This is a genomic window from Marinobacter suaedae (assembly GCF_030519635.1).
In the GTDB taxonomy this organism is placed as follows: domain Bacteria; phylum Pseudomonadota; class Gammaproteobacteria; order Pseudomonadales; family Oleiphilaceae; genus Marinobacter; species Marinobacter suaedae.
In genome coordinates, this window is record NZ_JAUMIS010000002.1 from 860979 (window position 1) to 976321 (window position 115343).

Below are 115343 nucleotides of genomic sequence, written 5' to 3' on the forward strand. Positions count from 1 at the left end.
AAGATGGCAGTAGTCGTACACGGTCATGCCGCACACGTACATGCGTACCTTGCCGGGCTCGATGGGCTGGAATTCTTCCTTTTGCTGTGTGAGCGTGTTGTAAATACGGATCACTTGCCCCCCTTACCCCAGGAATCGCGCAGAGTTACGGTGCGGTTAAAGACCGGACGACCGGTTTCAACAGTCAGTTCCTGATCGCAGAAGAAATAGCCTTCACGCTCGAACTGATACGGGATGTCCGCTCTCGGCTCCGCCAGGCCCTTTTCAACACGGGCGCCCTTGAGCACCACCAGGGATTCCGGGTTCAGGTGGTCGACAAAATCCCCGTCCTTGTCGCTGTCCGGGGATTCGTGGTTGAACAGGCGGTCATACACATTGATGTCCGCTTCCACGCTGTCGGTGGCAGACACCCAGTGCACGACGCCGTTGGGCTTATAGCCTTCCGGGTTCACTCCCAGGGTCTTCGGATCGTACTCACACTTGAGCTCAACAATCTCGCCATTGTCATCACGGATGATTTCCCGACAGGTGATCACATAGCCACCGCGCAGGCGCACTGCCTGATCGGGGGCCAGACGCTTCCATTTGCGGGGCGGCTCTTCCACGAAATCTTCACGGTCGATGTAGAGGGTCTGACTCCAGGTCACCTCCCGCTCGCCCATCTCCGGATTCTGGGGATGCACCGGCAATACCAGGGTTTCAGTTTCGTCGGCCGGATAGTTGGTCAGCGTCACTTTCAACGGACGCATCACACACATGGCGCGCGGAGCCCGGGCGTTCAGGTCTTCCCGGATGGCAAACTCCAGCATGCCGACATCAACGGTACCACCTGCCTTGTTCACGCCAACCATGTCGCAGAACGCTCGGATAGAGTCGGGCGTGTAGCCTCGACGGCGCATGCCGGAGATGGTCGGCATGCGCGGGTCATTCCATCCGTCCACATGGCCCTCATCCACCAGACGCTTGAGCTTACGCTTGCTGGTGATGGTGTAGTTGAGGTTCAGGCGCGCGAATTCGATCTGGCGCGGCTGACACGGCACTGAGACGTTTTCCAGAACCCAGTCATAGAGCGGACGATGGTCTTCAAACTCCAGCGTACACAGGGAATGGGTAATGCCTTCCATCGCGTCGGAGATCGGGTGGGTAAAGTCGTACATCGGATAGATGCACCACTTGTCGCCGGTCTGGTGATGGTCGGCGTAGCGAATCCGGTACAGAATCGGATCCCGCATATTGATGTTCGGGGACGCCATATCAATCTTGGCCCGCAACACCAGTTCACCATTCTGATACTTGCCCGCCCGCATATCGCGGAACAGTTGCAGGTTTTCCTCTACCGGACGGTCACGGTAGGGGCTGTTACGGCCAGGCTCTTTCAGGGAACCACGGTATTCCGCCATTTCGTCTGCGGTCAGAGCGCAGACATAAGCCTTGCCCTTCTCAATGAGTTCTTCCGCAAAGGTGTACAGAACATCGAAGTAGTCGGACGCGAACCGGATATCACCAGCCCACTCGTAACCCAGCCATTCCACGTCCTTCTTGATGGAGTCAATGTACTCCTGACTTTCTTTTTCGGGATTGGTGTCGTCAAACCGCAGGTTACATTCTCCGCCGAAGGTTTCCGCGATCCCGAAGTTCAGGCAAATGGACTTGGCATGGCCAACGTGCAGGTATCCATTGGGCTCCGGCGGAAAACGGGTAACTACATTACCGGTGTGCTCGCCTTTGGCGATGGCGTCTTCGATCAGGCTCTGAATAAAGTTATGGGCTTTCTTCGATTCGGCGCTCATAAGTTCTCTGCAAAAGGAGGTGGATCAGAAACCGGCTATTATACTCACAAATCCCGCCCGGACTCATGCATCGCTGGAAACTCTTGCGTACAATAATGCGCTCATCTTTGTGCACATCACTTTGAACAGGTATCCCTGATGATTCTGCTGAAAACCAACCTTGGCGACATCAAGCTCGAACTCGACCACGACAAGGCGCCGGAAACCGCCAAAAACTTCGAGCAGTATGTTCGCGACGGATTCTATGATGGCCTGATTTTTCACCGTGTCATCAGCAACTTCATGATCCAGGGCGGCGGCTTCGAGCCAGGCATGCAGCCCCGCAAAACCCGCGAGCCGATCAAGAACGAAGCCAACAACGGCCTGAGCAACATGCAGGGCACAATCGCCATGGCCCGCACCATGGACCCGCACTCGGCAACCGCCCAGTTCTTCATCAACGTTGAAAACAACGGCTTCCTGGACCACACCGCCGAAAACACCGAAGGCTGGGGCTACTGCGTGTTCGGCAAGGTCGTCGAAGGCATGGACACCGTGAACAAGATCCGCGCTGTTCGCACCACCATGCGCGCAGGGCACCAGGATGTACCGCACGACGACGTCGTGATCGAAAAGGCGGAAGTTCTGGAGGACGGAGGCGCGGCGTGACCACGCTGTTTATTTCCGACCTGCACCTCGAGGAGTCGCGGCCTGACATCACAGATGCCTTTCTGGAATTTCTGAAGGACAAGGCCTACGGCATCGACAGCCTGTACATTCTCGGCGACTTCTTCGAAGCCTGGATTGGTGACGATGAACGGACCCATCTTCAGGAGCAGGTAGCCGAGGCCCTTCGGGCTGTGAACGAGAGCGGCACACAGATCTTCCTGATGCACGGCAACCGGGACTTCCTGATTGGCCATGAGTTCTGCAGCCGGGCCGGCGCCACCTTGCTGGATGATCCAACCGTGGTGGACCTTTACGGCACCTCTACCCTGCTGATGCACGGCGACAGCCTGTGCACCAGGGATGTGGAGTACCAGAAGTTCCGAGCCAACATGCGCAATCCCCAGTGGCAGCAAATGATACTGCAGCGTCCCCTGGCAGACCGCCAGCAGATGGCCCGCCAGCTTAGGGAAATCAGCATGGCCAAAAATCAGGGCAAGCAGGAAAGCATCATGGACGTGACGCCGGAGGAAGTAGTCCGGGAACTGGAAGCCCATGGCGTTCAACGGATGATTCATGGCCATACGCACAGGCCAGCCAAACACGACATTGAGGCCAACGGAAAGCCGGCTCAGCGAATCGTCCTGGGTGACTGGCACACTCATGTATGGTGGCTGACTGTGGAGGAAGGCAAGGACCCGGTTCTTGAGAGTTATCCGCTCTAGTGACAACGGCTCAATAATCCACTCCCCTGAACGAAAAAGGCCGGGCAATTGCCCGGCCTTTTTTCTTAGTGCTGCAGAATCTGCTTAAGGAACTTCTGCGTCCTCGGTTCCTGAGGATTGGTGAAGAACTCGTGAGGCGGAGCCTCCTCTACGATTTCACCCGCATCCATGAAGATAACCCGGTCGGCAACCGTCTTGGCGAAGCCCATCTCATGCGTTACACACAACATGGTCATGCCACTGCCAGCCAGCTCGATCATAACATCCAGCACTTCCTTGATCATCTCAGGGTCAAGTGCGGACGTTGGCTCATCGAACAACATGATCTTCGGCTTCATACACAGAGCACGAGCGATCGCTACACGCTGCTGCTGACCACCAGAGAGCTGCCCCGGGAACTTGTGCGCCTGGTCCGGGATCTTCACCCGCTCAAGGTATTCCATAGCCGTCGCTTCTGCTTCCTTACGCGGGATCTTGCGAACCCACATAGGGGAGAGGCAGCAGTTTTCAAGCACCGTCAGATGCGGAAACAGATTGAAGTGCTGGAATACCATGCCCACTTCACGACGCACGGTGTCGATCTGACGAATGTCATCGGTCAGCTCCACATTGTCGACGATGATCTTGCCCTGCTGGTGCTCTTCCAGCCGGTTGATGCATCGAATAAACGTAGACTTACCAGAGCCGGACGGGCCGCAGATTACGATACGCTCGCCCTGCTTGACGTCCAGATTCAGGTCCCGCAGTACGTGAAAGTCACCGTACCACTTGTGCATGCCTTCAACCTTGATGATCGGTGAGCTCTCACCTGCTACACCCTGAGGAGAAGACACAGTTTCAGGAGTTTGGGATTGTTCTGTCATTGGATTACCCATCAGGTTTTATGACCGGTGTCGAGTTTTCGTTCAAGATTCTGGCTGTAACGGGACATGCCGAAGCAGAAGACCCAGAAACAGAAGGCGACAAATACGTAGCCTTCGGAGGCAACATTTTGCCAAGCCGGGTCTGTAATCGTTGACTGGACAGCACCCAGCACGTCAAACAGACCGATAATCAACACCAGCGTTGTATCCTTGAACAGGGAAATAAAGGTATTCACGATCCCTGGAATAACCAGCTTCAGAGCCTGAGGCAGAATGACCAGCCCCATTTTCTTCCAGTATCCGAGACCAAGCGCGTCAGCCGCTTCGTACTGTCCACGCGGGATGGCCTGAAGACCACCACGGATAACTTCGGCCATGTAGGCAGACTGCCACAGCGTGATACCAATCAACGCACGAGACAGCTTTTCGAAGTTCACACCTTCCGGCAAGAACAGCGGCAGCATGACCGAAGCCATGAACAATACGGTAATCAACGGAACCGCACGCCAGACTTCGATAAAGACCACGCATAGACCACGGATGATCGGCATGTCCGACCGACGCCCCAGTGCCAGCAGGGTACCAATTGGCAACGACGCCAGAATACCGATATAGGCCAGGATCAGGGTCAGCATCAGCCCGCCCCACTTGGTGCTCGGAACCTCTTCGAGGCCAAAAGAACCACCCGGGATCAGGAAGTAGCCAATCAGGGGCAAGCCGGTCATACCGAAAATGCCCAGCCACTTGCGGCCTGGGAAGCCTTCAATGAACTGGGGCACAAAGGCAACAGCCAGCAGGATGAACATCACATCCACGCGCCATTGCTGGTCATCCGGGTAGAACCCGTAGATAAAGAAGTTCAGTCGCTCACTGACGAACACCCAGCAGGCACCCGCCCCGGTGCAACTTTCCGGACCAGTTCCGGCGAAGTTGGCATCGAAGAACAGCCAGCTCAGCAGCGGCCCAAGCGAGGTCACCAGGACGTAACCGATGAGCAGCGTCAACAGTGTGTTGTACCAGGACGAGAACAGGTGCTCCCGCATCCAGGCGACCGGACCGAGAGTCTTCTTGGGTGGTTTCATGGTTGACTCAGTCATCATCGCTCCTTAATCGCCACAGCTCGGTTGTAAATATTCATGAACAGGGAGATCAGCAGACTGATGGTGAGATACACCGCCATGGTAATGGCGACCACCTCAACGGCCTGACCCGTCTGATTGAGGGTTGTACCCATGAATACCGCAACCAGGTCTGGATAACCGATAGCGGTTGCCAGCGAAGAGTTCTTAACCAGGTTCAGGTACTGACTGGTCAGTGGCGGAATGATGACTCGCATAGCCTGGGGAATCACGACCAGACGAAGAGTAAGGCTGTTTGGCAAACCCAGGGCTTTGGAGGCTTCCGTCTGTCCCTTACTGACCGACAGGATCCCGGAACGGACGATTTCCGCAATGAAGCTCGCAGTGTACAAGGACAACGCAAGCCAGAGCGCTGCGAGCTCCGGAATAATGGTGATACCACCACGGAAGTTAAAGCCCTTCAGGGCAGGCACATCCCACTCCAGCGGGCTTCCAGCCACGAAATAGGCCAGCACTGGCAGCAGCACCAAGATGGACACCCCAACTTTGAACGTCGGGAAAATCTTGCCTGTCGCCAATTGGCGCTTTTTGGCCCAGATGCGAAGGCCAATAACCGCAGCGATCGCAACGGCGATAGCGCCCCATACCAGGCCAAAGCCATCCTGAGTGACAGGATCTGGCACATACAGGCCCCGGTTATTGAGAAAGGCTGAGCCCCCCACCTCAACGCTTTGCCGGGGAGACGGCAGCGCAGCGAGGACGGCGAAATACCAGAAAAAGATCTGCAGCAGCAGAGGAATGTTACGAATCACCTCGACATACACCAGTGCGAGCTTCGCCACCAGCCAGTTGCTGGACAGACGAGCGACACCGATGATGAAACCGAGGATGGTAGCAGCAACCACACCCATCGCTGATACCAGCAGGGTGTTGGTCAGACCCACCAAGAAGGTGCGGCCGTAGGACATGGTGGCATCATAAGGCACCAGACTCATGATAATGCCGAAACCGGCAGATTCTTCGAGGAATCCAAAACCGGTGCTGATCCCGCGGCTCTCCATGTTGGAGAGTGTGTTATCAACCAGCGTCCAGCCGCCCCAGAATACCAGGGCAATGGCGACGATCTGGAAGAAGATGGATCGAACCCGGGGATCATACCAGGGCTTGGGCCCTGCGGGTTTTGACCCGTTTGCTTGAGTAATCGTTTCAGTCTTCATGGGAGTTCCTGGAAAGCTTCCCTGCGGTTCACTACTCAGAGATAACAAAGGGCGCCCCCTCATGAGGAGCGCCCTCCCGTGCTTTCAGGTTTTAGCGAACAGGGGGAGCGTACAGAACGCCACCGTTGTTCCACAGGTTGTTAACGCCACGGTCCAGACCCAGCGGAGTGTTCGGGCCTACGTTGCGCTCGTACATTTCGCCGTAGTTACCAACGTGCTTGATAACCTGGTAGCCGAAGTCGTGTTGCAGACCCAACATCTCACCCAGGTTACCGTCAGAGCCCAGCAGACGCTGGATGTTCGGGTTGTCGGACTTCAGCATGTCATCAACGTTTTCGCTGCTTACGCCCAGCTCTTCCGCGTTGATCTGCACGTTGAGAACCCACTTAACCAGGTTGAACCACTGGTCGTCGCCCTGACGGACTACAGGACCCAGAGGCTCCTTGGAGATGGTGTTCGGCAGGATAATGGCTGAGCTCGGATCGGCCAGCTTGGAGCGCAGAGCAGCCAGCTGAGAACGGTCAGAAGTCAGAACGTCACAACGACCTGCAGAGAAGCCCTGCACGGTCTGCTCAGAGGTATCGAATACGATTGGCTTGAATTCCATACCTTTGGCACGGAAGTAGTCAGACAGGTTCAGCTCGGTGGTGGTACCGGACTGGATACATACAGTCGCGCCATCCAGCTCAGTGGCGTCAGAAACACCGATGTCCTTGTTCACCATAAAGCCCTGACCGTCGTAGTAGTTTACGCCGGCAAAGTTAAGGCCCAGGGAAGCGTCACGTGTCAGAGTCCAGGTAGTGTTACGGGACAGCACGTCGATTTCGCCGGACTGCAGGGCGGTGAAACGCTCCTTGGCAGTCAGCGGAGTGAATTCTACGTGTTTAGCATCGCCAAAGATTGCAGCGCCAATCGCGCGGCAAGTATCGACATCAATGCCCGTCCAGTTACCTTCGGAATCTGGCTGGGAGAAGCCCGGCAGACCGTTGGTCACGCCGCACTGCACATGGCCTTTTTCCTTCACGTTTTCCAGCGTGGTTGCAGCCATAACGTTACTGGCTGCAAAAGTGCCAGCGGCAAGCGCCATTCCCAGGGCAATCGATTTCGTTTTCATCATTATTTGGATCTCCAAACGTCAGTTTGTGTTGCGCAACCGCCGTAAGCGGATTGCGTGCCAAACCTTGTAGTTTATTGATTTAATTGACTTATTTTTATGTAGACCGGTCTAAAGCTTCTGCTCAGACTGGTACATCCGTACAAAAACGCACTCTCATGGTGCGCGCACGGCAGTACCATGCCTTGTTATGAGCCAAATTGAAAGACCACTTTTACAAGGTAGAACAAAATCGGGAATAAAAACCAGTTTTTTAGAATTCTCGAAGTGATTAAAACATCTCCGCAGGCTCACGATAGGTCTGCAAACGCTTCCTCCAGCCCGGTAACCAGCGGTCTCGCTCGATGTCCTGAGGCGCATTTTCGGCACGGCGGGTAAGAACCTGGTCGGCAGCCCCGCGAAACTTTTCCAACACCGACGCACCCTGATTCTGCTCTTCCATTGCCAGCAATACCTGCAGCAATCCCCACCCCTGCCCGCTGTATCGCTCGTCGGGTGAAAGCCCCTCACCTTTGAAATTCACATAGTCGATCACCGCGTAAAGCCCACCCGGCGTCGACGTGAGCCCCTTCAGGCGGTTGGATACGGCCTCACGCTGACTTTCAGGCGCTGCCGCAACCACCTTTGCCAGTGATCGGCTCGCGCGCTCAACGATGAATTCGGCCTGAATCCCCTGGGTGCCCGCCAGAAACTCCCTCAACTGGGCAACCTCGGCAGAGTCCTGTGCTGCAAGAAAGGTCTCCCGGTCTGGCCAGGGCGCATCGAACTCATCGAGTTCCCGCAACCAGTCCGGAACCGAGGCCTGCCGCTGATGCATGTATTGGATCAGCGCGGGAAAGCTCTCGACGAAACGCTCTTCGACCCCTGCGGGGTACCAGATGAAATGCCCGATACCAAGGGATGGGAAAGGTTCCCCCTTATTCCAGTGCACGAGACATTTCAACTGGCCGGCGCATTCGTTCTTAAATACCTGGGCACCAACCCAGTCCATCTGGGCCTCGTCGAGATCAATGGAAAATTCCAGTGCACGAGCATTTGAGGTTGCTGCATTCTGGTGCGCCTCATTATTGGAGCCACGCTCGGTGTCAGAGTCGCAACCCGCCAACAACCATAACCCCAACAGCAAAATACCTGCACCACGGACGATCGACACTGGTTACCCCCAATCATTCGAAACGTAAAATTTTTAACGGTTGCAGCAGCACCGGAACGGATAGAGTATGAACGAGAAATCTACCTTAGTGGACTGATCTGGCTTACGAAATAGTCAGAGAGCGAATCCGGGATCCAGAATCACTGTCCGCCATCCAACAAATACCAACAAAGAGTTCGCACCGTATGACCAACCAATCCCCCAATCAACCCTCTCAGCCTCCTCGGATTTTGATATTCGGTGCCGGTAGCGTGGGCTGCTATGTCGGCGGGCGACTGATGTCCGGCGGTGCGGAAGTGGTTATGATCGGCCGCCCTCGCTTGCGACAGGTGTTCGACGAATCCCCCCTGGTTCTGACTGACTACGAGGGCTTCCATTTCGAAACCCAGCTTGGGCCCGACCTTTTTACAGAAGACGCCTCCGTGGCCGCCGATGCAGACCTGGTGCTGGTCACCGTCAAGTCAGCAGCCAGCGCAGAGGCAGGAAAAACCCTCGCCAAATACCTGCGCCCCGGCACGCCCGTTATCAGCCTGCAGAATGGTATATCGAACGTCGAAACCCTGCGCTCACAACTACCCGACGCCCGGGTTTTCGCAGGCATGATTCCTTTTAACGTGCTGCAGAAAACCCCCGGGCACTTCCACCATGGCACCGAGGGCCATCTGATGGCGGAGAAACACGCTTGCCTGGAACCATTTCTATCCGCCTTCGAAAGCTGCGGGCTGGCGCTCGAACTGAGGGAAGACATGACCTCGGTCATGTGGTCCAAGTTATTACTGAACCTCAACAACCCGATCAACGCCCTGTCGAATGTGCCGTTGCTGGAAGAATTGTCTGACCGGAATTACCGGCTTTGCCTGGCCCTGGCGCAGAAGGAAACCCTGGCACTACTGGACATGGCCAAAATCGACACAGTCCAGCTTACCGCTATCCCCATGTCACTGATCCCGAAGGTGATGAGCCTTCCCAACTGGCTGTTCCAGAGGGTTGCCCAGAAAATGCTGGCCATCGACCCTATCGCTCGCTCATCGATGTGGGAGGATCTTGAGGCAGGACGTCCAACGGAAGTGGACTGGATTAACGGAGAAGTGGTGAAACTGGCCAATTCTCTGGGGAAGAAGGCGCCGGCAAACCAACGCCTGACAGAGCTGGTCCATGCCTGCGAACAGAGCCGGCGCCGCTGGGCCGGCGATGAATTACTGCGGGAACTGCGCTCAGCCAGCCGCTGAGCGCAAGGACAAAGCCTCAGGCAACGAGGTGTTGGACGAGTTTTTCACGAATATCATCCGGGATCGGCAGCGCTTTTTCGTTGGTGTAATCGAAATGAATCATTACCGCCGTGCCTCGGGCAATCTGCTTGCCATCCTGCCATGCCTCCTGAACGACATTGAACGATGAATTGCCAATCTTGCCGATGCCGGTCCGCACCTCCACCGGCATGTGCCAATAACTCTGGGCCAGCAGATCCAGCTCGATCCGGGCGATGATGAGCGGCCAGGTTTTCACATCCAGATTCGGGTGAAAGATCTCAAAGATGGGCTTGCGTGCCTGCTCAAACCAGACAGGAAAGGCGGTATTGCTGATGTGACCCAGGGCGTCGGTATCACAGAAACGGGGCTCAATCTCAAGCTGAAACATAACGACTCTCCAGACAGTCAAAGCGCACCATCATACACGCCTTCCCCCCCACAAAGAGCCCTCCCTTGGGCTAATAAACTGCGGCCGAACCTTACCAACAACACTTTGTAAACTTTAAAACTTTGTGTAATTTCGCGACCGAACTGACTAACCGAGTCGAAACTGAATTAGGATACCCACCTATTGATTGTGGAATCTCAGGCCTAAGGCCTTCGAATGAAAAATAATAAACGATCCGGTTGTACGTTTTTTACCTGCGTTCTATGGGCCCTGCTGTCCCTCATAGCGCCCTCCCTCCACGCAGGAGAAGTCATTATCAGCAACCCAGACTTCGACTCTCTGGCGCTCGGCCTCCGGAGCGATGTTCTTGAGGATCCCTCCGGCATACTGCAATTTGCAGCACTTCAGAACAATCAGCATCCATGGAGACCGTTGGGAGCCAAGGATCTACCACCACAATTCACATCGAGCGCTTTCTGGCTTCGAGTCAGCCTTTTGAACCAAACAGGCCAGAGCCTGAATACCATTCTGGATTCCGGCAGCGTATTGGTGGATTACCTGGATTTCTACGTCGTCCGGAGTAATGGGTCGACCGAAGTCGTTCTAACGGGTGATCGCCGCCCCTTCCATAGCCGGCAGGGAAAAACCCGTACCGTGAGTCAACCACTGGAAATTGGGCCCGGCGAGCGGGTAACCATTTTCATGCGACAAACCACCCATGACGGACTGCATGAAACGCTCACGCCCACGCTCCGGTCACCCGAGGCCCATGACGCCCAACTGCAAAAAGATGGCATGGTATTTGGCTTTCTCTTCGGGACGTTGGGAGCCTTGATGCTCTACAACCTCTTTCTCGCCGTCTTCACAAGACAACCAGGCTTTTTACGGTATGTACTTTTAACGTCCGGTATTCTCGCGTGGGGCTTTGTTTTCCGTGGCTATGCTTTTCAGTATCTCTGGCCCAACTCTCCCGACCTGAACAACCAGATTCTGGCCGTCATTGCCTTGCTGAGCCACGCCGCATTCAGCCTTTTCGCAATCGGGTACCTGAATGTCAGACAACTCACGCCTCGCTGGCTGTATCTCGCCAACTGGATACCGGTAGCGCTCAACTCGCTGCTGATTATTCTTCCTTTGCTGGGCTACTACGCCCTGTCCTTTGCCAGCTGGTTTGTTGCCGGCACACTCACTCAAATTATTGTCGTAGCCACCAACTTGCTGCTGATAAGGCAGGGGTCGCGTCCGGCTCGATTTTTTATCGTGGCCTACGCGGCATTGGGTGCCGGAACTACCATCTACTACCTGCACCTGCTCGGCTTGATGGCCCCTAATTTTCTCACCGAGTACGGAATTCAGATTGGAGCGAGCCTGCAGGTTCTGCTGCTCGGCATAGGTCTTGCGGACCAGATGAACACCCTCAAAGCGGAAAAACTGAAAGCAGAGCAGACGGCACGTTCGGCCCAGCTGGCACTAAACAGTAAACTGACAGAAGAAGTCAGGCTCCGCACCATGGAGCTTGAAGATTTGAATCACAAGTTGAGCGAGCTGTCGATCACCGACGAACTGACCGGCTGTTTCAACCGCCGACATTTCAATCAGGTCCTCGAAGAAGAACTTGCCCATCACCAGAGGCAAGACTGCCCCCTCGCCTTCTGCATGTTCGACCTCGACAATTTCAAGACGTACAACGACACCCACGGTCACCAGGCAGGAGACCGGGCGCTTCAGCAGGTAAGCCATCACTTGCACGAAGTCCTGAAACGGAAGAAAGATCTGCTGTTCCGACTGGGAGGCGAGGAATTTGGTGTGCTGCTGAACATGGATCAGCCCATCGACAAGGCAGTGCCCTTTGTCGAGCAACTGCGTCAGGCCATTGCCGACCTCGGCATACCCCATAAGGCCAATCCGGACGGCGTGATAACCGCCAGTTTCGGACTGATCATGCTCAAACCCGGCTCAGCCATCAGCACGCCGACAGAAATCTACGCCAAGGCAGATGCCCTTCTTTACCAGGCAAAATCCGAAGGCCGAAACCGGGTTGCCTACGCCATTACTTGAGGCCAGGATCACTGCTCTACAAACGCCCGCTCAATCACGTAGTGCCCCATGTCACCGCCACGAGCTTCCTTGAACCCCATATTGTTCAGAATGGCGCAGGTGTCCTTCAGCATGCTTGGGCTTCCGCAGATCATGAAGCGATCATTATTGACGTCAAAAGCTGGAAGCCCCAGGTCCCGGGTAATTTTCCCGGTTTCCATGGCATCGGTCAGACGCCCCTGAGTGCGGAATGCCTCCCGGGTCACAGTGGGATAATAGAGAAGCTTACCGTCGACCATTTCACCAAAGAACTCATTCTTGGGCAGCTCTTCAATTTCATCCTGATAGGCCAGTTCTGACACGTATCGGACACCGTGAGTGAGAATGACCTTATCGAAGGCCTCATACACTTCCGGGTCCTTGATAATGCTCATGAATGGCGCAAGACCGGTGCCAGTGCTGATCAGCCACAGGTTCTTGCCCGGCAGAAGGTTGTCCAGCACCAGAGTCCCGGTTGGTTTACGGCTGACCAGAATCTGGTCGCCGACCTGGATCTTTTGCAGGCGGGATGTCAGCGGGCCGTCAGGTACCTTGATGGAAAAGAACTCAAGCTCTTCTTCGTAATTGGCGCTGGCGATACTGTAGGCGCGCATCAGCGGCTTGCCATCGGTTTCCAGGCCAATCATCACAAAGTGGCCGTTCTTGAAACGGAAACCAGGATCCCGGCTGGTCTTGAAACTGAACAAAGTGTCGTTCCAGTGATGGACGCTGGTGACGGTTTCTTTCATCAAATTGCTCATTTACGCCTCGTGCCTGTCCGGATCGCTTATCGCGAAAGAGTGGTAACTTTCAATTGCGTAAAGTTTAACCCACCGCTAACCTATCCATAAAATGGGATATTCACATAACCTTATTCGCTTTTTTCGATATAAAGCGATTGAAAAGCGCCAATAACCAACAGGTACTCCATGAGATACAGCTTCCGGCAACTTGAAGTCTTTCTGGCCGCTGCGCATTTCCAGAACATCACCCGGGCTGCCGAATCCCTGGCCATGTCCCAGTCAGCCGCCAGCAGCGCCCTCAAGGAGCTCGAAAACCAGTTCGATATCCAGCTGTTTGACCGGGTTGGCAAGCGCTTACAACTGAATGAACTGGGCCGCCTGTATCGCCCGAAAGTCGAAGCTGTGCTTGCCCAGGCCAATGAGCTGGAGCAAGCGTTCAGCAAGCATTCCGAGGTGGGAGCCCTGAAGGTCGGCGCAACGCTGACCATCGGCAACTACCTGGCGGTTGGGGTCATGGCACAATACATGAGTACACCAACCCACCCAAAGGTGTCGCTGGAGGTCGCCAATACCCGAACGATTGCACAACGGGTCAGTGACTTCGAACTCGACATCGGCCTGATCGAAGGCGAGCTGCACTCATCGGAGCTGGAGGTACTGCCCTGGCGGGACGACGAGTTGGTAATTTTCTGCTCTCCGGATCACCCACTGGCCAGCAAGAAAAACCTGACAGACAACGATCTGCGTGAGGCTACCTGGATTATGCGCGAGCAGGGCTCCGGCACCCGCCAGAGCTTTGAGCGGGGCATGCATGGGCTGCTATCGGACCTGAACATTCTGCTGGAACTGGAGCACACCGAGGCCATCAAACGAGCCGTGGAGAACAACCTGGGGATTGGCTGCCTGTCTCGCGTGGTGCTGGAAGACGCCTTCAAACGAGGCAGCCTGGTGGAGCTGACGGCGCCGGAGCACCGCCATTTTGACCGCCAGTTCTATTTCATCCTGCACAAACAGAAATACCGCAGCGCTGGCATCGATGCCTGGATGGAGCTGTGCCGCCAGCTATGAGTCAGTTCACCGGCCCACTGTGGAAACGGAATTCCGCATCAGGCTCGGTGATCAGACGATGTTCCACCGCCAGAAACTCCGCCACTCGATCATCGACCGCACCACCGTTGGCCTGTTCTGCCAGTTTCAGATAATCCTGATAGTGCCGCGCTTCCGACTTCAGCAGGCTGTTATAAAAATCAGCCAGCTTATCATCAAGGTGCGGAGCCAGTGCAGCAAAACGCTCGCAGGAACGCGCCTCAATGATTGCCCCTACGATAAGCACATCCACCAGTCGGCCCGGATCCTCGGTGCGAACCAGCTCCCGAAGGCCGGCCGCATAACGGGCTGGCGTCAGGTGGTCGTAGGTCACCCCGCGCTTTTTCATGATCGCCAGCACCTGCTCGAAGTGACGCAGCTCTTCTCGCGCCAGCCGGGACATCTTGTTCAGCAAATCGGTGTTATCCACATAGCGGTACATCAGGCTCAGCGCCGTCGATGCCGCTTTTTTCTCGCAGTGGGCATGGTCGATGAGCAACAGGTCCTGATGGGCCAGTGCGTTATCAATCCATTGCTGCGGAGTCCTGCAAGGCAGGAAGTCGTGAATCTCTTGAAGTGCTGCGCTCATTGTCATTCCCGGGCGATCTAACAGGGTGCGGGAGTATAACGCACATAGCAGACCAGTCCGACCGCTGTCCAACTTAACTTTATAAGGGGTTTCCTATAGAATGCGGCGCCAGTTTACGGCTTTTCTGCCATATAAACTCCCGCCGGGCATGGCTGCTCCGACTGCGGGACATTCCAACTGATGAGGGTCCAAATCGTGTTAGAAGCTTATCGTGAACACGTTGCCGAACGTGAAGCCCTGGGAATTCCTCCCAAGCCCCTGAATGCGGAGCAGACCGCGGCTCTGGTTGAGCTGCTGAAGAACCCGCCCGCAGGCGAAGAGGAAACCCTGGTTTACCTTCTCGAAAACCGTATCCCGCCAGGCGTGGATGAAGCCGCTTATGTGAAGGCCGCTTTCCTGACCGCCATCGTTAAAGGCGAAGCCACCTCTCCTCTGGTGGACAAGCAAAAAGCGGTTGAGCTTCTGGGCATGATGCAGGGCGGCTACAATATTGCCACCCTGGTGGATCTGCTGGACGACGCCGAGCTGGCTGAACTGGCTGGCAAGCAGCTGAAGAAAACCCTGCTGATGTTCGACGCCTTCAACGACGTGAAGGAAAAAATGGACGCCGGCAACGCGGTGGCCAAGTCCGTGATGGAATCCTGGGCCAACGCCGAGTGGTTCACCAACAAGAAAGCCGTACCCGAGAGCATGAAGATGGTCGTGTTCAAGGTCACCGGCGAAACCAACACCGACGACCTGTCTCCGGCTCCGGATGCCTGGTCCCGTCCGGACATCCCTCTGCACGCCCGCGCCATGTACAAGATGGAGCGTGACGGCCTGACTCCTGAAGAGCAAGGCGTCACCGGCCCGATCAAGCAGATCGAAGAAATCCAGTCCAAGGGCCTGCCGGTTGCTTTCGTAGGTGACGTGGTAGGTACAGGTTCTTCCCGTAAGTCCGGCACCAACTCCGTACTGTGGTACTTCGGTGAAGACATCCCGGGCGTGCCCAACAAGCGTGCCGGCGGTGTCTGTATCGGTAACAAGGTTGCCCCAATCTTCTTCAACACCATGGAAGACGCTGGCGCCCTGGTTTTCGAGGCACCGGTCGACAACATGAACATGGGCGATGTGATCGAAATCCGTCCGTACGACGGCAAGATCCTGAACGAAGCCGGCGAGACCATCTCCGAATTCGGATTCAAGTCTGACGTGATCCTGGACGAAGTTCAGGCCGGTGGCCGTATCCCGCTGATCATCGGTCGTGGCCTGACCAACAAGGCCCGCGAAGCACTGGGTCTGGGCGCTACGGACACCTTCCGTCTGCCGAAGGATCCGGAAGCTGGCACCAAGGGCTTCACCCTGGCCCAGAAGATGGTTGGTAAAGCCTGCGGCCTGGAAGAAGACCAGGGCGTTCGTCCGGGCACCTACTGCGAGCCTGAGATGACCACCGTTGGTTCCCAGGACACCACTGGCCCGATGACCCGTGACGAGCTGAAAGACCTGGCCTGCCTGGGCTTCCAGTCTGACCTGGTCATGCAGTCCTTCTGTCACACTGCGGCTTATCCGAAGCCGGTTGACGTTGAAATGCAGCACACCATGCCGGACTTCATCCAGACCCGTGGCGGTGTTGCCCTGCGTCCGGGTGACGGCATCATCCACTCCTGGCTGAACCGCATGCTGCTGCCGGACACCGTCGGTACCGGTGGTGACTCTCACACCCGTTTCCCGATGGGCATCTCCTTCCCGGCCGGTTCTGGCCTGGTAGCTTTCGCAGCCGCGACCGGCGTTATGCCGCTGGACATGCCGGAATCTGTTCTGGTTCGCTTCAAGGGCGAAATGCAGCCGGGCATCACCCTGCGTGATCTGGTACACGCGATTCCGCTGTACGGCATCAAGCAGGGCATGCTGACCGTTGAGAAGAAAGGCAAGATCAACGAGTTCTCTGGTCGTATCCTGGAAATCGAAGGCCTTGAGCACCTGACCGTTGAGCAGGCGTTCGAGCTGTCTGACGCTTCCGCTGAGCGTTCCGCAGCTGGTTGTACCATCAACCTGTCTGAAGAGTCCGTTGCCGAGTACCTGCGCTCCAACATCACCATGCTGCGCTGGATGATTGCAGAAGGCTACGGCGATCCGCGTACTCTGGAGCGTCGCGCCCAGAAGATGGAAGAGTGGCTGAAGGATCCGAAGCTGATGCGTGCCGACAAGGACGCAGAATACGCTCACGTGATCGAAATCGACCTGGCCGACATCAAAGAGCCGATCGTGTGCTGCCCGAACGATCCGGACGATGCCAAGTTCCTGTCCGAAGTGGCTGGCGACAAGGTCGACGAAGTGTTCATCGGCTCCTGCATGACCAACATCGGTCACTTCCGTGCCGCTGGTAAACTGCTTGAGCAGCACAAGGGCGCCCTGAGCACCCGCCTTTGGATGTCTCCGCCGACCAAGATGGACCAGGCGCAGCTGATGGAAGAAGGTTATTTCAACACCTACGGCACCGCCGGTGTTCGCACCGAGATGCCGGGCTGCTCCCTGTGCATGGGTAACCAGGCACGTGTAGCGCCGAAGTCCACCGTTCTGTCCACCTCTACCCGTAACTTCCCGAACCGCCTGGGTGATGGTGCCAACGTGTACCTGACCTCTGCGGAACTGGCTGCGGTAGGCGCGGTACTGGGTAAACTGCCGAGCCCGGCAGAGTACATGGAGTACGCGAAGGACCTGAACAGCATGTCGAAAGAGATCTACAAGTATCTCAACTTCGACCAGATGGAGGAGTACACCAAGAAAGCGTCTGAGGCGACTGTCGCTTAAGACCTTTCAGGGTTAACCCTCGAAAACGCCAGCCTCCGGGCTGGCGTTTTTTTATGGCCGCAAGAACTCAGCGTTCGAGCAGAATCTTGCCCACCGCCTGGCCCGACTCGATCAGCCGATGGGCTTCGCTGATCTCGGTAAACCGGAACCGATGACTGTCCAGCAGTGGCTTCACCCTGCCCTGCTCCAGCAGGTCACACAGAGCCTTCACCAACCGTGGCTGATCGTCCATGCCTATACCGTGCAGCAGCGCGATGGAGCGGAAAATCACGTGCAGGGTCAGGCTCTTGGCGTGCATCAGACTGAGATCGTGGCTCGAGCGGGTATTGATCGAGCAAAGACGTCCATTCACCGCCGCAGCCTCGATGGAGCGGTCCAGGTTCACGCCTCCAACGGTGTCAAACACCAGGCTGAAGCCCTTGCCGCCGGTAAGTCTCTGCTTGTACTCCTCCACCGTCTCATCCTTGTAGAAGATGATGTCGTCAGCACCCAGATCCCGGGCCAGTTCGGCTTTTTCTTCGCTGGACACCGTGGTTGCCACTCGGGCGCCCATGTACTTGGCGATCTGGATGGCGACGTGGCCCACCCCGCCGGTGCCGGCATGAATCAGCACGTGCTCTCCGGGCTGGATCTGGGCCCGATCCACCAGGGCGCTCCAGGCAGTCAGGAACACCAGCGGTAGAGCCGCGCACTCGTTCAGTGGCAACCGCATCGCGGGAGTGCGCTTACCCAGCACGCGCGCATCAGCAATCATGTAATCGGCCAGGGCACCCTGCCAGCCCTTCACTCCGCCGGCACAGCCAAAGACCTCATCGCCTTCGGCGAAGCCGGTCACCCCCGGCCCGAGCTTGTCAACGATGCCGGACACATCACCATTCAGGGTCGCCGGCATGGCCGGGCCGGTCTTGACCAGCCCGGAGCGGATCTTGGTTTCCAGCGGATTGACACTGGAGGCCACCACCTTGATGCGAACCTGGCCCTCGGCCGGTTCGGGGGTGTCCACCTCACGCTCGACGAACACCTCCGGGCCGCCAAACTCTTCAATAACCATTGCCTTCATTGTTATACACCTCACTCGTCGAACATCAGTACAGAATCAGTCGCAGTAGAATGGCCACCACCATGACCAGAGTAATGGCCTTGACCCAGCGCGCGCCCTGCTTGCTCATATTGACCCGGGTAGCCACAAAGGCACCGGTGACATTGCCAACGGCGAGGGTCAGCCCCACGCTCCAACGTACCTGGTCGTTAAAGGCGAACACCAGCAGCGCAGCGAAGGTAAACGGCAGCACGATGGACACCTTGAGCACGTTTACCTGGCGCAGGTCGATCTTGAGCATGTGGTAAAGCACCACGATGAACAGCACCCCGACCCCCACCTGGATGAAGCCGCCATACATACCCACGAAAAACATCGCCAGGTAGATGACAGGGCTCAACCGCTCGGTGGTCAAAGGTCGGGTATTCAGGGATGGCTGAGGCAGCAGCATGAATACCGACGCGCCAATCATTGCCGACACCAGCACCATCTCAAACACGGCGTCCGGCACCCAGGTGGCAACCCAGGCCCCCAGAAGCGATCCCAGGATCGCCGGAAACGCCAGGTACAGACTGACCATCAGGTTGCCGTGGCCCATACGGTAGAAGCTGCCCACGGCGGTTATGCTCTGCAGGGTAATCGCCACCCGATTGGTGCCGTTCGCCACCTGGGGTGGTAACCCAAGGAACATCAGCAGTGGCAGCGTCAGCATCGAGCCTCCCGCCGACAGCACATTGATGAAGCCGGCGATGCCACCCAGCGCAAGCAGCGCCAGAACCTCGATCAGGGTCATAGTCGGGTTCCGTTACGTGACGGCTGGCCGGGACAGTCGCCCACTCTGGCGGCTGCTCCACACGAACGCGATGATGAAAATCACCAAACCGGTGACGTCCAGCAGGACCTGACCATGGGGCCACAGCATAAGCAAACCAATGGGGAACATCAGCACCCGAACCGCTGGGTTTAGCGGATGCTCCAGGTAGCCTTCCAGCCCGGCGACGATGGCGTAGATGCCCAGCAGCGCGAAGCAGAACACCTGCAACATCTGGTCAAAGTCGCCGGTAATCAACGGGGAATAGGCGAACAGCATAGGCACGATGTACAACCCCTTGGCCAGCTTCCAGGCGGTGAAACCGGTGCGCATCTGCGGTGTGCCGGCAATGGCCGCCGCGGCAAAGGCAGTCAGGCACACCGGGGGCGTCACGTTGGAATCCTGGGACAGCCAGAAAATGATCATGTGTGCCGCCACCAGTGCCATGGACAGGATGGCCGGCGACAGCGCCTGCTCCAACAGCTGATTGCTGAAGGTATCCGGCACCGACGCCAGCAATTGCTCGGCGGTGGCACGGTCCATCGGCGCATTCAGCAACTCCAGCTTGTCCGGCGCCACCAGCATGAAGATCGACTTGGCCTGCTCCGGCAGGTTGCCGTTCATCACCATATCCAGCAATTGGCTCTGGGCAATCAGATTGTAGATGGCCGGCGCAGACAGCGTCGCCAGCACGATATAGGCTGCGGTCACCGGCAAACCCATGCCAAGGATCAGCGACGCCAGCGCCACCAGTATGATGGTGATCAGCAGGCTGCCTCCGGCCCAGTCGGCAATCATGATCGAGAAGGTATTACCGATACCGGTGGTAGACACCACCATCACGATAAGACCAACGGTGATCAGCAGAATGGCCGTGGTGGTGATATTCCGGGCCCCCATAACCAGTGCGTCCAGGATGTCCTTAGGCCCCATCGGATGCCTGGACAGCCAGGACGCCACAATCACCGACAGGATGGCAATGCCCGCCGCGTAGGTTGGCGTGAAGCCGTAGACGAGGGCAGCCACCAGGACCACCAGCGGCAACAGAAAGTGCCAGCCGTCCTTGAGCACCTCTTTCAAGGTGGGCGCGTCATCATCTTCCAGTTTGATGGCGTGGCTGCGCTTGGCCTCGATCCGGACAAACATAGCGACCGACAGGAAATACAGCAGTGCCGGCAAGGCCGCGACCGAAATAATCGTCAGGTAGGACACCTGGGTGTAGGACGCCATGATAAAGGCCCCGGCCCCCATCACCGGTGGCATCAGCTGGCCACCCGTGGAAGCGGCAGCTTCGACTCCTGCGGCGAAACGCGGCGGAAAGCCGGCCTTGCGCATCAGAGGAATGGTAATCACGCCGGTAGACACGGTATTGGCGACACTGGAGCCTGAGACCGAGCCCATCAACCCGGACGAGAACACGGCAACAAAGCCCGGCCCCCCGACAAACCGGCCAGCCGCGCAGCGGGCCAGTTCAATGATGAAATCCCCGGCACCGGATTTCACCAGGAAAGCCCCGAACAGGATAAACATGAAAACGTAGGTCCAGGAGATGCGGGCGATGGACCCGAGCATGCCCTGCCCCCCGATGTAGGACCGGAACAGGACGGTCTCCCAGGTCAGGCCCGGGAAATTGAAAATGCCGTCCACATATTGCCCCCACCAGGCCACATAGGACAGCGCCAGAATACACAGTACCGGGATAAACCAGCCCACGGTGCGGCGGGCGAATTCCAGTATCAGCAAGACGGCAGCAATGGAGAAAATCCAGTCCGCGGTGCTGAAGGTCACACCACGCTCATACAACGCGTTCTCGAACAGCATCAGGTAGACGGCACAGGCCAGCGCGGTCAGCCCGAGCACCACATCCACACCCAGCACCAACCGCTGGCCGGATACCGAGCGCGCCTTCAGCATTGGCGTGGTTAACGCACAGATAAGACCGAACAGGCCAAAGTGAAGCGCCGATGTCCACAGCTCCGATAGCGTGGACACCGTGTTGAAATACAGGTGGATCAGCGAGGTGGCGATGGCCAAACCAAAAATCACCGGCCCTAACAGCCGGTGATCAAGGCGCTCGCTGGCATCGCTCGCGCTTTCGTCGCGAACCTCAGACAGAGGTTCGCCCGTTGATGGCTCCGCCACGATTACTCCGCAATCAGTCGCTCAGGGATCTCAAGGCCCTGTTCACGGTAGAAACGGGCAGCCCCCGGATGCAGTGGCATGGGCAGGCCGGCAATCGCCTTCTCCAGGGCCATCGCCTTGGTGGCCGGATGGATGTTGTTCAGGAACGGCAGGTTGGCATAGATCGTCTTGGTGATCTGATACACATCCTCCTCGGAGACATCTGCACGGACCGCCATAATGTTGGGCTGGGCGATGGTGTTGATGTCCTTGTCCTGGTTCGGATAGGTGCCGGCCGGAATGGTGTACGGGGTCCACAGCTCAAAGTCACTGTTAACCTCCGCCAGCTGCTCGGCGGTGAAGTCCAGGGTGGTGATCTCATCACCCAGGTTAGCGTAGGCACGGGTCACGGCCGAGGCCGGCACACCTGCCGGAATGTTCATGCCGTCAATGTTGCCATTCTGCATGGCATCGGCACTGGGGCCGTAGCCCAGGTAGGCAAGGTCCACCTGCTCGAGATCGACCCCCAGCTTGCCCAGGATAAAACGGCCAGAGCCTTCAGTGCCGGAATTGCGGGCACCGATGGAGAAGCTTTCATCGTACAGGTTGGTCATATCGGAGATGGTGCCGGACTCAACCATGGAGTTGCGGACTACAAAATGCTCGACGTTCTGCCACAGCATGGAGACCGAGCGCAGGTTCTTGTAGGGCTTGGCCACAGGACCGGTGCCGTTCCAGGCGTAGGCGCCGTAAAGACCCTGCAAGATGCCGAACTGGATCTGGCCTTCATCCATGAGTTTCAGATTTTCTCCGGAACCGGCGGAGCTGATGGCCGACACCGAGATGTTGGTCTGCGGCTCCAGCTTGACCTTCACCAGGGTGGAGATGGCCACACCAACGGGGTAGTAAGTGCCGCCGGTGGTCGCGGTACCCATGACGTAATTGCCTTCGGCCTGAAGGCCAGAGGAAAACGATACGGCGGCGGCTGCGACCACCCCCAGAGCAGTCCTGCTCAGACTCTTGGTATTCATAAGCCTTAATCCTCAAATGGTTATAGTTATTTCGGGACACGTCCTACGTCTTTATCACGTTAGCGGTTTGGCGAAACGACTGCCAGCCACAAGGTCACGGCTTCGACTTATGTATAACACCGGGTTGCCGGGCAAAAAAAAGCCCCCGCCATTGCTGACGGGGGCTTTTAAGGTTAGCGGCCGAAACCCGGTAGTCACCGGGCTCGGTCCCACCGCTTACGGCAGGTTGTGATAGCGGGCCTTGATGGCCTTATCAAAACCTTCCAGGATCTTCGCATGCGGCTCGTCACCAAACTTGGAGACAACCACGATCGCAATGGTGGCGAACAGGAAGCCCGGAATGATCTCGTACAGGTCCAGGATACCACCGGACATGTTGCCCCAGATCACAACGGTCGCACCACCGACAATGATACCGGCCAGGGCGCCATTGCGAGTCATGCCACGCCAGAACAGCGACAGGATCAGCGCCGGACCGAATGCGGCACCAAAGCCTGCCCAGGCGTAGGACACCAGCTCCAGAACCTTACTGTCCGGATTCAGGCCGAGGATACAGGCGATGATGGCAATACCCACCACAGCAAGACGCCCAACCCAAACCAGCTCTTCCTGGGACGCCTCCTTGCGGAACAGCGCCTTGTAGAAGTCTTCAGCCAAAGCTGAAGAGGACACCAGTAGCTGGGAATCCGCAGTACTCATGATCGCCGCGAGGATCGCAGCCAGCAGGATACCGGCGATGACCGGGTGGAACAGGGCATCCACCAGCAGCATAAACGCACGCTCACCGTCTTCCAGCGGGGTTTCAAAATAGCCAATCGCCGCAAAGCCACACAGCAGTGCGCCCAGCAGACCCAAACCACTCCAGGTAACCGCAATGCGGCGGGCAGCCGGTACGTCGTCTTCGCTACGGATCGCCTTGAAACGCGCCAGGATGTGGGGCTGACCAAAGTAGCCCAGACCCCAGCCCAGCAGAGACAAAATAGCCAGAACACCCAGTGCATTACCGTCAGTATCAGTCCAGGCATCCAGGAACTCGGGGTTCTTGGCTTCCATGGCCGCGGTCGCCGCGCCCCAGCCACCATCGGCGTTGATTGCCATGATGGGCACCAGCAGCAAGGCTGCAAACATCAGCAGGCCCTGAATAACGTCGGTCCAGGTAACCGCCAGGAAACCACCGAAGAAGGTGTAGGAAACCACCGCAATGGTGCCCACGATAACCGCCACGGTGTAGTCCAGGCCGAACACCGTCTCAAACAGCTTGCCGCCTGCAACCAGGCCAGAGCTGGTGTAAAACAGGAAAAACATCAGGATGAAGAAGGCACAAACCACCCGCAGGATGCGGCTGGTATCGTGAAAACGGTTCTCGAAATAGGACGGCAGAGTCAGGGAATCACCGGCAGCCTGCGAGTAGGTACGCAGGCGGCTGGCCACAAACAGCCAGTTCAGCCAGGTACCTGCCAGAAGACCAACAGCAATCCAGATGGCCTCATAGCCGGCGGCATAGGCGTAGCCCGGAAGGCCCAGCAGCAACCAGCCACTCATATCGGACGCACCGGCACTGATCGCCGAAGGCATCGGACCAAGACTGCGGCCACCGAGGATGTAGTCCGACAAGTTAGATGTGCGTTTCCACGCCACATAGCCAACACCCAGCATCAACAAGATGTAGGCGATAAACGTGATACTTATTCCAACACTATTTCCAATCATTTTGGTTTTCTCCCCATGCGCTAGTCTGGGTTGTGTTTTTTGTTGGCATTCAAAGGGCTCTCCGCCTGCGCCCTGGTGACAAACAGGACGAGAGGGACAACCAAAGAACGGCCACCCGTGGGTGACGCGTATCCGACATCCTGAAGTTTCAGGACCGACTAACTTACTGACTCATGCAAAACCGGGGGTTACAAAATCCTACGATTCTTTTGCGAAATTTTCCCAAAAGCCGGTAACCCACGGAATCAGGCTGCTTTTTCACCAAATCGCAATTTTGTCGGGGTCGTTCCCCGCTGCTTTCGCAGGGCATTCGTTAATGCACTGTGGGATGAAAATCCCGTGTGATAGCTGACTTCCGAAACGGAAAGGGATGAGGACACCAGCAGCTTGGCCGCCTGATCCAGGCGAGTCTGCAGGATAAACTGATGAGGAGTCACACCGGTCGCTGCCCGGAATAATTCATGAAACCGACTGACACTGAGGCAGGCAACGCCCGCCAGGTCCTTGACGGTGATTTTTCGATGCAGGTTCTCGAGGATGTATCGTCGGATTGCGCCGGGCTGTATGACCTTGCGATGAACCGGAGCCTCCCGGTTTTCACTGAGACGATCGGCCATACAGTGCAGTATGCTTGCTGCCAGATGCCGCTGCATGGGCATGTTGGCGGGTGAACGATCGATTTCCCCAGCGGCGAACTGAACCAGCCCCTGCATTTTGCTGTCCATGACCAGGGTTCGCGGGCGCTCGAATAATGGCGCGAGAGATTCGTAATCACCGTGAGCGGGAGAGCTGAGCTGTGGCAGTTCCGGATCCAGATTAATCACAAGCACATGATTCTGGCTGTCACCGCAGTAATCATGGGTCGCCTCCGTCGGTACCAGGCACGCATTCCAGGTATCGAGGCGAGAACCGGTCCCTTCAACATTAAGGTCAGCGGTACCCTGGACACCTACGACCACCTGATGATGTTCATGGTGGTGCTTATGAGCGGCAACCGGCAATTTCACCAACTGGGCATCAAGCATAGACGTCACGCAACCCCAAATTCAGAGAATATGGTTGAAATTAAAGCAGATCAGCGTGGAACTTGCACATCAGGTCCCTAACCTGAGTCGTGACGGTTTCCAGTGGTGAGCTCGCGTCAACAATGTGATAACGGCGAGGATCGTCACCGGCCCGGCGACGGTAGGTGTCGCGAATTCGCTCGAAAAAGGCCACCGCCTCCTGCTCGAAACGGTCAAGTTCGCCGCGTTTTCGAGCCCGGGCCATACCCGTTTCGACGGGCGCGTCCAGAAGCACAACATGATCCGGTCGGACCTCTCCCTGCACCAGGGTTTCAAGCTGGGCAATCCTGTCTTCGCTCACACCCCGGCCGCCGCCTTGATAGGCAAACGTGGCATCGGTGAAACGATCGCACAACACCCACTGTCCGCGCTCCAGAGCCGGCAATATCCGGGTGTATAAATGCTGGGCCCGGGCCGCAAACATCAGCAGGAGTTCGGTGGTTTCATTAACAGGCTCGTCCCGCGGGGCCAGCAACAACTCCCGAATCGATTCCGCCATGGGCGTTCCGCCCGGCTCCCGGGTCTGAATGAAATCCACTCCCAGAGACTCAAGCGTGGCGGCAGCATTGGCCAACTGAGTGGACTTGCCTACCCCTTCGGTGCCCTCAAACGTAATAAACAGCCCGCGCTGACTCATCCTGCGTCTCCGTTAGCACCGTCATCCTCTTTCTGGACTGCGGGTGAAGAACGGTAATCCTCCCGACGATTGAGCTGAAACTCGCGAACGGCTTTATTATGTTCAGACAAGGTGCGGGAAAACTTGTGGGTGCCATCACCACGGGCAACAAAATAAAGCGCTTTGCCATCATCCGGATTCAACGCTGCGTGAATGGCACCGCGCCCCGGCAGGGCGATGGGTGTTGGCGGCAGGCCGTTGATGCGATAGGTGTTGTAGGGCGTGTAAGCCCTGAGGTCACGGCTTCGAATCCGGCCCTCATAGTTGTCACCCATACCATAAATGACGGTGGGATCTGTCTGCAGGCGCATTCCCTTCTGCAAGCGGCGCACAAATACGCCAGCGACCTGCTCACGCTCATAGGGAACGCCGGTTTCCCGCTCAACAATGGACGCCATGATCAGTGCTTCGTAAGGCGTGTCGTACGGCAATCCCTCTTCTTTCGCTTCCCATTCCTCGGCCAGTACCTCAGTCATGGTATCGAACGCCCGCTGCAGCAGGTCCAGATCCGACTCTGAGCTGGTGAACAGGTACGTATCCGGGAAAAAACGGCCCTCAGGGTGCTCACCTTCGGCACCCACTGCTTCCATGATCTGCTCATCGGACCAGTCTGTGGTGAGCTTCTTCAATCGGTCGTGACTGGCCAGGGCTGCCCTCATATCGGCAAAGGTCCAGCCTTCGATAAACTGCACAGACCAGTGCTTGGTATCGCCGGATACCATGGTCGCAAGCATCTCACGGGCAGTCATACCCGGAGTAAACTCATACTCACCAGCCTTGACCTGGGCCTCCTGGGGGAAAAGGCGACCATGAATACGTAACCACAAGTCTCGCTCCACCAACCCTTCCTGCTCCAGTTGACGAGCAACCTGGGCAAATGCGGTTCCCTTTGGAACATTGAACAGAACGGGCTCATCCAGAGCCACGGGCTGCTCGAGTGTGTCTAACCCCTGCCATAGCCACAGGCCGGTTCCGGTGGCGGCCAGGACGGCCGCGCTGAATACGCCGATAAGTAACTTCTTGAACAAAAGCTTTATTCCAGTAGATCGTTAGGGTCGAAGATTGTCGCAAGCCCGCCATACACTGGCAACTGGTGGTCTGCAACCTGACTGACCGGTACCACGCCCAACACACTGTTCAGCAGGAACAGTCCCCTGCACTTCGGGCCTGACACATCGGAAGCCGCGAGATGACGCTCCTCAACAGAATCGCCCTGAGTTCGCAGGCGCTCTAGAATCCATTCTCGCAGCACACCAGCAACCGCCAAAGAGGCTTTGGGAGGGCTAACCCAGCCGGAATCAAACCGGGCCAGAAGGTTGGTACGGGTGCCTTCAATCAGGTGGCCATGCCCATCGAGCATCAGCATTTCAAACCGATCGCCCTGAATGTCCCTGGCTGCCATCACCTGTTCGAGACGATTCAGGGTTTTCATGCCCGCCAGGAAAGGGTTCACAGTGAGTGTTACAGGGGAAAAGTCCACGCAAACGCCGGCGGAATCAGGTTGCGCCGGCAATGCCGACGCCGAAGCCAGCACATGGGGCTGACTCTTGGCATCCGGCTGGTAGCCACGCCCCCCTGCCCCCCGGGTGAGCATCAGCTTTAGGATCCAACCATCGCCCTTGAAGGCGTCCGAGTAACGCTCGGCTGCCGCTCGGCAGATGTTGTCCAACTCCGATCGCGACACCGGGATACCAAGCCGGCCGGCATCCCGCGTCAGACGATCAACATGGCGGCCGAGCAGGACACCCTGCCGGCCCCGCATGCGGATGGTTTCAAACAGCCCGTCGCCGTAGGCAAGCCCACGATCATTGGCCGGCAGGCCGCCCTCATCTGCCCAGAACAGCTTGAGCATCGTCGAGGTCAATCCTCGTAGCGTTTGAAAATCAACGTGCCGTTGGTTCCACCGAAACCAAACGAATTAGACAACGCTACCCGCACATCCGCCTTGCGGCTCTGATTGGCGACAAAATCCAGATCGCATCCCTCGTCGGGATTGTCGAGGTTAATGGTCGGAGGCAGCACCCCGTCCCGGATGGCAAGCACCGAGAAGATACCTTCAACCGCACCGGCAGCACCGAGCAAGTGCCCTGTCATCGATTTGGTGCTGCTCATGGCAAGCTGGCCAGCGTGATCACCAAAGACACTCTTAACCGCTTTCACCTCAGCCACATCGCCCACCTGGGTGGACGTTCCATGGGCATTGATATAATCCACGTCCTCAGGCGAGATACCGGCGTCACGAAGCGCGCCCTGCATGGAACGAGCAGCGCCCTCGCCATTCTCCGGAGGTGCCGTAATATGGTGTGCATCGTCGCTCATACCGAAACCGACAACTTCCCCATAAATGGTGGCGCCCCGCTTCCGCGCGTGCTCCAGCTCTTCGAGGACCACAACACCGGCACCATCACTCAGTACAAAGCCATCGCGCTCCTTGTCCCAGGGTCGGCTGGCTTTCTCCGGCTCGTCGTTGCGGGTGGAAAGCGCCCGGGCCGCAGAGAATGCAGCAATACCCGTGCGCGTGGTGGCCATTTCCGAGCCACCGGCGAGCATCACATCCGCATCACCGTATGCAATGGTTCGCGCCGCGTAGCCAATATTGTGGGTACCGGTGGTACAGGCCGTCACGATCGCAATATTCGGCCCTTTGAAGCCGAACCGTATCCCGGCGTTACCGGAGATCATATTGATGACAGAGGCCGGTACGAAGAACGGGGATACCTTTCGGGGGCCGGACTTGTCCATACTAAGGACATTCTTTTCAATGAACTCCAGCCCACCGATGCCGGAACCAATTGCGATTCCCACCCGCTCTTTATCGAGCTGATCGTAATCGCCCAGTCCGCTGTCATCCACAGCCTGCTGTGCCGCGATAAGACCGTAATGAATAAAGGCATCCAGCTTTCTGGCATCCTTAGGCGACAACCATGGTTCCAGATCCAGATCCTTGATCGCACCGCCAATGCGCGTGTTGTAATCGGAGGCATCAAAGCGGTCAATCATGCCGATGCCACTTCGCCCGGCCTGAATACCTGCCCAGGAGCTCTCAACGTCATTTCCCAGCGGGGACAACATGCCCAGCCCGGTGATGACAACCCGTCGTTTACTCATAACCCGTTTCACCTGAAGTTCTGTGTGGGTGGGGCACTGATTGAACCTGATTTCAAAGCAATAAAAAAGCCGCCCTTTAGTCTAACGAAAGGACGGCTTCTGCCTGGCTTCAGTAAAGCAGCGAGCTATCAGGTATGCGCGACAATGTAGTCGATTGCGTCCTGAACCGTCGCCAGCTTCTCGGCCTCTTCGTCAGGAATTTCAGTCTCGAATTCCTCTTCCAGAGCCATCACCAGCTCAACGGTGTCCAGTGAGTCAGCGCCAAGGTCCTCTACGAACGAAGAGGTGTTCTGAACTTCGGACTCCTTCACGCCCAACTGTTCACAAACAATCTTCTTAACGCGCTCTTCAACTGTACTCATAATGTCCTCACTTTGTGTTTCAACCAAGCAACTTTAGTGCTGCAAGTTTAGAGTAAACCCTACCCGCAAACAAGCAGGGATCCGGTTAAACATCTTGCGCGACAAGGGCTTGCGCCCTCATCCGCCGTTATCCCATGTACATTCCGCCGTTCACGTGAATGGTTTCACCACTCACATAGGCTGCTGCATCCGACGCCAGGAATGCGACAACAGCAGCAACCTCCTCGGGTTCACCCAGGCGCCCTGCCGGTATGATTTCCAGCATAGCCTCGCGCTGACGGTCGTCCAGTTTTTTTGTCATGTCAGTGTCAATAAAGCCGGGGGCCACGCAGTTTGCGGTAATTCCCCGGTTCGACATTTCCTTCGCCAGACTGCGAGTAAATCCTTCTACACCCGCCTTGGCCGCGCAGTAATTGCCCTGGCCGGGATTCCCCATGCCGGCAACCACGGAACTGATATTGATAATGCGCCCCCAACGGGCTTTGGCCATCCCCCGAAGAACGGCCTTACTGGTACGGTAAACGCTCGACAGGTTGGTTTCGAGCACCGATGTCCAGTCATCGTCTTTCAGGCGCATCAACAGGTTATCCCGGGTAATCCCGGCATTGTTTACCAGAATCACGGGCGCACCGGATCTTTCCGCGACCTCTTTAAGGCCTGCGTCGATACTCTCCGGGTCTGCCACGTTCATCACAATCCCATAGCCTTTCAAACCAGCATCGCTCAATGCCTTGGTAATGCTTTCCGCGCCATCGGAACTGGTTGCTGTACCCACGACTTCTGCGCCCTGGCTGGCCAGTGCATGCACGATCGCCTTGCCAATACCCCGTGTGCCACCGGTCACCAGCGCAGTTTTTCCTTCAAGAGTCATCAATTGCTCCAATCCGTTACGACTTGTTGAATGCATCAAGGGCGACGCTGAATGACTCCGGGTTTTCCAGACCATGCACCGCCAGACTCCGGTCAATGCGCTTGGCAAGTCCCGCCAGCACTTTCCCCGCACCACACTCTGCAGCCACGGTTACACCTTCCTGCATCAGCTTGCGAACCGAATCGGTCCAGAGCACGGGAGAATACAATTGCTTTAGCAGGTTCTCCCGCAGAATCGCAGCCTCTGATTCGACGCCTGCATGGACATTCTGGACAACCGGGATGACAGCATCGTTAAAAGAAACATCTTCCAGAGCTTCAGCCAGTTTATTCGCTGCTCCCCGCATTAAGGCGCAATGTGAAGGCACACTTACAGGCAAGGGCATGGCCTTGCGGGCCCCCTTCTCTTTGCATGCCTCAATGGCACGCTCGACGGCAGCGGCAGACCCGGCCACAACGACTTGCCCCGGAGCGTTGAAGTTCACGGCCGATACGACGTCACCCTGGGACGCGCTTTCGCAGGCAGCGACCACCTCCTGGTCTTCAAGCCCCAGAATGGCCGCCATTTTTCCCTCGCCGGCAGGTACGGCGCCTTGCATCAACTCACCCCGCAGACGAACCAGCTTCACTGCCTCGGCAAAACCCAAACTCTCAGCTACTACCAGCGCACTGTATTCGCCAAGGCTATGCCCGGCGACATAATCCGGCCGCGGACCTCCGGCCTGACACCATTGCCTCCAGAGCGCGACGCTGGCTGTCAGCAGCGCTGGCTGGGTGACGGTTGTCTGGTTAAGCTCGCCAGCCGGACCTTCCTGGCACACCTGCCAGAGGTCATAACCCAATGCCGCGGATGCCTCGGAAAATGTCTCGGCAACAATCGGCCATTCCGATGCGGCGTCAGACAACATGCCAACAGACTGGGAACCCTGTCCCGGAAAGAGAAAAGCAGATTTCATAAGCAGGATCTTAACGTGTATGAGGGGTTTCAGGGGATTAGCTATTAGTAAAAGCCGGCGCAATTATCCCCAAAAACAGGTGCCGGGGCAGAGAGACTTTAGTCTCAGTAGACTATACCAACAGGTCGTCGAGACGCTCGTTGATGCGCCGGGGTACTTCCATATCCACCTCGCGGACCGCCTGGCGAATGGCCGAAAGCATCGCCCGCTCATTGGCATTACCGTGGCTCTTTATCACCACCCCCTGCAGCCCAAGCAGGCTGGCACCATTGTGACGCGCCGGGTCCATCAACCTTAGCAACCGGCCGATTATTGGCCGCGCCAGAAAACCGACAAAACGGCTATAGGCCCCGCGAGTAAAAGCCTGCTCAATCAGATCAATAAGCAGCCCCGCGACACCCTCACCTGTCTTGAGTGCAACATTGCCAACAAAACCATCACAAACCACGACATCGGCAACATCCCGGAACAGGTCACTGCCCTCAATGTAACCGATGTAGTTAACCGTCTCACACTGAGCCAGAAGATGAGAGGCCAGCCGAACCTGCTCATTGCCCTTGATCTCCTCTTCACCCACATTCAGCAAAGCTACCCTTGGCTCAGATTGACCGGAAATAGCAGAGGCCATCAGCGAACCCATCAGGGCATACTGGTAAAGGTTCTCGGCGGAGGCGTCGACCGTCGCACCAAGATCGAGGACGTGACAGCGACCACGCAGGGAAGGCAATAGTTTACAAATAGCAGGGCGCTCGATCCCCGGATGCATCCGGATAATGGACCGGCCGAACGCCATGAGCGCACCGGTATTACCCGCGCTGACGCAGCCCTGGGCTTCACCGTCGCGGACAAGGCCAAGCGCAATGGCCATGGAAGAGTTTTTCTTGTGTCGCAGGGCGTGGGATGGGCGCTCATTCATGCGCACCACATCCGCTGCTTCGACAATACGAATACGACTGTGCTCTCCACACAACAAAGCCTCGAGCTCACTCCGGACACCTACCAGAATAAGACTCAAGGCTTCGTTTTCTCGTACCGCATCCAATGCTGCTGAAACCACAACACCGGGGCCGCGGTCACCACTCATAGCATCTACAGCGATGGTAACGGGATTCACCGTCTATCCATCCGATACCGGGCGGTGAGAGTCACGCGAGATTTACTCGTCCCGTGCTTCTACAACTTGCTTACCGCGGTAGAAACCGTCCGGAGAAACGTGGTGACGACGATGAACTTCGCCGGTTGTCGCATCAGTGGACAGAGTGGCGGCGCTCAGAGCGTCGTGGGAACGGCGCATGCCCCGCTTGGAACGGGTCTTTCGGTTTTGCTGTACAGCCATGATTTTGCTCCTGACCTTTTTACGTAAAGCTAGTGTGTGTTCGTACCGATGCGCCGCCCTCTCAGCGGAGTGCGCACCTGCTCAATGTTTCGATTTCTTGAGATCCGCCAGCACGCTGAAAGGGTTCTCCTTCGCCGGGGCCTTTTCCGCTTCGGACTCCACTTTCGGCTCCAAAGCTTCCAGATCTTCTTTCGCCGGGCATTCGCTCCGGTTGTGCAGCGGAAACGGAGGCAGAACCAGTAATAACTCGTCTTCCACCATCGACCACAAATCTGCACTGAAATCGTCCGTCAGAAACGGCTCGAGATCCTTCGGCAACCGTTGCGCCTGTTCATCACTGGTCACAAGACCCAGTGTAAACTCAGAGGTCAGCGTTACCTGCATATCTCCCATGCAGCGCTGGCACTCCAGGATGACCGGCGCTTTCAGTTCACCCGAAACAATACGCCTGCGCTCCCCATCCATATAAAAGGACAGCGTGACGCTGCACACAGCGTCTTCGCTCACTTCCGAAACTGCTTCCCGGAAACGAGACAAAGCACTGAGAGGAATTTCTCCCTCCAGTGTGCTGTGCTGCTCCGCCAACTTGTAAGGGTCGACAGACTTGGGCAAACCGGCGCATGACGCTTTTGACATAGGCGCGCAATTTTAGGGGGGTGACTCCCCGCTGTCAAAGACTTCGTTATGTTTTGAGCGGGGTTTTGGTGTGGATAGGTGTATTCTACGATAAGTCCATGGCGAAACACGACAAAAGAGATCGACAACCATGACCACATCCACCCTGCTGCTGGCCTCCTCATCGCCTTATCGAAGGGCCTTGCTGGAACGCCTGGGCTTGCCTTTTGAATGCGCCAGTCCGGACATCGACGAAACACCGATAAACGGCGAAACCGCCGAGCAACTGGCCACCCGACTGGCCGAAAGCAAGGCGCGAACTCTTGCCAGACAATACAACCAGCACTGGATCATAGGCTCCGACCAGGTCGCCTGTCTTCCGGACGGCACCTTGCTGAACAAACCCGGCACTCACCAACAGGCAGTGGAGCAATTGAGCCGGAGCAGCGGCCAGAGCGTCCTGTTCCTGACGGGCCTGGCTTTGCTCGACAGCCAATCCAACCGGCTTCAGATGCATTGCGAGCCCTTTGAGGTTCACTTCCGGGACCTCGACACCACTGAGATTGAAGCCTATCTGAACCGGGAACAGCCTTACGATTGTGCCGGCAGCTTTAAGATGGAGGGCCTCGGCATCACTCTTTTCCGATCACTGAATGGGCGGGACCCCAACAGCCTGATTGGCCTGCCGCTCATCGCCCTGATCGACATGCTCAGACAATGGGGCCGCAACCCGCTGCTGGAGCCGACAACAAACTAACGCTATCGAAGCTCCAACCGGGACTGGATCATCTGGGCGGCAAAACCCTCACCAAACGCAACGCCCAGCTGGTCAACCAGATTTTGCAGCGGGGACTTGCGACGGCTGTAGTCCACCAGCTCTTCCTCACCCACCAACTGACGAGCCACCCAGGACGTGCTGCCGAGACCATCCACCAGCCCCAACTCGACCGCCTGCTCACCACTCCACACCAGACCGCTGAACAGCCGCTCGTCCTCTGCCAGACGCTCGCCCCGGCCCGACTTCACCGCTTCAATAAATTGCTGATGGGTGTTTTCAAGCACATTCTCCCAGAAAGACACCTCCTCCTGACGCTCGGGAGAGAATGGGTCAAGGAACGCTTTGTTTTCACCGGCCGTGTACAAGCGACGCTCCACCCCGATCTTATCCATCACCTCGGTGAAGCCAAAGCCACCGGCCACCACACCAATAGAACCGACAAGGCTGGCACGGTTGGCGTAGATCTCGTCAGCCGCAGAGGCGATGTAATAGGCACCGGATGCCCCGATATCGGAGATAACGGCATAGACTTTCTTATCCGGGTACTCGCCGCGCAGACGCCGGATCTCATCGTAGATATAGCCGGACTGAACCGGGCTGCCACCGGGACTGTTAATCCGCAGCACCACGGCCGCTGAATTCTCTGCCTCGAACGCCGAGCGCAGCGCTCCAACGACATTATCGGCACTGGCCAGCTCATCGGCAGCAATTGGCCCATCCACTGCCACGACCGCCGTGTGCTTACCCGTCACTCCCTCGATCGCGTCACCCACCGGCAACTTGAACATAAACAGCAGAGCGAACAGGTAAGCAAAGGTCAGGAACTTGAAAAAGATTCCCCAGCGCCGACTCTTGCGCTGCTCAGCCTGCAGGGACAACACCAGCTTTTCAATCAACTTCCAGTCACGCCCGGACTCAGGCGGAAGATTCATTCCACCTTTGGCCGACGACCGCTCGGAAGCGACCGGCTTATCGCCCCACTCCGGAGACTTTTCCGATTCCCAATCACTCATTAAGCTACTCCATCAACTGCAAAAACGAGTTTGCTCACAAACCCAGTACGGCCCGCAAATCACTGACGGTATCCACGACGGCGTGAGGCTCATAATCACCCAGAACATCCCGTTTGTGCACACCCCACTCAACACCAATCGACGGCATTCCGATGCGCTGCGCCATTTCAAGGTCGTAACGGGTATCGCCAATCATCACAGCATTCTTCGGCTCAAACCCATAAAAATCCAGTATTTCTTCCAGCATTTTTGGGTCTGGCTTCGAGCGCGTTTCATCCGCACACCGGGTGATATCAAAATGCACCCCAAGACCACTGGAGGTGAGCGCCTGCTCCAGCCCTCGACGACTTTTACCTGTCGCCACGGAGCAACCCAAGCCCGAACGACGAATATCGGCAACAACCTCCGCCATACCATCGAACACATTCTGGGGCGTCGTCACCTTGCTGAAGAAATACGTGGCGTAACGCTCCCGGATGGCCAACATCTCTTCGTGCTCGATGCCCGGATACAGACGCCCCAGCGCCTCCACCATGCCCAGCCCGATGATATCCCGGTAGGCCTCCCACTCCAGAGCCGGATACCCGAGCTCTGTCGCCGCCTGATGCAAGCTATCCGCAATATGATCCACGGAATCCACCAGGGTACCGTCCCAATCAAAAATAACCGCTTTAATTTCCATTCAAGACTTCCTGTTTCGCGCTTCCAGCAACCGCAACGTCTGCTCGAACGCCTCATCGTAAGGCGCCTCCAACCGGACCTTTTCACCGGAATCCGGCAGCCTGAACTCCAATGCACGGGCATGGAGCATCAATCTCTGACCACCGGCGGCGCGGAACGCTTTGAGGCTGACATCATCCATATACTTGTCATCGCCCGCGATCGGATGACCCTCGAAGGCGCAGTGCACCCGAATCTGGTGAGTCCGACCGGTAACAGGGCTGGCCTCGACCAGACTGTAACCGGCAAATCGCTTCAGGCACCGGAAGGTCGTCAATGATCCCTTACCCTCGTCATCCACCTTCACACGCCGCTCACCATTCGGCATTTCATATCGAAGCAAAGGCGCATCCACCCTACTGACGGACGACGACCAGTCACCTGCGACAAGCGCGTGATAGAACTTCTGCACCCGCTTCTGGCGCAAATCATCTTGCAAGAATCTGAGAGCAGACCGCTTTTTCGCAATCATCACCAGGCCCGACGTGTCGCGATCCAGCCGATGCACCAGCTCCAGGAATCGCGCTTCCGGCCTGGCGGAACGCAGCACTTCAATCAGCCCAAAACTCAGGCCACTACCCCCATGAACCGCTATACCAGAAGGCTTGTTGACCACCAGCATATGCTCATTCTCAAATATGACGGCCTGCTCAATCACGCCCTGCACCCGACTTCCCGGCGCAACCTGCGGAGGCTTTTCTTTTCGGGTAATAGGCGGAATTCTCACTTCATCACCGGCCTTTAGGCGAGTATCCGGTTTCACTCGGCCCTTGTTCACCCTTACCTCACCCTTACGGACAATACGGTAAACAATGCTCTTGGGAACCCCACGGAGCTGCGCCAGCAGAAAGTTATCGACCCGCTGACCGGCCCCATCCTCATCCACCGTTACCCACTGCACCTCCGGACGGCTCTCCCCATGCTGTTCCGGGTGCTTTTCAGGGCCAGCAGTTCGTCGCCGTTCGTTCGGGCGAGACCGGACAGCCTGCTGCGGAGGTTTTCGGTCGGGCTTTTTGGGCCGGGGATGGCGAGCCATGAAATTCCTTAGTTGACAGATGAATGCAGGATTGATCGGCACCTTGAATACTGTTATATTCCGGCGTGCTCTGCCGTATGTCTACGGTCTGGACAACACACCAGGAACCGCAGCGGCAGAAGTATACAGAGACTACTCGAGAGTTTGAACGCCGCGCCCCATTCGCTATCGGGGCCCGGCTTAGGAATTACCCCCGGAAACTCAGGGCGGACCAGTAAAGGCCGTTCCCCTGCCCCGGGAGTAGAGAAACCGTGCGGAAAACCGACGGGCAACATAGCGAAGAATCATTGTCACCCAGGGCCGGGCCGTCCAGAGAAGAAACACGACGTGAGACCCAGGCACCTGAGTGAACCTGAAAACGGATAACATGCGTCAACAGACAAAAAACTCAATCGACCTCTCACTGCGTAACCGCAGTCGAACTGTCGGCGGTGGTTTAAAACCAGGTGGTTTAAAACCAATAGAATCAAGGGCCCAGGAGGCCTGATTCGTCTGGCCGCCGACCCGCGCCTACCCTGCGCGATCGTCCGCGGCACGCACATCCCGCTTCGCTGATGCGAGCTCCTCCGGTTTTCTGTCAACACTAATCGACAGGAATCCTTTCTCTCCATGAAAAGAATGCTCATAAATGCAACTCACCCTGAAGAGTTGCGCGTCGCGCTGGTGGACGGCCAGCGCCTGTTTGATCTCGATATCGAATCCAGCTCCCGCGAGCAGAAAAAGGCCAACATTTACAAGGGCCGAATCACCCGAGTTGAGCCCAGCCTCGAAGCCGCTTTTGTGGATTTCGGTGCCGATCGACACGGCTTTCTGCCCCTGAAAGAAATTTCCAAGGAGTATTTCAAGAAATCTCCGGGGCAAATCGAAGGCAAGATCAATATCAAGGATGCCGTTTCCGAAGGCCAGGAAGTCATTGTCCAGGTGGACAAAGAAGAACGTGGCAACAAAGGCGCCGCACTGACCACCTTCATCTCCCTTGCCGGCCGCTACCTTGTCCTGATGCCCAACAACCCACGGGCCGGTGGCATCTCCCGCCGGATCGAAGGCGAAGAGCGCGCTCAGCTGAAAGAAGCCATGAACGACGTGCAAGTCCCGAAATCCATGGGCATCATCGTTCGCACTGCCGGCATTGGCCGCACCACCGAAGAACTCCAGTGGGACCTCGACTACCTTGTCCAGTTCTGGGAAGCCATCACCCAGGCGGCCAGCGAGCGCAAAGCGCCTTTCCTGATTCACCAGGAAAGCAACGTCATTATCCGCGCCGTTCGCGACTACCTCCGCCAGGACATTGGCGAGGTCCTGATTGATGCCGAGAGCGTGCACGAGGACGTACTGAGCTTCGTCCGCGCAGTGATGCCCACCTTCGAAAACAAGATCAAGCTGTACAAGGACGAAATTCCCCTGTTCAGCCGCTATCAGATCGAAGGCCAGATCGAAACAGCCTTCCAGCGTGAGGTAAAACTGCCCTCCGGTGGCTCGATCGTGATCGACCCGACGGAAGCACTGGTCTCCATCGACATCAACTCGTCCCGCGCCACCAAGGGGCAGGACATCGAAGAAACCGCGCTGCAGACCAACTTGGAAGCAGCCGAGGAAATCGCGCGCCAGCTTCGGCTGCGGGATATGGGCGGACTGATCGTGATCGATTTCATCGACATGACCCCAGCCAAACACCAGCGCGAAGTGGAACAGAAGATCCGCGAAGCCCTGGAACTGGACCGCGCTCGCGTGCAGGTTGGCAAGATTTCCCGCTTTGGCCTGCTGGAAATGTCACGACAGCGCCTGCGCCCATCCCTGGGCGAAACCCGCAGCGAGGTGTGCCCCCGCTGTGAAGGACAGGGCACGATCCGCGGCATCGAATCCCTTGCCTTGAGCATCATGCGCCTGATCTATGAGGAGTCCTCCAAAGACAAAACCGGCGAAGTCCGGGCGGTCGTTCCCGTATCCGTGGCAACCTTCCTGCTGAATGAGAAACGCAAGCAGCTGGCCGACATCGAAAGCGGACAGAAAGTCAGCGTGGTGGTTGTACCGGTCCCGCACATGGAGACGCCTCATTTCGAAGTGCTTCGACTGCGGGAAGACGAAACAACGCCAGAGCATGTCTCCAGCCACCAGGTAGCCGAGCAGTACAACGAGCGCGAGGAGGAAACCTTCGAGACCTCCGCGCCGGAGCGCCCGGCCCGCGAACAGGCTGCCGTCAAGGCAATCCGACCCAACGCACCGGCACCGGCACCCGCCCCCGCCGCTGCCCCGGCGCAAAACGACGAACAGCAAGAAACCGGACTGTTCCGTCGTCTTGGCCGCAAGATTGCCAATTTCTTTGGTGCCGAAGCGGAAGAGACCGACGAAGCCCGCAAGCAAAGCCGCAGCAACCGTGAGGATCGTCGCAACCAGAGTCGCCAGGATCGTCGCAAAACCCGCGTAGCGCGGGATGACCAGAGTACGGGCGGAAAGCGCAGTGGTAACGAACGTCGTCAGGGTGGCCAGCAAAGCCGCAGCGACGACAATCGCGGTCGCAAACCGAATCGCAACGACGATCAGGCCCGCAAGAACCAGAACCGCCAGACGTCGGATAAAGGCCCCGAATCCAAGAGCTCGGAAGGACGTCGTGACGGTCAGGGTCAAGGTCGCGGACGTGGCCGGAACAAGCCACAACGGGACCAGAAAGACACTCGCGACCAGAAGGCCCAACAGGAAACGGCGAAGAAAACTTCGGGCAGCGACAAGCCCGGAGCCGAAGACAAGCGTCGCAAACCCCGCCGCCAGCGGGGCCGGGACGGTACGCCAAGCGAAACGCCGACCACAACTCCGGCCGAGCGCAAAACCACCCGCAGCGAAAGGCACCAGCGCGACACCCAACCCGAGAAACCTGTTGGCGCTGAAGAGGCAGTAGACACCAAGGTAAACGAAACCATCGAGGCCAAGCAGGCAACTGCCCCGCAGGAAAAGCCCGCATCCAAGGAACTCGCGAAAATCGAGCCTGCAGCGAAGACGGAGCAGCCGGCCGACGAGAAACCAGCGGAGAAGGCGCCGGAATCCAAGCCAGCGGCGACTGCGGACAGTAACGACCAGAAGTCCGCGAAAACGGAAGAAGCACCGAAGGCAAAAGAAAGGACCGGCAAGCCGCGCCCTCAGCGCAAGCCCAAGTCCGATGCGGCGGCGAAGAAAGTCAGCAAGCCGGAAGCAAACGGTGACACCAAGCCTGAGCCGGGCGCTGACACAACCAGGAAGAGCGAAGAGGTAGGAGCTAAAGCACCCGCCGAGAAAGCGGAACCCGCTACCAAGCCAGAGCCAACCCCCCAGTCGCCTTCGGGGGAAAAGGCAAACTCTGCTGCTGCGGAGCCAAAGAAGGAGCTGACACCAGAGCCAAAACAAGCGGCAAACTCTGACCAGAAGAAGGCTCCGGCAAAGGAAAAGGCTCCCGAGAGCAAGCCACAGCAAGCGCCCGCTCCTACACAGGAGACAGCCAAACCAGAGGCGCCGGCCGAGACCGCGCCAAAGGCAGACAAGGCAGAGCCTTCAGAATCCGCACCGAAACCCGATGCGGACAAGGTGTCAGGCGAAAAGGCGAAGGAAGCACCCAGCAAAGCTGCACCTGAGCCAAAACCTGAACCACAGAAGAAGCCCGAGCAGCAGGCAGCAAAGGCCGCCGATGAGACGCCTGCAACGCCCAAGCCCACGGAACCCGAGGTACCGGTGACCCCGGGACGGGCCTACAATGACCCGCGGGAAGTTCGCAAGCGCCAGCGTGCAGCCGAAGCGGCGAAAAAGGCGGAGAGCAATTGAGCATGGTAACCAATTCCGACATCGAAGCGCTGGAAGACATTCTGTTTGCTGAGCCCTGGGGGGACGAGGCCCTAGACTTCTTTGGCCTGCACGGAGTGGTTTGCGCCAGCGTTGTCGGGCCGGTCGAGCTCTCGGTAGAAGATATCTTCCGACTCGCGACGGGCACGGACAACGTGCCCGACAAAGGCGTCCCAGACATCTTCAAGCTCTGCACAGACAAGCTCGCGCAGGGCATGGCCCACGCGCTGGACATGGGTCAGTCCCTGGAACTTCCAGAACCGGAAGACGGCGATCCGATGAACGCGCTGGAGAACTGGTGTGCCGGTTTCGTCGACACCTTCCTGGAGCACGAGGAGGAGTGGCTGGAAGTTGCTTCCGAAGAGGAAATCGCCGACCTGTTGGTTCCCATGCTGACGCTATCGGGACTGTTCGAGGACGAAGACTTCGAGAAAGCCCGAAAGAGCGAGAAGCTAGCCCAGCAAATGGCGGACGCCATCCCTGACGCCCTGACTGATCTTTACCTGCAGTTTCACGCGCCGGACTAGGCCGGCGCCTGAACACCGACAGGTTCTCTGAAGTGATGCCAGACCGGCTCCAGCCCGTCTGGCATTTTCATTATTTTGCCCAGCTCACACCACGGAGCGCCGGGAAAGTGGAAATCACTGCCCTGAGACGCCAGCATGCCGTCCCTCCGACACAGCTCCGCCAGAAAGCCGAGATCACCACTCGATTGCCCGGATGTGGATACCTCCAGCGCGCGCCCGCCAGCCTTACGAAAATCCGAAACCAGCTCCCTCAATTTGGTCGCTGTCATCTGGTATTTGCGTGGATGTGCCAGCACCGCAATGCCTCCGGCCGCAACAATCCAGCCCACCACTTCGTCCAGCTCTGGCCAGTACGCCTTCACATCACCCGGCTTACCGGCTCCTAAATGGCGCTTGAACGTCTGCGCCACATTGCTGACCACGCCGGCCTCGACCAGAACCTTGGCAAAATGAGGACGGCCAGGCACCTCGCCCCCCGCATGCTCCGTTGCCCGGGCCAGCAAATCATCCACCCGAAGTTTGCTCAACCGTTCAGCTATCTGCCGGGCTCTGGCCCAGCGATTAGAGTTCTGGGTATCCATCGCGCTGAGAAATGCCTGATCGGTGGGATCAAAATCCAGTCCAACCACGTGAATCGTGCGACTTTTCCACAGACAGGAAAGCTCTACGCCGGGCACCAGTTCCACGTTGTGCAACAAAGCCGCTGACCGGGCCTCTGCAAGACCATCGACGGTGTCATGATCGGTGAGCGCCAGATGAGTGACCCCTCTCTCAGCCGCCCGCTCTACGAGCGCGGCTGGCGCCAGAGCTCCGTCAGAGGCAGTACTGTGGCAGTGCAGGTCAATGCACAACGCGGGGTCTTGGGGTATAGTCACAACAGATCCTGATTCAGGTAAAAAAGTGCTGAGCGCCCGTTGGCACCCGGTGGCAGAGAGTTCATCGTGCCGCGCCCGGGCACTCCCTGTAAAGCCCATTGATCAGCGCACGTCAAAAACGGAGACCTTCATGTACTACGCCATTATCAGCGAAGATGTCGAAAACAGCCTCCCGCTTCGACAGAAGGCACGGCCAGATCACCTGGCGCGACTAAACACCCTCAAAGACGAGGGTCGCCTGCTGGTAGCCGGCCCCCATCCAGCCATCGACACACCGGATCCAGGCGAAGCGGGATTCACTGGCAGCCTCGTGGTAGCCGAATTCGACTCACTGGAAGCCGCTCAGGCCTGGGCCGATGCAGACCCCTATATTGAAGCGGGAGTCTACGAAAAGGTCACGGTAAAGCCTTTCAAGGCTGTTCTGCCGTAGAGCAGCCCTAACTCCATGAGTTTATTGTAATGGCGGCTATATTGATCGCCCCGTTATCTGTGACAGAATTGCAGGCTGTCCATCTGTCATATTCACCGGTTCAGATTAGGGAAACGAAACAGTGATCATCTTCCGCGTCCTCTTCAGTGTGCTTCTTGTCCTCGCCTGTACCGCACACGCCCAGGCCAAAACGGCATGGGTTGACGACCAGATTTACCTGCCGGTCCGCGCTGGCGCGGGCACGCAGTTCCGCATCATCGAAAACGCTGTTCCAAGCGGCACCCCTCTTGAGGTGCTTGAAACCACCGACACCGGTTACACACGAGTCCGGACACCCAAGGGTACCGAAGGCTGGGTGTCCAGCCAGTACCTGAGCGATACACCCATTGCCGCAGACCTGCTTCGCCGGGCAAACCAGGAGCTGGAACAAGCTCGCAACGAACTGAATCAGGTCAAAGAGCAGCTTTCCACGACCACCAAAGAACGGAATCAACTGGAATCCTCCGAAGCTTCGCTGTCTGATCAATCCCAGGAGCTGAAAGAGGAGCTGCAGCGCATCAAGAGCATTGCCGCAGACTCCATCAATCTTGAGCGCCGCAATCGGGAACTGCTGGAAGAAAACCAGAAGATCAGGAACGACCTGGAAGTGCTGACAGCGGAAAATGAACGGCTGGAGGCCAGCAAGGAATCAGACTTCATGCTCCTTGGAGCCGGCCTCGTATTGGGCGGCGTTGTACTGGCGCTCCTCATCCCAATGCTTAAACCAACAAGAAAAACGGACAATTGGGCGTAACTTGATGAGGGAGCATTCAGAAAAACGCGATTTCGATCGAATGCAGGTGAATTCCGAGATCAAAATTTAAGACACAATGCACCAGAGTATGCCGATATCTGAGCACGGCAGGCATGCTGGTTCAGGCGGAGAGACAAGTGAGGTTCTTCGGTGTGAGAAAGACGGCGACGGCTATCTGCTGGAGCAGAGGATTCAGGAAGTAAGCTGATTCGAAATCAGCAACCCGAAGCGGTGGTCAGCCGCTTCGGGGTTTGTCTTACGGGTTATACCAAAGGCTTCTCGGACACGATAATACCGTTGTTATCCGCATAAACATACTGGCCTGGTTCGAAGGTGACGCCTCCGAACGTCAGGGTCACATTCAGGTCCCCCAAACCACGCTTTTCACTCTTTCTTGGCTGTGTGCCCAACGCCTGAACACCCAGATCGGTCTTGCCAATCTCGTCCACGTCGCGGATGCAGCCGTAGATGATGATGCCAGCCCAGCCATTGTTGGCGGCTTTCTCCGCCAGCATGTCCCCCAGCAGGGCGTGGCGCTTTGAGGCGCCACCGTCAACGACCATCACACGACCGTTTCCGGGCAGGCCCACCTGCTCCTTCACCACCGAGTTGTCTTCATAGCACTTGACGGTAACGATCTCGCCACCAAAGGCACGGCGACCGCCGTAATTAATGAAGCCCGGCTCTACGACCTTGACCTCGGGAAACTCATCACACAGGTCCGGGGTGATAATGTCTGCCACGTCTTGCTCTCCTTTTCTTGATCCAGACTCAGTCGATTTTCTCGTCCGCCAGGAAGAACCAGGTATCCAGTACCGAATCCGGATTCAGGGATACGGTATCAATACCCTGCTCCATCAGCCACTTGGCCAGATCCGGATGGTCGGACGGGCCCTGACCACAGATACCGATGTACTTACCGGCCTTCTTGCATGCCTGAATAGCGTTGGACAGCAACACCTTTACTGCGTCGTTACGCTCATCAAACAGGTGCGCAATGATGCCGGAATCCCGGTCCAGACCCAGGGTCAGCTGGGTCAAATCGTTGGAGCCAATGGAGAAGCCATCGAAGTGTTCCAGGAACTGACCCGCCAGCAGCGCGTTCGCCGGCAACTCACACATCATGATCACACGCAGGCCATTATCCCCACGCTTCAGGCCGTTTTCCGCGAGCAGGTTAACCACCTGCTCCGCTTCGCCGACGGTACGAACGAACGGCACCATCACCTCCACGTTGGTGAGGCCCATTTCGTCACGAACCTTCTTGAGCGCGCGACATTCCAGCTCGAAACAATCACGGAACGTGTCGGAGATGTAGCGAGAGGCACCACGGAAGCCCAGCATTGGATTTTCTTCATCTGGCTCGTACAGGGTGCCGCCGATCAGATTGGCGTATTCGTTGGATTTGAAGTCAGAGAGGCGCACGATGACCTTTTTGGGCGCAAAAGCTGCCGCAAGGGTAGAAATACCCTCCACCAGCTTGTCCACGTAAAAGTCGACCGGTGAGCTATATCCGGAAATACGCTTCTCAACCGTCTGCTTGATATCCCGTGGCAGGCCATCGAAGTTCAGCAGGGCTTTCGGATGCACGCCGATCATACGGTTGATAATGAACTCAAGCCGGGCTAGGCCCACGCCTTCGTTCGGGAGTGCCTGGAAGTCGAAGGCACGGTCCGGGTTACCGACGTTCATCATGATCTTGAAGGGAATGTTGGGCATGGAATCCACGGTGTTTTCCCGCAGTTCAAAGTCCAGGGCACCCTCGTAGATCATGCCGGTATCGCCCTCGGCGCAGGAAACGGTAACGTCCTGCCCGTCTTTCAGGATTTCCGTTGCGTCGCCACAACCTACAACCGCCGGAATACCGAGCTCCCGGGCAATGATCGCCGCGTGACAGGTGCGGCCGCCACGGTCCGTGACGATAGCGGACGCGCGCTTCATCACCGGCTCCCAGTCCGGATCGGTCATGTCGGTCACCAGGACATCGCCGGCCTGGACTCGATCCATTTCATTAATGCTGGTAATGATCTTGACCGGGCCGCTGCCGATCTTGTGGCCGATACTGCGGCCTTCCACCACCACCTTACCGGTCTCTTTCAGCAGGTAACGCTCCATCACGTTGGCTGAAGCGCGGCTCTTCACGGTTTCCGGACGTGCCTGAACGATGTAGATCTTGCCGTCGTCGCCGTCTTTTGCCCATTCAATGTCCATCGGGCGCTGATAGTGCTGCTCGATGATCATGGCCTGCTTGGCCAGCTCTTCAACTTCGGCGTCGGTGATACAGAAGCGGTTGCGGTCCTCCTGCTCAACTTTCACCGTTTCAACAAACTCATCGGCATCCGCATTGGTGTGATACACCATCTTGATGGCTTTGGTACCCAGGTTACGGCGCAGAACAGAGGGCCGACCAGCTTCCAGTGTGGGCTTGTGCACATAGAATTCATCCGGATTCACAGCACCCTGCACAACGGTTTCACCCAGGCCGTAGGACGCGGTAACAAACACCACATCCCGGAAACCGGATTCGGTATCGAGGGTAAACATCACGCCACTGGCCGCCGTTTCACTACGCACCATTTTCTGGATGCCTGCGGACAGGGCCACCAGCTTGTGATCGAAACCGTGGTGCACCCGGTAGGAAATCGCCCGGTCATTAAAGAGAGACGCAAACACTTCCTTAACGGAGGTGCGCACCTGCTGAAGGCCGACCACGTTCAGGAAGGTTTCCTGCTGGCCAGCAAAAGAGGCATCCGGCAGGTCTTCTGCCGTGGCAGAGGAACGAACGGCCACGGCCATACCGTCGTTACCAGCCTGAAGCTTGGCGTAAGCCTCTTCTAAAGCCTTTTCCAACGGCTCAGGGAAGTCGGTATCGATTACCCACTGACGAATCTGTGCACCGACCCGGGCCAGCTCGTTGACGTCGTCGACATCCAAGGCGTCCAGCGCGTTGTCGATCTTGTCTTTGAGTCCGTCGGTGGCCAGAAACTCGCGATAAGCATGAGCGGTGGTTGCAAACCCGCCAGGGACCGTCACACCTGCGTTGGCGAGATTACTGATCATTTCACCGAGAGAAGCATTCTTGCCACCCACCCGGTCCACATCGGACATTCCCAGGTGGTCAAACCAAATGATGTAATCTTCCAAAACGCGTCTCCCTTAAGTCTGTGAAGCGAAGATCTAAACCAGGCCAGCGGCATCAAGTAAAAAACGGGGAAAATCCGCTGCGGAGCCTCGAACTTGGCGTGTATGATACTGTAACCTGAGCCGATTACCTAGGGAACCGGCCAAATCGGGAAGTGGATCTTAGCCCATGAAACGTACCGCTTTTTTTATCTCTGACGGCACCGGCCTGACCGCCGAAGCACTTGGACACAGCCTGCTTGCACAATTTGAAAAGATCGAATTCGAGCGCGTCACCGTGCCCTACATCGACGATGAGGAAAAGGCACGGGACATGGTCACCCGGATCAACAAGGCGGCCGAAGTGGATGGTGCCCGGCCTCTGGTCTTTGACACCATTGTGAACAGTGACATCCGGGACATTATCTCGAACGCCGACGGATTTATGGTCGATATTTTCGGCACCTTCCTGAGCCCCATGGAGCAGGAGCTGCAATCGTCCTCCTCCTACACCGTGGGCAAGTCACACTCGATCAACCATTCAGGCAGTTACGAGCGCCGTATCGACGCCGTCAATTTCGCCCTCGATAACGACGATGGCGCACGCACGCGACAATACAATGAGGCAGACCTGATTCTCGTGGGCGCCTCCCGCAGCGGGAAGACCCCCACCTGCCTGTATCTGGCGCTGCAATACGGTATCAAAGCGGCCAATTACCCGATCACCGAAGAAGACCTTGACGACCAGAAGCTGCCCGCAGCTCTGAAGCCCCATAAGCAGAAAATCTTCGGGCTTACCATCGAGCCGGATCGGCTGGCCACGATTCGAAACGAGCGTCGCCCCAATTCCCGATACTCATCTATGAAACAGTGCATGCACGAGATCGAGGAAATAGAACTGATGTACCGTCGCGAGCGCATCCCGTTCCTCAACACCACGGCCTACTCGGTGGAGGAAATATCCACCCGCATCATGCTCGCCACCGGGCTGAAGCGGAATCGCTAGTCCCCGGATCAGCCTCAAAGAAAGGACCACTCCCTTTTTGAGGCTGAGCTATATCCAGATTTCCTGAAAGCCGCTCACTTCAGAAGACGACCTGCCGATTTGAGCAGTCTGACCCGGGACCATCCAGAAAACCCTAAATAAATTAAGGGTCCAGTACCGGATCAAGGGTGTTAATCACCAAAAACTATGATGTAGACTGAATATGTACATTGTGAATGCATAAGAATAATGCAATGTCCGACTCACGAAAGAAAAAGAACCGGAGAAGGGAATTATGATGAAGAAACTAACGGCGATCGCGCTTGCGTGCGCCACGCTCACTTCCATGAATGCGACCGCCGATCAGCTGGACGATGTGATCAAGCGAGGCACCCTGAATTGCGGTGTGGTTCTCGACTTTCCTCCCATGGGCTACCTTGACGAAAACAACGAACCTGCGGGTTTTGATGTTGATTACTGCAACGATCTGGGCGAGGCGCTGGGCGTCGACGTGAACGTTCTGAACCTGACCTGGGGTGATCGTATTCCTTCCCTGGTGTCTGGAAAAACCGACGTGGTTATCGGTTCCACCTCTGACACGCTGGAGCGCGCAAAGTCCGTAGGCTTCACCTACCCGTACTTCGTTTTCAAATTCCAGGTGATCGCCAACGAGGATAAGAACATTGAATCGTTTGATGACCTGAAAGACCTCAAGGTTGGTGCGGCACTCGGCACGACTTACGAGACTGAATACCTGGCCTACGCAGAAGAGAATGGCTGGGGCAAAGACAACTACACGTCTTTCAAGTCTGAAAACGATGCGTTCCTTGGCCTGTACCAGGGCAAGGTCGATGCGATCATCTCCACCAACACCAACATCGCGACCAAGCTGCAGAGCGAGGAATTCGCAGATTTCGAGGCGGGCCCCTACGTACCCAACTACGACGACGTGGTCGGCATCATTGCCAAGCGCAGCGAAGTGGCGTGGATCAACTACCTCAACCTGTTCCTGATTCGCCAGATCCGCGACGGCAACATGAACGAGGCGTACAACAAGTATTTCGGGTCTGATGCACCTGCCGATCTGATCAAGTCCCTGAGGGATAACAAGTAAGGCACACACCCTCTTGTGTGACTGCTTAAACCACTGGCCAGCAGCCTGAACAGGTTGCTGGCCAGCCCTCTCAAATCACTCGAAGTGGCCAAGGTATGGAATACGAATTTCACTGGAACATTGTGTTCCAGAAGATGCCTGAGTTACTGAACGGCGCTTTCGTCACCCTGCACGTCTCCGTGCTCGCCATGCTACTGGGTATTGTGATCGCCATTTTACTTGCGATCGCCAAAATGAATAACAGCAAGCCCTTTTGCTATGTGGCGACCGTTTGGGTCGAGATCGCACGGAACACTCCGGCACTGTTTCAAATTTACATGGCGTATTTCGGACTGGGAGCTTTCGGCATTCACCTGAGCCCCTACGTTGCCGTTCTGAGCGCCCTGGTCTTTATCAATGCGGGCTACCTGACAGAGACCTTCCGGGGAGGTTTTCAGTCCATTCCCAGCACCCAGTACAGTGCCTCCAAGTCTCTGGGCATGACCAGTATTCAAACCTATCGATACATCATCCTCCCGCAGATGCTCAGACGCATCTATCATCCGATGACGAACCAGTTTGTGTGGTCCATCCTGATGAGTTCGCTGGGGATTCTGGTGGGGATGAGCGAGCTATCCGGTACGACCCAGCGGCTTCAGTCCCTGTCGTTCCGAACACTTGAATTCTTTATTGTGGCAGCCGTGATGTACTTCATCATCACCAAACTGGTGTTGTTCGGTGCATCGCTTCTCTCCCGCAGACTGTTCAAGGGGGAAATCTGATGAACTCCCTGTTTACACCCCTGTCCTGGGACGATACCGGTTATATCCTGACCGGCGTCTGGAACACGATAACGATTTCTGTGGTTGCTATCGTAGCCGGCACCCTGTTGGGCATGATCGTCGGCTTCGCGCGGGCGGAAAGCAACAAGACGGTCAACTTCCTGTTTGGCAGCGTGCTGGACATCCTCAGAAGCGTGCCCCTGATCATCCAGCTGATTCTGTTCTCTACGTTTGTCGGTGCCATCGGACACCCCATGAATCCGTTTGTCGCGGGTTCCATCGTGCTTTCGCTGTATACCATGGCGTTCATGAGTGAAGTGTTCCGCGGCGGCTTCGAAAGCGTCAGTAAATCCATGCAAACCGCCGCCCGCTCGCTGGGCATGACCTATTGGCAAACCATCTACCACATCCGGTTTCCCATCGGCCTGCGCGCGGTACTGCCGTCCTGGATGGGCGTGGCGCTCAGCGTGATCAAGGACTCAGCCCTGGTCTCAGTGATCGGCTACATGGAATTGCTGCGAACGTCGGAACAGCTGATTTCTCGGACCCAGCAACCGCTCGAGATCCTGATTGGCGTCGGTCTCTTCTACTTCATAATTTCATACCCGCTCTCGCATTACGGGCGGTATCTCGAAAGGAAAATGGCAATATGATTAGCGTCCAGAATGTCCATAAATCCTTTGGTGACCTTGAGGTACTGAAAGGCGTCAGTCTGGATGTGCCCAACGGCGAGGTCCTCAGTGTGATCGGTGGGTCGGGCAGCGGCAAGTCGACCCTGCTCTACTGCATCAACGCGATCGAGACGATCAACTCGGGCAAGATCCTGGTGGATGATGTCGATGTTCACAGCAAAGACACCAACAAAGACAAACTCCGCCAGAAGCTGGGCATGGTCTTTCAGCAATTCAACGCCTTCCCGCACATGACGGTACTGGAAAACGCCGCCCTTGCCCCCAGGATTGTCAAGAAAATGAGCAAGGAAGAGGCGATTGAAATCGCCAAGAAAGAGCTCGAGCATGTTGGCCTGGGTGACAAGTTCGATGTCTACCCGACCCGGATGTCTGGTGGCCAGCAGCAGCGCCTGGCCATTGCTCGCGCTCTGGCCATGAAGCCCGACTTTATGCTCCTCGACGAAGTGACGTCCGCCCTGGACCCGGAGTTGGTGGGCGAAGTTCTGGATACCCTGCGTCTGTTGGCAGACGAAGGCATGACCATGATCTGCGTAACCCATGAAATGGGCTTTGCGCGGGATGTCTCAGATCGCGTGGCTTACTTCCACCAGGGGGTAATCGCGGAGATTGGCGAGGCCAAACAGGTCATTACGGAACCGCAAAATCCGCTGACGCAAAAGTTCCTTTCAAAGGTGCGCTGACTGGGAAAGCAATGGAGACGATGGTTACCCGGGGCAAAGACACCCGAACACCATCACCATCAAGACAAGGGGCGCATTAGCGCCCCTTTTCATTAGCTCCAGGCGTTACATTTCCTCAATGGCAAGACCAAGCTCTTCGACAACCTTGCGGTTATCCGGACTGGTCACCACGGCGATGCTGGCCTTCTCTGGCACCAGCCAGGTGCTGGCCACGCGCTTGAGGTCATCCAGGGTGGTCGCCAATACCCGTTCGCGGAACCGGGCACGCTGTTCGGGGCTGCGCCCAAACAACTTGTTGTGGAAGGCATGGCGCGCGGCACCAGCCGGTGACCGAGGCTTGTCCAGCTGACCGATCACACCAAGGATGGACTCCTCCAGCTCCTGATGACCATGCTCTTCGGTTTGCAGCCACTCCAGCGCCTTGTCAAAGTCATCCAGCGTTTCCGCCAGACGAGGATCCCGATAGGAGAAGAACCGGAACGAGCCGTTCACGCTGTCCTGCCCGGCACCACCGCCGTAGGCACCGCCTTTTTCTCGGATGACACGATGCAGGTAACCATTACGCAGGAAGCCACCCAGAACGGTCAGGGCGGCCGCATCCGGGTGATCAACCGGCACGGTTTTGTAGGCTTTGGCGCAGAAGTTCACCTGGGTTGAGGTGAGCCAGGCTTCGCGAGCTTTGTAGTCCACAGGCGCCATTGTCCAGTTGGAAGAAGCACCACTCTCCGCATCCTTCCAGCAGGACTTAAGGTCGTCCACCATGGCCGGGAGCTGCTCGTCTTCGCCGATCACCAGGAACTGACGCTCCTGTGCACGAATCTTTCCGTGCAAGCCTGCGAGTTTCTCACACAGGGCTGTCAGCGCTTCAGGGTCCTTCAGAGAACTGTCCAGCTCCTTGGTACCGCGAATACCGGCCAGCCCGCCCAGACGGAACGACAGCCATCCACCCACGCTCATCCCCTGGGAAGCCGCCCCCATAGCCAGTGCGTGGCCACTGCCAGTAACAGCTTGCTCGCGGCGTGCGCGAATCTGGGCAATGATTTCCCGGATTCGTTCCTGCTCGTCAAAGCGGGCACCGTTAAACACATCACTCAACAAACGCGTCAGTGCGCTGCGGTTACGGGCCAGAGCCTTACCGTTAAAGACGATGTAACCGGACACATCCTGCACATCGTCAATGCGCCCCTTGACGCTGAACGAGGCACCAATGCCGCCAGACTCCGCTGAAATTCGATCCTGCATCTGCAGGTAATCCAGGTCACCACAACCGACTTCGGAAATAAGCGTGGTGTAGTAAGGCAACAGCAGCAATTCTTCTTCGGTCAGCTCTGGCACCGGTACTACGATTTGTTCGTAGATCAGGCCGTTCGTGCCACGGGCATAAATCGAGGCGGAGAGATCTCCATCGAACCGGCATTCCGGCTCGGGCATCTGCAGGGGAACATCAGATAGGTCCACTTTGGGCAGGATGGAATCGTCATCCTTGCGCATCTGACGCTCTTCCAGTGCCGCAGCCCGTTCAACGATGTGCTGAACTTCCTCGTCGGTGAGACTGGCTTTCTGTTTCGCCAGGGCCTCACGAATGGCTTCCTGCCGACGGGTTTCCAGATGCTCATCCGGACGCAGGGTCAGGGTCACCCGGTGGGGGTTATCCAGCAGGTTGCGGCGAATCAGGTCGGGCACAAAATTGGGATCACGAATCTTTTCCCGCAGCGTGGCCAGCACCGGTTCCAGATCCAGCAGTTCCACCGGGTCGCCACCGTGCACCATGGGTGAAATTGCACTCATAATCAGCTGAAGCCCATACGGGAAGTGGTCCCCCGCAATTTCACGCTGATGCAGCTCCAGCTGATGGAGAATCGCCTCCAGACGCTCCTCGCTGACGCCCTCTTCGGCCACTTTCCTGAGCGTGGTTTCAATCAGGGCTTCCAGCTCCCGCTGCTTTTCCGGTTCACTGCCTTCGATACCGCACACGAAGGTCATTTCCCGATTGGAATCTTCCAGGCCACACATGGGCGACGGCGCGTGCCCCAAATCGGTGGTTTCCAGCGCGTGCATCAGGGGTGAGGCGCTGTTCTCCAGCAGAATGGCAGATAGCAACTGAGCTTCCAGATTTTCCTGAAGATCAAAGCTGTGACCCAGCAACCAGCCCATCACAATGTGAGTTTTGCGTTCGGAACCTTCACCCTCGTTAACGGCGTAGGCTTCTTCCACGCGTACTGGTGAGAAGATGCGTTTCTCATCGTGTACCGGCAGGTCGATATCCAGGTGATCAAAACGCTTCAGGGCCAGTTCTTCGAAGCGCTCATGATGTTCGTGAGCCGGAATGTTGCCGTAGGTGGCAAAAATCGCGTTGCTGGGGTGGTAATGGCGGCGATAGAAGGCCATCAACTCGTCGTAGCTCAGATCAACGATGTGATCCGGCTCGCCACCACTGTTGTAGTGGTAGGTGGTGGTCTGGAACAGGTGGCTGCTCAAACGCTGCCATAGCTGTGATGTCGGCGAGCTCATGGCCCCCTTCATCTCGTTGTACACAACGCCCCGATAGACCAGATCCGACTCCGGCTTGTCCGGCGTTTCAAACTCCAGACGATGACCTTCCTGCGCGAAATCGAGCGGATCCAGCTTTGAGAAGAATACAGAATCCAGGTACACCGACAACAGATTGTCATAATCCTTCCGGTTCATGCTGGCGAACGGATAGGCGGTCCAGTCGCTGCTGGTGAACGCGTTCATAAACGTGTTAAGGGAACGACGGATCATCATGAAGAACGGATCGCGTACCGGAAAGCGTTCACTGCCGCACAGGGCCGTATGCTCCAGAATGTGGGCAACGCCGGTGGAGTCCATTGGGAAAGTGCGCAGCGCGACAAAAAAGACGTTTTCGTCATTGTCGGCCGCCAGGTGCAGGTGCCTCGCTCCCGTTTTCTTGTGTCGATACTCCTCAACGTCCAGATTGAGGGTGTCGATCCGGTGACTGCGAAGTTTTTCAAAGGCCGGATGGGTTGCGTTGTCGATCACTGCAGCCATTCACACTATCCTGTCGTTAACAAATGAGAATTGTAGGGTAAATAGGGTAACACGTAGTATCCAATATCGTGCATTGTCCAGAAGCCACAAGGTAGTGCTGTCGTCCATGAGCATATATACACCACCCGTAAAACAAGTAGACGCCCCGGAAGTCGCCGCCTATTGGGCCGAGCGCAGAAAATACCTGGAACGTATTCGCAAAGTGCCAGAGATCAGACAGCGCTTCTGGAAGGAAGTTGCCATCTACCTGTTCCGGCGCCTCCTGTGGTCATTCGGCTTCTTCCCGATTTTCATAGCCTTCTGGATTCCCCTGGTTCTGGCCAGTTTTAACCCGGTGGTGATGGCCTCTAACCTGATTCCCATGTTGCAGGACTTTGTGGACTCAAACCCGGAAGTCCAGGCCACTACCATGAGCACCCTGGCCATTGCGTGGGCATCCATTGGTTTTATTTTTCTGGTGTTCGATTTCGTCCTGACACCGTTCCGTTCGCCCTACGAATACGAGGCGGATGTCTACATGCGGTCATGGGAACAACTCAATCATGACCAACTTCCGGACAAAGTGTGAATCAACGAGCATTCTGATTAACTGCAGACACTTTCTGTTACAAACACCCCGACCCACTGGTTAATATGAGGAGCTAGACAGGAACCCAAGAACAAGGAAAAAGGGATTGAATCATGGTCGATGTTAGGCCACTTCTGTTCGCAAACGCTCTGGCTCTTATGCTACTGGTCACCGCGGGATTTGCCGCCGTGCGAGACGATGCCGAACAGACAGTCGCAGATCATACTCCCAGCGTTGACCAAACCATTGAGTCCGCCACCAAGGAACCAGCCTTCGCGCCGGGAGAGTCGCCCGTCTTTTCCGAAGCGCCGGCAATTTCCCAGCCAGCCCAGAATCAGGTTTCAGCGGCACCCCCAACATCACCCGAACCTGAAGCCCTCAGGGCCGCTGCGCCAGCTTCTGCCTCTTCCCAGGCGGAACCAGAATCCTTTGAGCTTGCCCCGATAGAGGAAGACCCCGTCTTGCTCGCCTACGCCGAACCGGCTGGAGTGGTGCAAACCAGAAACGATATCACCCCGGACCCCATCAAGAAGCAAGCGCCGAAGCCCGAACCGAAGCGACCAACCACAGGTACGCTCACCCTCCGATCCAACGTGGTTGGTGACGCTGTCACCATTAACGGCAAGCATTACGGCCAGACCCGCCTGGACCTGGAAATGAGTCCTGGACGGTATGACATAACGATCAGAAAACCCGGCTATCAGGACTGGAACCAGACCGTAAAACTGGAAGCCGGCAAGGAAATGACGCTGGTTGGCCGACTCAAGGCATTTACCAACGTCGACTACCGAAGCGGCACCTGGATTGGCGGTGTTAAAACCGGTGATGGCACCTATCAGGACAAAGACGGCCTGCGTTATGAAGGCCATTTCATCAACGGCAAGTTCCAGGGTGAAGGCACCGCCTGGTACCCCGATGGCACACGTTATGAAGGACAGTGGAACAACGGTCAGCGACATGGGGATGGTGTCTGGCGCAGTGCGGACGGCTCTGTCTACAGCGGCCAGTTCAGCGCAAACGAATTCAATGGCAACGGCACCCTGACCATGGCCAGCGGGGATATCCTGACCGGAATGTGGAAAGACGGCCGGCTAAATGGCCACGGCTCCCTGACAACCGCAGAGGGCATGCTCTATGTGGGCGGGTTCAGGGACGACGAGTTCCACGGACAAGGCGCGCTAACCTACCCTGATGGCCGCCATTATGAGGGCCAGTTCTCCAACGGCAGCTTCCACGGCACCGGCACGGAAGTGTTTTCCGATGGCAAGAAGTACGAAGGCCAGTACATCGAAGGAAAGTTCCACGGCAAAGGGTTACTGCTCAACCCGAACGGCAGCTCTATTGAAGCAACTTTCCGGCACGGCGAACCCTATGGACAGGTTCGCCTCACCACGGCGGCAGGCGAGATCTTTACTGCCCGCACGTCAGAACCCGGTGTCTGTTATCGGGACAAGAGCTATCGGGCAACACAGTGCCCGAAACTGGAAGGGTGGTAAAACCCAGGCGCCCGATAACACTTATGTTTGCAGTAAACAGTTGAGGTAGTGACATGGCGATTAAAAACGCTCTGCTGGTAGACGACTCCAAGGTGGCAAGGTTCGCCCTGAGCAAATTGCTCGAGAGTCGCGACATGGAAGTCAACATGGCGGGCTCGGCCGAAGAGGCGCTGGACTACCTGAGCAAATCCGACCGGCCAGATGTGATTTTTATGGATCACCTGATGCCCGGCATGAACGGCGTGGAAGCCACCAAGGCGATCAAGAGCAACCCGAATACCGCCGATATCCCGATCATCATGTGCACTTCGAAAAAGTCGACCAATTTTACTGAAGAGGCGCTGAACTTCGGTGTTTACAACATTCTTACCAAGCCCCCTCACAATGAGGGCTTGAATCAGGTTCTGGACAACCTGAGCCGGGACGTCACAGACGGCACCCTGCCCGAGCCGCCCGCGGTTGACCCGACCGAAGCCGCCAACCAGCCAGACGAAGAGCCCTTCAATATCCCGGTGAACACTTCGGTGGATATGGCTCCGAAGACGACCGGGAGTGAGACTCTCAACGGGCACCCCTCATCCTCAAACCTGGTGCCACTGACCAGCGACCTGATTGAGCAGATCTCCCGCTCGGCCGTCAAAACCCATATCAACAACCGCCTGCACGAACTGCTCAGTTCCCTGTTTGATGAGCAGTTCGACCACCTGAAACGCGTCCTGGATGAAACCCGAAACAGGCAGGAGTCGGCAATTGAAGAGCGAATGAACGCCATGTCGGCAATGCTGAAGGAGCGGACTCAGAACCTGCGCGATGACATTGCAGCCGAGGTTAACCTCAACGTCGGACTGGAACTCAAGGAACTGAAGAACGAACTGAAGAAAAACTCAGGTTTCACTGTCGAACACATGGCTGAATTAAAAGATCACATCACCAGCGTTCAGACCATCGACACGGAGTTCTGGCAGACCCTTCAGTCCGAAGCCATCCAACAGGCTCACGAAATCTCTCGCGAAACGGCGGAAGACATTGCCCAGCGGACCATCGATCTGTTCATTGCACAGCAGCGAGCGTCTTCGTCCCGCATCTACACGATCGGACTGGCTGTGAGCCTGGGCATCTTCAGTGTTGGCATTATCTGGCTGTCTGGGCTGTTCGGCTGAGCCTGAACCTGATCAACCGCCAGTCATCGACGGTGTCCACATCCTCGTGGACACCGGGCATTTCCACATTGGTTGCGCCAGCAGCCGCCAGCAACTGCCCTGCCCCCCGATCGCCCTCCAACGCCATGACATCCGGCCATAGCCATCTCGGCAAATACGCGGGTACCCCAGGACGACCGTCGTAATCCGCGGCTATGGGAACATCCGGTAAGGCGCGAGCAGCATGCCCCAGTGCTCCAAGCGCTGATTCATTCAGCAACGGCTGATCCGCCAGCAATACAAATACGCCTTTGGCCTGTGGGCCTACGCTTAGCAGCCCAGCCTGCAGGGAGGCCGCCAAACCGGCTTGCCAATGCGGAGACCTGACCCATCCCCCCGGCTGTTGGCGACATCGGAAACGCATCAACGGATAACCTGCCCCATGCACCACGCGCACATCCGAACTGAGTTGGCGGGCCAACTCGATCGCACGGTCAAGCAAGGTTCCTTGCCCATCAGGCATGGTAAGCAACATCTTGGATCGGCCGAAGCGACTGGATGCACCGGCGGCCAGGACAATAACGGGAATGGACGGTTTGATAGGTACTGAGCTCAAGCCAATGATAAACGCCCCCTTGGATGGCTAAAAATGCGTCAGCCGGAATGCTGAACTGCCTATACCGGTGATTTTTGCTAGAATTCTGGCGTCAATCAACTTCACCCTCCCCGGATGCTCAATGAATCACCTTTTTGTCGATAACCTGACCGTCATCGATTTCGCTTACCTGGACCCCACCCGAGGCCTGGTGGGCGAGAGCTGGATCGCCGATATCATTCTTGGTGGCGAACTGGATGAGCAGGGCATGGTGTTTGATTTCAGCAACGTGAAGCGCACCATCAAGCAGGTAATCGACGAGCGAGTTGATCATCGACTGGTGATACCTCGCGGGTACGCAGGCCTCTCATGGGACGAGGACACCCCCGACATGTTCCGTTGGGCGCTAAAGGATGGCTCAGAGATTGTTCACCGCTCACCCGATGAAGCGATTGTCTGGCTTTCCGCCGAACGTGTTGTGCCGTCCGCGGTTGCAGCACTTCTGGAAACCGAACTCAAAGCCGTCTTGCCGGCCAATGTGATATCAGTGGAAATGAACCTCCGGGAAGAAGTCATCGAAGGGGCCTACTATCACTATGTCCACGGCTTGAAAAAGCATCTTGGCAATTGCCAGCGAATTGCCCACGGCCACCGGTCCCCGATTCGCATTGACCGTAATGGTTTGCGAGACGAGGCGCTGGAACAGCGCTGGGCCAAGCGCTGGGAGGACATTTACGTGGGGACCGAAGAAGATGTGGTTCGGCGCCATGTGGACGACCATGGCGTAGGCTATGTGACCTTTGAGTACGAAGCCAATCAGGGCGAGTTTGAGCTTACCCTGCCGGAAGCCCGCGTCTACATGCTGGAAACAGATACTACAGTTGAGCTCATCGCCGCCCATATAGCCGATGAGCTCAAGCGGGAGTTCCCAACCGATTCCATCCGTGTGAAGGCCTTCGAAGGCGTCGGCAAGGGCGCGATTGCTGCCCGGTAAACAATGACCGGGCAAGGGGCAGCCCTTATCACATTTCTGCAGACACAAAAAAACCGCCCGAAGGCGGTTTTTTTGATGGCTTTCCGGTGGACTAAACCGTCAAGCCGTATTGGCGTCCCCTAGGGGGTTCGAACCCCTGTTGCCGCCGTGAAAGGGCGGAGTCCTAGGCCACTAGACGAAGGGGACTAAAACTTGGTGGAGCCAGGCGGGATCGAACCGCCGACCTCAACACTGCCAGTGTTGCGCTCTCCCAGCTGAGCTATGGCCCCTCAACGGCTGCGTATATTAAGGATCCGCCCTATGGCCGTCAACCACTAAAATGCACTTTTTTTCAGTTTTCTGAACATCCCTGTTCCACCTGCTCACTCCTTGATCAAACCGGTCATTCCGCGTTCAATTGCGCGTACTCTTTTTCCAGTCGTTTGGTCTCTTTCTTGGAAACACCGCCCAGAACTTCCAGCGCATGACGCAACCGGGATCTCGTCATGTCTGGGCCCAACAGTGCCATGGAATCCATCACCGACCAGGAATTCGGTGTGCCGGCAACCGCCACAAAGATCGAGAACATAAAGTCCCCCATCTTCAGGCCCATTGCCTTCGCCAGGAACTTGATGTCCGCGAAGATATTATCCTTACTCCAGTGTCGCTGCGCTTCCAGCTTCCAGAGTGCGAACTGAAGCACCTTTTTAATTTGCGCCTGATCCAGCTTGTTATGCTCAAAGTCATCTGCAGTCAGGTCCAGCATGCCTGAGAACATGAACTTCGCCATCGATGCCACATCGGAGAATACATCAGCCCGCCCCTTTATGTGGGGAATCAGTGCCTGCAAGGCATCCTGATTGAACCACCAGCGCCCCATGCGCTCCATGAACTGCTCATCGCTGAGTTCTTCACGGAGCCACTGACCGTTCAGCCAGCGCAGCTTTTCCACATCGAATACCGGGCCACCCAGAGACACACGCTGGATGTCGAAATTTTCAATCATCTCATCAAGTGAGAACTTCTCCCGCTCATCCGGCATCGACCAACCCATGCGGCCGAGATAGTTGGTTACTGCCTCTGGCAGGAAGCCCATCCGCTCGTAGAAATTAATGCTGGTCGGATTCTTGCGCTTGGACAGTTTGCTCTTGTCCGGGTTACGCAGCAGCGGCAGATGACACAGCTCCGGCATGTCCCAGCCGAAGTACTGGTAGAGCAATTTGTGCTTGGGTGCGGAGTTGATCCACTCTTCACCCCGGAGCACATGGGTAATGCCCATCAGGTGATCATCCACCACGTTAGCCAGGTGATAGGTGGGCATACCGTCGGATTTCAGCAGAATCTGGCAATCCACTTGTGCCCAATCGATCTCGATCGTGCCGCGAAGCATGTCCTGTATCTCGCAGACGCCCTCGTCCGGCACTTTCATGCGGATAACGTAGGCTTCCCCGGCATCCAGGCGGCGCTTGACTTCATCTTCCGGCAACTCCAGGTTGCCCTTGATGCCCGGATTGAGTCCCTGCGCCTTCCGCTCCTCTCGAATGGCGTCCAGCTCCTCTGGCGTCCGGAAGCAATAAAAGGCATGACCGGCTGTGACCAGATCTTCCGCGTACTGGCGGTACATATCCTTGCGCTCCGACTGCCGGTAAGGCCCGTGGGGCCCGCCGACATCCGGACCCTCATCCCAGTTCAGGCCAAGCCAACGCAGAGCCGTCAGAATATCCTGCTCGGACTCGGCCGTGCTGCGTACCTGATCGGTATCTTCAATACGAAGGATAAACTGCCCACCGTGCTGGCGCGCAAAACAAAGATTGAACAGGGCCACGTAGGCGGTACCAACGTGAGGATCACCGGTGGGTGATGGGGCAATTCGGGTACGTACTGTCATGAAACCTTCCTGAAAAATCGGTGGCCTTAGAATAAAGGCGGCATTATAGCGGCCCGTTCGCAATTTCGCATGAATGGGCGGGTTGAGCCTGCGTCCGTTAAAACCACAACAGGGGAAGCCTTTCTCCGTATTGCAAAAACGTTATATTATAACGTTTCGATTAATCTTCCCCGGACGAATCCGCCATGCCGAAATTACGACCCGCCGCCCTGCTGGGGCTTACCTTGCTCGCCCCCGCCTCACAAAGCTGGGGTGCAGAAGTTGTCACATCCATCAAGCCCCTGGAATTACTGGTTCGCGCCGTCGCCGGCAACAGCGTCGAAATCACCTCATTGGTACCCTCCGGCGCCAGTCCGCACACCTATAACATGCGCCCATCGCAACGCCGGGCACTGGAGAACGCCGACGCCATCTTCTGGGTAGGCCCCGAAATGGAAAGCTTTCTGACGCGCATACTGGCGGGCGATGATTTCAAATCTCGTGCCGTCGCCCTGACCCCGGGATCCGATGCCCCCGAGGAACACACTACGGGCCAGGACGAGCACGACCATTCACCTGAACCAGATCACCACGATCATCATGATGAGCATGACCACGGTGAAGGAGAAGATCCTCACACCTGGCTGGATCCCATGCTGGCACTTGAGATGGCGCACACCATCAGGAACACACTGGTCAGCATCGAGGGGATGGATGCAGAGATTCTGGATAACAATCTCGAACGGTTCGAAGCGTCTCTTGTTACCACAGACAAAGAGATTCAGGCCCAACTTGCCCCAGTAAGAGAGATTGGCCTGTTTTCCTACCACGATGCCTTTACCCGATTTGCCGAGCATTATGATCTGTCCCTGGAGGGAATTCTGACCCTGAACCCGGAGCTTTCACCCGGAGCACGCCACATTCAGGAGGTACAGGCGAAGCTGCAGGCTGCTCCAAATCCCTGTGTGCTGACCGAGCCCCAGTTTAATCGCCAGTGGTGGACCGGTATTACCGAGGGCATCAATATACGGTTTAGCACCTGGGATCCGCTGGCCAGTGATATCGAGTCCAACGCAGAGGGCTATCAGAATTTCCTGCTGAGCATTTCCAGTGCGGTCACTGCCTGCCTACCAGAGGATACCGAGCATTAAGGGAATGGAAGCCATGGCCAGCAACGTCTGGCCACTGATGATACCGGCCATTAATGGCGCATCGCCACCCAGCTGGCGGGCGAGGATATAAGCGGAAGTAGCTGTCGGCAGGCAGGCCAGCAATACCACCACCTGCACCAAGGTTCCCTCAAGCCCCAATGCCATCGCAAGCCCTGCGGCCATCACAGGGAACGCCAGCAGCTTCAGGACGGAAGCAACAAGAAACGGGGCCGTACCTCCTCGCAATGCCTTCAGCTGGAGGCCGGCCCCTACCGTCATCAGCCCCATGGGCAGGGCAAGGTTGCTGAGCGGCTCAAGGATTCCGGCCAGCAAGGGATGAAAACCGAACTCGAAGAAACTCCAGGCAACGCCCAGAACCGATCCGACAATCAGCGGATTGGTCACAATAGCCTTCAACACGGGGCCAATGCGCACGGCCCCTTCGGAAGCCACCAGCGAAAACATCAGAATGCACATCAGGTTCAGCAAAGGCACCATGATGGCAACGGCAATCGCTGTTAGAGACAGCCCCTCATCGCCCAGCAACATTCCACCAGCAGCCAGTCCCACATAGGAATTGAAGCGAATAGCCCCCTGGTATACCGAGGAAAAAACTGGCCCACTCCAGCGCCAGAACCATTGGGCAATCACCAGAGCCAGCGTCATGGAGAGCAGCATTGCGACGATAATCATCGCGATGTCAGCATAGGCAGACACCGGTAACCGGGCCTGCCCCAACTTGAACACCAGCATGGCGGGAAACAGCACATAGTAGGTAAACCGTTCCGCCTGGGGCCAGAAATCCACGCTCGGAAATTCAAGGCGGCGAAAAAGGTGGCCCAACATGATCAACACAAAGACAGGCACCAGCGCCTGAACCATGACCGGCATTCAAAACTCCAGAAAGGATAATGATCTTCAGGAACGGGCAATCATCGTTGGCCGTGAGGCCAAGTTCAAGGGCACTTTGGTGTTAGGGGATTAAGCACAACCTCTCGATTACCGAGGCCCCGCCATCCACAGCAACAAAAAGGCAAGCGCTCCGATGAGCCCTCGCCCCTTTTGGCTGGTAAGAAAAGTAGTTAGAGAGAAAGGATGGCCGAACAACTGTTGAGGTAGATTACATCACTGTCGTTGACCAGTACTTCCATGCCAGTACCCCGACCAGAACTCATGCCGTAGCGCATCTCGATCTTGCCATCACTCTCCAGCACAAGATGCCCGTACCTGGGACATTCATCGCCATCTGCGAGAACCACCTTCCTGGGAGTTGTGAACGAAACCGAGCCACCGAGAACAGAGCTGATCAGATCCACATTCCAGCCAAAGCTGACCTCACCGGCCGTCTGAACATAATCAAACTCGGAATCCCGCATGGCGAAGTAATCATCCCCGACAAAAACCTCGAGTACCGGCCACTGAATGCTCACGTCAAAACCGACTAAGATATTCTCTCTCGGTTCATTTGGAGTTGATTCAGGATCGGGCTCCCAAAGCTCACGGATCTTGCTAATCAGACTGCCTTTGACTCTGATATCACGGCTTTGGCCCTCGGCACCTAGTTGTGTACCGGTAATATCGTAGTTCTGAATGATGGAACTATCGGTCTTATCCTGAGACTCGCTCCAATTGGCGAGATAGCTGCCATCCAGAATATAGGAACCGTGGCTAGCAGTATTCACCCTGCAGTTATCAAACAAAATCCGGTAACTGCCACCTGACTCAAGAGCGCTGGACTCAATGACGGCAGTGCCACCGGAGTTTGCGCAGGCAACAGTGCCTCCAGGAGGAATATCAGGAACTTCAACCAGAGAGCCATCGGGCTCTCCCGACACCCCTTGCAGTGACTCTTCAATGTCACCAAACAAAAAAAGGATACCGCTTACAGCCCAATAGGACTCCATTGCCGCATCGAAGTCGCCCTGTTCTCGAAGTGCCACCTGCTTATCAGCCAGTCCGTCTGCATCGAGCGTAAGCGGTGTAGATTGAGCCCCACTTTCGTCCGGCCGGTTATCACCACCTCCACCGCAACCCACCACAAGAAGAGTCGCCAACATCACTGGGGGCAAGCCTATTTTTATCATATCCATATGCACTGCCTTTCTCCGGATACATCAACAACGCCGCAGGATTCCGGTTACTGTGACCGCACCATCCTGGGCAAATATTCCTTTTATCCACTTCTTATAGGAAAGAACCGGGACCGATACATAATTATCAAACAGAGGTGTATCGCTTTTTGCGTGACATGTCACACATCACACCTCTTTACGAGCAAATATTGACCTTTGAGGAAGACCCAGCACTCCAAATGTACTTGCACGAAAAATACCAGCCATTACCCTGAGCCTTTTCGTACTCGTAGGAAGACGCTGCTCCATGAAATACCGCATTATCCCCGTCACCCCGTTCCAGCAGAACTGCTCGCTGATCTGGTGCGAAGAAACCCGAAAAGCCGCTGTAGTCGATCCCGGGGGCGATCTGGAGAAGATTCGGGAAGCGATCAATGAAGAGAGTGTGGTTGTCGAAAAGATCCTGCTGACCCATGCCCACATTGATCACGCCGGAGGTACTGCCAAACTGGCGAAGGAGCTGAGCATTTCAATTGTCGGCCCTCATGAGGACGACAATTTCTGGATAGTCGGCCTACCGCAGCAGGCGCAAATGTTTGGATTCCCGGCACCGGAAACCTTCATACCAGACCAATGGCTGACCGATGGCGACCAGGTTTCCGTTGGCAACCAAACCCTGGCGGTTCTGCATTGCCCGGGCCACACACCAGGGCACGTTGTCTTTTTCCATGCCCCCAGCGGTCTTGCTCTGGTAGGAGACGTGTTGTTTCAGGGTTCCATTGGCCGCACGGACTTTCCAAAAGGCGACCACGCCACTCTGATCCGATCCATTCGCGAGAAACTTTTCCCGCTGGGTGACAAGGTGGAATTTGTTCCCGGTCACGGCCCCATGTCCACCTTTGGTCATGAGCGGAAAACCAATCCTTTCGTTTCTGACCACCGAGGATAACGACTGCCCCGAAAGATCTGGCCCGGAACCCGGCCAGATTGAATCGGTTAGTGCTCAACGCAGCTACGCATTCGGACTGAACGCGCCTGCCTGAGGCTAGCTCTCGAACGGCGAAGGATCGCCCTTACCCACGCGCGCGACCACCGGCGCATCCCCCGTGAAATCCACCACAGTCGTGGCTTCCATACCGCAGAACCCCCCGTCGATGATCAGATCCAGTTCGTGCTCCAGGGTCTCGCGAATGTCATAGGGATCGGTCATGGGTTCGGTCTCGCCCGGCAGAATCAGGGTGCTGCTCATAATCGGCTCGCCCAACTCCCCCAGCAACTCCTGCACAATAGCGTTATCCGGTACGCGAACACCAACCGTCCGACGCTTGGGATGCAGCAACCGGCGCGGTACCTCGCTGGTTGCATCGAGGATGAACGTGTAAGGACCTGGGGTGAAATTCTTCAACAAGCGATACTGGGTGTTATCGACCTTGGCGTAAACCCCGATATCGGAAAGGTCACGGCAGACAAGTGTGAAGTTGTGCTTGTCGTCCAGTTTCCGCATGCGTTTGATGCGATCCGCCGCCTGCTTGTCACCAAGGTGGCAGCCCACCGCATAGGCGGAATCCGTTGGGTAGACCACAAGGCCGCCACCACGCAGGATCTCCACCGCCTGATTAATCAATCGCTTCTGTGGCGTCTCCGGATGAATCTGAAAAAACTGGCTCATACGCCGTCCCCATCACTCGCGTTTGAAACCATCGCCGGATCTTTTTTTGAGCCGCCCATGCAGTTGGGAGAATCGGGCGCTGCTTCGCCCGCCGCCTGCCACTCGTCGGGCGAGTACAGGTGCAGGGCAAGCGCGTGGACACCACCGGCCAGCTCTTCGGCCAACACGTTGTAAATCGCCTGATGGCGCCTCACCTTCATCTGCCCATCAAAGTCCGGTGATACCAGCGTAACCTTGAAATGGGTTTCGGAGTTGGGAGGCACGCTGTGCTTATGACTTTCGTTCTCCACACGCAGAGCCTGAACACTGAACGCCTGATGCAGTTTCGTCTCGATGGAATTCTGGATCTTCATGGTTCGGGGGCTCTCCCACTGGTGTATTCTCCACACAGTCTACTACACAACCGGCGGGCTCCGGAGCCTTGACACTCAACAATCAACACGCCACATTCCCAAGCCGACTCACTGGCAGTTCATACCATGCAGCTTTACATCGCCGAAAAACCCAGCCTTGGACGCGCCATCGCCGCCGCACTTCCCGGTCCTTACCACACGGGGCAGGGCTGGATTCGTTGCGGCCAGGGGGATGATGCCACCGTTGTAAGCTGGTGCATCGGGCATTTGCTCGAGCCAGCAGAGCCGGCGAGCTACAACCCGATCTGGAAAAAATGGCGCCTGGAAGATCTGCCCCTGTTTCCGGAACAGTGGGAAGTTTCCCCCAAAGAAGGTGTAAGACAGCAGCTGTCGGTCCTCGAGTCCCTGCTGCGCAAAGCCGATAACGTTGTACACGCGGGCGATCCGGACCGAGAGGGCCAGTTACTGGTTGACGAAGTGCTGCGCTATTTCGGCGTCGATGTCCCCGTTCAACGCGTGCTCATTAATGACCTCACGCCCGCCGCTGTCGCCAGGGCCATCCAGGCCCCACGAGACAACCGGGAGTTCAGGCGACTTTCCCACTCAGCACTGGCCCGCCAGAGAGCCGACTGGCTGTATGGCATCAACCTGACCCGCTTTTACACCCTGAGCTACCGGCAACAGGGTGAACAGGAAGTCTACTCCGTTGGGCGAGTGCAGACGCCGGTACTTGGGCTTGTGGTTGAGCGGGACAACACCATTGAACACTTCGAGCCCAAGCCCTATTTTCGGATTGAGGCGACCTTCTCCGCCCAGGAAGAGGACGCTGATCAGAGCCCGTTCAAAGCCAACTGGGTTCCGGACGAAGCTTTCCAGCAGTCTCTGGATGACGACAATCGTCTGCTTGACCGAACCGTCGCGGAACAGGTTGTCCAGAGCGTTCATGGGCGCCCCGGCACCATTACAGAAGCCCGATTCCGGGACCGCCCAGAGCCGCCGCCGCTGCCACTCTCGCTGTCGGCCCTGCAAATCGAGGCCGGGCGACTATTCCGAATGGGCGCCAAAGAGGTTCTGGATACGGCGCAATCACTCTACGAGCGCCATCAGCTTATTACCTATCCGAGATCCGACTGCCGGTACCTGCCTGAGGGACACTACGAACAGCGCGACCGGGTGGTACGGGCCATCTCCCGGGTCGCGCCAGATCTGGCCGACGCCTGTGATCAATCCGATCTTAGCCGCCAGAGCAGCGCCTGGAACGATAAAAAAGTCGATGCCCACCACGCCATCATTCCGACCACACGCCCGTCCTCCAGCGGCAAACTCTCCTCAGCAGAGGAAAAGCTATACGGATTGGTCAGCCGCTATTACCTGATGCAATTTGCAGCTGACGCCATTCATCGAGAAGGCAAGCTGATAGCAAAAGTTGGTGATCACCAATTCCGGGCCACCGAAACGGCCGTGCTGACGCCGGGGTGGAAGTCCCTTGAACTAAAGCTTCGCGACAGTCGGTCCGAAACATCCAGGACACCACTTCCTCGCCTGGAGAAAGGCGAACGGGTGCTTTGCAGCGACAGCACCATCACGGAGCGCAAAACCCAGCCGCCCAAGCACTTCACTGACGCCACGCTGCTGTCCGCAATGACCAACATTGCCCGCTTTGTCAGCGATACCGAGCTTCGCAAAACCCTGCGGGAAACCGATGGTCTGGGCACGGAAGCCACGCGGGCATCCATCATCGACACGCTTTTCAAGCGCAATTACCTGTTCCGGGAAAGTCGCTTCATTCGGGCTACCGAAAAGGGCAAGGCCCTGATCGACGCACTACCCGAATCGGCGAGCACCCCCGATCGGACAGCGGTGTGGGAATCGACGCTGGAAAGTATTCGTGAGGGCGAAGCGGACCCAAGAGCGTTTCTGAACACGCTGAAAGACGAAATCCGCGGTTTCATTCAACGCCTGAGCCCGGCTTCCAGAGAACCGACCGACGAAACGACGGTCCCCCAACAAGTTCATTGCCCCAAATGCCGCGCTCCGATGACCGAGCGGGACGGCAAATTCGGGCGTTTCTATGCCTGCACCCGCTACCCCGAATGCAAGGGAACCCGTCCCCTGGAAGACGGCATACCCCAGGATGGCACCGGCCAGAAGCCCATCCCATGCCCCCACTGTTTCGCTCCTCTGGTGCGGCGCAAAGGCAAGAAAGGCTGGTTCTGGGGATGCAGCAGCTTCCCAGCCTGCCGTCACACGGTTGATGACCTTGAGGGCAAGCCCGCGACACGTTTACGCAATTCAACATAACGAAACGGAATGGCTTATAACATTTTGCGAGAATCGAGTGATATTAGTCAGTAGTTCGCTTATTACTTAGGTTTTCTGAATGATCGTACCCGCCACCACACCACGGAGCCGCTACATGCGTATCGCACTGCTCGAAGATGAACACGAACAAGCGCAGCGCGTGCAAATGATTCTTGGTGAGCGCGGGCATCATTGCGATAGTTTCCCCACCGGTCAGGCGTTTTTGAGCGCCGTACTTCACCGCAGCTACGACCTGCTGATTCTGGACTGGCAGATACCGGACATGACCGGTATCGACGTACTGGAAAACGTTCGTGGCCAATTGAACTGGTCCATTCCGGTGGTCTTCCTGACCCAGCGGGACAGCGAGCAGGACATCGTCCGGGCCCTGGACGCCGGGGCCGACGATTTTCTGGCCAAGCCCGCCCGAGCCGCGGAACTGGTTGCGCGGATTAACGCACTGGCTCGGCGTAGCAACCCGGATGCCGACAAAGAAGTGCTCTATTACGGCCCGTTTGAAGTGAACACCCAGCAGCGCACCATTGCTCTGCACGGTGAAGAACTGACCCTGACCGACAAAGACTTCGACCTGACCCTTTTCCTGTTCCAGAATCAGGGCCGCCTGCTGACCCGGGAAATGCTCCTTGAGCGTGTATGGGGATTGACCCGAGACATCAATACCCGCACGGTGGACACACACATGAGCCGTCTGCGCCGGCGACTGGGACTCAATCCGGAAAACGGATTCCGAATCAAAACCATCTACCAGCGCGGCTACCGGCTCGAAGCGATCAATCCGGCAGACGCCGAGGTCATAGAAGAACCCCTCAACCCGAGTCAGGCAGCCAATGGCTAACAACGGCGTGACTCAGTTTCTGCTTACCCTCGGTGCCCCGCTACTGTTGATGACAGCCCTGGGCACACAGGCGGAATTGTCGGTCACACAAGGTTCCGAACAACAGGGAACAAGCCAACCCGCGACATCCTCCGACTGGATTTACACGCTTCGCTCAGGCGACTCGCTGTCACAGGTTGCCAGCGAACTTCTGACTCCGAACATCGGCGTGGCCCGACTGAGGGAGTACAACAAGCTCTCTGAGGGCATGGTCCTGGCGGAGGGCGACCGGGTACGCATTCCTCTGTCCTGGCTCAAGCGGCAGCCAGAACCCGCCCGGATCGCCAGTGTGTCAGGCGTGGTTCAGATCATCTCGGGTTCAGACGGGCGCAAACAGACTTTAACCCGAGACACCCTCATCCGGGTTGGCGATGAAATATTGTCCGGTTCCGGCAGTGCAACGGTTCGACTGGCAGACGGTTCTGAAATCCGCATCTCGCCGGATTCACGTCTGACGTTCAACCGCCTGACCCAGTTCGGCAAATCCGGCATGGTGGACACGCGGCTGCGACTGGACCACGGGGAAATCCATACCCGGGTTAAGCCCGTCCTGGATGGCGGGGCTCGTTTTGAAATCGAAACACCCTCCGCCGTCGCGGCAGTACGAGGCACGGTCTTCGCTATCCAGACCTCAGGCCAGAAAACCAGCCTGCAGGTATCCCACGGCGCGGTAGATTTTGGCCAGCCGGGCAAAACACAGCGTATTCCCGCAGGCTACGGGGCGACAGTCTCCGCCAGCACCACATCGGGCATGAGTATTCGTCGCCTGCCCCCGGCCCCTGAAACTCGCCCACTGCCCTCCAGACTGACCCGGTTGCCCGCCACTCTGGAATGGAGCAACAGCCAGGCATCCGCATACCGGCTGGATATCTTCGCAGCCGATGATGGCCGCTGGGTGGAAAGCCGGGAGATTCGGGGAAATCATCACGAGCTCAGTATGCTGGATAATGGCCAGTACGAGATCCACCTGGCCTCCGTCGGACACGATGGTGTCGCCGGCATGCCCGCCGTCACCCCGGTTGAAGTTGACCTTCAGGCTCAGGAAGCGAATCTGGTGACTCCGAACGATGGGGCTGCCGCGAACGATGACATGCCAGAATTCGAGTGGTCGCTGAACGGTCATAACGAGGTTGCCCGGATAGAAATTGCCGCAGACCAAAGCTTCAACCACCTCATCGCCACCAGCGAATGGGCACCGGAAACCTCGGCACTGCCGTCGCGACCGCTCAATCCGGGCCAATACTACTGGCGAGTCGTTACCGAAGCCGGCGGCAACTCCGTTGCCGTCAGCAAGCCCAGAAGCCTGACCGTCAAGGGCAGCCTGCCGCCGGCGCGGGTCATCAGCGTCAACTATCTGGACAGCCAGGTTCGGGTGTTCTGGGAACAGGTCGCAACAGCCAAGGAGTACCTGTTGCAGCTTTCCGAAGAGCCGGACTTCGACAACGTTATTAAAGAGACCACGCTGGCAGATACCTCTGCAGCCTTGCGTCTCATTCCCGGTAGACGGTACTTTGTGCGGCTAAAAGCTCTCTCTGAGGGCCCCTTCTCTAGCCGCTGGGGACCAGGCAGGGAGCTGTACCTGGAATAACCCCCACTCAAAGGATACAACCGCACAGCGCATGAACCGGGACTGGCTGCCAATAAAAACAACACCATGGACACTGGCCCTTATTCTGCTGGTGTCCGCGGTGCTATTGCAGCTTACCAGCCTGCCCAAACATCTGGATTACTGGCTGTACGACCGTACCATCACCACGTTTCCCAGCAAGCCGGCTGACGACGTCGCGATTGTCGCCATTGATGAGCAAAGCCTTGATCGACTTGGCCGATGGCCCTGGCCGCGCGACACCCATGCCGAACTGATCCGTAAGCTTAAAGAAGCCGGCGCAAAAACCATCGTTTTCGATATCCTGTTTTCCGAGCCTTCCCCCCATGACACCGCACTGGCGAATGCCATGTCCGACCACGGCGACGTCGTTCTTCCAGTGTATCTGGCGCCTTCTGCCACCAATCAGTTGTTGAATGAGCAACTGCCGGTCACCCGGCTTATGAAAAATGCCTCGGACCTCGGGCACGCCCATGTGGAACTGGATAGCGATGGTGTAGCCCGCGGGCTTTATCTGTACAACGGATTGGGCCGCCAGCTCTGGCCAAGCCTGAGCCTCGCCCCACTTGCTGAGGCTGCCAGTCGACCCGACCACAGCCAGACCCCTGCCTATATCAACATACGTGACGAATTCCGGGCAGTGCCTCTGGCCGGAGGGGCCGGAACCATACCCACCTACTCGTACGATCATGTACTGCGGCAGAGCACCCCTGAAGGGGCTTTTCGGGATAAGACCGTCTTTATTGGCGCAACCGCCGCCGGCTTTGGCGACATCCTTCCTACGCCTTTTTCCGGCCTGAGCCACCCCATGCCCGGAGTCGAATTCCATGCCAACACCTTTTCGGCGCTCATCCAGGACCAACTCATTGAACCGGCACCCCAGTGGGCATCAACGACCATCACCCTACTAATGGTTGCCTGTCTGGCGCTGAGTCTTCCCAGAATGCGCCCTTCGCACACTCTGTTTACCTGCTTGCTCAGTACTGCAAGCCTGTTACTGGTGTTTGTCACAGCACTGATTGTCTTCCGGATTTGGATACCTGTCATCGACGCTGCTTTGCTTGCTCTGCTGGCCCTGCCGATTTCCAGCGGCCTCAGACTTTCCCAGACCAACCGCTTTCTGAACAGACAACTGGATCACCTGGCCCAGAATCCATACGTTACCGTACCGAGTCATGGTTCCCGTCATCCGCGCCTGCTCCTGGAACACGTGCGCGAACTGTTTGAGCCTGAAGGATGGATTCTGTGTGATGGCCCTTACTGCCTGAGTTCCCGGTTTCTGAGTCCACAGGACGTTCCTTCAGATCTGAAGCCCGGCCAATGGGACCACAGGCTCAACGACAGCTGGCTAAAGCTCCAGCGTGGTGAACACGCATTTGTACTGGGGTTTCAGCTGCCCAACGACCTCCATGGGCAGGCCATTCAGCACTATCTCAATCGGCTCCGCCTGGACAACCCGGACTCTTTCCTCCATTCCCGCAGCCCCAAGGAGAACGTCTCTGCCCGAATCCAGAGATTGCGGACCGCCACGGAACGGCTGAGCCAGATGCAGCAATTTATCCGGCGCAGCTTCGAGCACATGCCCGATGGCATCATTGTTACCGACGAGCTCGGAGTGATTCGTTTCGCCAACCAACACATCGAGCAGTGGTTCGGCGAACCCATGCCCAGCCTGAACGGGCTGCCGCTTTCCCGGCTACTGGAGGGGCACGATCCCAGAGAGGCCCCGCGCTGGAGTGAAATCATTTCCGAAACGCTGACACTTCAACAAAGCCGTACCACGGATCTGCAAATCCGGGGCAAGGACTTTCTGATTCACATTGCGCCATTTTCTCTGCCCGGCGGTGAACAGTACGGGATTATCGCCAACATTTCGGACATATCGGAGCTCCGTGAGCAACAGCGTCAGCACCGGGAGGCGGTGGATTTCATCTCCCACGATGTGCGCTCTCCGCTGGTTTCCCAACTGGCACTCATAGAACAACTCAAGCGCGATCCGGCAAACATCTCGTCCGGTCAGCTCGATCAGCTCGGCAGGCTCGCTCGACGCAGTTACAACCTGGCGGAGGAATTCGTGCAACTGGCCCGCGCCGAGCAATTGACCGAGACTCGTTTTTACGAATGCGAGCTTCTGGCGATTGCCGAGAACGCCCGGGACAGCGTCAGCGAGCAGGCCATCGAGAAAGGAATAGATCTGCAGTTACAGGGCACCGAGGACCTCTGGCTGAAAGGCAATCCGGAATTGCTGGAACGTGCTGTGATCAACCTGCTGACCAATGCTGTGCAATACAGTCCAGTTGGCTCAGTCGTCGACATACAGGTGTATCAGGCCGGGCATCAGGCCATTCTGGCCGTCAGTGATGAAGGCAGCGGCATAGATCCTGAGGAACTGCCCCACCTCTTTGACCGCTATCGCCGGCAGCGACGGACCGAAATGGCCGGAGTAAGAGGTACCGGACTCGGGCTTTCCTTTGTACAAACCGTGGTGGACAAACATCGCGGACACATATCGGTCGCCTCAACCCCCCACCAGGGCTCCACGTTTACTCTGAAGCTCCCCATTCTCGACCCGCTGCCCTGATCAGAACGAGCATCAGGAACCTCGTCAAGGTCAGGACCGAACGTCTTTGCTCACAATGGCAGACAGAGCAAAGAAAATGACCAAACAGTGAAATGGCCACACTCAGGAAAGACCCGGGGCAGCTAACATCAAAGTAAAAGGCCCGGCTCGATTCGCACTGACAAGGTGAAAAAGAATCAGTGACGAGGCTATCAATAACAACGACAACAAGATCTCCGGATGGAGTAGCTATCCATGGCCACAAAACAAGCCGTCCTCCAGCAATACCAGAAGATGCTCTTCCCCGGACGCACAACACGGTTACAGGAAGCCGGCATAGACTTTGTGCCAGACTGGCGGGAGGGTTATCGATACCGGGATATGGACGGTCACGAATTGATGGACCTGCACCTGAACGGCGGCACTTTCAACCTCGGGCACCGGCACCCCGAACTGGTCAAAGCGCTTCGCGATGCCAGCGACCGCTACGACATTGGCAATCACCACTTCCCGTCAGAACCAAAGACCAGGCTCGCCACGGCACTGCTGGACACCATGCCCGACACGCTGTCAAACGTGGTGTTTACCCCCTCAGGAAGCGAAGCGAACGACCTGGCCATCAAAGTCGCCCGCCGATGCACCGGACGCCGAAACGTTCTCTGTTTTGCTGCAGGCTACCATGGTCGCTCCGGTCTCTCCGGTGCCGCCGGGGACGACGAGACAGCACGCGCGTTCTTGAGCGATTATCCCGCCGAGTTCATCAAGGTTCCGTTTAACGACCTGGAGGCTATGACGTCGGTTATCGCACGGCGCGACGTGGCCCTCGTTCTGATCGAACCCCTGCCCGCCACCTTTGGCTTCCCTCTGCCAGCCCCGGACTTCTTACCCGCCGTTCAAGCCCTGTGCCGGCAGCACGGAACCCTTCTGGCTCTGGATGAGGTCCAGACTGGTCTTGGACGGTCCGGGAAGCCCTGGGCCTGCCAGCACTGGGACCTTGAGCCGGATATGCTGATTACCGGCAAAGGCCTGTCCGGTGGTTTATATCCCATGGCGGCGGTGGCGATGAACGAGCGCTGTGCCAGCTGGACACAGCAGGATGGCTGGGGCTACGTGTCCACCTTCGGCGGCTCGGATCTGGGTTGCATGGTTGCCCTGAAGGCGCTGGAGCTTAGCCTGGCACCCTCCACACTGACCAATGTTCAGCAGCAAGCCGCCTTCCTGCGCGCCGGACTGGACGAACTCAGGCAGCGTTTCCCGGCCCTGCGCAGTATCCGCCAACTCGGGCTGATCATCGGGCTGGAGTTCGACAGCGCTACCACCTGCAAGATCATGATCAAAGCACTTTATGACCAGGGCGTGTGGGCCATGCTTGCGGGATTTGATCAGCGGGTGCTCCAGTTCAAACCGGGTTTACTGGTCGATAGATCATACTGCTCAGAGGTACTCGTCCGACTCGAGAAAGCGCTGATCTGGCACCTTAATCACGTCAGCGATCTGATCATGGAGAACGTGCCTCTCGCGCCGGCTGTGCGGGGCGAAACAGAATCCCTGGCTCGCCAGGCTGCGGCACACTGGCTAAATGAACCTGTTGAACTGTCGCTGCTGAAACTGCGTGAGAATGCGGTGTACAAGGTGACCGACGCAGCCGGCCAATCCCACGTGCTTCGGGTCCATCGCCCCGGCTACCATTCCCGGGATGCGATCGAGTCTGAACTGGCATGGATGCAGGCCCTGCGCCGGGACGGATTTAAAGTCCCGGAGGTGGTGCCGACCCTGCAGGGCGACGCCGTGATCGAACATAAAGGGCGCTGCTTCTCGATGGTCAGCTGGCTGGACGGTGAACTCTTCAACCAGCTCGGCGAGGTGCCAACAGGCGTGATCGCCGAGCTGAAATCCCGATATCATGCGCTGGGATCACTCGCCGGCCGACTGCACAACCAAGGCAGCCGCTGGCAGCCACCTCAGAGGTTCAGGCGACCCGAGTGGGATATTGAGGGATTACTCGGAGACAACCCCAACTGGGGTCGTTTCTGGGATCACCCGATGCTGTCCCGCACCCAGCGCCGCCAGTTACTCAAGGCCCGTAATGTGCTGAGGATACTGCTGCAGCAACTGGGTCAAACCGACGATTGCTACGGACTCATTCACGGTGACTTCCTGCCCGAGAACATTCTGCAGCACGAAGGCGAACTTGCTCTGATCGACTTTGATGACTGCGGCTATGGCTGGTTCATGTTCGAAATGGCGACGTCCCTGTTTCCACTCTCGGCGGAACCCTATTTCGATGAACTGGTGGACGCCTATGTGTCTGGCTACCGGTCAGAGCGGCACTTTTCCGATGAACACCTTGAGATCTTCCCAGCCTTCCTGCTCCTGCGGGGAATGACCTACATCGGCTGGCTGATGGAACGGGGCGCGACGCTCAAGCACCGGGATGAACTGTCTCGGGAAATCATCAACGGCATCTGCGAGGCCACTCCCAAGCTGCTCGATGAGCTAAACAATGCTCAGCGGTTCGGAATCGCCCTCCTAACCCGCTGGCAAGAGCTTCGCCTTCCCAAGCCCACCGGGCCTGCGGTGTCCTGATCATGTGCGACACTCTCGTTTATCGAACAGCCCACTGGACGATGTTCGCCAAGAACAGCGACCGTGAACCCGGAGAAATCCAGCACACCAGTTTTATCCCCGCGGTATCCGGCGACACAGCAAAAACACTGCGCACCACGTATCTGGACATCCCACAGGTTCCCAACCGAAACGCCCTGGTGCTGTCCCGCCCGTTCTGGATGTGGGGTGCTGAAATGGGCGTGAACGACAAAGGGCTCGTGATTGGTAACGAGGCTGTGTTTTCCCGGCAGGTAGCCAAGTCCGGAGCCGCTCTGCTTGGCATGGACTTACTGAGGCTGGCGCTGGAGCGCTGCGACCGTGCCTCAGACGCCATTCAGTGCATCGGAGAGTTGCTTGCCGTCCATGGTCAGGGAGGCCCCGCCGGCTACCGGGACAAAAGCTTTCGTTACGACAGCAGCTTTATCCTCGCCGACCCGAGCGAAAGCTGGATTATGGAAACCGCCGGCAAAGACTGGGTAGCGCGCAAACTCGAACAGGCAGGCGCGATTTCCAACGCCTACAGCCTCCATGGCGACTACACATGGGTGAGTGACACCCTCAGCGGGGCATCGGAAAACGAGCTGTTCGATTTCGCCAGCCGATTTGACACCCGCTTTATGCGCACCTTGGGGTGCGCTGCAACGCGCCGAGCCCAGGGCCTGTCCACCCTTGACCAATTGCACGCATCCTCCACGGATGAAGCCGTGTCCGTGGTGATGACCCACTTGCGCAGTCATCATAGCCCTGACAGGGGGATTGCCCGGGGGAGCAACCGGGACATCTGCATGCACGCAGCGTCCATCCTGCGACCGAGCCAGACCTGTGGCTCCATGATCGTCTGCCTGGAAAAAAACCGGAAACCACAACTCTGGCTCACCGGCACCTCGGCACCCTGTCTTTCTTTGTTCCAGGCATTGGACTTCCCTGACTCCGAAACTGAGCTTGCCCCAGTGTTCTATCAGGAAGATCAGGCACAACAGAGCCATTGGCTGCGCTTCGAAGCCGTCCATCGACGCGCCTTGCTGTGCGATGATTTCCAACGGGAACTCCTGGCTGACCGTGACGAGGTTCAAGCGCGGATTCTGCAACTGGCAAATGAGGGGGACATTCGGTCAGGGCAGGCTCTGGCCGAGCGCTGGCATACTCGCTGGCAAGATAAGGCAAGGGGTAACCCCATACGTTACTCGCGATTGAACCCTTACCATCGGTACTGGAAGGCAAGGAACCAGGAAGATGGCATCGGCTAGTTAGGCGTTTCTACCTGCCACTCTCGTGATCTTTCTTAACCGCCTCAACATCTTCCACGCCCGGGGGCAGCCAGCCCAGGTCGGTACGGGTGCCTCCCCTGCTCCTCATTGTTCAGCCTCCCCAGTTTCACTTTGGCACTATTGCGATCATGAACTAGTTTCTTGATGAGGCCGACGCGTCTGATGATCAACTTGCGTACAGCATGTGACCCGGTTTCGTTCGTCGGCGAAGCAAGATCGGGAGAATGGAAATGAATGCAGGTTTCAAGCGGCTTGTTACGTTCTGCACCCTGGGCACGCCTGTTCTGCTAGCAGGCCTGGGCACACCTGTAGCAGCGCAGGGCAACCCGGACTTCAACTGGTCTGTCACACCCTACCTGTGGGCGACTGATACCACGGTGGACCTGAGCTTCCGGGATACGAACATCGGCTCCGGAAACGTCAGCTTCGGAGACCTGGTGGACGCCCTTGACGCCGCCTTCATGATTCATGCGGAAGGCGGCGACGGCCATTGGAGCGGCTTTGTAGACCTGACGTATCTGGACACCTCGAAAACGAATACCCGGCAAGCCTTGACCATCGATTCCGAAAGCGAGCAGATTTTCCTGGACGTTGCCGCTGCCTGGTGGCCCTGGGGCTTCGGCGACAACCTCAACCTTTACGGAGGTGCGCGGTATACAAGCTTCAGCGATTCATTTCGCTTCCGTGCTGCGGAACAGGTGCTCGGAGAACAAAATCAGGATTCGGACTACGCCGATTTTCTTGTCGGCGTTCGTTACCGGTTCGATCTGTCGCAACGCTGGACGTTACTGACCCAGGCCGATACCAGTTTCGGGGAATCCGAAGGCACCTGGCTCGCCCGAGCCAATATCGGCTATTCAGTCGGCAAGCGCCGACAGAATCGTATTCTGTTTGGTTATCAGTTCAAGCAAGCCGAGTTCGAAGACGACGACCTGACAACTGACTTCACGTACAAAGGTGCCATGACAGGATTCAACTTTCGTTTCTGAACTTCGCGCCGGGCATTTGGGTTGCAGAGCCGAACCGGACTACCTTGGAAGCTCGCGGGCCAGACCTCGTGCGGTTCACTTCACTTCCTCCTTACATCCAAAAGTTTAATCATCCCCTTGTTCAATTCATGCGTAACTACAAGAACTCCCACCTGCGGATATCAACGGACGTTGGCAGATACCGCTCGGCTGAGGCGCCAGGCTGGGAACAAGAGCGGGCAAATTGGCCCGAAATGTGCCCTCATTCCGAACATACGACAATGGCGAGAGGTACAATTTGTCCACATTGCAGCAAATCCGGTATGTCTGCCCTCTGATGAAAAACATTTGCGCCAGCGTTGTTACCCTCACTGCTGTTCCATGCGAACTGCCATCGTTAGCGAGATTTGGTTTGCCATGCCCGCGTTCCCGCGTATTCGATCCCTCTTCCGTGCATTTGATCAGGAATGGTGAGCCGCTGGAGTGCAGCATCACCCCCCTCTCGACCTGGCCAGACGGCTCCCTGCGCTGGATGCTTTGTGAAGCGATCGTAAATCAGACCGGTTCGATTGATCTCTGCGTTTCCGATCAGCAAGGCCCACAAGCTCCAAAAGGCGAACCATCACCCATAGAGCTTGTTAACGCGGGCCGCTCGCCCACGAATGATGGTGAATCCTTGTCGTGGCAGCTGTTTGACCGCCTGTTGATGCACTTTGGCATTGATGCCGATGGCAGCACTACCGACGGTCAGTGGCTAGTAACGAACACCGAGCGTGATTCAGATAGCCGCTCGCTGTGGCAAACGACCCGGTTCGAGTGCGTGTTCCAGACGGTGACGGATAAAGAAGGTTCCTCTCAGCCACTGAACGTTACGTTGATACTTGGTTATTGCCACCGGACCCATGAATTCGAGCTGGAGGTGCGAATACACAACCCGTCTGCGGCAGTCCACCCGGATGGCTGCTGGGATCTGGGGGACGCGGGCAGTCGATTTGTCGATCTTTTCCGCCTGAGCCTTGCACCAGCAGAACCAGAGGATACCGACGTTCAGCTTCTGTGCACGGATATCGGCTCAGCGCAGGAAGGTAGCATCGATCAGCCTCTCCACTACCCTGCCGCAGATGGAGAGTTACAACTGCATCAGATGGGCAGCGGAGGAGCAAACTGGCAAAGCCCCATCCATTGGGACGAGAACAAGCATTCAACCGTCAAAGCCAATGGTTTTACGGTGACTCGAGATGGGCTCGAGCTGGCTCAAGGCAGCAGATCCCAGCCGGTTATTCGGCTGGAATTGAACGACCAGATCATTTTGCTTGAACCGAAGGATTTCTGGCAGAACTTTCCTGCGCGTATTCGCGCGTCCGAAAGAGGGCTCAGTTTCGATCTGTTCCCCGATAGAACAGAACTATGTGGCGGCGAAAGCAAAACCTGGTCGATAAGGGGCAGAATTTTTCAAAAGGCAGAAGCGCCTCTGGCCACTGATCTTGGTTCGGGAGAACCGGTCGTTACCTATAATCAACGCTACTTAAATGAGTGTCAGGTGTTGCCTCACCTGTGTTTTTCGGATGAAAAAGGTGCGCTGACTGACCTGATCCAGGCTGGCCTGAGTGGGACCAGTAATTTTTATGAAAAGCGCGAGCGTGTGGATGAATACGGCTGGCGTCATTTTGGTGACTTGTGGGCGGACCACGAATGCCACGGCCTGGAACCACAACCGTATTTTATCTCCCATTACAACAATCAGTACGATCCGTTGATGGGGATGACGCTACAGTACCTGCAGCACCAGCAACCCCAATGGCTGGATTTTGTAAAACCGCTGAACCTGCATATTCAGGATATCGACATCTACGATACTGATCAGGACAAAGCGGAATATAACGGCGGCCTGTTCTGGCACACCAATCATTATTTACCGGCTGAAACCTCCGGCCATCGTTCCTACTCGAAATACCATACAGCGGTGTATCAGGACTTTCAGGGTGGAGGCGGTCCCGGTGGGCAACACTGTTACACCACAGGTCTGGCGCTCCAGTACTTTTTATTCGGAGATCACCGAGCAAAACAAAAGGTCATTCAGTTAACCGAATGGATCCGTCAATTCTACAACGGAAATGGTTCACTGCTGGACCGCACCTTTCGTCTATTTACGATAGATATCAAGAAGAATGTCTTTACGAATATCGGTGTCAAGGCGCCGGGCTACCAGTACCCGCTGGACAGAGGCATCGGCAATTACCTGAACGCTCTTATCGATTGCTATGACGTGACCAATGATCAGCGACTTTTGCGAGAAATGGGCTGGGTGATTCGTCATACCTGCCACCCCGCTGAAGATATCAACCTGAGAAATCTTGATGATACCGAAACCGGTTGGTTTTACACGGTATTCCTTCAGGCAGTGGCACGCTTCCTGTTTCTCAAGGAGTCCTTGGGTGGGATTGATCCGGATTATTGGTATGCACGGCAGTGTTTGCTGCATTACGGACACTGGATGCTGGACAACGAGCATTATTATCTCGACACACCGGAAAAGCTGGAATTCCCGAATGACACATGGTGTGCACAGGATATCCGTAAAGCCAATCTATTCTGTTTTATGTTTTATTTTTCCGAAACAGAGCAACCTCAATTTCTGGCCCGCGCGGATGAGTTTTATTGTTATGTAAAAGAGCATTTGACCGGTTCTGATGAGGCACAGTACACACGTTTGCTCGCATTGATGATGCAAAATGACGGTGTCCAGCAGAAGTTCAAAGACAAACCTCGTTCGCAGGTGGCGTTTCAAACACATGATTTTGGTGCACCACCTGCTTACAGTACTACCCGTATTATGACGAACTATGTTAAAGATATGCTGAGGGCATTGATAAACTTATCGCTCACACGGGAGATTCGGTGGCTCAAGTTAAGGCTTCGATAAACCGGTAGCTAACGAGTATCGGGAAGAGTTGCCCACAACAAGACTCTAAAACCTTTCAAAAACAAAAACAGGCCGTAAGGAAGTTAAAGATACCGTTTTTACAGGGTGTGTAATGCGGCAGTGGCAACATTGGAGGTAGCGATGCCAGGTGTAGATATCCAACAGATTATTTTTGACGCACTGGAACTCACCAATCATGCAAGGGAAGATCATCGTCAGATCGTGATTTGTGAAAGTACCCTGTTATTTGGTAATGACGGTGTGCTGGACTCTATGGAGCTGGTGGGGTTATTGATCAGCATCGAGGAAGCCCTCCTTGATGAGGGCATTGAAGTGACATTGAGCGATGAACGTGCCATGTCCCAGTCGAAAAGCCCCTTTCGCTCGGTCACCACCTTAACGAATTATATCCAGGATTCGATCAACGAGCCCGCATCCTGATGGGGGCTCGCAGAATACTGGTCACCGGTGCCAGCCGTGGATTAGGGCGCGCTATCACTGAGCATCTGCTGGCAAAGGGCGATGTGGTTTATGGCTGCTCCCGTGGTCAGTCCGATTTAAGCCATGAGAACTATCACCACTTTTCGGTGGATATTGGCTCTGATGAGTCCATTAAGACCTTCTTTTTCGAGTTGCGTCGCGCAACCAGATCCCTGGATGCACTGATCAATAATGCAGGCATTGCCAGCATGAATGCCTTCGCGTTAACGCCCCCCGCCACCTTTCAGCAAGTCTTCAATATTAATGTCCAGGGCACCTATCTGTGCAGTCAAAAGGCGCTGGGCATGCTCAGAAAATCTGACCATGGTCGAATCATCAACTTTACGACCGTCGCGGTCCCCCTGCAGTTGGAAGGTGAATCCATTTACGCCGCCAGCAAAAGCGCTGTTGAAACACTCACAAAAGTAATTGCCAAGGAGTATGGCAACTTTGGCATCACCTGTAATGCTATTGGCCCCTCTCCCATTGATACTTCACTGATTAAAGGGGTACCCGCCAGCAAGATTCAGGAGCTTGTGCAGCGTCAGGCAATAAAAAAGATGGCGACCCCTGATGATGTCATTAATGTAGTTGATTTCTACTTGCAACCGGGCAGTGATTTCATCACAGGCCAGGTTTTGTATTTAGGTGGCGTATCATGATGATCGATTTTTTCATGGAGTGCTTGCAAGCGTCTCCGGAGCACGAAGCAGTGGTGTCTTCTGAGTTTTCGGTGACCTTTGCCGGATTAACACGCTTGATAAGCACTTATGAAGAATGGCTGGACAACCACCGTATAGCCGAAGGCTCTGTCGTGTCCTTCAGTGGCGACTATTCCCCCGGTGCCATCGCCTTGTTTATGGCATTGGCGAAAAAGCGGTGCATTGTCATCCCGCTGTCGCAAGATTCCCAAAAGCAGTTTTCCGAGTTTCGAGACATCGGTGAGACTGAATACGATGTTGCGGTGAATGACGAAACTCTTGAATTAACGGTCACTGGACGCACAGCCGGCCATCCAATCTATGCCCAGCTTCGAGAGGCCAGACAACCTGGGCTGGTGCTTTTCTCCTCGGGCTCCACCGGTAAAAGCAAAGCGATTGTCCAGAACCTGGAAAAGCTGATGCTCAAGTTCAGGCAACCTAGAAAAGCCATGCGGATGCTCATTTTCCTGCAACTGGATCATATCGGTGGTGTGAACTCACTGCTGTATTCCCTGGCGAACAAGGGTACGACCATCGTTTCGGACGCCCGCACACCGGATAAGGTCTGCCAGGCCGTGGAGCAGTTCCGTGCAGAAGTTTTGCCCACCTCTCCGACGTTCCTCAATCTCTTGTTGCTGTCCAAAGCCTACGAGCGCTTTGACCTGTCGTCACTAAAGCTTATCACCTACGGCACGGAGCCCATGCAGGAGAGCACGCTCGTTAAACTGGGAGAGGTTCTTCCGGGGGCGACGCTGCAGCAAACCTACGGCTTATCCGAGGTCGGCATTCTTCGTTCCAAATCCCGATCATCGAATTCAATCTGGATGAAAGTCGGTGGCGACGAGTTCAAAACAAAAATTGTCGACGGAACGCTCCGGATTAAGGCGGAATCCGGAATGCTGGGCTACCTCAATGCACCCAGCCCTTTTGATGGAGATGGCTACCTCGATACCGGTGATCTTGTGGAACAGGACGGTGAATGGATCCGCATACTGGGCCGCGCCAGTGAAATCATCAACGTGGGAGGTTTAAAAGTCTTTCCGGCTGAGGTGGAGAGCGTCTTACTCGATATTCCCGGAGTGAACGATGTCGTAGTCTACGGAATCGATCACCCAATCACCGGCAAAGTGGTTTGTGCGAAGTTCGAGCTTGCCGAAGTGATAGCGCTCCGGGAACTCAAGAAGCGTGTGTTCCAGCACTGCAAAGACAAGCTGGCGCCCTACAAGGTGCCCGGGAAGATCATCATCACCGACGAGCCCACCTTCAATCAGCGTTTTAAACGAATGAGAAGAGAGAAGGTTTGATATGGTGAAACACCTTAAAGCCATACTCAATCTGGTCAGTAAGGTTCTGGTTTTGCCATTGGCTGTGCCCACCAGGCTCGAGCAGTGGCTGATCTCGCCCCATACCGAGCTCGTTTACAATATCTGTTCACAGATGGTGGCGATTCTTCCGGGTATGCCGGGGGCTTTTCTGCGGCGAGCCTTCTACTCCCTGACTCTGGAAGAATGCTCGGACCATTGCCACATCGGCTTTGGAACCATTATTTCCCATCGCACGGCAATCATCAGGGATCATGTCTATATCGGCAGTTATGCACTCATCGGAGCAGCTGAAATTTGCGAGCACAGCCTCATCGGTTCCCGAGTGAGTATCCTGAGCGGCAGGGCCCTGCACATTCTTGAGGAAGACGGCACCTGGAGCGACTATTCTCCGGATCGGTTGACTCAAATAACGATCTCAAGAAATGTGTGGGTGGGTGAAGGCGCGATCATCGTAGCCAACATCGGCGAGGGCTGCATGATCGGAGCGGGATCGGTTGTAACCACAGATACCAAGCCACAGGTGGTTATGTCGGGTAATCCCGCACGATTTATCAAAAAACTGAATTCTGAAGTGAGCTGACACCATCATGGGACCCACGGAAAGGCAGGCCTTTATTGACTGGATGAAGGCACTCGGCATGCTGCTGATCGTAACCGGTCACGTAATAGGCAGCCCTCATGCCATGTTTAATGAAGTAACCCAGCCCATTTATACCAAACAGTTGGGTGTCGCCTTCTTCATTTTCATTATGGGTTGGGGATTGACCCGGGAAACAGGCCCCTGGTTTCAGGTACTCTTCAAACGCCTCTTTCCCATTTATTTTTACGGAATCGCCTGCGCCCTCGTCCTAAGTTTCATTTTTTGGTTTACAAAAGGTGACATCAACGAGAGCAATTATCTGCCCTTCATTGGTGGGGCAAACGTTTTCCTTAATTATTTTCCGGCAAACCCAACAACCTGGTACATCGGAACCTATCTGCATGTGCTACTTCTGTGGGCGATGGTCCTGCGGGGAAAAACAATCACACCGGCGCTAATTATTGGTGCGTTGATTTTTGAGATATCGTTCAGGACCTTACTGGTCTACCTGAATAAAGATTTCATGGCCTATATGATGCTACCAAACTGGCTATCGGTGTTTTTGCTGGGGATGTGGCTTGCCAACAAAAAAGATCTGGAGTTTGGTGCGGGTACGCTGGCTGTTGGCTTGCCGTGGTTAGCAGGCCTGCTTGCCTGGGCCTGGATCGGGGGCGGCCTTTCAATGGATAATGACTTTCCATTCCGCTCTTTCTCAGGACCGGAGGGGGGGATCAGCATAATGGCCCAGTCGCTATTGATCTCAGCGGTATACCTGATCAACACCTTTGTTTGTTTTCAGGTTGCGAGAAGGCTTTTTGCCAGCCAGGTAATTGAATTCTTTTCCCGGAATACGATCTTAGTATTTATTTTACATATGCCAATCATACTGGCATTTTCAGGTTACTTTTATGACCTGACAGGAGATCACGCATACAAACGAATCCTATGGGTTCTGTTTCTGTTTGTTGCTCTTTCTCTATTTTCCGAACTGTGTGAAAAGTTCGTTAGGGTCAAAAGGATTCAGCTTAGGGTTTCCAGCGTTATTTTTCGGACTCGTGCTTAGACGGGACGGAATGCATGCCTTGGTCGTTTCTCAGACCTGAAATAAAAAAGGCAGATCAGGAAATACCGATCTGCCTTTCTCATATGTGGTAGCGGGGGCTGGATTCGAACCAACGACCTTCGGGTTATGAGCCCGACGAGCTACCAGACTGCTCCACCCCGCATCAAAACTTTTCGGATCCGGACAGTGCCCGATCAACGAGCGCGTATGTTAAGGATTGGTGTCAGTGCTGTCAATCTCTATTTCCAAACAAATCGACAGAAAAATGCAGGTACTCATCGTCCTGCCCTTCCCGCTCGTTTTTAGCTGTCCAATAACCAACCCGATCAATCGCTTCCTGCACCGGCCGGAATGACTTCCGATGCTCCGGTGTAGCCCCCAGCGTCATCAGGGCTTCCATGTGGACAGGCGTCGGGTAGCCCTTGTGCTTCGCAATGCCATAGCCCGGATATTCCAGGTCCAGAGCTTCCATTTCCCGGTCCCGAACGACCTTGGCCAATATTGAGGCCGCGCTGATGGCTTCTACCCGGCTATCGCCCTTTACCACCGGCTCCGAGGGCCAGCGCCATCGCGGAACCCGGTTACCGTCCACGAGGACATACTCCGGCTGCACGCTCAGACCTTCGACCGCACGTTCCATGGCAATCATGGTGGCCTGGTATATGTTGTACTGATCTATTTCGTGAGCCTCGCACCGGCCAAGGGACCAGGCCAGAGCGTGTTCGATGATCTCATCGAAAAGCGCCAGGCGTCTTTTTTCAGTCAGCTTCTTTGAGTCCGCCAGCCCGGCAATGGGCTTTTCCGGGTCCAGGATAACAGCTGCCGTCACTACCGCACCGATCAAAGGGCCACGACCCACTTCATCAACACCAGCGAGCAGATGGCCCTGATAGGAGCACTCGAATGGCGGTAATACATTCTTGTTAGCCATAGTCGCTATCGACGCTCCAGCAGTCCGGAAATGGCCTCTGCCGCCTTTTCGTCGGCATCCTGCCGAAGCGTCTGGTGCAATTCTGTGAAAGCGCTGATCAGCCGTTGCACCTCATTATCGTTTTCCAGTCTTTCCAGCACAGCAGCACCGAGACGCTCGGGCGTGGCATCGTCCTGCAACAGCTCAGGAACCAACTCTTTACGCGCGAGAAGGTTCGGCAAGGCGACGTGGGGAATCTTCACGAGGCGAGACAGCAACTTATAGCTCAAGTTACTCAAACGGTAGCCCACCACCATGGGCTTCTTAAGCAGCATGGCCTCCAGGGTAGCGGTTCCAGAGGCCAGCAAAACCACATTCGAAGCTGCCATAACCTCACGGGATTGGCCGCGGACAATGGTGACAGGCAGTTTCACTTCAAGCGCATCAACCAGGGCCCGGACCTGCAGCTCCCGTTCCCGGTTGACGCAGGGAATCACCAGTTGGACGTCTGGCCGACGCTCCTGAATCCATCGGGCCGCTTCGAGGAACAGCGTTCCTAATCTCTCGATTTCTCCGGCACGACTGCCCGGCAACACAGCTAGAAGTGGCGCATTTTCATCCAGTCCCAGCTCGCGACGAGCCTTGCCTGTTTCCGGAATCATCGGAATACGATCCGCCAACGGGTGCCCCACGAAAGCAACCGGCACCTGATGCTCCTCATAGAATCGGGCTTCAAAGGGGAACAGCGTCAGCATCAGGTCAACCGACTTGGCGATCTTGAATATGCGCTTCTGTCGCCACGCCCAGACCGACGGGCTGACATAATGGACGGTGGGAATCCCAGCTTCACGACAGCGGCGCTCGACGGTCAGCGTAAAGTCTGGCGAATCGATACCAATGACGACATCGGGCGGCGTGGCAAAAAAATACTCGAATAACCGCGCCCGGATATCAAACAGTTCGCGAATCCGACCCAGTACCTCGACCAACCCCATCACCGATAGCCGTTCCATGGGGACCAAAGAATGAAAACCTTCGGCCACCATTTCTTCCCCACCAATCCCCACAAAACGTGCCGCAGGATAACGGGCACGAAGGGAGCGGATCAGGCCGGCACCGAGAATGTCTCCCGATGCCTCGCCGGCAACAATACCAAAGGTGATTTTACGAGTGCTGACAACGCCAGTCCGTAAGCCGTTTTCTGACACCAAGGGGCTCCCGCCGGGTTAGCGGATGATGCCACGGTGGGCGTTACGCAGGGAATCAATCAGCGGCCGGACTTCGGCAACGTCGCCATAGCTCTTGCTGAGCTCTTCAACTGCCTGTTCGGTGGTTAATCCCTGACGATAAATCACTTTGTAGGCCCGACGCAGGGTCAGCAGGACATCCTTGCTGAAGCCTCTGCGCTTCAGCCCTTCAACGTTCAGACCATGAGGCTGTGCGGATTGACCGCTGGCCATCACGTAGGCCGGGATGTCTTTGAGGACAATACTGCCACCGGCCGACATGCAGTGCTGGCCGATATTGCAGAACTGGTGAACCATGGTACCGCCCCCCAGGATAGCGTAGTCGCCTACGCTAACGTGACCAGCCAGGGTCGCACAATTGGCTAGGATGGTGTTGTTACCCACCACGCAATCGTGGGCAACGTGCACATAGGCCATCAACAGGTTGTCATTGCCGATGCAGGTCTTCCCCTCATCCTGGATCGTGCCACGATGAATGGTGACGTTTTCACGGATGACATTGTTATCACCGATGGTCAGGGTCGTTGGCTCGCCAGCGTATTTCTTGTCCTGACACTCCTCACCAACACTGGAGAACTGGAAGATCCGGTTATTTCGACCTATGACGGTGGGCCCTTTCACAACGACGTGGGACATAATTTCAGTCCCCTCGCCAATTTCCACATCCGGACCGATGTAGGTCCAGGGGCCGATGGTCACGTTGTCAGCCAGCTTGGCCGACGGGTGAACAATCGCTTGCGGGTGAATACCAGACCAGTCAGTAGTCGCCATCAAACTTCTCTCTCAGCGGTCATAATCTCAGCCACGCACACAACCTCACCTTCCACCAGTGCCCGGCAATTAAACTTCCAGATTCCCTGCTTGCCGGAGACAAACTCCGACTCCATGCACAACTGGTCTCCTGGCAACACCGGACGCTTGAAGCGTGCCTTGCTGGAACCAGCCAGGTACTGAACCACACCATCCGCTGGTTTTCGATCCACGGTAATGAATCCAAGAATGCCAGAGAGCTGAGCCATCGCTTCAATGATCAGCACTCCAGGCATGATCGGGTTGCCAGGGAAATGCCCCTGGAAGAACGGCTCATTCATCGAGACATTCTTGTAGCCCTTGATGCTCTTGCCCTTCTCCACGTCCGTTACCCGGTCCACCAACAGGAATGGATAACGATGGGGCAGGTATTCTAGGATCTCGTCCATCTTCATCATAGCGATCAGCCTCAGCCCTCTAGCTTCTTTTCAAGTTCCTTCACCCGTCGGGCCAGCACATCAAGCTGACGGAATCGCACGGCGTTCTTGCGCCACTGTTTATTCGTATCGGTACCGGTACCCGAGGAATAGACACCGGCTTGCTTGATATCACCGGTCACCAGAGTCATCCCTGTCAGGTGAACCTGGTCTGCGATGTTCAGGTGGCCGGCAATGCCCGAGGCGCCACCGAAAATGCAGTATTTTCCAATGGTGGTGCTACCCGCAATGCCGACCATCGCCGCCATCGCGCTGTGATCTCCAATCTGGACGTTGTGAGCTATCTGGATCAGGTTATCCAGCTTCACACCATCACCGATCACCGTGTCATCCAGCGCACCCCGATCGATCGTGGTGTTAGCGCCTACTTCCACATCATTCCCCAGAACCACACGGCCGATCTGCGCAATGCGGTGCCAGACACCTTTTTCATTCGCGAACCCGAACCCATCGGAGCCAATCACTGCCCCACTGAGAATATGACAGCGTTCACCCACAATCACATCGTGGGCCAGTGTGACCCGGGGCCGAATCACGCTCCCGGCACCGATCTGTGCGCGCGCGCCAACCACTGTGCCGGCACCGATAACCACGTTTTCGCCGACCTCAGCCCCGGCTTCAATGACCACGTTGGGGCCGATAGACGCGGTACCCGCTACACGGGCGGTATCGTCGACCACTGCCGATGCATGCACCCCTGCAGTCGCCGCCGGTTCGGGACTGAACCAATGACTGAGACGGGCGTAGCCCAGATATGGATTATCGAGAATCAGGGCACTGGTGCCGACCTGCTCTGCCACGGACGGTGACACAATAACGGCCGAGGCCTGAGTATCAGCAAGGAACTTGGCATAGGCCGGATTGGCCAGAAAACTGATCTGGCCAGGCATAGCGGCCTGCAAGGTTGCAAGGCCGCCAATCTGGGTATCGGGATCACCCCGGAGCTCTGCACCCAGCGCCTCCGCGATGTCTTCGAGTCGGTAGAGCCTGTCTGGCATTACGCACTCCAAACGTATCAGGGAATGCCCCGCAACAATTAACGGTTCAGTTTTTCCAGCAGCTTCTGGGTCAGATTCATTTCCGGCTTGACGTATACCACCGCTTCGCTCGGCAGCATCAGGTCGAGGTCGTTCTCTTCAACCAGTTCCTTTACCGCCGCATCAACGTCCGGGCGGGCCTGCTCCAGAAACTCCTGTTTGCGCTGGGCGACGGTGCTGTCCAGGCGCTGCTTCATGAAATTGAATTCTTTAACCTTTTCCTGGAACTCACCTGCCAGCTTGTTACGCTCGGTCTCATTCATCATAGCCCCATCTTTTTCGAGGCGCTCCTTGAGCTTGCGAGCCTCATCCTGGACCTGACGGACCTGGGCTTCATCACCGGCAAAATCTTTCTGCAGCTGCTCACTGAAGCTTTGCGCCTCGTTTGAAGAGAACAGCGCCTGACGCAGGTCGACAACGCCGATTCGGGTTTCTGCCATAGCTGGCAGGGAAAGGGCCATCATGGCCGCCGCAAATACCACTAGCAATCGGGACATCGTGTTTCTCCTATTGTTCATCCATTAATGGTGCATTTTTTATCAGAATGTTTGCCCCAGAGAGAACTGGAATACCTGGGTTTCATCTTCAGGCTTTTCGTTCAGCGGCTTCGCCAGACTGAACGCCAGCGGTCCAACCGCGGTGATCCACTGGAAGCCAACACCCGCAGACAGGCGGACTTCATTCAGCTCGGGATCAAAGCCCCGATCTGTGTCGAAAACCTGACCGGCGTCCATGAAGAACGCCGTACGCATGGAGCGACTGTCTCCAGCAAACGGCACCGGGAAGATCAGCTCCAGACTACCCTCTGTCAGCAGGTTACCGCCAAACGGATCGGGGTCGGAAAAGTCGTTCTCGGAATTGGTGGCTCGGGCGCCCAGCGAGTTTGCCTCGTAACCACGGACAGACCCGTAGCCACCCGCATAGAAGTGCTCGTAAAACGGCATCTGGGTACGGTCGCCATAACCATCGCCATAGCCAATCTCGGTACGGGCCCGCACGACCCAGCTGCCGGTGTTGGTGATCGGGAAATAAAAGTCCGTCTTGTGGCTGGCCTTGTAGAAGGTCAGGTCACTTCCGGGGACAGCAACATCCAGATTGAGCGAGTGGCTGTAACCATCGGTAGGCAAAATACCACGGTTAAGAGTGCTCCGACGCCAGCTTCCAAACAGGAAGTAATTATCGAAGGAGTCGCCCTCCTCGACAATGAAGTCGCGCACTTCCTGAGAGGTAAACAGCCCCTCTTTGATATTGGACCGGGTATAGCCAACACCAAAGTTCAGCCGGGTAACGCTGTCCGTGGGGTAACCAAAGGTCAGCCGTCCACCGAACTCATCCAGCAGGTACGACGAAATATCCTCTTCCTCGTAATCCGTTTCTCGGGCAAACAGACTGAATCCGCGACTCACGCCGTCGACGGTGTAGTACGGGTCCAGGTAAGAGACGTTGGCGCTCTTGACTGAATCACTGACGTTGACGCCAAACGAAACCCGCTTACCGCTGCCGAAGAAGTTGTTCTCGGATACGTTTACGCCAAGAATGGCGCCGGAGTCCTGAGAAAAGCCAATGGATGCAGAGAGACTGCCCGTGGGCTGCTCTTCGACCGTGTAATTCACATCCACGAGATCATCGGTTCCAGGAACCGGAACGGTTTCAACATCGACCGTTTTAAAGAACCCCAGACGCTCGAGCCTGGTTTTGGAGAACTCGATGCGGTCGGATGACGCGATGCCGCCTTCCATCTGGGTCATTTCCTGACGGAGGACATCATCACGGGTGGAGACGTTACCATCGAAATTGATGCGGCGGACATAAGCTCGCTTGCCGGGCTCCACATAGAAGGTCACCGCAGCGGTATTATCCTCGCCGGGCTCCGGTATCGCGTTGACGCTGGCAAACGCATACCCCTCTCGCCCAAGGCGAAACGACAGTGCCTCCGAGATGGCGGTCATCCTGGCGCGGGAAAACACATCGCCTTCTTCAAGGGGGATCAGCTTGCGCAGCTCTTCCTCACCCACAATCAGATCACCGCGCAGGTTGATGTCGGAAATGGTGTACTGGGGCCCTTCATTTAGAGCTATGGAAATGAAGACCTGCTGCTTGTCGGGAGAAATGGATACCTGACTGGAATCCACTCCGAAGTCCAGGTAACCGCGATCCAGATAGAAGGAGCGAAGGGTTTCAAGGTCACCGCTCAAACGCTCCCTTGCGTACTTGTCAGCATTTGTGATGGAGGTCCACCAGGTGCTGGTCTCAAGTTCAAACAGGTCCAGTAACTGTTCGTCGGAAAAATCCTGGTTACCGACCACATTGATATGCTGAATGGCAGCAACCGAACCTTCATTGATATCCAGCTGGATCGATACCCGGTTTCTGGGCAGTTCCTCGGCCGTGGCTTTAACCCGCGCGTTGTAGCGACCCTGAGCGATGTAGGACCGGAGAATCTCCAACTCGAGGCGCTCCAGCGTCGCCCGACGGAACACCTGGCCTTCCTGCAGTCCGGCGCCGGTCAAGGCATCCATCAGCATCTCGGTCTCGATATTCTTGTTACCCTCGATATCGATCGCGTTGATGGACGGGCGCTCGCGCACCGTCATGATCAGGACATTACCGTCACGGCTGGCCTGGATATCGGTGAACAGGCCAGTCCTGAACAGAGACTTCATCGCTTCAGCCAGATCCCCCTCGTCAATCCGCTCGCCAATATTCACAGGCAAGGCGGAAAACACGGTTCCGGCAGAAACGCGCTGCAATCCTTCTACTTCGATATCCGCAACCGTAAATTCATCCGCAAGTGCTGACCCTATGCCGGTTGCGGCAACAGCAAGGCCAACGGCCACATTCAGAAGAGAACGTCTCATTCAGTTATTTCGCCTGGTTAATGCGCGTAAAGAGCCCGCAATTCTCACAACCGCATCAGGTCGTTGTAAAGGGCAAAGATCATTAATGTCAGAATCAGCGTCATGCCAATTCGCAAACCGAAGAGCTGAGCCTGCTCTGAGAGCGGCTTCCCGCGGATTGCTTCAATGGTGTAATAAACAATGTGTCCGCCATCCAGAACGGGAACGGGCAACAGGTTAAGCACCCCGAGGCTGATACTCAGGTAGGCCAGAAAACGAATGAAATCCTCGAACCCCGAACTGACACTGGCTTCGGCCACACGGGCTATGGTAATCGGCCCACTGAGGTTGGAGGGCGAAAGCAGCCCGGTAAACATCTTCTTGATGGCAACCAACGTCAGGCGGGTATCCGCCCAGGTTTCCTCCAGGGCATTCGGGATAGCCGCCAGCGGACCGTAACTTATGTCCCGCAGTGCCTCTTCCGGCCAGGAGAAGGGTTGCACGCCGGCACCCACGAAGCCAATCGTCTCGCCACTTTCCAGCGTTTTGGCTTCCGGACGTACCTGAACCGTGCGCTCGGCGCCATCGCGTGACACGGTAAATTCAAGGACTTGCTCGGGAGCCGCCTTCACCGCTTCGACCAGCTCGAACCAGGAACCGATGGCCTCTCCGTCGATGGCGAGAATCTCGTCACCCGGTTGCAGCCCCGCCTGCTTGGCACGTCCCGAATCGACAATCTGCCCCAGGATCGACGGAACGTCCGGTCGCCAGGGTGTAATACCAAATTCGCCCAGCGGATCTGGCGATTTGGTACTTAACCGCCAGCCCCCCAGTTCGCCGGTGATCGAACCCGTCGCACCGGAATCAGACACCTCCATGGAAACCGGGCCATGTTCCCCGGCACGCTCCAGCAACCGCATATTCACATCCCGCCAGGAGGTTACCCGATGGCCGTCCACGCCTTGGATTTCCATGCCTTCCCGCAGCCCCATCTGTTCAGCGACGCTGTCCTCGCTGACGCTGCCAACAATGGGCGCGACATGGGTAACACCCACAAGACCCAGCAGCCAGTAGGCAAACACGGCAAACAGAAAGTTAGCGACGGGGCCGGCGGCGGCAATGGCTATGCGTTGTGAAGGCGGCTTGGACGAAAAGGCCTGGTCCCTGAGCTCTTCTGGTACAGGGGCCTCCCGCTCGTCCAGCATCTTGACGTAACCGCCCAGAGGTATGGCTGCAATGGCAAACTCAGTACCATGCCGGTCGTACCAGGAAAACATCGGCTTTCCGAAACCAACCGAAAACCGAAGCACTTTTACCCCGCAGCGTCGGGCCACCCAGAAATGGCCATACTCATGGAGGGTCACCAGGATCCCCAGAGTCAGCGCCAATGCCAGAATGGTCTCTATCAATTGCATAATGTTCTCGATTGCTCGTTCATTGGCAGCCCGGAGTTCAGGCGGGTTCAGACCGCGACAAGACTAATCTCTTCCCGGGCACGGACGCGCGCTTCCGCGTCCTTTGCAAATATGGTGGCAAAGCTGTCCGCAGGCACCACCGCCGTTACGGACAGGGTTCGCTCTATAATAACGGGGATATCCGAGAAACACAGGTTACCAGCCAGAAATGCCGCGACGGCCTCTTCGTTTGCGGCATTCAAAACCGCAGGTGCAGTGCCACCCGTTTCGAAGGCTTCAGCGGCCAGCCTCAGGCATGGAAAGCGTTCCAGATCGGGCCGCTCGAAGTGGAACCGACCAATGGAGAACAAATCCAGCGGCGCCACACCCGCATCAATACGATCAGGCCACGCGAGCCCGTTGGCAATTGGCGTTCTCATATCCGGGCTGCCAAGTTGCGCCAGTACAGAGCCATCCGCGTACTCCACCATGGAGTGAATGATGCTCTCCGGGTGCACATGGACCTCAACCTTCTCCGGCGTAGTGTTGAACAGCCAGCAGGCCTCGATCAACTCCAGGCCCTTGTTCATCAGCGTGGCCGAATCCACGGAAATCTTCTGGCCCATGGACCAGTTCGGATGGGCGCAGGCCTGGGCTGGTGTTACGTCACGCAACGCCTCTGCGCTGTGCTGACGGAAGGGTCCGCCAGAGGCGGTCAGGAGAATTCGGGTGATGCCAGCGCCCAGCGGATCGCGGACCTTGTCCGCAGGCATACACTGGAAAATCGCGTTGTGCTCGGAATCAATAGGTAGCAATTCGGCCCCCGAATCGGCCACCGCATCCATGAACAGCTTGCCCGACATCACCAACGCTTCCTTGTTGGCCAGCAGCACTCGCTTGCCCGCTCTCACCGCAGCAAGGGTGGGCGATAAACCGGCCGCACCCACGATGGCGGCCATCACGGTATCGGACTCTGCCGCCGACGCCACTTCGCACAGGGCCTCGGGGCCACCCAGCACACGGATTCCGGGCATATCGGCTAGGAGATCGGTGAGCTCGGCCGCCGCCGCTGAACTGGCCATCACGGCCACCTGGGGCTGAAACTCCCGACACAGCGCTGCAAGCTCAGAGGCTCGCGAACCGGCGGTCAGTGCATAGACAGAAAAGCGATCGGGGTGACGCCGGACCACGTCCAGCGTGCTCAAGCCAATAGAGCCGGTCGCCCCGAGAATGGTGAGATGACGCTTCGACATACTGCCTTACCAGTGTCCGCCAGTGAGCCAGCCTGCGAGGGTAATGATAAGCGCGAACACAGGAATAGCGGCGGTCAGACTGTCAATGCGGTCAAGAATACCACCATGCCCAGGTAACAGCTGACTACTGTCTTTGATACCGCGGAAGCGCTTGAGCATGCTTTCGAAGAGATCGCCGAGCACGGACACAAAACCGGTAAACAGGCTGGCGGCGATCAGCAGAACAGTCTCTGACACAGACGCGGAAGCCGCCATGCTAACCAGCAAAGCAAAGAGTCCAACAGCGACTAGACCACCCCAGACACCGGCCCAGGATTTCCCCGGACTGACTCTTGGCGCCAGTTTGGCCTTGCCAAAGGCCCGCCCGGCAAAGTACGCACCAATGTCTGCCACCCAGACCACACAGAAGATATACAGTATGGCCCAGAGACTGTTAGTCACCTCGCCGAAAGACAAGGTACCGGTCCGGAGATAATTCAGTCCTACCCACGCTGGAACCAGGACCAGGAATCCCATTATGGCCCGCGCCGGCAACGTTCCCCAGGCATCAGATCCTCTGGGATAGGCCCTGACCAGCAGAAAGCAGCCAACCCACCAAACGAGTGCCAGCCAGAATACGGCCAGGGCCGGAACGTTGAGCAGAAAATAAAGAGTCAATGCAACGACACTTGCGTATGCAACCCGTCCGCCCTGCCCCTCGATACCAGACAGGTTGGCCCATTCCCAGGCACCCAACGTGATGATCAGCCCCGTGAACAGTGCAAACCCCATGGGTGGCAAAAAGAAGATCCCGCCGATGGCGATGGGAGCAAGGATGAGCGCGGTGATTATTCTGGTTCTGAGCACGGCTGAGATCGCTTCTGGGAGTCGTTAGGAGTGGGATGATGCCCGGGCGCTGATCTGGTCATCGGTCTGACCAAACCGGCGTTGCCGTTTGGCATACGCCTCCAGTGCCTTGTGCATCTCGGCTTCTTTGAAGTCAGGCCAGAACACCGGTGCGAAATACAACTCGGCGTAGGCCAGGTGCCACAGCATGAAATTACTGATTCGTTGCTCACCGGCGGTACGAATCATCAGATCCGGCATGGGCAAATCACCGATGCTCAGGTGCTGCTGCATCAGGTCGTCATTAATGTCCCCAGGCTCAAGCTTGCCGGTCCGAACCTTGGCGGCAAGCTGCCGGGCGGCCTGAGTGATATCCCAGTGCCCGCCATAGTTCGCGGCGATGACCAGAGTCATCAGGGTGTTGTCCTTGGTCAGCTCTTCGGCTTCCGCCATCTTCTTCTGCAAGACGGCGTTGAAGGCAGAACGGTCCCCGATAATCCGCAAGCGGATATTATTGCGGTGTAGCTTTCGCACCTCCCGCTCCAGAGCCAGGAGGAACAGCTTCATGAGGGCTGAAACCTCATCTTCTGGACGACGCCAGTTCTCGCTGGAAAAAGCAAACAACGTCAGAACTTCAACACCCTCGCGGGCGCAGGTCTCTACCACGGCTTTGACCGCATCCACGCCGGCCCTGTGGCCCGACACACCCTTCTGCCGGCGCTCTTTGGCCCATCGATTATTGCCATCCATGATGATGGCAACGTGTCGGGGTCTGCTGTCTGCAGACACCGGAATTTCTGCGGATACGGATTCCGTCATGCATTCCTCTACTCGGGTCGGGCAATCCGCGCCCGCCCCTTTGTGGTTTACTGCCTGCTCTGAGCCGGTTATACCGACATCAAGTCTTCTTCTTTCGCCTTGAGCGCCTTGTCTACCTCGGCAATGTAGCGGTCGGTCAGCTTCTGGATTTCGTCCTCGCCACGACGCTCGTCGTCCTCGGTGATTTCCTTTTCCTTCAACAGCTCCTTGATCATGCTGTTGGCATCACGACGGGCACTGCGGATGGCCACCCGCCCCTGCTCGGCATCGTTCTTGGCCTGTTTGACCATTTCCCGGCGGGTTTCTTCCGTCAGCATGGGCATAGGAACCCGGATCACGTCGCCACTGGTTGCCGGGTTGAGGCCCAGATCAGAACTCATGATCGCCTTTTCGATGGTCGGAACCAGGTTCTTTTCCCAGGGAGACACAGCCAGAGTCCGGTTATCTTCGACCGTGATACCAGCAACCTGCTTCAGCGGTGTTTCCTGCCCGTAGTAGTTGACCATCACACTGTCGAGAATAGCTGGATGTGCCCGACCGGTGCGAATCTTGTTAAAGGCCGTATGCAGAGCCTCGAGGCTCTTTTGCATTCGTTTGTCGGCGTCGGCTTTGATGTCGTTAATCACTTCAGCACCCTCAATTCGTTCCAGAGAACATTCAATCGTTTCCGGGGCAGCCTAGCATCCGTGCCCCGGCATAATTCATTCAATCAGTGTACCTTCTTTTTCACCAGTCACGATCCGGGTCAGCACGCCCGGACTGTTCATGTCGAACACCCGCAGCGGCATGCCGTGGTCGCGGGCGAGGCAGATCGCGGTGAGGTCCATGACGCCCAGCTTTTTGTCCAGCACTTCGTCGTAGGTCAGGTAATCGTATTTCTCGGCAGAACTGTCCAGCTTGGGATCGGCAGAGTACACACCGTCCACCTTGGTGCCCTTGAGCACGGCGTCCGCTTCAATTTCGATGCCGCGGAGACAGGCAGCGGAATCCGTGGTGAAGAAGGGGTTGCCGGTGCCGGCACAGAAGATAACCACATCACCGTCTTTCAGGTCGCGAACGGCACGGCGACGGTCGTAGTGCTCGACGATGCCGCTCATGGGAATGGCCGACATGACCCGGGTACGGATATTGGAACGTTCGAGGGCGTCGCGCATGGCCAGGGCGTTCATAACGGTCGCCAGCATGCCCATGTGGTCGCCGGTGACCCGGTCCAGACCGGCTGCGCTCAGGGCTGCACCCCGGAACAGGTTACCACCCCCGATGACCAGTCCGACCTGAACGCCGATACCGATCAGTGCGCCGATTTCAAGGGCCATTCTGTCAAGGACTTTGGGATCAATACCGAAATCGTGGTCACCCATCAGGGCTTCACCACTGAGCTTCAGGAGAACGCGCTTGTATCTGGGCTGGGTTTTGGATGATGTCGGCATGGTGATCCCCTTTTCGTCTGTTGGCAGCGATGCGGCGACTTTCGCTCCGCAGGCTTGTATCTGACATACTCCTCAAAAAGGGGTATCTCAGATACAAACCGGCCACGAAAGCCGGGAAACCCCGACTGACGTGGCAGACTGAGATGGCGCGCCGTCCGAAAGACCGGCGCACCGAAAGAAAAATCAGGCTTTGCCAGTGCCGGCTGCAGCAGCAACCTCAGCAGCGAAGTCCACTTCTTCCTTCTCGATACCTTCACCTACTTCCAGGCGAACAAAGCCAACCAGCTCACCACCGGCAGCCTTGATCAGCTCACCTACGGTCTGATCCGGGTTCTTAACGAACGGCTGTTCAACAAGGCTGTTCTCCTTGAGGAACTTCTTAATACGGCCGCCCATCATCTTCTCAACGATTTCAGCAGGCTTGCCTTCCATATCCGGCTGAGCCTTGATGATTTCCTTCTCTTTTTCCAGCTCTTCTTCCGGCATTTCTTCCGGCTTGCCTACGCGCGGGTTAACGGCAGCAGCGTGCATCGCCACATCGCGGGCAACTTCTGCGTCACCGGCAGAGATAGCTACTACGGAAGCAATCTTGTTGGTGCTGTGAACGTAGCCACCAACAACCGGGCCTTCAACCTTGACGATACGACGAACGGTGATGTTCTCGCCGATCTTCTGAACCAGCGCCTCGCGCTTGGCTTCCAGATCGCCTTCCATCAATTTGGCAACGTCGGTTTCGCCTTTTTCGAAAGCAACAGCCAGAACGTCGTTGGCGAACGCGAGGAAGTTGTCGTCACGGGCAACGAAGTCAGTCTCGGAGTTAACTTCCAGCATGAAAGCAACGGTGTTGTCATCGGAAATCTTGACCAGAGACACACCCTCAGCCGCAGTACGGCCGGCTTTCTTGGCAGCCTTCAAACCAGAAGACTTACGCAGCTCTTCGATTGCAGCATCAACATCGCCACCAGCTTCAACGAGCGCCTTCTTGCACTCCATCATGCCAAGACCGGTACGCTCACGCAGCTCTTTGACCATTGCAGCGGTAATTGCAGCCATGTTCAATCCTCTCAATTATTTCGAATTCGGTAGGACAGGCGTGCCCGCTTCAAACCGGGCACGCCTTACTTCAAAAGCGTGGTTCTGACGCTTATTCGGCAGCCGGAGCGGCGCCTTCTGCGTCTTCGCTGACTTCAACAAACTCGTCAGCGCCTGCGCCTGCAGACTGAGCTGCTTCGATGCAGGTATCGGCAACCGCCTTAACGTAGATCTGGATAGCGCGGATGGCGTCGTCGTTACCCGGGATCACGTAGTCAACGCCGTCAGGATCGCTGTTGGTATCAACAACGCCGATAACCGGAATACCCAGCTTGTTGGCTTCCTTGATCGCGATGCGCTCGTGGTCTACGTCGATAACGAACAGTGCGTCCGGCAGGCCGCCCATGTCCTTGATACCACCGATTGAACGCTCGAGCTTGTCCATTTCACGGGTGCGCTCAAGAGCTTCTTTCTTGGTCAGCTTGTCGAAAGTACCGTCTTTGCTCTGGGCGTCCAGATCACGGTAGCGACGGATAGACTGACGGATGGTCTTGTAGTTGGTCAGCATGCCACCGAGCCAGCGATGGTTAACGAACGGCTGGCCAGCGCGCTCTGCTTCTTCCTTGATGATCTTGGCCGCAGCACGCTTGGTGCCAACGAACAGGATCTTGTTCTTGTTCTCTGCCAGCTGCTGAATAACCTTCAGCGCATCGTTCATGGCAGGAACAGTCTGCTCCAGGTTGATGATATGAATCTTGTTGCGGGCGCCGAAGATAAACTTCGACATCTTGGGGTTCCAGTAGCGAGTCTGGTGACCGAAGTGAGCACCTGCTTTCAGCAGGTCACGCATATTTACCTGAGCCATGTAGTTACCTTTTTAGCTTCGGGTTAGTCCTCCACGAGTCCGATTGCCCCAACCCACTTTCATTCGTGTGTTGATGAAAGGGAGCACCCTGGGACAACGTGTCGACACGTGTGCGAATTTGCCGGATTCGTTTCCGGCGGCCGCGTTTATACCACAATCCTCTTCGCAAAAGCCATTATTTTTGCACCCCACCTTCCTTGTACCTGAACACTCAGCCCCTTAAAATGCCGGGCTGATGCAATTTAATGGGAAGCCCGATGCAAGTATCGATTAAGACCCCGGAAGAAATCGAAAAAATGCGCGTTGCCGGCCGCCTGGCCGCAGAAGTCCTCGAACTGCTTGATGAGCACATCAAGCCTGGAATCACCACCGAGGACATCAACCGCATCTGCCACGATCATATTGTGAACGTGCAGAAGGCGATCCCGGCCCCCCTCAACTACAAGGGTTTTCCGAAATCCGTGTGCACGTCAGTGAATCACGTGATCTGCCACGGAATACCGACCGAGAAAAAAGTGCTCAAGGACGGCGACATCATTAATGTGGATGTGACCGTTATAAAAGACGAATACCACGGTGACACCAGCAAAATGTGGGTCGTCGGAAAGCCCAAACCCGGCACCGAGCGCTTGATCAAGATCACCCAGGAGTGCCTCTATAAAGGCATCGAGCTGGTCAAACCCGGCACCAAACTGGGCGATATCGGCCATGTGATCCAGCAGCACGCTGAAAAACATCGCTACTCGGTGGTTCGGGACTACTGCGGCCACGGTATCGGCAAGGTCTTCCACGAAGAGCCGCAGGTCATGCATTACGGAAAACCGGACACCGGCATGGAACTGCAGGAAGGCATGACCTTCACGATCGAGCCGATGATCAATCAGGGTAAGTTTCAGACAAAATTATTGCCAGACGGCTGGACGGTGGTCACCAAAGATCACAAGCTGTCCGCACAGTGGGAGCACACCATTCTCGTCACTGCCGATGGGTACGAGGTTCTGACCAAGCGATCGGAAGAGCCGTTCTAAGTGGACTTAAACAGACTGGAGTCCCGCATCAGCGAGGACGCCTCGCCGGCGCCTGCCGCCAAAGAACTGCTTAAAACGCGCTACCAGGCGGATGCGGAAGCCTTCCGCCAGGGAGCCGATGTCCGTGCGCTGGTGCATTCCCGGGCCGACACAGTAGACCGGGTTTTAAAGCTGATCTGGGAACGCTACCCGTTCGCAGACTCCCCCGATATCGCGCTGATTGCCGTGGGCGGCTACGGTCGCGGTGAACTCCACCCCCATTCGGACATCGACCTGCTCATTCTAACCCGGTCCGGTGTCGAAGACGGCTGGCACGAGGATCTTAGCGCCTTCATTACGCTGCTCTGGGACCTGAAACTCGACATCGGGCACAGCGTCCGAAGCATGGCCGAAGGCATCGAGGCGGCCCGGGAAGACATCACGATCCTGACCAACCTGCTGGAAACACGTACCATCGCTGGCCCCGACGATTTACGCCAGGAACTCAGTGAGCAGGTTTATTCCGACAGTGTCAGCACCGACCGCGCCTATTTTATTGCCAAACGGCAGGAACAGCAGGCCCGCCACGAGAAATACGGTGACACTGAGTACAACCTCGAACCCAACGTGAAGGGGTCTCCCGGAGCGCTTCGGGATATCCAGACCATCGGCTGGATCACCAAACGCCACTTCGGCCTGCAGGATATTTCCGATCTGGTTAAGTCGAACATCCTGCTTGAAGAGGAATACCAGATTCTCCTGCAGGGAGAGACATTTCTCTGGCAGTTGAGATATGGCCTGCAACTGCTGGCAGACCGGAACGAAAACCGTTTGATGTTCGATCATCAGCGCGCGCTGGCGCAGATGATGGGCTACAAGGACGAAGGCAAACGTCTCGGTGTTGAGCTGATGATGCAGTCCTACTACCGAACAGTTCTGGCCCTGGCGGAGCTTACGGACGTCATCCTCCAGTACTACGATGAGGCCATTCTTGCCTCTGGTCAGGAAGATGACATCCAGCCCCTGAACAAGCGCTTCCAGATGCGCAACCGGTACATTGAGGCCATCAACAACCAGGTTTTTGCCTACGCACCCTACGCCATCATGGAGATCTTCGTCCTGATGGCACAGCACCCTGACATCAAGGGCATCCGGGCCACCACCATTCGCTCCCTACGGGCTCACCGGCACCTGATCGACGACGCCTTCCGATCGGACCTGGGGGTGACCACCCTGTTCATGGAACTGCTGCGAACGCCTCACGCGCTTGAGCACACGCTGTCTGCCATGAAGAAGTACAACGTGCTTGGGCGCTACTTGCCTGAATTCGGGCAGATCATCGGACAGATGCAGCACGATCTGTTCCACATCTACACGGTGGATGCCCATACTCTCAGAGTCATTCGCAACATGACCCGCCTGCGGGGACACGAGGCGAAAACCGAGTTCCCCCTGGCCTGCCGCCTGATTCACCAGCTGCCCAAACTGGAGAATCTTCTGATCGCCGGGCTCTACCACGATGTGGCCAAAGGGCGTGGCGGCGACCACTCGGAGCTGGGCGCCATAGACGCCGAAGCCTTCTGCAAGCAGCATCACCTGAGTGAACGGGATACCTCGCTGATTTCGTGGCTGGTAGAAAACCATCTTCTGATGTCCATGACCGCCCAGCGCAAGGACATCTCAGACCCGGACATCATCCACAATTTTGCCCGGGCCGTGCCCAGCCAGATGCACCTGGATTATCTCTACGTGCTGACCGTCTGCGACATCAGCGCTACCAATCCCAAGCTCTGGAACACCTGGCGCGCCTCCCTTCTCCGCCAACTTTACATCGAAGCCAAGCGCGCTCTTCGCAGGGGTACAGAAACGCCGGTCAACCGGGATGAATGGATTCAGGCCACACAGTCCGAAGCGCGGGAAATCCTGATCGCTCAGAACATGACCGACGAGCAGATCGACACCATCTGGGACACAGTGGACGAAGATTACTTCCTTCAGGATTCCACGGTCGACATTGCCTGGCAGACCGCGGCTATCATTCGCCACGGCGATAATCCCGATCCGATGGTGCTGATTCGCGACACCCGCGGAGGCCCGACCGACGGTTATTCCCAGATCATCATTTACGTGAAAGACCGGGTTGCCCTTTTCGCCGCCACGACGGCCGTGCTGGAGCAACTGAACCTGAACATCGTTGATGCTCGCATCAGCTCCGGCGTTGGTGACTACGCCATCAGCTCCTATGTGGTGCTGGATGAGAAAGGACAGCCCCTGGGCACCGATCCGGCCCGGAAGGATCGGGTCCGGAAGCGCCTGATTGAGGAGCTGGATGATCCGGAAGACTACCCGGACATCATTCACCGCCGGACCCCAAGGCAGCTCAAACATTTCGCCTTCCCGACCGAGGTGACCTTCTCCAACGACACCATCAACCAGCGTACGGTGATGGAAGTCATCACACCGGACCGGCCGGGCCTGTTGGCCCGTATCGGGCAAGTACTGCTGGATCATCGGGTTCGCCTGTCGAACGCCAAGATCGCCACCCTCGGCGAGCGGGTCGAGGACGTATTTTTTATTACCGACGAACAGGGCGCCCCGATCAGTGACGCCTCCCTGTGCCGGGACCTGCAACAGGGCCTCTGTAAAGTTCTGGACGATACTCAATGAATCCCAATCTGACGAAACTCCATCCCTACCCGTTTGAGAAGCTTGCCAAGCTGAAAGCCGGCATTGAACCGCCAGCCGATATCGCGCCGATCTCTCTGGGCATCGGCGAGCCCAAACATCCCTCCCCGGAATTCGTCAAACAGGTGGTCGCCGACAGTCTCGACAAGTTGGCAAACTACCCCACCACCAAGGGTACGGATGAACTTCGCCAGGCCATCAGTGAATGGGCAACGGCGCGCTTCCAGCTGCCCGAGGGTTCACTGGATCCGGCACAGCATGTGGTACCGGTGAACGGGACCCGGGAGGCCATTTTCTCTCTGGTGCAGGCCGTGGTGGACAGCGGCCGCCCTGCAACAGTGGTCAGTCCCAATCCCTTTTACCAGATCTATGAAGGCGCAGCGCTGCTGGCCGGCGCAACACCGGTTTACCTACCCTGCGACGGCTCCAATGGATTCATTCCAGACTTTGACGCAGTGCCCGAATCGGTCTGGCACGAGTGTCAGGTTCTGTTCCTGTGCTCTCCCGGCAACCCCAGTGGCGCAGTGATCCCCCGCGACACGCTGATCAAGGTCATCGAACTCGCGGACCGGTACGATTTTATCGTCGCCTCTGACGAGTGTTACTCGGAACTCTATCCCGACGAAGCCCAGCCTCCAGAAGGGTTGCTGCAAACATGCGCAGCCATGGGCCGCCAGGGTTTCGCCCGCTGCATTGTGTTTCACAGCCTGTCCAAGCGCAGTAACCTTCCGGGCCTGCGATCCGGCTTTGTCGCGGGTGACGCGAAGGTCATCGAGGACTACCTGAAATACCGGACCTACCACGGTTGCGCCATGCCCATCCAGAACCAGCTGGCCAGCATTGCCGCGTGGCGTGACGAAGATCATGTCCGGGAAAACCGCGCAGCCTACCGGGCCAAGTTTGAAGCCGTGGTGCCCATCCTGCGAGAGGTGATGGACGTGGAATTTCCGGATGCCGGATTCTACCTATGGCCGACAACCCCCATGGACGATGAAACCTTCGCCAGGGACTTGTCAGCCCAGCAGAACGTTCACGTGTTACCCGGACGATACCTGTCTCGCACGGTAGATGGGGTCAATCCTGGCGAGAACCGGGTACGCATGGCCCTGGTTGCCCCACTCGAGGAATGTGTTGAAGCGGCGCACCGTATTGTTGAATTCGTAAAGGCAAATACCCCATGAAACTGTACGGCATCAAGAACTGCGACACCGTCAAAAAGGCCCGGAAATGGCTGGACGATCGAAACATCGCCTACGACTTTCACGACTTCAAGAAAGAGGGGCTGGACAGCGAACGCCTGACCCAATGGGAGCAGGCCGCCGGATGGGAAACCCTGCTCAACCGCCGTGGCACCACCTGGCGAAAACTTCCCGACGACGTTCGTGATACCATTGGCGCCCAATCCGCCCACCAGATCATGCTAGACAACCCTTCCATCATTAAGCGGCCGGTTGTAGAGCATGACGGGTCCGTCTCCGTCGGATTCAAGGACGACGACTGGGCACAAAAGTTCGCAGACGCTTAAGCCTCACCAGACAAAGGAGCAAACACCTGATGAGTTTCGCATTCGGAATCGGTATCGGCACCCAGAACAAAAAGGGCGACTGGCTGGAGGTTTTTTACCAGCAGCCGGTTATGGCCCCCGGCAGTGTCCTGATGGAAGTGGTGAGCAACACCCTGGGCTATCAGGGCGGCAACCAGGCCATTCAGGCAAAAGCGGAACAGCTGTCAGAACTGGCGAGCGCCCTGCGCCGGGCCGGCGAAACCACGCAGGCCATTCTGGCGGAAAAGGCATCCCAGAGCTCTCGCCCCGTCGCCGTGACCATCCTTGATACCGACGATGCGGCCTCCAGCACGCCAGAGGTGTACCTCAAGCTGCATCTGATTTCCCACCGTCTGGCCAAGCCCCATAGCCTGAAGCTGGACGGCATCTTTGGCCTGCTGCCGAACCTGGCCTGGACCAGCGAAGGCGCCATTGACCTGGAAGAACTTCCGGAACGCCAACTGCAGGCCCGTATTGAAGGCCACACTCTGGAAGTGAAATCGGTGGACAAGTTCCCGCAGATGACCGATTACGTGGTTCCGAGCGGTGTGCGCATTGCAGACACCGCCCGTGTGCGCCTCGGCGCCTACGTGGGTGAAGGCACCACCGTGATGCATGAAGGCTTCATCAACTTCAATGCCGGCACAGAAGGCACCAGCATGATCGAAGGCCGCATCTCTGCCGGCGTGATGATCGGCAAGGGCTCTGACCTGGGCGGCGGCTGCTCCACCATGGGCACGCTTTCTGGCGGCGGCAACATTATCATTTCTGTTGGCGAGAACTGCCTGATCGGCGCCAACGCCGGTATCGGCATCCCGCTGGGCGATCGCTGCACCGTCGAAGCCGGTCTCTATATTACCGCCGGCACTAAAGTGGCACTGCTGGACGACCACAACGAACTGGTCGAAGTCATTAAAGCCCGCGATCTCGCCAACAAGCCGGACCTGCTCTTCCGCCGCAACAGCCAGACTGGCGCCGTGGAGTGCAAGACCAACAAGTCCGCCATCGAGCTGAACGAAGAGCTGCATGCAAACAACTGATTCCCCCACCCTCAAACTTGCCAGGGACCTGATCAGCCGGCCATCGGTGACTCCCGAAGACGCCGGCTGCCAGGACCTGATGATGTCCCTGCTTGCACCTCTGGGTTTCAACGCAGAGAAACTGTGTTTTGGCGAGGTTGACAACCTTTGGGCCCGGAAGGGCTCAGAGGGCCCGGTGCTCGCTTTTGCCGGCCACACCGATGTGGTGCCTACCGGTCCCGAGAAAAACTGGGATCACGCTCCGTTCGATCCTGTCGTTAAAGACGGTTACCTCTGGGGCCGCGGAGCAGCGGATATGAAGGGCAGCCTGGCGGCCTTCGTTACGGCCTGTGAGCGTTTCGTCGCCGCCTATCCTGAACACCGGGGTTCTATCGCCCTGCTTATCACCAGCGATGAGGAAGGCCCGGCGCTGGACGGTACCGTCAAGGTGGTTAAAACCCTGGAAGATCGCAACGAAAAGATCGACTGGTGCCTGATTGGTGAGCCTTCAAGCACCAAAGAGGTTGGCGATGTGATCAAGAACGGTCGCCGGGGCTCATTACACGGCCATTTGACCGTTCATGGCATTCAGGGCCACGTAGCCTATCCGCATCTGGCGGAAAACCCGGTTCATTCAGTGGCGCCGGCCCTCGACGCCCTGGCCAATGAATTCTGGGACGGTGGAAACGATTTTTTCCCGCCTACGACTTTCCAGATCACCAAAGTGGAAGCCGGCACGGGCAGCAATGTAATCCCGGGTGAATGCCTGGTGCACTTCAACTTCCGGTACTGTACTGAAAGCACAGCAGAGAGCCTGGAAGAGCGGGTCGTGGCGATCCTGGACCGCCACAACCTGAAGTACGATTTGAAGTGGCAACTGAGCGGACGCCCGTTCCTTACCGACAAAGGTGCTCTGGTGTCAGCCACTCAGGCGGCTATCAGCAAGGTCACCGGTCGGGATACAGAGCTGTCTACGTCGGGTGGCACATCCGATGGCCGCTTCATCGCACCCACCGGCGCTCAGGTGGTAGAGCTGGGACCTATCAATGCGACGATTCACAAGGTGAATGAATGCGTGAGTATTGAGGATCTGGACACGCTCTCGCAGATCTACGAGCAGATCCTCATCGAACTGCTCGCCTGAAGCGGAATCAATAGTGGGGAGGCGGCGTTTCGTCTTCCTCACTCTTGATGTTTGACGGCGAGAGTTCCCTGACCTGCTTGTGCAGCAAGCGCTTGGCCTCCCACAATTCGCGCAACTCCAGCTCCTGTTTCGCCAACTGATCACTGAGGGTGTTGATAATATCGTCCTGAAAGGCCAGACGCACTTCCAGTTCGTCCATTCTGGTTTCGAGATTTTTATCCGTCATAGCTAGTCAAACGCTCCCCGTCAGGACTCCGTGGCTGACGTAATTGCTTAAGACAACAACGATTATCCCCTTGGTCAGCGTTCGGAATAATCTGGTATCATGCCGCTTTTGCCCGCCAGTGTCTCCACGGTTCGGATGGCCGGCGGTTTTCACCGACCGAGTGTCAGAGTTTACCCGACATCCGGTTCTTTATCGTTAGCGTTACAAAAATGGAGAAAGTTCAGTCAATGCGTAATCCAGCCAAAGCGATCCTCGTTGCCATCCTGATCGCCATTCCCGCACCACTGATTCTGGCTACCCTGCTTTCCTACACCCCCGAACCCCTTCGACTGATTGCCGCCGGTGACCTGGTCGAGGCTCTGGGCAGCAACCGGGGTATCGCAGCCTACCTGATCAGTTTTGTTCTTTTTGGTATTGCCGGCTTCCTCGTTGCAGCACTGGCAGGTAAGCAACAAACCGCACGCAGAAACACATACCAGTCGGCCCAGCAGAACTACGAGGAGGACGACGACTATGACGACAGCACCCCAGAGGGTGACGAAGAAGGCACTGTTAAGTGGTTCAATGTGAAAAAGGGCTTCGGCTTCATCGTGCGTGACAGCGGTGACGAAGTGTTTGTTCACTTCCGCGCCATTCGCGGTCGCGGCCGCCGTGTCCTGCGCCAGGGTCAACTGGTGCGCTTCAATGTGGTTGAGGCCGACAAGGGCCTGCAGGCAGACAACGTGTCTATTCTCAGCGACTGATCACGCCGCCAATCACGAAAAAGGCAGCCCTCGGGCTGCCTTTTTTAGTTCCAGTTAACCAGGTGCTCCCCTCGATGATCGAGGCGCCACCACTTTTCATCTTCAACCGGGTCCCCTTCCATCCAGTCTCCGGGGCTGCACCGGACTTCGGTATCCAAAGACCGCCATGCGCTGCGTGCGCAGTCCAGGTCGGACGACCAGGGCAGTGCTTCACCTTCCATCACCAGCGATGTAAACCGCTTTCCAAACGCACCGGGATACAGCGTAATTCGCAGACCAGCCCCCTGAAACAGGGCCGTTCCCTTGATGACGGAGTCCACCTGACTGTCATCCAGTTCCAACTGGTCCAGCTGCCCCTCCAACCACTGGGATACCGCGCCTACCTCGAGGTCGCGGACATAAATCTCCAGATCCTTCACCCGTTGTGTCTCCAACCTGATTACGATTCTGCCGGCAATACTGAACCGGTCAACGCTTTGCTGCAACCCATCGAGCCAGCTCGCTGCTCAAATCATCCACGCTTAAGTGCCTGAGCGTGCCGGCGGCCTTGCGCTCGAACCAGGCGACTTCAACCGCCGCTTTGCTCAACTGCAGCTCATCGAGGGAAGCCGCAATGGCACTGGCAGGTTCACGACGAGCCAATTCCAACAGAGCTTGACGGCGCAACGACTCCAGCTGCCCCGACATTGCCATCGATTCGCCCGAACCACGTCGGGCAAACAGATCCAGCCGCGCAGCTGCCCGCTCCACCCAACGCAGCAGGTCACCGGGCCACATAACAGAAGGATCCCGGCAACTTGCGGCATACCGAATCACTGAAACAGGGATTTCGATCTGCCAGCGTTTTTCGATCAAGGGCTGATGCGCCACGAGAATGGCCTCTTTCTGGCCAGCACTCGTTGAAGGCGTATCAATCACGTCAATCAGCCGCCCCAACCAGTGCTCCAGCCGCGAACAGTCGGCAGGGCTGGATGAATTTCCCACCAGCAATATTGGCCCCTGCCAGCTGGCAAGCACATCCAACAACTGCGTTTCTGTGCGTTCGACGAGAACCATAAGGTCGGCCGGGGAGCAGTTATCCAGAACCAGCACAGAGGCAGAAGCCAGAGAGTCGGTTCCCTCACTCTCCTGACACCGTGCCAATTCGAACAGGTTCTGGTCAGTCCTCGGATTCACAACACGATGGTCCAACGCCAGTTCGCCGAGGGCAAACTGAAGCAGGCTGGACTTACCTGCCCCACGGACTCCCGTGAGCCAGACCAGCGATTGCGGCGATGAGGCCAGCGAGACAGTTATATCCTCGGCAACCAGGAGCCAGTCGCTGTCAGTGACGACCAATGGGACAGAGGGATCCTTCGATGCATCGTGAGGCAGCAGAGCGGTGGCATCGGGCCAGGTCACTACCACTTCAAGAACCGCCACGTAGGCCTTGTCACGCAGGCGCTCCATTCCCGAGACCAGTACCCGAAGCAGAACACTCCAATCAAGCCAGGACTGGTCGCAAACCTCCCTGGCCTCTGCAAACCAGGCCAGTAGCTGGGACGACAGAAACCCTTCCCGGCCGACTTCCGTCACCACCGGCTGTTCACACTGAACGGTTCTCACCAGTTCATCGAGATCCACTCCGGCCCGGTGCAAGAAGGCGGTTACCGAGGTACAGGATTCCAGCAGTGCCAGCAGATAATCCTCGGCGGTGACAACCGAGCCACCGCGCTGATGCACCCCGTCCCGCGCCTGCACCAGTGCTACCTGGCATTCGGGGGACAGGCATCCTTGCCAATCTTCCATAAAACGTTCCATGTTATTAACAGATCTCCCTGATCTTGCATTACCTACGAAATGAATGAGCTCCCTGGTTGTCCAACTCCCTGGACGCTTACCAGGTTCCGGTATTTTCCATGCTGACCCAGGGTTCCTTCGGCGGCAAGGCCTCACCCTTTTGCAACAGTTCAATGGAAATATTATCCGGCGTGCGAATAAACGCCATATGACCATCTCTCGGGGGGCGGTTAATGGTTACCCCATTCGCCTGCAAGTGTTCACACAGTGCGTAGATATCATCAACGCGATACGCAAGATGACCAAAATTCCGCCCCCCGGAGTACTCCTCGGGATCCCAATTGTAGGTCAGCTCGATCATGGGCGCCTTGTCTTGCCGGGCACGCGCTTCATCATCGGGGGTCGCGAGGAACACCAGAGTGAAGCGGCCTTTCTCGCTACTCTTGCGACTGATCTCCTTCATCCCCAGCAGATCACAGAAAAAGTGCAGCGTTTCCTCCAGGTTGGAAACCCGGATCATAGTGTGAAGGTATTGCATATCAGGACACCTCGTTGGTGGTACGGAATTCAGTTTCGAGAGCCCCTTACCAACCTCAAAGTTTAGGGTATTCTGAAACAATGAACAGCCGCGAACATACCACGGAACTCTTTGACTTCAACCACCCGGCCGTGCGGCACCTGGCCTGGCTCTGTACCGCCCCTCAACTGATTAAGGGGCGATCTGTGTTCAAGCCTTCAGAGCATCTGACGCCGGAGTACCAGGAAAAGCTGACGCACTGGGATAAATACCCGTCAAGCATGCCCGAGCGCCTGCGAATGGAGTCGCCGCCCAAACGCCTGGGTTATTATTTTGAGCAACTCTACGAGGTCCTCCTGACTGATCTCCTCGGCTGGCAGGTTTTGCTCAAGAATCTGCAAATCCAGTCCGAGGGCCGGACCCTGGGTGAGCTGGATTTCGTCGTTCAAAACACCACAGACGACCGGATTGAACACCATGAAATCGCCATCAAGTACTATCTGGGCGTTCCGAATGGGAATGGGAACGGTGACGCAAAGTGGTTTGGCCCAAACGCCCGGGACCGGCTGGACCTGAAACGGGATCTGCTGATCAACCACCAGAGCAGACGTACCGAAGAACCCGAGGGGATAGAAACCCTGGCGATGCATGGAATAAAAGGCCCGCTTCCATGCCGCCTCTTTATGCCAGGATACCTGTTCTATCCGCTCGGTGAATTTCTGAATCCGCCATCCGACGCGCCGGCTGATCACCTCAGGGGCTGGTGGGTTTACGCCAGGGACGCGGAAACCATGGATACATCACACTGGATTGAACTTCGAAAGCCCCATTGGGTAGGCCCGTGGCGACAAAACCAGCCGCCGAGCCCTGACGACACAAACGAACGACTGAACTCTGTCGACGAGCTCCGGGTGCCGCGGCTGTTCGCGGAGCTCGAACAGGATCGAACCAGGGGGCAATGGCGCGAGGTTCGCAGGATTTTTGTGGTTCCGCAGACCTGGCTCGGTGAGAAGGCCCCCAAGTAATCCTCCTCCCGAGCACACAGGACAGCACACCAGCTGCGCTAATCGGAGACTTTCAGCAGCACCTTACCGGTATTACGGTTCTCCGCGACATAAGCCATGGCCTCCTCGGCCTCGGTGACAGGCCAGTCGCAATCGATGACGGGCTCAATCTGACCGGCGCTCAGCAAGGGCCAGACACGCTTGTGCAACTCGTGCATAACCCGCCCCTTGTCCTCCACGGTCCGGGACCGAAGGGTTGAGCCGATCAGCTGATGGCGTTTAACCAGCATCAGTCCCAGATCCACTTCCGCCATTCGGCCACCCATCAAACCGATCAGCACAATCCGCCCATCCACATTCAGAACTTTCTGATCATCGGCGATGTACTTCCCGCCGACGGGGTCAAGGACCATATCAACGCCACCACCCCAGGTCTTCACCGCGTCCACGAAGGAACCATCGTTTCGATCCCAGAGGCCTGACGCGCCCAGCTGTTTGCATACCTCCAGCTTTTCGGCACTGCCGGCTGTAGCAAAGACCGGGTTGCCAAAGGCCGTCGCCAGCTGGATAACCGCAGTGCCCAATCCGCTGGCAGCGGCGTGCAGGAGAACCCGCTCCCCCGGCTTCAAACCGGCTTCCATGTATAGATTCAGCCAGGCGGTGGCAAACACTTCCGGGATCGCAGCAGCCTGCCGGAGGCTGAATCCCCTGGGAATGGGCAACACCTGCACGGCAGGTACCGTCACCCGGGTGGCGTAACCACCGCCGGTCAGCAGGGCACAGACCTCATCGCCGACGGCAAACTCTGCCACTTCTTCCCCAACAGCCGCAATTCGGCCACTGACCTCCAGCCCCATAATCTCGGATGCCCCGGGAGGAGGCGGATAAAGACCGGCCCTTTGCATCAGGTCGGCGCGGTTGATGGCGGTCCAGACTACCTCGATTTCCACGTGGTCGGCAGGCAACTCTTTCGGGGTTTCGTGGTCTCCCCAGTTCAGCTTACCGCCGCTTACCGTGATTGCTTTCATCATGTCTGAGCTCTTTGCCTTTGGAACGTTGCGTCAGGATAACCGATGTGTTTCCAGCGTTGTATGGATCATCTTCTCATATGCGGTCAGCAGGCGACTTTCGCGCCATTCGTCAGGTACGCTAGCCACCGAACCGGATGCAAGCATATTCACGAGCTGCCGCGCTGCACCCTCAGCTTCCCTGTCCGGCCGGCCGGAAACGCTCGGATACAGCTGCGACGCGGGAACATACTCGGGATAGGCCAGACGGTCCGGCGCAAGTGCCAGGCACCCTGATGCCATGGCCTCAAGCATCGACAGCCCCTGAAAATCGTGCACCGCGGTTGAAATCACAACATCTGCCTCTTGAAGCAGCTTGTCGTATTGGCTCTGATCCGCCAGGAATCCCCAGTACACGATGCGGTCACCATGCCGCTCAAGAATAGACTCGAATTCCCCGGGCTGCTGCCGGAACTGCTCGCCGACCACGCTCAGACGGAAGTTTTGCCCCTGCAGGCGCAATTCATCCAGCAACATCAGCAACCGGTCCGGGCCCTTGTCGTACTCCCACCTGTGATTCCACAACAGGTGCGGGCAGTCGGTATCTGGTGGTCTCTGGCGCTCTCGGAAAAGTCTCTCCTCAACCGGCACCGGAACAACCTGTGACTTTGCAGTCAGCCTCTCCAGTGCGCCTTCTGGAATCCCATCAGGAAGCTTTCGAAAAAGGGCCTCGACGCCCGCCAGAAAGCTGCGACGATTCCAGTCACTGTTAAACACCACCGTCGTTGCCGAAATCGCGCTGTAAAGGTTAACCATCTGCGGGTCCACACTCTGGTGCTGCCCCTCGGACTCCGGATAGGAAAACTGGTTTTCGTGCATGTACAGAACGGCGGGAATGGACGCCAGATGGGGGTGAAATCCCCGGATGGAGGCAAGATCGACCATGGAGGTGGCCAGAAGAAGATCCCATTGCTGATTTAGCAATGGTTCATTGAGCCAGGTCAGCGCGTTGCCCCGGATCCGCCAGCGGAAGTAGCGTGGCGGCAGAGCCAGGCTGTGCCACTCATAACCATCAAGGCCGGCGACCAGTTGCTCCCGCCAGCGCCGGTGGCTGCCGGCGTCGTAGGCAGAAAGAACAAGTATTCTGGGTTTGCGGGCGGTGGTCGAATCGGACATGCGGGCATTGTGCCCTAGTCACGATTCGACAACCAAACGCTCTGGTAGGGTTTCAGGGTGATGGTGCCCGCCTGATCGTCGATAGTCATGCCGGAAATCAGATCCCGCCAGTGATCAGTGCCAATCAGATTGATGGTGCTCAGGGCCACCTGCTGAACCTCGTTACTGATGTTGTGAATGCAGAAGATCGACTGGTCCCGGCGCATGCTCTGGCGCCAGAAGCCAAACAGCTGCAGGCCAAGGTGCAGGGTGAACTGGGTGGCATTGGGGTGAAACGCAGGCTGCTTGCGCCGGATAGCGATCAGGCGGGTCAGTTCGTGATAGGCCTTGCTGTGGTGGCTCAGGGGATTCTCCAGCTCGGTTTCCAGCTTGTCGATCTCCCACTGGCTGCGGTTAATCGAGCGCAGCCGTCCGGTGTTTTCCATCCGTTCCAGATCGTTCACCGACGCCAGAAGGCTGTGGATGTAAAACGCCGGAATCCCCTCCAACGCCAGCATGATGGTGTGAGCGCAGATAAAGCGCTGGAGCTGCCAGTGGTCCGCGCCACCCTGCACAGTGCCTTTCAGGGCATCGTACAGGGAAATGTTAATCTCATAAGGCTGATCCAGGCCGTCCGGCGTACGCCGGTACGACACCTTGCCGCCGAACGAAGTCATGGTGTTGATCAGGCGCTGCTTTTCGTCCTCATCCAGCAAGCCGTCCGTGGGACGCATCCCCACCCCATCGTGAGAGGCAATAAAATTCAGGTAAGTGGTACCCAGCTGGGCCGGAGGCATGCTCATCAACCAGGTTTTCAGGTGCCGGCAGTCACCGGTCACCATGGTATTGATCAGCAATGGCGGCAGCGAAAAGTTGTAGATCACATGGGCTTCGTTGGCATTACCGAAGTAGGTGAGATTCTCCCGATTAGGCACATTGGTTTCGGTGATGACCACGGCATCGGGGGTGTGATGCTCAATCAGCAGCCGCATGATTTTGATCAGCTCGTGGGTCTCCTGCAGGTGGATGCTGGGCGTGCCAGGCTCCTTCCACAGGAACGCCACCGCATCGAGCCGGAACAGAACCACCCCCCGTTCCAGGTAGTAACGTATGATGGCAGCAAACTCGATCAGCACCTGAGGGTTGGCAAAATTCAGATCGACCTGGTCTTCGCTGAAGGTACACCAGACGTAACGCTCGCCGTCATCGGTCTGCACCGCGTTGAGCAGGGGCGAGGTTCTTGGGCGCACCACCGCACTCAGGTCATCCTTCGGATTGCCCTCGAAGAAGTAGTCCTTGCCCGGATCCATCCGCTTGCGGAAATTCTCGAACCAGCGGCTGCGGGCGGACATGTGATTCACCACGAGGTCCGCCATCAGTTTGTAATCCCGGGCAATGGCTTCAATATCCTCCCAGCCACCGTGTGATTCATTGACCGCCAGATAATCCATGACCGAGAAGCCATCGTCCGAGCTGTAGGGAAAGAACGGCAGGATATGTACCGCCGAAATGGTCTCGGACAGACAGTCATTCAGGAACTGGCGCAACGTGACCAGCGGCTTCTGCCCTTCCTTCTGAACCGTGTCGGCATAGGTAATGAGAATAATGTCCGACTCGTCCCAGTTGTTCTGATGGGCCGGAGGTGGCGGCATGCCCGGGTCCAGCCCCATGGTATTGAGCAACTGGTCAGCCAGGAACTGGCAATCCAGGGCCGGGTAGACCACGTCAAGCATGGCCACCAGCTTGTCCCTGAGGGGCTGGGTCATGGACGGAACTCCTCGTTATCCCGCTCAACCGCCTCGAACAACTGCTCCTTGATATCCGGAATCGCACTGGTGACCCGATTCCAGCTCGGGATGAACGGTGTATCCATGGGGTTATCCAGAAAATACG

At 56.7% G+C, this 115343-nt stretch carries 105 protein-coding genes and 3 tRNA genes (2 of these 108 cut by a window edge); 43 read left to right on the forward strand and 65 right to left on the reverse strand.

Annotated features, from left to right (window positions below; translation table 11 throughout):
• Together cysS and QVZ43_RS12795 are read right to left on the reverse strand one after the other, a co-directional pair.
• A protein-coding gene (cysS, locus tag QVZ43_RS12790; RefSeq protein ID WP_302910239.1) for a cysteine--tRNA ligase crosses the window boundary here: on the reverse strand, positions 1-114 show its 5' end (the start). Its footprint begins 1275 nt before the window's first position; 114 of the gene's 1389 nt are visible here — the first part of the coding sequence; the start codon lies at positions 112-114; its stop codon lies beyond the left edge, outside the window.
• Entirely contained in the window at positions 111-1790 is a 1680-nt protein-coding gene (locus QVZ43_RS12795) for a glutamine--tRNA ligase/YqeY domain fusion protein (RefSeq protein ID WP_302910240.1), read from the reverse strand. Before QVZ43_RS12795 ends, cysS begins: the two co-directional genes overlap by 4 nt.
• 138 nt (positions 1791-1928) lie before the next feature.
• Between QVZ43_RS12795 and QVZ43_RS12800 the strand changes: the two genes are divergently transcribed.
• Together QVZ43_RS12800 and lpxH are read left to right on the forward strand one after the other, a co-directional pair.
• The gene (locus QVZ43_RS12800) at positions 1929-2438 is read left to right on the forward strand and encodes a peptidylprolyl isomerase (RefSeq protein WP_223793179.1); all 510 of its coding nucleotides are present in this window, start codon (positions 1929-1931) and stop codon (positions 2436-2438) included.
• Positions 2435-3160: a UDP-2,3-diacylglucosamine diphosphatase gene (gene lpxH / locus QVZ43_RS12805; RefSeq protein WP_302910241.1), complete on the forward strand. Its 726-nt coding sequence runs from the start codon at positions 2435-2437 to the stop codon at positions 3158-3160. The genes QVZ43_RS12800 and lpxH overlap by 4 nt, the downstream gene beginning before the upstream one ends.
• A 65-nt stretch (positions 3161-3225) precedes the next feature.
• On the opposite strand, the gene QVZ43_RS12810 is transcribed toward lpxH, so the two are convergent.
• The 5 genes from QVZ43_RS12810 to QVZ43_RS12830 all read right to left on the reverse strand — a co-directional run bounded on the left by QVZ43_RS12810 (position 3226) and on the right by QVZ43_RS12830 (position 8586).
• Positions 3226-4023, reverse strand: coding sequence for an amino acid ABC transporter ATP-binding protein (locus tag QVZ43_RS12810; protein ID WP_420890917.1), 798 nt, complete (start codon positions 4021-4023; stop codon positions 3226-3228).
• Between the two features lie 11 nt (positions 4024-4034).
• Complete coding sequence (locus QVZ43_RS12815) at positions 4035-5120, reverse strand: amino acid ABC transporter permease (protein WP_223793177.1); 1086 nt, start codon at positions 5118-5120, stop codon at positions 4035-4037.
• Positions 5120-6319, reverse strand: a complete 1200-nt coding sequence (locus QVZ43_RS12820; RefSeq protein ID WP_223793176.1) for an amino acid ABC transporter permease — start codon at positions 6317-6319, stop codon at positions 5120-5122. Before QVZ43_RS12820 ends, QVZ43_RS12815 begins: the two co-directional genes overlap by 1 nt.
• 91 nt (positions 6320-6410) lie before the next feature.
• Positions 6411-7436: an amino acid ABC transporter substrate-binding protein gene (locus tag QVZ43_RS12825; RefSeq protein WP_411722638.1), complete on the reverse strand. Its 1026-nt coding sequence runs from the start codon at positions 7434-7436 to the stop codon at positions 6411-6413.
• Between the two features lie 268 nt (positions 7437-7704).
• The gene (locus QVZ43_RS12830) at positions 7705-8586 is read right to left on the reverse strand and encodes a hypothetical protein (protein WP_302910242.1); all 882 of its coding nucleotides are present in this window, start codon (positions 8584-8586) and stop codon (positions 7705-7707) included.
• Positions 8587-8771: 185 nt separating this feature from the next.
• Between QVZ43_RS12830 and QVZ43_RS12835 the strand changes: the two genes are divergently transcribed.
• Positions 8772-9815 (forward strand): 2-dehydropantoate 2-reductase, encoded by a 1044-nt coding sequence (locus QVZ43_RS12835; RefSeq protein WP_302910243.1) that lies wholly within the window; start codon positions 8772-8774, stop codon positions 9813-9815.
• A gap of 16 nt (positions 9816-9831) precedes the next feature.
• Here the strand turns inward: QVZ43_RS12835 and QVZ43_RS12840 are convergent, their stop codons facing one another.
• The gene (locus QVZ43_RS12840) at positions 9832-10224 is read right to left on the reverse strand and encodes an acyl-CoA thioesterase (RefSeq protein ID WP_302910244.1); all 393 of its coding nucleotides are present in this window, start codon (positions 10222-10224) and stop codon (positions 9832-9834) included.
• Between the two features lie 216 nt (positions 10225-10440).
• Between QVZ43_RS12840 and QVZ43_RS12845 the strand changes: the two genes are divergently transcribed.
• Entirely contained in the window at positions 10441-12282 is a 1842-nt protein-coding gene (locus QVZ43_RS12845) for a sensor domain-containing diguanylate cyclase (protein ID WP_302910245.1), read from the forward strand.
• An 8-nt stretch (positions 12283-12290) separates the two neighbouring features.
• Here QVZ43_RS12845 and QVZ43_RS12850 read toward each other — a convergent pair whose 3' ends face one another.
• Positions 12291-13061, reverse strand: coding sequence for a ferredoxin--NADP reductase (locus QVZ43_RS12850; protein WP_302910246.1), 771 nt, complete (start codon positions 13059-13061; stop codon positions 12291-12293).
• A 168-nt stretch (positions 13062-13229) separates the two neighbouring features.
• Here QVZ43_RS12850 and QVZ43_RS12855 point away from each other — a divergent pair, with 168 nt between their 5' ends.
• Positions 13230-14111, forward strand: coding sequence for a LysR family transcriptional regulator (locus QVZ43_RS12855; protein WP_302910247.1), 882 nt, complete (start codon positions 13230-13232; stop codon positions 14109-14111).
• A 1-nt stretch (position 14112) separates the two neighbouring features.
• On the opposite strand, the gene QVZ43_RS12860 is transcribed toward QVZ43_RS12855, so the two are convergent.
• Positions 14113-14718: a MiaE family protein gene (locus QVZ43_RS12860; protein WP_302910248.1), complete on the reverse strand. Its 606-nt coding sequence runs from the start codon at positions 14716-14718 to the stop codon at positions 14113-14115.
• Positions 14719-14913: 195 nt separating this feature from the next.
• On the opposite strand from QVZ43_RS12860, the gene QVZ43_RS12865 reads away from it, so the two are divergent.
• A complete protein-coding gene (locus tag QVZ43_RS12865; protein ID WP_302910249.1) occupies positions 14914-17508 on the forward strand; it encodes a bifunctional aconitate hydratase 2/2-methylisocitrate dehydratase in 2595 nt (864 codons plus the stop codon).
• Between the two features lie 67 nt (positions 17509-17575).
• On the opposite strand, the gene QVZ43_RS12870 is transcribed toward QVZ43_RS12865, so the two are convergent.
• The 16 genes from QVZ43_RS12870 to QVZ43_RS12945 form a co-directional block, all read right to left on the reverse strand.
• On the reverse strand, positions 17576-18568 hold the full coding sequence (locus QVZ43_RS12870) for a zinc-dependent alcohol dehydrogenase family protein (protein WP_302910250.1): 993 nt from the start codon (positions 18566-18568) through the stop codon (positions 17576-17578).
• A gap of 25 nt (positions 18569-18593) precedes the next feature.
• Positions 18594-19340, reverse strand: a complete 747-nt coding sequence (locus tag QVZ43_RS12875) for a sulfite exporter TauE/SafE family protein (protein WP_302910251.1) — start codon at positions 19338-19340, stop codon at positions 18594-18596.
• A 12-nt stretch (positions 19341-19352) separates the two neighbouring features.
• Positions 19353-21500, reverse strand: coding sequence for a TRAP transporter permease (locus tag QVZ43_RS12880; RefSeq protein WP_302910252.1), 2148 nt, complete (start codon positions 21498-21500; stop codon positions 19353-19355).
• 2 nt (positions 21501-21502) lie between these two features.
• Positions 21503-22510, reverse strand: coding sequence for a TAXI family TRAP transporter solute-binding subunit (locus QVZ43_RS12885; protein WP_302910253.1), 1008 nt, complete (start codon positions 22508-22510; stop codon positions 21503-21505).
• A 216-nt stretch (positions 22511-22726) separates the two neighbouring features.
• Positions 22727-24217 (reverse strand): sodium/proline symporter PutP, encoded by a 1491-nt coding sequence (gene putP, locus QVZ43_RS12890; protein WP_420890929.1) that lies wholly within the window; start codon positions 24215-24217, stop codon positions 22727-22729.
• A gap of 248 nt (positions 24218-24465) precedes the next feature.
• Entirely contained in the window at positions 24466-25245 is a 780-nt protein-coding gene (locus QVZ43_RS12895; RefSeq protein ID WP_302910659.1) for an AraC family transcriptional regulator, read from the reverse strand.
• A gap of 40 nt (positions 25246-25285) precedes the next feature.
• Positions 25286-25921, reverse strand: a complete 636-nt coding sequence (gene tmk, locus QVZ43_RS12900) for a dTMP kinase (RefSeq protein ID WP_302910255.1) — start codon at positions 25919-25921, stop codon at positions 25286-25288.
• Positions 25918-26988 (reverse strand): endolytic transglycosylase MltG, encoded by a 1071-nt coding sequence (mltG, locus tag QVZ43_RS12905; RefSeq protein ID WP_302910256.1) that lies wholly within the window; start codon positions 26986-26988, stop codon positions 25918-25920. Before mltG ends, tmk begins: the two co-directional genes overlap by 4 nt.
• 5 nt (positions 26989-26993) lie before the next feature.
• Entirely contained in the window at positions 26994-27812 is an 819-nt protein-coding gene (pabC, locus tag QVZ43_RS12910) for an aminodeoxychorismate lyase (protein WP_302910257.1), read from the reverse strand.
• 8 nt (positions 27813-27820) lie between these two features.
• On the reverse strand, positions 27821-29068 hold the full coding sequence (gene fabF / locus QVZ43_RS12915) for a beta-ketoacyl-ACP synthase II (protein ID WP_302910258.1): 1248 nt from the start codon (positions 29066-29068) through the stop codon (positions 27821-27823).
• Positions 29069-29196: 128 nt separating this feature from the next.
• The gene (gene acpP, locus QVZ43_RS12920) at positions 29197-29430 is read right to left on the reverse strand and encodes an acyl carrier protein (RefSeq protein ID WP_097461099.1); all 234 of its coding nucleotides are present in this window, start codon (positions 29428-29430) and stop codon (positions 29197-29199) included.
• Positions 29431-29557: 127 nt separating this feature from the next.
• Positions 29558-30301: a 3-oxoacyl-ACP reductase FabG gene (gene fabG / locus QVZ43_RS12925; protein WP_302910259.1), complete on the reverse strand. Its 744-nt coding sequence runs from the start codon at positions 30299-30301 to the stop codon at positions 29558-29560.
• Between the two features lie 16 nt (positions 30302-30317).
• The gene (gene fabD, locus QVZ43_RS12930) at positions 30318-31256 is read right to left on the reverse strand and encodes an ACP S-malonyltransferase (RefSeq protein ID WP_302910260.1); all 939 of its coding nucleotides are present in this window, start codon (positions 31254-31256) and stop codon (positions 30318-30320) included.
• 112 nt (positions 31257-31368) lie between these two features.
• Complete coding sequence (gene plsX, locus QVZ43_RS12935) at positions 31369-32370, reverse strand: phosphate acyltransferase PlsX (RefSeq protein WP_302910261.1); 1002 nt, start codon at positions 32368-32370, stop codon at positions 31369-31371.
• Positions 32371-32412: 42 nt separating this feature from the next.
• On the reverse strand, positions 32413-32592 hold the full coding sequence (gene rpmF, locus QVZ43_RS12940) for a 50S ribosomal protein L32 (protein WP_092021471.1): 180 nt from the start codon (positions 32590-32592) through the stop codon (positions 32413-32415).
• A gap of 81 nt (positions 32593-32673) precedes the next feature.
• Entirely contained in the window at positions 32674-33228 is a 555-nt protein-coding gene (locus QVZ43_RS12945) for a YceD family protein (protein WP_302910262.1), read from the reverse strand.
• A 130-nt stretch (positions 33229-33358) separates the two neighbouring features.
• Here QVZ43_RS12945 and QVZ43_RS12950 point away from each other — a divergent pair, with 130 nt between their 5' ends.
• Positions 33359-33964, forward strand: coding sequence for a Maf family protein (locus QVZ43_RS12950; RefSeq protein ID WP_302910263.1), 606 nt, complete (start codon positions 33359-33361; stop codon positions 33962-33964).
• Positions 33965-33966: 2 nt separating this feature from the next.
• Here QVZ43_RS12950 and QVZ43_RS12955 read toward each other — a convergent pair whose 3' ends face one another.
• From QVZ43_RS12955 to rluC, 3 genes are read right to left on the reverse strand one after another with little or no spacing between them, the layout of a single operon-like run.
• Positions 33967-34998, reverse strand: coding sequence for a S49 family peptidase (locus tag QVZ43_RS12955; protein WP_302910264.1), 1032 nt, complete (start codon positions 34996-34998; stop codon positions 33967-33969).
• A 34-nt stretch (positions 34999-35032) separates the two neighbouring features.
• Positions 35033-35680 carry an HAD family hydrolase gene (locus QVZ43_RS12960; protein ID WP_302910265.1) on the reverse strand — a complete coding sequence of 216 codons (648 nt, stop codon included), beginning with the start codon at positions 35678-35680 and terminating at the stop codon, positions 35033-35035.
• Entirely contained in the window at positions 35681-36754 is a 1074-nt protein-coding gene (rluC, locus tag QVZ43_RS12965) for a 23S rRNA pseudouridine(955/2504/2580) synthase RluC (RefSeq protein WP_302910266.1), read from the reverse strand.
• 609 nt (positions 36755-37363) lie between these two features.
• On the opposite strand from rluC, the gene rne reads away from it, so the two are divergent.
• Positions 37364-40540: a ribonuclease E gene (gene rne / locus QVZ43_RS12970; RefSeq protein WP_302910267.1), complete on the forward strand. Its 3177-nt coding sequence runs from the start codon at positions 37364-37366 to the stop codon at positions 40538-40540.
• A gap of 2 nt (positions 40541-40542) precedes the next feature.
• Positions 40543-41085, forward strand: coding sequence for a YecA/YgfB family protein (locus QVZ43_RS12975; RefSeq protein WP_223793149.1), 543 nt, complete (start codon positions 40543-40545; stop codon positions 41083-41085).
• On the opposite strand, the gene QVZ43_RS12980 is transcribed toward QVZ43_RS12975, so the two are convergent.
• Positions 41082-41960, reverse strand: a complete 879-nt coding sequence (locus tag QVZ43_RS12980) for a PHP domain-containing protein (protein ID WP_302910268.1) — start codon at positions 41958-41960, stop codon at positions 41082-41084. The genes QVZ43_RS12975 and QVZ43_RS12980 overlap by 4 nt on opposite strands.
• 130 nt (positions 41961-42090) lie before the next feature.
• On the opposite strand from QVZ43_RS12980, the gene QVZ43_RS12985 reads away from it, so the two are divergent.
• Positions 42091-42390 (forward strand): YciI family protein, encoded by a 300-nt coding sequence (locus tag QVZ43_RS12985; RefSeq protein ID WP_223793147.1) that lies wholly within the window; start codon positions 42091-42093, stop codon positions 42388-42390.
• Between the two features lie 121 nt (positions 42391-42511).
• On the forward strand, positions 42512-43183 hold the full coding sequence (locus QVZ43_RS12990; protein WP_302910269.1) for a TIGR04211 family SH3 domain-containing protein: 672 nt from the start codon (positions 42512-42514) through the stop codon (positions 43181-43183).
• Positions 43184-43446: 263 nt separating this feature from the next.
• Here QVZ43_RS12990 and rraA read toward each other — a convergent pair whose 3' ends face one another.
• Together rraA and ppsA are read right to left on the reverse strand one after the other, a co-directional pair.
• Complete coding sequence (rraA, locus tag QVZ43_RS12995; protein ID WP_223793145.1) at positions 43447-43926, reverse strand: ribonuclease E activity regulator RraA; 480 nt, start codon at positions 43924-43926, stop codon at positions 43447-43449.
• A 28-nt stretch (positions 43927-43954) separates the two neighbouring features.
• Positions 43955-46327 (reverse strand): phosphoenolpyruvate synthase, encoded by a 2373-nt coding sequence (ppsA, locus tag QVZ43_RS13000; RefSeq protein ID WP_302910270.1) that lies wholly within the window; start codon positions 46325-46327, stop codon positions 43955-43957.
• 166 nt (positions 46328-46493) lie between these two features.
• Here ppsA and ppsR point away from each other — a divergent pair, with 166 nt between their 5' ends.
• The 5 genes from ppsR to QVZ43_RS13025 all read left to right on the forward strand — a co-directional run bounded on the left by ppsR (position 46494) and on the right by QVZ43_RS13025 (position 50535).
• The gene (gene ppsR, locus QVZ43_RS13005) at positions 46494-47309 is read left to right on the forward strand and encodes a posphoenolpyruvate synthetase regulatory kinase/phosphorylase PpsR (RefSeq protein WP_223793143.1); all 816 of its coding nucleotides are present in this window, start codon (positions 46494-46496) and stop codon (positions 47307-47309) included.
• Positions 47310-47583: 274 nt separating this feature from the next.
• Positions 47584-48402: a transporter substrate-binding domain-containing protein gene (locus QVZ43_RS13010; RefSeq protein ID WP_223793142.1), complete on the forward strand. Its 819-nt coding sequence runs from the start codon at positions 47584-47586 to the stop codon at positions 48400-48402.
• A gap of 95 nt (positions 48403-48497) precedes the next feature.
• Positions 48498-49163: an amino acid ABC transporter permease gene (locus QVZ43_RS13015; protein ID WP_302910271.1), complete on the forward strand. Its 666-nt coding sequence runs from the start codon at positions 48498-48500 to the stop codon at positions 49161-49163.
• On the forward strand, positions 49163-49816 hold the full coding sequence (locus QVZ43_RS13020) for an amino acid ABC transporter permease (RefSeq protein ID WP_223793140.1): 654 nt from the start codon (positions 49163-49165) through the stop codon (positions 49814-49816). The genes QVZ43_RS13015 and QVZ43_RS13020 overlap by 1 nt, the downstream gene beginning before the upstream one ends.
• The gene (locus tag QVZ43_RS13025; protein WP_302910272.1) at positions 49813-50535 is read left to right on the forward strand and encodes an amino acid ABC transporter ATP-binding protein; all 723 of its coding nucleotides are present in this window, start codon (positions 49813-49815) and stop codon (positions 50533-50535) included. The genes QVZ43_RS13020 and QVZ43_RS13025 overlap by 4 nt, the downstream gene beginning before the upstream one ends.
• A 105-nt stretch (positions 50536-50640) precedes the next feature.
• Here QVZ43_RS13025 and QVZ43_RS13030 read toward each other — a convergent pair whose 3' ends face one another.
• Entirely contained in the window at positions 50641-53565 is a 2925-nt protein-coding gene (locus tag QVZ43_RS13030) for an insulinase family protein (RefSeq protein WP_302910273.1), read from the reverse strand.
• A 106-nt stretch (positions 53566-53671) separates the two neighbouring features.
• Between QVZ43_RS13030 and QVZ43_RS13035 the strand changes: the two genes are divergently transcribed.
• The 3 genes from QVZ43_RS13035 (at position 53672) to QVZ43_RS13045 (ending at position 56789) form a co-directional block, all read left to right on the forward strand.
• Positions 53672-54133: a hypothetical protein gene (locus QVZ43_RS13035; RefSeq protein WP_302910274.1), complete on the forward strand. Its 462-nt coding sequence runs from the start codon at positions 53672-53674 to the stop codon at positions 54131-54133.
• Positions 54134-54246: 113 nt separating this feature from the next.
• A complete protein-coding gene (locus QVZ43_RS13040) occupies positions 54247-55629 on the forward strand; it encodes a PEGA domain-containing protein (protein WP_302910275.1) in 1383 nt (460 codons plus the stop codon).
• A 53-nt stretch (positions 55630-55682) separates the two neighbouring features.
• A complete protein-coding gene (locus QVZ43_RS13045; protein WP_302910276.1) occupies positions 55683-56789 on the forward strand; it encodes a response regulator in 1107 nt (368 codons plus the stop codon).
• On the opposite strand, the gene QVZ43_RS13050 is transcribed toward QVZ43_RS13045, so the two are convergent.
• Complete coding sequence (locus tag QVZ43_RS13050; protein WP_302910277.1) at positions 56761-57384, reverse strand: nucleotidyltransferase family protein; 624 nt, start codon at positions 57382-57384, stop codon at positions 56761-56763. The genes QVZ43_RS13045 and QVZ43_RS13050 overlap by 29 nt on opposite strands.
• Before the next feature lie 121 nt (positions 57385-57505).
• On the opposite strand from QVZ43_RS13050, the gene QVZ43_RS13055 reads away from it, so the two are divergent.
• On the forward strand, positions 57506-58357 hold the full coding sequence (locus tag QVZ43_RS13055; RefSeq protein ID WP_302910278.1) for a 6-carboxytetrahydropterin synthase: 852 nt from the start codon (positions 57506-57508) through the stop codon (positions 58355-58357).
• Between the two features lie 110 nt (positions 58358-58467).
• On the opposite strand, the gene QVZ43_RS13060 is transcribed toward QVZ43_RS13055, so the two are convergent.
• The 3 genes from QVZ43_RS13060 to gltX all read right to left on the reverse strand — a co-directional run bounded on the left by QVZ43_RS13060 (position 58468) and on the right by gltX (position 60224).
• Positions 58468-58543: transfer RNA gene (locus QVZ43_RS13060), tRNA-Glu, on the reverse strand.
• Between the two features lie 7 nt (positions 58544-58550).
• Positions 58551-58626, reverse strand: a tRNA-Ala gene (locus tag QVZ43_RS13065).
• A gap of 113 nt (positions 58627-58739) precedes the next feature.
• Positions 58740-60224 carry a glutamate--tRNA ligase gene (gltX, locus tag QVZ43_RS13070; RefSeq protein WP_302910279.1) on the reverse strand — a complete coding sequence of 495 codons (1485 nt, stop codon included), beginning with the start codon at positions 60222-60224 and terminating at the stop codon, positions 58740-58742.
• 185 nt (positions 60225-60409) lie between these two features.
• On the opposite strand from gltX, the gene QVZ43_RS13075 reads away from it, so the two are divergent.
• Positions 60410-61354 carry a zinc ABC transporter substrate-binding protein gene (locus tag QVZ43_RS13075; protein WP_302910280.1) on the forward strand — a complete coding sequence of 315 codons (945 nt, stop codon included), beginning with the start codon at positions 60410-60412 and terminating at the stop codon, positions 61352-61354.
• Here the strand turns inward: QVZ43_RS13075 and QVZ43_RS13080 are convergent.
• Together QVZ43_RS13080 and QVZ43_RS13085 are read right to left on the reverse strand one after the other, a co-directional pair.
• Positions 61331-62245 (reverse strand): AEC family transporter, encoded by a 915-nt coding sequence (locus tag QVZ43_RS13080; protein ID WP_302910281.1) that lies wholly within the window; start codon positions 62243-62245, stop codon positions 61331-61333. The two genes, QVZ43_RS13075 and QVZ43_RS13080, sit on opposite strands and share 24 nt — an antisense overlap.
• Positions 62246-62436: 191 nt before the next feature.
• Positions 62437-63444, reverse strand: a complete 1008-nt coding sequence (locus QVZ43_RS13085) for a hypothetical protein (RefSeq protein WP_302910282.1) — start codon at positions 63442-63444, stop codon at positions 62437-62439.
• A gap of 289 nt (positions 63445-63733) precedes the next feature.
• Between QVZ43_RS13085 and QVZ43_RS13090 the strand changes: the two genes are divergently transcribed.
• A complete protein-coding gene (locus tag QVZ43_RS13090; protein WP_302910283.1) occupies positions 63734-64375 on the forward strand; it encodes an MBL fold metallo-hydrolase in 642 nt (213 codons plus the stop codon).
• 96 nt (positions 64376-64471) lie between these two features.
• Here the strand turns inward: QVZ43_RS13090 and QVZ43_RS13095 are convergent, their stop codons facing one another.
• The gene (locus QVZ43_RS13095) at positions 64472-65095 is read right to left on the reverse strand and encodes an L-threonylcarbamoyladenylate synthase (RefSeq protein WP_302910284.1); all 624 of its coding nucleotides are present in this window, start codon (positions 65093-65095) and stop codon (positions 64472-64474) included.
• The gene (locus QVZ43_RS13100) at positions 65092-65448 is read right to left on the reverse strand and encodes a BolA family protein (protein WP_223793126.1); all 357 of its coding nucleotides are present in this window, start codon (positions 65446-65448) and stop codon (positions 65092-65094) included. The genes QVZ43_RS13095 and QVZ43_RS13100 overlap by 4 nt, the downstream gene beginning before the upstream one ends.
• A gap of 126 nt (positions 65449-65574) precedes the next feature.
• On the opposite strand from QVZ43_RS13100, the gene QVZ43_RS13105 reads away from it, so the two are divergent.
• The 13 genes from QVZ43_RS13105 to QVZ43_RS13165 all read left to right on the forward strand — a co-directional run bounded on the left by QVZ43_RS13105 (position 65575) and on the right by QVZ43_RS13165 (position 84725).
• Complete coding sequence (locus QVZ43_RS13105; RefSeq protein WP_302910285.1) at positions 65575-67749, forward strand: DNA topoisomerase III; 2175 nt, start codon at positions 65575-65577, stop codon at positions 67747-67749.
• A gap of 115 nt (positions 67750-67864) precedes the next feature.
• The gene (locus QVZ43_RS13110; RefSeq protein ID WP_338140901.1) at positions 67865-68605 is read left to right on the forward strand and encodes a response regulator transcription factor; all 741 of its coding nucleotides are present in this window, start codon (positions 67865-67867) and stop codon (positions 68603-68605) included.
• Positions 68598-70232: a FecR domain-containing protein gene (locus QVZ43_RS13115; RefSeq protein WP_302910287.1), complete on the forward strand. Its 1635-nt coding sequence runs from the start codon at positions 68598-68600 to the stop codon at positions 70230-70232. The genes QVZ43_RS13110 and QVZ43_RS13115 overlap by 8 nt, the downstream gene beginning before the upstream one ends.
• 31 nt (positions 70233-70263) lie before the next feature.
• Positions 70264-72831 (forward strand): CHASE2 domain-containing protein, encoded by a 2568-nt coding sequence (locus QVZ43_RS13120; protein ID WP_302910288.1) that lies wholly within the window; start codon positions 70264-70266, stop codon positions 72829-72831.
• A gap of 234 nt (positions 72832-73065) precedes the next feature.
• A complete protein-coding gene (locus QVZ43_RS13125; RefSeq protein ID WP_302910289.1) occupies positions 73066-75396 on the forward strand; it encodes an aminotransferase class III-fold pyridoxal phosphate-dependent enzyme in 2331 nt (776 codons plus the stop codon).
• 2 nt (positions 75397-75398) lie between these two features.
• Positions 75399-76664, forward strand: coding sequence for a carcinine hydrolase/isopenicillin-N N-acyltransferase family protein (locus QVZ43_RS13130; protein WP_302910290.1), 1266 nt, complete (start codon positions 75399-75401; stop codon positions 76662-76664).
• A 251-nt stretch (positions 76665-76915) separates the two neighbouring features.
• Entirely contained in the window at positions 76916-77674 is a 759-nt protein-coding gene (locus tag QVZ43_RS13135) for a hypothetical protein (RefSeq protein WP_302910291.1), read from the forward strand.
• A gap of 277 nt (positions 77675-77951) precedes the next feature.
• Complete coding sequence (locus QVZ43_RS13140) at positions 77952-80576, forward strand: RIFT barrel domain-containing protein (RefSeq protein WP_302910292.1); 2625 nt, start codon at positions 77952-77954, stop codon at positions 80574-80576.
• Between the two features lie 141 nt (positions 80577-80717).
• Entirely contained in the window at positions 80718-81017 is a 300-nt protein-coding gene (locus QVZ43_RS13145) for a hypothetical protein (RefSeq protein WP_302910293.1), read from the forward strand.
• Positions 81017-81718, forward strand: coding sequence for an SDR family NAD(P)-dependent oxidoreductase (locus QVZ43_RS13150; RefSeq protein ID WP_302910294.1), 702 nt, complete (start codon positions 81017-81019; stop codon positions 81716-81718). The genes QVZ43_RS13145 and QVZ43_RS13150 overlap by 1 nt, the downstream gene beginning before the upstream one ends.
• Positions 81715-83061: an ANL family adenylate-forming protein gene (locus QVZ43_RS13155; protein WP_302910295.1), complete on the forward strand. Its 1347-nt coding sequence runs from the start codon at positions 81715-81717 to the stop codon at positions 83059-83061. The genes QVZ43_RS13150 and QVZ43_RS13155 overlap by 4 nt, the downstream gene beginning before the upstream one ends.
• A gap of 1 nt (position 83062) precedes the next feature.
• Complete coding sequence (locus QVZ43_RS13160) at positions 83063-83662, forward strand: acyltransferase (RefSeq protein ID WP_302910296.1); 600 nt, start codon at positions 83063-83065, stop codon at positions 83660-83662.
• A gap of 7 nt (positions 83663-83669) precedes the next feature.
• Complete coding sequence (locus QVZ43_RS13165; RefSeq protein WP_302910297.1) at positions 83670-84725, forward strand: acyltransferase family protein; 1056 nt, start codon at positions 83670-83672, stop codon at positions 84723-84725.
• Between the two features lie 86 nt (positions 84726-84811).
• Here QVZ43_RS13165 and QVZ43_RS13170 read toward each other — a convergent pair.
• From QVZ43_RS13170 to rpsB, 16 genes are all read right to left on the reverse strand, one after another.
• Positions 84812-84888, reverse strand: a tRNA-Met gene (locus tag QVZ43_RS13170).
• A 69-nt stretch (positions 84889-84957) separates the two neighbouring features.
• Complete coding sequence (gene rnhB, locus QVZ43_RS13175) at positions 84958-85656, reverse strand: ribonuclease HII (RefSeq protein WP_302910298.1); 699 nt, start codon at positions 85654-85656, stop codon at positions 84958-84960.
• 5 nt (positions 85657-85661) lie between these two features.
• Positions 85662-86843 carry a lipid-A-disaccharide synthase gene (gene lpxB / locus QVZ43_RS13180; protein ID WP_302910299.1) on the reverse strand — a complete coding sequence of 394 codons (1182 nt, stop codon included), beginning with the start codon at positions 86841-86843 and terminating at the stop codon, positions 85662-85664.
• Positions 86844-86861: 18 nt separating this feature from the next.
• Complete coding sequence (lpxA, locus tag QVZ43_RS13185; protein WP_302910300.1) at positions 86862-87653, reverse strand: acyl-ACP--UDP-N-acetylglucosamine O-acyltransferase; 792 nt, start codon at positions 87651-87653, stop codon at positions 86862-86864.
• Complete coding sequence (fabZ, locus tag QVZ43_RS13190) at positions 87653-88090, reverse strand: 3-hydroxyacyl-ACP dehydratase FabZ (protein WP_223793109.1); 438 nt, start codon at positions 88088-88090, stop codon at positions 87653-87655. The genes lpxA and fabZ overlap by 1 nt, the downstream gene beginning before the upstream one ends.
• An 11-nt stretch (positions 88091-88101) precedes the next feature.
• The gene (gene lpxD / locus QVZ43_RS13195; protein ID WP_302910301.1) at positions 88102-89127 is read right to left on the reverse strand and encodes a UDP-3-O-(3-hydroxymyristoyl)glucosamine N-acyltransferase; all 1026 of its coding nucleotides are present in this window, start codon (positions 89125-89127) and stop codon (positions 88102-88104) included.
• 38 nt (positions 89128-89165) lie between these two features.
• Positions 89166-89663 carry an OmpH/Skp family outer membrane protein gene (locus QVZ43_RS13200; protein ID WP_223793107.1) on the reverse strand — a complete coding sequence of 166 codons (498 nt, stop codon included), beginning with the start codon at positions 89661-89663 and terminating at the stop codon, positions 89166-89168.
• Positions 89664-89705: 42 nt separating this feature from the next.
• Positions 89706-92024, reverse strand: a complete 2319-nt coding sequence (gene bamA, locus QVZ43_RS13205; RefSeq protein ID WP_302910302.1) for an outer membrane protein assembly factor BamA — start codon at positions 92022-92024, stop codon at positions 89706-89708.
• A gap of 44 nt (positions 92025-92068) precedes the next feature.
• On the reverse strand, positions 92069-93418 hold the full coding sequence (gene rseP, locus QVZ43_RS13210; protein ID WP_302910303.1) for an RIP metalloprotease RseP: 1350 nt from the start codon (positions 93416-93418) through the stop codon (positions 92069-92071).
• 47 nt (positions 93419-93465) lie between these two features.
• A complete protein-coding gene (gene ispC / locus QVZ43_RS13215) occupies positions 93466-94650 on the reverse strand; it encodes a 1-deoxy-D-xylulose-5-phosphate reductoisomerase (protein WP_302910304.1) in 1185 nt (394 codons plus the stop codon).
• 6 nt (positions 94651-94656) lie between these two features.
• Positions 94657-95496: a phosphatidate cytidylyltransferase gene (locus QVZ43_RS13220; protein ID WP_302910305.1), complete on the reverse strand. Its 840-nt coding sequence runs from the start codon at positions 95494-95496 to the stop codon at positions 94657-94659.
• A 24-nt stretch (positions 95497-95520) separates the two neighbouring features.
• On the reverse strand, positions 95521-96294 hold the full coding sequence (gene uppS / locus QVZ43_RS13225) for a polyprenyl diphosphate synthase (protein WP_302910306.1): 774 nt from the start codon (positions 96292-96294) through the stop codon (positions 95521-95523).
• A gap of 68 nt (positions 96295-96362) precedes the next feature.
• Entirely contained in the window at positions 96363-96920 is a 558-nt protein-coding gene (frr, locus tag QVZ43_RS13230; RefSeq protein ID WP_302910307.1) for a ribosome recycling factor, read from the reverse strand.
• Between the two features lie 75 nt (positions 96921-96995).
• Positions 96996-97724 carry a UMP kinase gene (gene pyrH / locus QVZ43_RS13235; protein WP_223793101.1) on the reverse strand — a complete coding sequence of 243 codons (729 nt, stop codon included), beginning with the start codon at positions 97722-97724 and terminating at the stop codon, positions 96996-96998.
• A gap of 183 nt (positions 97725-97907) precedes the next feature.
• Complete coding sequence (tsf, locus tag QVZ43_RS13240) at positions 97908-98777, reverse strand: translation elongation factor Ts (RefSeq protein ID WP_302910308.1); 870 nt, start codon at positions 98775-98777, stop codon at positions 97908-97910.
• Between the two features lie 91 nt (positions 98778-98868).
• The gene (rpsB, locus tag QVZ43_RS13245; RefSeq protein WP_223793099.1) at positions 98869-99621 is read right to left on the reverse strand and encodes a 30S ribosomal protein S2; all 753 of its coding nucleotides are present in this window, start codon (positions 99619-99621) and stop codon (positions 98869-98871) included.
• Positions 99622-99878: 257 nt separating this feature from the next.
• Between rpsB and map the strand changes: the two genes are divergently transcribed.
• Genes map through dapE form a run of 6 tightly spaced genes read left to right on the forward strand, consistent with a single transcriptional unit; the run spans position 99879 to position 107019 of the window.
• Entirely contained in the window at positions 99879-100649 is a 771-nt protein-coding gene (gene map, locus QVZ43_RS13250) for a type I methionyl aminopeptidase (protein ID WP_223793098.1), read from the forward strand.
• Positions 100650-103295, forward strand: coding sequence for a [protein-PII] uridylyltransferase (locus tag QVZ43_RS13255; RefSeq protein ID WP_302910309.1), 2646 nt, complete (start codon positions 100650-100652; stop codon positions 103293-103295).
• Positions 103292-104494 carry a succinyldiaminopimelate transaminase gene (dapC, locus tag QVZ43_RS13260; RefSeq protein ID WP_302910310.1) on the forward strand — a complete coding sequence of 401 codons (1203 nt, stop codon included), beginning with the start codon at positions 103292-103294 and terminating at the stop codon, positions 104492-104494. Before QVZ43_RS13255 ends, dapC begins: the two co-directional genes overlap by 4 nt.
• Positions 104491-104838, forward strand: coding sequence for an ArsC family reductase (locus QVZ43_RS13265; RefSeq protein WP_302910311.1), 348 nt, complete (start codon positions 104491-104493; stop codon positions 104836-104838). Before dapC ends, QVZ43_RS13265 begins: the two co-directional genes overlap by 4 nt.
• 29 nt (positions 104839-104867) lie before the next feature.
• Positions 104868-105896: a 2,3,4,5-tetrahydropyridine-2,6-dicarboxylate N-succinyltransferase gene (gene dapD / locus QVZ43_RS13270; protein WP_302910312.1), complete on the forward strand. Its 1029-nt coding sequence runs from the start codon at positions 104868-104870 to the stop codon at positions 105894-105896.
• Positions 105883-107019 (forward strand): succinyl-diaminopimelate desuccinylase, encoded by a 1137-nt coding sequence (dapE, locus tag QVZ43_RS13275; RefSeq protein ID WP_302910313.1) that lies wholly within the window; start codon positions 105883-105885, stop codon positions 107017-107019. Before dapD ends, dapE begins: the two co-directional genes overlap by 14 nt.
• Before the next feature lie 7 nt (positions 107020-107026).
• Here the strand turns inward: dapE and QVZ43_RS13280 are convergent, their stop codons facing one another.
• Complete coding sequence (locus QVZ43_RS13280; RefSeq protein WP_223793092.1) at positions 107027-107245, reverse strand: SlyX family protein; 219 nt, start codon at positions 107243-107245, stop codon at positions 107027-107029.
• 227 nt (positions 107246-107472) lie between these two features.
• Here QVZ43_RS13280 and QVZ43_RS13285 point away from each other — a divergent pair, with 227 nt between their 5' ends.
• A complete protein-coding gene (locus tag QVZ43_RS13285) occupies positions 107473-107988 on the forward strand; it encodes a cold-shock protein (RefSeq protein WP_302910314.1) in 516 nt (171 codons plus the stop codon).
• Between the two features lie 44 nt (positions 107989-108032).
• Here QVZ43_RS13285 and QVZ43_RS13290 read toward each other — a convergent pair whose 3' ends face one another.
• The 3 genes from QVZ43_RS13290 to QVZ43_RS13300 all read right to left on the reverse strand — a co-directional run bounded on the left by QVZ43_RS13290 (position 108033) and on the right by QVZ43_RS13300 (position 110305).
• Positions 108033-108407 carry a hypothetical protein gene (locus QVZ43_RS13290; RefSeq protein ID WP_302910315.1) on the reverse strand — a complete coding sequence of 125 codons (375 nt, stop codon included), beginning with the start codon at positions 108405-108407 and terminating at the stop codon, positions 108033-108035.
• Between the two features lie 49 nt (positions 108408-108456).
• A complete protein-coding gene (locus QVZ43_RS13295) occupies positions 108457-109776 on the reverse strand; it encodes a hypothetical protein (protein WP_302910316.1) in 1320 nt (439 codons plus the stop codon).
• An 88-nt stretch (positions 109777-109864) separates the two neighbouring features.
• On the reverse strand, positions 109865-110305 hold the full coding sequence (locus tag QVZ43_RS13300; protein ID WP_302910317.1) for a VOC family protein: 441 nt from the start codon (positions 110303-110305) through the stop codon (positions 109865-109867).
• Between the two features lie 80 nt (positions 110306-110385).
• Between QVZ43_RS13300 and QVZ43_RS13305 the strand changes: the two genes are divergently transcribed.
• Positions 110386-111309, forward strand: coding sequence for a DUF1853 family protein (locus tag QVZ43_RS13305; RefSeq protein WP_302910318.1), 924 nt, complete (start codon positions 110386-110388; stop codon positions 111307-111309).
• Between the two features lie 38 nt (positions 111310-111347).
• Here the strand turns inward: QVZ43_RS13305 and QVZ43_RS13310 are convergent, their stop codons facing one another.
• The 4 genes in view from QVZ43_RS13310 to QVZ43_RS13325 are tightly spaced (at most 33 nt apart) and all read right to left on the reverse strand, a layout consistent with a single transcriptional unit that may run on beyond the window.
• Entirely contained in the window at positions 111348-112316 is a 969-nt protein-coding gene (locus QVZ43_RS13310; RefSeq protein ID WP_420890930.1) for an NAD(P)H-quinone oxidoreductase, read from the reverse strand.
• Between the two features lie 33 nt (positions 112317-112349).
• Entirely contained in the window at positions 112350-113471 is a 1122-nt protein-coding gene (locus tag QVZ43_RS13315) for a tRNA-queuosine alpha-mannosyltransferase domain-containing protein (RefSeq protein WP_302910320.1), read from the reverse strand.
• A gap of 14 nt (positions 113472-113485) precedes the next feature.
• Positions 113486-115216, reverse strand: coding sequence for a sugar phosphorylase (locus tag QVZ43_RS13320; RefSeq protein ID WP_302910321.1), 1731 nt, complete (start codon positions 115214-115216; stop codon positions 113486-113488).
• Positions 115213-115343, reverse strand: partial view of a glycosyltransferase family protein gene (locus QVZ43_RS13325; protein WP_223793084.1) — the 3' end only. 1096 nt of this gene lie beyond the right edge of the window; only the last 131 of its 1227 coding nucleotides appear in the window; its start codon lies off the right edge, out of view — the gene reads right to left on this strand; its stop codon occupies positions 115213-115215. Before QVZ43_RS13325 ends, QVZ43_RS13320 begins: the two co-directional genes overlap by 4 nt.

Bases quoted from the DNA above. Each gene is read 5' to 3' on its own strand.
- dapE (WP_302910313.1), top strand. From the start codon at position 105,883: ATGCAAACAACTGATTCCCCCACCCTCAAACTTGCCAGGGACCTGATC.
- QVZ43_RS13095 (WP_302910284.1), bottom strand. From the start codon at position 65,095: ATGAGCCAGTTTTTTCAGATTCATCCGGAGACGCCACAGAAGCGATTG.
- rluC (WP_302910266.1), bottom strand. From the start codon at position 36,754: ATGGCTCGCCATCCCCGGCCCAAAAAGCCCGACCGAAAACCTCCGCAG.
- QVZ43_RS13125 (WP_302910289.1), top strand. From the start codon at position 73,066: ATGGCCACAAAACAAGCCGTCCTCCAGCAATACCAGAAGATGCTCTTC.
- QVZ43_RS12860 (WP_302910248.1), bottom strand. From the start codon at position 14,718: ATGAGCGCAGCACTTCAAGAGATTCACGACTTCCTGCCTTGCAGGACT.
- QVZ43_RS12855 (WP_302910247.1), top strand. From the start codon at position 13,230: ATGAGATACAGCTTCCGGCAACTTGAAGTCTTTCTGGCCGCTGCGCAT.
- QVZ43_RS13020 (WP_223793140.1), top strand. From the start codon at position 49,163: ATGAACTCCCTGTTTACACCCCTGTCCTGGGACGATACCGGTTATATC.
- fabG (WP_302910259.1), bottom strand. From the start codon at position 30,301: ATGACTCTTGAAGGAAAAACTGCGCTGGTGACCGGTGGCACACGGGGT.
- map (WP_223793098.1), top strand. From the start codon at position 99,879: ATGCAAGTATCGATTAAGACCCCGGAAGAAATCGAAAAAATGCGCGTT.
- QVZ43_RS13280 (WP_223793092.1), bottom strand. From the start codon at position 107,245: ATGACGGATAAAAATCTCGAAACCAGAATGGACGAACTGGAAGTGCGT.
- QVZ43_RS13085 (WP_302910282.1), bottom strand. From the start codon at position 63,444: ATGGATATGATAAAAATAGGCTTGCCCCCAGTGATGTTGGCGACTCTT.
- pabC (WP_302910257.1), bottom strand. From the start codon at position 27,812: ATGCTCAAGCTGTTCTGGGCAGATGAGGGCGGCCTGCCGGCCAATGAT.
- fabZ (WP_223793109.1), bottom strand. From the start codon at position 88,090: ATGATGAAGATGGACGAGATCCTAGAATACCTGCCCCATCGTTATCCA.
- QVZ43_RS13090 (WP_302910283.1), top strand. From the start codon at position 63,734: ATGAAATACCGCATTATCCCCGTCACCCCGTTCCAGCAGAACTGCTCG.
- QVZ43_RS13160 (WP_302910296.1), top strand. From the start codon at position 83,063: ATGGTGAAACACCTTAAAGCCATACTCAATCTGGTCAGTAAGGTTCTG.
- fabD (WP_302910260.1), bottom strand. From the start codon at position 31,256: ATGAAATCTGCTTTTCTCTTTCCGGGACAGGGTTCCCAGTCTGTTGGC.
- pyrH (WP_223793101.1), bottom strand. From the start codon at position 97,724: ATGCCGACATCATCCAAAACCCAGCCCAGATACAAGCGCGTTCTCCTG.
- QVZ43_RS12895 (WP_302910659.1), bottom strand. From the start codon at position 25,245: ATGCTTGATGCCCAGTTGGTGAAATTGCCGGTTGCCGCTCATAAGCAC.
- QVZ43_RS12950 (WP_302910263.1), top strand. From the start codon at position 33,359: ATGACCACATCCACCCTGCTGCTGGCCTCCTCATCGCCTTATCGAAGG.
- QVZ43_RS12800 (WP_223793179.1), top strand. From the start codon at position 1,929: ATGATTCTGCTGAAAACCAACCTTGGCGACATCAAGCTCGAACTCGAC.
- QVZ43_RS13055 (WP_302910278.1), top strand. From the start codon at position 57,506: ATGAATCACCTTTTTGTCGATAACCTGACCGTCATCGATTTCGCTTAC.
- QVZ43_RS12810 (WP_420890917.1), bottom strand. From the start codon at position 4,023: ATGACAGAACAATCCCAAACTCCTGAAACTGTGTCTTCTCCTCAGGGT.
- QVZ43_RS12840 (WP_302910244.1), bottom strand. From the start codon at position 10,224: ATGTTTCAGCTTGAGATTGAGCCCCGTTTCTGTGATACCGACGCCCTG.
- QVZ43_RS12945 (WP_302910262.1), bottom strand. From the start codon at position 33,228: ATGTCAAAAGCGTCATGCGCCGGTTTGCCCAAGTCTGTCGACCCTTAC.
- QVZ43_RS13315 (WP_302910320.1), bottom strand. From the start codon at position 113,471: ATGTCCGATTCGACCACCGCCCGCAAACCCAGAATACTTGTTCTTTCT.
- gltX (WP_302910279.1), bottom strand. From the start codon at position 60,224: ATGACAGTACGTACCCGAATTGCCCCATCACCCACCGGTGATCCTCAC.
- QVZ43_RS13045 (WP_302910276.1), top strand. From the start codon at position 55,683: ATGGCGATTAAAAACGCTCTGCTGGTAGACGACTCCAAGGTGGCAAGG.
- QVZ43_RS12820 (WP_223793176.1), bottom strand. From the start codon at position 6,319: ATGAAGACTGAAACGATTACTCAAGCAAACGGGTCAAAACCCGCAGGG.
- QVZ43_RS13285 (WP_302910314.1), top strand. From the start codon at position 107,473: ATGCGTAATCCAGCCAAAGCGATCCTCGTTGCCATCCTGATCGCCATT.
- QVZ43_RS12815 (WP_223793177.1), bottom strand. From the start codon at position 5,120: ATGACTGAGTCAACCATGAAACCACCCAAGAAGACTCTCGGTCCGGTC.
- QVZ43_RS13265 (WP_302910311.1), top strand. From the start codon at position 104,491: ATGAAACTGTACGGCATCAAGAACTGCGACACCGTCAAAAAGGCCCGG.
- acpP (WP_097461099.1), bottom strand. From the start codon at position 29,430: ATGAGTACAGTTGAAGAGCGCGTTAAGAAGATTGTTTGTGAACAGTTG.
- fabF (WP_302910258.1), bottom strand. From the start codon at position 29,068: ATGAGTAAACGACGGGTTGTCATCACCGGGCTGGGCATGTTGTCCCCG.
- QVZ43_RS13165 (WP_302910297.1), top strand. From the start codon at position 83,670: ATGGGACCCACGGAAAGGCAGGCCTTTATTGACTGGATGAAGGCACTC.
- QVZ43_RS12960 (WP_302910265.1), bottom strand. From the start codon at position 35,680: ATGGAAATTAAAGCGGTTATTTTTGATTGGGACGGTACCCTGGTGGAT.
- QVZ43_RS13025 (WP_302910272.1), top strand. From the start codon at position 49,813: ATGATTAGCGTCCAGAATGTCCATAAATCCTTTGGTGACCTTGAGGTA.
- QVZ43_RS13010 (WP_223793142.1), top strand. From the start codon at position 47,584: ATGATGAAGAAACTAACGGCGATCGCGCTTGCGTGCGCCACGCTCACT.
- QVZ43_RS13115 (WP_302910287.1), top strand. From the start codon at position 68,598: ATGGCTAACAACGGCGTGACTCAGTTTCTGCTTACCCTCGGTGCCCCG.
- rseP (WP_302910303.1), bottom strand. From the start codon at position 93,418: ATGCAATTGATAGAGACCATTCTGGCATTGGCGCTGACTCTGGGGATC.
- QVZ43_RS13120 (WP_302910288.1), top strand. From the start codon at position 70,264: ATGAACCGGGACTGGCTGCCAATAAAAACAACACCATGGACACTGGCC.
- QVZ43_RS13150 (WP_302910294.1), top strand. From the start codon at position 81,017: ATGGGGGCTCGCAGAATACTGGTCACCGGTGCCAGCCGTGGATTAGGG.
- QVZ43_RS13030 (WP_302910273.1), bottom strand. From the start codon at position 53,565: ATGGCTGCAGTGATCGACAACGCAACCCATCCGGCCTTTGAAAAACTT.
- QVZ43_RS13155 (WP_302910295.1), top strand. From the start codon at position 81,715: ATGATGATCGATTTTTTCATGGAGTGCTTGCAAGCGTCTCCGGAGCAC.
- QVZ43_RS12825 (WP_411722638.1), bottom strand. From the start codon at position 7,436: ATGATGAAAACGAAATCGATTGCCCTGGGAATGGCGCTTGCCGCTGGC.
- tsf (WP_302910308.1), bottom strand. From the start codon at position 98,777: ATGGCTGCAATTACCGCTGCAATGGTCAAAGAGCTGCGTGAGCGTACC.
- QVZ43_RS13130 (WP_302910290.1), top strand. From the start codon at position 75,399: ATGTGCGACACTCTCGTTTATCGAACAGCCCACTGGACGATGTTCGCC.
- QVZ43_RS13105 (WP_302910285.1), top strand. From the start codon at position 65,575: ATGCAGCTTTACATCGCCGAAAAACCCAGCCTTGGACGCGCCATCGCC.
- QVZ43_RS13310 (WP_420890930.1), bottom strand. From the start codon at position 112,316: ATGAAAGCAATCACGGTAAGCGGCGGTAAGCTGAACTGGGGAGACCAC.
- uppS (WP_302910306.1), bottom strand. From the start codon at position 96,294: ATGACGGAATCCGTATCCGCAGAAATTCCGGTGTCTGCAGACAGCAGA.
- QVZ43_RS12850 (WP_302910246.1), bottom strand. From the start codon at position 13,061: ATGAGCAATTTGATGAAAGAAACCGTCACCAGCGTCCATCACTGGAAC.
- lpxA (WP_302910300.1), bottom strand. From the start codon at position 87,653: ATGGCGACTACTGACTGGTCTGGTATTCACCCGCAAGCGATTGTTCAC.
- tmk (WP_302910255.1), bottom strand. From the start codon at position 25,921: ATGAGTCAGCGCGGGCTGTTTATTACGTTTGAGGGCACCGAAGGGGTA.
- QVZ43_RS12845 (WP_302910245.1), top strand. From the start codon at position 10,441: ATGAAAAATAATAAACGATCCGGTTGTACGTTTTTTACCTGCGTTCTA.
- QVZ43_RS13080 (WP_302910281.1), bottom strand. From the start codon at position 62,245: ATGCCGGTCATGGTTCAGGCGCTGGTGCCTGTCTTTGTGTTGATCATG.
- QVZ43_RS12955 (WP_302910264.1), bottom strand. From the start codon at position 34,998: ATGAGTGATTGGGAATCGGAAAAGTCTCCGGAGTGGGGCGATAAGCCG.
- QVZ43_RS13015 (WP_302910271.1), top strand. From the start codon at position 48,498: ATGGAATACGAATTTCACTGGAACATTGTGTTCCAGAAGATGCCTGAG.
- QVZ43_RS13300 (WP_302910317.1), bottom strand. From the start codon at position 110,305: ATGCAATACCTTCACACTATGATCCGGGTTTCCAACCTGGAGGAAACG.
- QVZ43_RS13135 (WP_302910291.1), top strand. From the start codon at position 76,916: ATGAATGCAGGTTTCAAGCGGCTTGTTACGTTCTGCACCCTGGGCACG.
- bamA (WP_302910302.1), bottom strand. From the start codon at position 92,024: ATGAGACGTTCTCTTCTGAATGTGGCCGTTGGCCTTGCTGTTGCCGCA.
- ppsR (WP_223793143.1), top strand. From the start codon at position 46,494: ATGAAACGTACCGCTTTTTTTATCTCTGACGGCACCGGCCTGACCGCC.
- rpmF (WP_092021471.1), bottom strand. From the start codon at position 32,592: ATGGCTGTACAGCAAAACCGAAAGACCCGTTCCAAGCGGGGCATGCGC.
- QVZ43_RS13305 (WP_302910318.1), top strand. From the start codon at position 110,386: ATGAACAGCCGCGAACATACCACGGAACTCTTTGACTTCAACCACCCG.
- QVZ43_RS12870 (WP_302910250.1), bottom strand. From the start codon at position 18,568: ATGAAGGCAATGGTTATTGAAGAGTTTGGCGGCCCGGAGGTGTTCGTC.
- lpxD (WP_302910301.1), bottom strand. From the start codon at position 89,127: ATGCCAGACAGGCTCTACCGACTCGAAGACATCGCGGAGGCGCTGGGT.
- QVZ43_RS12835 (WP_302910243.1), top strand. From the start codon at position 8,772: ATGACCAACCAATCCCCCAATCAACCCTCTCAGCCTCCTCGGATTTTG.
- QVZ43_RS13110 (WP_338140901.1), top strand. From the start codon at position 67,865: ATGCGTATCGCACTGCTCGAAGATGAACACGAACAAGCGCAGCGCGTG.
- QVZ43_RS12985 (WP_223793147.1), top strand. From the start codon at position 42,091: ATGTACTACGCCATTATCAGCGAAGATGTCGAAAACAGCCTCCCGCTT.
- ispC (WP_302910304.1), bottom strand. From the start codon at position 94,650: ATGTCGAAGCGTCATCTCACCATTCTCGGGGCGACCGGCTCTATTGGC.
- QVZ43_RS13145 (WP_302910293.1), top strand. From the start codon at position 80,718: ATGCCAGGTGTAGATATCCAACAGATTATTTTTGACGCACTGGAACTC.
- dapD (WP_302910312.1), top strand. From the start codon at position 104,868: ATGAGTTTCGCATTCGGAATCGGTATCGGCACCCAGAACAAAAAGGGC.
- QVZ43_RS13040 (WP_302910275.1), top strand. From the start codon at position 54,247: ATGGTCGATGTTAGGCCACTTCTGTTCGCAAACGCTCTGGCTCTTATG.
- dapC (WP_302910310.1), top strand. From the start codon at position 103,292: ATGAATCCCAATCTGACGAAACTCCATCCCTACCCGTTTGAGAAGCTT.
- QVZ43_RS13200 (WP_223793107.1), bottom strand. From the start codon at position 89,663: ATGTCCCGATTGCTAGTGGTATTTGCGGCGGCCATGATGGCCCTTTCC.
- rne (WP_302910267.1), top strand. From the start codon at position 37,364: ATGAAAAGAATGCTCATAAATGCAACTCACCCTGAAGAGTTGCGCGTC.
- QVZ43_RS13320 (WP_302910321.1), bottom strand. From the start codon at position 115,216: ATGACCCAGCCCCTCAGGGACAAGCTGGTGGCCATGCTTGACGTGGTC.
- rpsB (WP_223793099.1), bottom strand. From the start codon at position 99,621: ATGGCTCAGGTAAATATGCGTGACCTGCTGAAAGCAGGTGCTCACTTC.
- QVZ43_RS12885 (WP_302910253.1), bottom strand. From the start codon at position 22,510: ATGAATACCAAGAGTCTGAGCAGGACTGCTCTGGGGGTGGTCGCAGCC.
- QVZ43_RS12875 (WP_302910251.1), bottom strand. From the start codon at position 19,340: ATGACCCTGATCGAGGTTCTGGCGCTGCTTGCGCTGGGTGGCATCGCC.
- QVZ43_RS13075 (WP_302910280.1), top strand. From the start codon at position 60,410: ATGCCGAAATTACGACCCGCCGCCCTGCTGGGGCTTACCTTGCTCGCC.
- QVZ43_RS12795 (WP_302910240.1), bottom strand. From the start codon at position 1,790: ATGAGCGCCGAATCGAAGAAAGCCCATAACTTTATTCAGAGCCTGATC.
- rnhB (WP_302910298.1), bottom strand. From the start codon at position 85,656: ATGGCTAACAAGAATGTATTACCGCCATTCGAGTGCTCCTATCAGGGC.
- QVZ43_RS13035 (WP_302910274.1), top strand. From the start codon at position 53,672: ATGAGCATATATACACCACCCGTAAAACAAGTAGACGCCCCGGAAGTC.
- QVZ43_RS13100 (WP_223793126.1), bottom strand. From the start codon at position 65,448: ATGAAGATCCAGAATTCCATCGAGACGAAACTGCATCAGGCGTTCAGT.
- QVZ43_RS13295 (WP_302910316.1), bottom strand. From the start codon at position 109,776: ATGGAAGATTGGCAAGGATGCCTGTCCCCCGAATGCCAGGTAGCACTG.
- QVZ43_RS12975 (WP_223793149.1), top strand. From the start codon at position 40,543: ATGGTAACCAATTCCGACATCGAAGCGCTGGAAGACATTCTGTTTGCT.